Source organism: Peribacillus folii (assembly GCF_030271255.1).
Classification (GTDB): Bacteria; Bacillota; Bacilli; order Bacillales; family DSM-1321; genus Peribacillus.
Genome location: NZ_JASJOM010000013.1, coordinates 1 through 103397 on the forward strand (window position 1 = coordinate 1; position 103397 = coordinate 103397).

Sequence of the window (103397 nt, forward strand, 5' to 3'; positions counted from 1 at the left end):
CTTTCATGCGGAAGTAGTTCAGTGGTAGAATACAACCTTGCCAAGGTTGGGGTCGCGGGTTCGAATCCCGTCTTCCGCTCCACTTTTCGTATGTGCCGGGGTGGCGGAACTGGCAGACGCACAGGACTTAAAATCCTGCGGTAGGTGACTACCGTACCGGTTCGATTCCGGTCCTCGGCACCATCTCAATATGCGCCCGTAGCTCAATTGGATAGAGCATCTGACTACGAATCAGAAGGTTGTAGGTTCGACTCCCGCCGGGCGCACCATATTTTTGCGGGAAGTAGCTCAGCTTGGTAGAGCACTTGGTTTGGGACCAAGGGGTCGCAGGTTCGAATCCTGTCTTCCCGACCACGTGATTTTTAAAGAATGGGGCCTTAGCTCAGCTGGGAGAGCGCCTGCCTTGCACGCAGGAGGTCAGCGGTTCGATCCCGCTAGGCTCCACCATTTTTTAATCAGAATCTTATATTATATTGGCGGTGTAGCTCAGCTGGCTAGAGCGTACGGTTCATACCCGTGAGGTCGGGGGTTCGATCCCCTCCGCCGCTACCAATAAATATAAGGACCTTTAGCTCAGCTGGTTAGAGCAGACGGCTCATAACCGTCCGGTCGTAGGTTCGAGTCCTACAAGGTCCACCATATATGTTTTTTCTAAAGCCATGGAGGTATACCCAAGTTCGGCTGAAGGGATCGGTCTTGAAAACCGACAGGGGAGTCAAATCCCGCGGGGGTTCGAATCCCTCTACCTCCTCCATTTTCAAAAAAGCAGCAAGGCAAATCAACAATACATACAAAAACTTGATGCTAATCGATTCATTTTTACCGTCGCGGGGTGGAGCAGTCCGGTAGCTCGTCGGGCTCATAACCCGAAGGTCGCAGGTTCAAATCCTGTCCCCGCAATTATTAGGTCCCGTGGTGTAGCGGTTAACATGCCTGCCTGTCACGCAGGAGATCGCGGGTTCGATTCCCGTCGGGACCGCCATTTTTTGAAAAAATCATCTAATATGTGGCTCAGTAGCTCAGTCGGTAGAGCAAAGGACTGAAAATCCTTGTGTCGGCGGTTCGATTCCGTCCTGAGCCACCATTTCTGGAATATTACGGCGATTGTGGCGAAGTGGTTAACGCACCTGATTGTGGTTCAGGCATTCGTGGGTTCGATTCCCATCAGTCGCCCCATTTCGCGGGTGTAGTTTAGTGGTAAAACCTCAGCCTTCCAAGCTGATGATGAGGGTTCGATTCCCTTCACCCGCTCCAAATATGGGCCTATAGCTCAGCTGGTTAGAGCGCACGCCTGATAAGCGTGAGGTCGATGGTTCGAGTCCATTTAGGCCCACCATATTCATATTGTTCCGCAGTAGCTCAGTGGTAGAGCATTCGGCTGTTAACCGAACGGTCGTAGGTTCGAGTCCTACCTGCGGAGCCATGGGGAAGTACTCAAGAGGCTGAAGAGGCGCCCCTGCTAAGGGTGTAGGTCGCGCGAGCGGCGCGAGGGTTCAAATCCCTCCTTCTCCGCCAGTTGGCCCGTTGGTCAAGCGGTTAAGACACCGCCCTTTCACGGCGGTAACACGGGTTCGAATCCCGTACGGGTCATAACAAAAAAGGAAGCATACATCATGTATGCTTCTTTTTTTTCATTTCTTTTCATTAAGGTAGCTATCTGCTTGCCTGTAGGGAATGTCACCAAGGTTGGAATCAATATTTTTATCTTCCAGTGTATCCTCATATTCCTTTTGCCTTTTGTTCGGTATATCCACTTTATTTTTACCTTCGATATCATTTGCGGCAAAGCCTTCATAATCTTCGGGAAATCCATTCGTTTCATCTTCGTTCCGATAAAGGTCATTATAGTCCCCATGGTCACCTGTATAATCGGATGGTGTTTCGGATGTACCGAATTTGGCGACTTCACCGAAGCTATCTTCTTTATCGACGATCTCCTGCCCATGACGGTTTTCGAAATCATCACCCTTGGATGGGATCAATATATCCTCCTCGACCGGCCGATCTTGTACATTGATTCGTTCAGGTGCATGCTCGACACAATAAAGCGTGCTTGGGATGGCTTCAAGGCGTTCAAAGGGGATTTCCCTCCGGCAGGTTTTGCAATGGCCATACGAGCCTTCTTCGATTGCATTCAAAGCATCTTCGATTTTGTTCATTTCCGCTTGGGCATGTTCATCCAGTGCTTGATTGCGTTCCATTTCGAATAACTCGGTGCCAAGGTCGGCGGGATGATTATCATAGGAAGATAATTCCCCGACAGATTCCGTCTGGCTTTTATTCAGCAGCGTTCCTTCATCATCTTGTATCCTGTTTTCAAGCTCCGTTTTTTCCTGAAGCAGTTCCTTATTTAATGTTTGTATTTGTTGTTTGGTTGGCATAGTTCCTACACTCCTTCTAAAATACTGGTAAGATGGTTGTATTATCTATTACCCGAATTGGCGTATAGGAAAACAAAATGAAACGGAAGATAGAAAAAAGGACTGAGTCGGATGAACTCAGTCCTGTGGGTTAAATGAGATAGCTGATGAATAAACCGATTGCCATTAGCAGCCCAAAGAAGGTGTTGGTTTGAGCCGTAGCTTTCATTGCCGGCACCATCGTGATCGGCTGCGTTTTACCCACGAAGCCTTTGACTGCCTTCATCGCTTTAGGGATGCTTAGGAAGGCAAGGAGTATCCATGCTGTTACGGTTCCGGTAACGACCAGGCCAACCAGCCATAAGTATGAAAAGGCGAACATGATGGCCATGAAGGTCAGGGCGTGTTTCCTTCCCATCACTACGGGCATCGTTTTACGGCCGTGTGCCTTATCTCCATCATGGTCACGGAGGTTATTGGATAAATTGATCAATCCGACTAAAACCCCGCTCGGTATGGCAATCAAAATGGCAGTCGAGGAAACATAGCCGGTTTGAATGAAAAAGGCGATCAAAATGATCAGAAAGCCCATGAACAGCCCTGAAAAAAGTTCCCCAAAAGGAGTATAAGAAATGGGCAGCGGACCTCCTGTATAAAGATAGCCGACAAGCATACAAACCAGTCCTACTGCAGCAAGCCACCAAGACGATGAGGCGCAAATGTAGATGCCAAGCAGCAAGGCGATGGCATACATGCCAAGTGCCAAGGTCATGATGAGCTTGGGGGTCATGCCATGGCGTACGATGCCGCCGCCGATGCCAACCGACTCCTCGGTATCCAAGCCCCTTTTGAAATCATAGTATTCATTGAATAAGTTCGTTGCAGCCTGGATCAGGATGCTGGCGATCATCATGGCAGCGAATAGCAGCCAATCGACGCCATCTTCCAAAAGCGCAATCACCGTTCCAAGCAGGACAGGAACAAAAGCTGCGGTTAGTGTATGTGGACGAATTAACTCCCACCAAATCTTCCAAGTCCGTTTCATGGGAAGTCCGTCATATTCTGTTTGCATTATTTCTCTCCTCAAAATCAGTATTGGTACTCTCGAAATTATATCAAATATTAAAATGTTGCACAAAAGTTACCCTATTAAATGTAGGAAAAGTGGTGACGGATGTCAATAGAATGAGGCGGTGCTTCACTTCCAAATTCAAGGATGATTCGCTTCATTTGCTAAGATTCATATAATAAGGAAAAAAGCGGGCAAGTCTCGTCTGGAAAAGGGGCGTTTTATTGACATCAGGTTGACGGGAGGTGTATCTTTAAATAGGTTAAAAAGCTTTTAAAATGTACATTTGGGGGGATTTTTTTGGCTATCTCGAAAGAAACTGAACAGTTTCAGGGGCTGGCTTCAGCTATACAAAAGGCGAAGGACTTGAATGATCAAGTTCTATTCAGTCATATTAAGAAAATTCCATGCACCAACCCCCTTTCATTTTATCAAGCTGGAAGAGAACGGTATGCGGGTGAACGCTTTTTTTGGGAGGATCCTGCAAAGGAAATAACCATCACCGGTTTAGGCAATGTTAAGAAACTCAAAGCGGCAGCGAATGCCGAACGTTATAGAGAAGTCGAAAAAAGCTGGATCGAACTGCAGGGAAATGCTGTAAAAACGGGAGTGGCGAATATAGAAGCGACAGGTCCTCTCCTGTTTGGGGGCTTTTCTTTTGATTATGAATCCAACAGTACGCTCCTTTGGAATCAATTCGGGGACAACCTGTTTTATATACCTGCCTTCATGCTCTCAATAGTGGGGAAACAAGCTTACTTAACGACAAACTTACTTTGTTCGCCCGATGATTCAGAAAAACTCTTCAGAGACATGATAAATGAACGGGAAGCTTTCCTTTTCGAAAGCTTGGATGAACCGCTATGCGGGACTAACTCTCTTGTTAAGCAGAGGGAGATAGAGCCGGAGCAATGGAAGCGTACGGTAACGGAGGCGGTAGAGGAAATCAAGGCGACGGAACTCGATAAGATTGTATTGGCCAGGGAACTGAGGCTTACATTCGATCACTCCATCGATTCGGCGAAGGTGCTTGAGCAATTGATTGCTGAGCAGCCATTAAGCTATATTTTCGGTATGGAAGCGGGCGGTGACTGCTTTGTCGGCGCCACCCCAGAACGCTTGATTAAGAAGCAAGGAAATGATGTCTTTTCCACTTGTCTCGCAGGTTCGATCGGGCGGGGAAAAGATGAGCAGGAAGATGTGAGCCTTGGCAATGAATTGCTCCATGACGAAAAGAATTTGCAAGAGCACCAATACGTCGTGTCGATGATTTCCAATGCCTTTGATGCTGTTTGTGAAAAGGTCATCGTTCCGGGCGGACCGGAGCTCATGAAAAACCGTCATATCCAGCATTTGTATACACCGGTACGCGGTGTCGCAAAGGAAGGCGTCACGATTTTACAATTCGTTGAGAACCTCCATCCCACACCTGCCATGGGCGGTCTGCCTAAAGAAAAGGCCGTTAGCCGGATCCGGGAAATGGAAGGGCTTGAACGCGGCTTCTATGCAGGGCCGCTGGGCTGGATGGATACGTACGGAAACGGGGAATACGCTGTAGGAATACGCTCGGCCCTGATACAGGACAATGAGGCATCGCTGTTTGCGGGCTGCGGTGTAGTGGAGGATTCAGCTGCCGTGGCAGAGTTCAGGGAAACGGGGATTAAATTCAATCCGATGTTAAGTGCTTTAGGAGGAAATCTTAATGAATGACCGAGATGCATTGACAGCATATGCTGCTTCATTTGTCGATGAGCTGGCAGAAAACGGGGTGAAGCATGTGGTGGTGAGCCCAGGTTCACGATCCACGCCGCTCGCTTTATTGCTGGTGGAACATCCTGATATCGAAATTCATATTAATGTGGATGAGCGTTCGGCCGCTTTTTTTGCCCTTGGTATGGCCAAGGTCTTAAAAAAGCCTGTCGGACTTCTTTGTACGTCCGGTACTGCGGCAGCTAATTTTTACCCCGCCGTCATCGAGGCTTTCTATTCAAGGGTGCCGCTTATTGTGCTCACCGCTGATCGTCCGCATGAGCTGCGTGATGTAGGTGCCCCGCAGGCCATCGACCAGATCCATCTATATGGGAAGCAAGTGAAATGGTTTGTCGAAATGGCCCTTCCGGAAAGCACCGATGAGATGATCCGGTATGCAAGAACGGTTGGTGCAAGGGCGGTCGCTGCAGCAGCAGCAGAACCCGCCGGGCCCGTGCACTTGAATTTCCCGCTTCGCGAGCCGTTAATACCGAATCTGGAGCAAGCGAAGGATTTCAGGCAAAAGCAACTGGCTCCTTCCGTATTGATCGAGAGTGGAATGCGCTCGCTTTCTGCCTCCCAAATCGAGTCTGTCGCTGCCACTTTGTCACAGGCGAAGCAAGGGCTGATTGTATGCGGCGAATTACCGGACCCTGAAATGAAGGAGGCCATTGTTGCTTTAGCGGAAACGCTTGCTTTTCCGATATTGGCTGATCCTCTTTCCCAGCTTAGAAGCGGAAGCCACGATAAAGGTGTCATAATGGATACGTACGATACCTTTTTGCGTGATGAAGCGGCAAAAGCAGTCTTCAATCCGGATGTGATTGTACGATTCGGTGCCATGCCTGTGTCAAAGCCGTTATTGCAATTCATGAAAAAACAACAACAGGCCATCACCCTCGTCGTTGACGGCGGTGCAGGCTGGCGCGAACCAGCAGGCTTGGCGACGAACATGATTTACTGTGAGGAGAGTGACTTCTGTCAGCGGGTCGGGCAAAGAATTACCCGTGCAGCAGGAGATGAATGGCTGCGCTTATGGCAAACCGTCAACGGAGCCGCGAAAAATGCATTGGCTTCCGTCCTCGATGAAGCGGAGTTAAGCGAAGGTAAGCTGTTCGCCCTGCTTGCCGATATGCTGCCGCATGGATCCACCCTGTTTGTCGGAAATAGTATGCCGATCAGGGACTTGGATACCTTCTTCATGAATAATGAAAAAAGAATCAGGACGATGGCCAATCGGGGCGCAAATGGCATTGATGGTGTCGTGTCCACCGCGCTGGGAGTAAGCACGGTGGCGGAAAATACCGTGCTTGCGATTGGTGATCTAAGCTTTTTCCATGATATGAATGGCTTGCTTGCAGCCAAGCTGCAAAAACAGAACATCACGATTTTATTGATCAATAATGATGGGGGCGGCATTTTCTCTTTCTTGCCGCAAGCTAATGAGCGGGAACATTTCGAAACGCTTTTCGGGACGCCGCATGGCCTTGATTTTTCCCATACAGCCAAGCTTTACGGCGGCAGGTACAACAAAGTGCAAACGTGGGATGATCTGAAGAGGGCATTTACCGAGTCTTTTGAGACTCAGGGCTTGAAGATCATCGAGGTACCGACAGAAAGGGAATCCAATTTGCAGAAGCATCGAAATTTGTGGAGTCATGTTTCCCAGGAAATAAAATTGGTGATAGACAGGGAAATATCATGAATATTGTCAGCGGTGATGCCGTTTATGCTGTAGAAATAACGGGAAATGGGGAACCATTGGTATTATTGCATGGATTTACGGGGAATCGCGATACGTGGAAATTCCTCATCCCAATCCTGAAGGACCACACGCTGATCATGGTCGACATTATCGGACATGGCATGTCTGCAGCGCCTGCCGACCCAGGACGATATGAGATGGACCGCGTTGCTGAAGATATCAAGCATATCCTGGACGAGCTGCATTTCCCGAAAGCTCATATCCTCGGATACTCGATGGGAGGCAGGCTTGCGCTTGCATTTGCCTGCTTGTATCCTGAATATGTCGAAACCTTGATATTAGAGAGTTCATCACCCGGTCTCGCGACGGCGGAGGAGCGGGAAACGCGCAAGCGAAATGATCGGAAGCTGGCCGAACGGATCCTTGAATTCGGCCTGGAGGCATTCGTGGATCATTGGGAAGACATCCCGCTTTTTGAAAGCCAGCAACGCTTGCCAGCCAAAACCAAGTCTGCCATCCGGAAGCAGCGGCTGGCTAATGACCCTGCCGGTCTTTCCAATAGCCTCCTTGGCATGGGGACAGGCAGCCAAGCTTCCTATTGGGGAGATTTGCAAGCACTTGATTTTCCAGTCCTGCTCCTAACCGGGGAATTCGATCCGAAGTTTTGTGGCATTGCGAACTTGATGGATAAGAAACTTGGGCATGCAGAATGGAAAATAATAAATGGGGCCGGTCATGCGATTCATGTGGAAGATGGAGAAAAGTTTGGTAAAATAATAAGTGAGTTCTTAAAGCGAAATTAAAGGAGGAATTTAAATGACGATTCAATGGGAAACTATACGTGAGTATGACGAAATCTTATACGAAAAATATAATGGGATTGCGAAAGTATCGATCAACCGGCCGCATGTACATAATGCATTCACGCCAAAAACGACGGCGGAAATGATCGATGCATTCGCAAGGGCACGTGATGATTCAAGCATCGGTGTCATCATTTTAACGGGAGTGGGCGGCAAAGCCTTCTGTTCGGGCGGAGACCAAAAAGTGCGCGGTAATGGCGGATATGTTGGCGACGATAACATTCCACGTCTAAACGTGCTTGATTTGCAGCGCTTGATCCGCGTGATTCCAAAACCGGTCGTGGCGATGGTGGCAGGTTATGCAATCGGCGGAGGCAATGTCTTGAATGTGGTCTGTGACTTGACGATTGCCGCTGACAATGCCGTCTTTGGACAAACAGGACCGAATGTGGGCAGCTTCGATGCTGGCTATGGCTCTGGCTACCTGGCGCGTATCGTTGGTCATAAAAAGGCTCGTGAAATCTGGTACCTGTGCCGTCAATACAATGCCCAGGAAGCATTGGATATGGGATTGGTGAATACGGTCGTGCCATTGGATCAATTGGAGGCGGAAACGGTTAAATGGTGTGAAGAAATGCTTGAGAAGAGCCCGACGGCACTTCGCTTCCTGAAAGCCGCAATGAATGCCGACACCGATGGCCTTGCAGGTCTTCAACAATTGGCTGGTGACGCTACATTACTATACTATACAACTGATGAAGCAAAAGAAGGCCGCGATGCATTCAAGGAAAAACGCAATCCGGACTTTGGACAATTCCCGCGTTTCCCTTAATGGACATGCACGAAAAAGACCGACAGCTTGGCGGATCATCCGCCGGGCTGTTTTCTATATTTAAATGAAGGAGGGGAAGCGGATATGGCAGAAGAAAAGTTGCCAAACTGGCTCAAAAACCGAGCGCATCTTACACCGGATCGCCCGGCAATCGAGTTTGAAGGCCGAACGTATAGCTTTCTTGAGCTGCATACATGTTCGGAGAAGATGGCGGGAAGGCTGGCAGGCGTTGGTCTCAAGGCTGGCGATACATGTGCAGTCTTGCTCCGTAACCATATGGACGGCGTTGTAGCCATCCATGCACTATTTCATCTCGGTGTGAAGATCGTAATGCTCAATAATAAATTAACGGCAAAAGAATTGTCTTGGCAGATCGGCGACAGTGGTGCCGCCTATTTGGTCTCGGAAGGTTCCTTCTCAAGCAAGCTTGAAGATATTGGCGGTATTGTACCTGATTTGCCCGTCCTTTCAATGGAGCAATTGCCGGTTGAAGGAGCGGCAGAGATCATTGAGGAATTTTATTTGGAGGATCCCGCTACGATCATGTATACATCAGGAACGACGGGAAATCCGAAGGGTGTGATCCAAACCTTCGGCAATCATTGGTGGAGTGCCGTCGGATCAGTATTGAACCTTGGTTTGCATGAGGATGATTCGTGGTATTGTGCGGTTCCGATCTTTCATATCAGCGGATTATCGATCCTGATGAAAAGCGTGATTTATGGCATGAAGGTCGTTTTGGCCGAGAAGTTCGATGAACGCGATGCGAACCGGGCCATCCAGGAAAATGGCGTGACGACCATTTCGGTCGTGACGACGATGCTGAATAGGATGGTGCATGATTTGGAGGAAGCGAGCTATCCCGACTCCTTTCGCTGTATCCTTTTAGGCGGAGGTCCGGCACCAATTCATTTACTGGAAGCTTGCAAGGATAAGGACATTCCCGTCTACCAATCATATGGGATGACGGAAACATCTTCCCAGATCGTGACGCTGGCACCGGAATACAGCATGACGAAAATCGGTTCAGCAGGTAAACCCCTATTTCCTTCGCAGTTACGGATCGAGCAGGACGGCAAATCTTGTGGACCGGGTGAGGCGGGGGAAATCGTCGTTTCGGGACCGAATGTGACAAAAGGCTATTTCAATCGTTTGGATGCGACGCAAAGGGCGATCGTAGACGGTTGGCTGTATACGGGAGATCTTGGTTATCTGGATGATGAAGGTTTTTTATATGTACTTGACCGGCGATCGGATCTGATCATATCCGGCGGTGAAAATGTTTATCCGGCCGAGATCGAAAACGTCCTAAGCAAGCATCCGGCTGTTTTCGAAGCGGGTGTGACGGGGACAGAAGATGAAAAATGGGGACAGGTGCCACTCGCTTTTGTCGTCTTGCATCAAGGGGCAGAGCTAAGTGAAAGCGACCTGCTTGATTATTGCAGGCAATCACTGGCTTCATATAAAATCCCCCGGAGCGTGATTTTTTGCAAGAGTCTTCCGCGAAATGGGGCCAGCAAGCTGCTCAGAAGGGAATTGAAGCAGGGAATGGAGGAAGGGCAATGAAGGTATCGTCCATTACGCTAAAGGTCATCAAGGCCCCTTTGAAGCAGCCATTCAAGACGCATCTCGAGACGGTGACAGACAGGGAAGCGATCATTGTCGAAGCGAAAGATAAGGATGGACTGATTGGATACGGGGAAGCTGTGCCCTTTACGAGCCCTTGGTATACAGAGGAAACGATTAAAACATGCTATCATATGCTGGAGGATTTCTTGATCCCGTTGACATTGACAAGTCCGCTTCAACATCCGGGGGAGCTTCAGGGACTATGGCGCGGGATCAGGCGCAATGCGATGGCAAAGTCGGCGTTGGAGCAGGCCATCTTCGATCTATACGCGAAGCAGAACGAAACCTATCTTGGCCGGCTGTTTGGCGGTGAAAGAAGGGAGGTCGCCGCAGGCGTGGTGATTGCTTCCAATAATGTGGAAGAGGCGATGCGCCAGATCGATGGCTTTTCTGGATCGGGTTATCGACGATATAAGATAAAAATCGACCCTCTTCATGATATCGAATTTTTATCGCATATACGCGATGCGTTTCCCGACATCCCGCTAATGGCGGATGCCAATTCTGCTTACACCCTCGATGACATCGCTCATCTGCAAAAGCTTGATGAATATAAACTGATGATGATCGAGCAGCCACTGGGACATGACGACATCGTGGAACATTCACGATTGCAATCAAAGCTGCAAACGCCGATTTGCCTCGATGAGAGCATCAATTCCTATCATGATGCCAGTAGTGCCCTCACACTTGGGAGCTGCGGGGTGATCAACATCAAGATGGCAAAAGTCGGCGGATGGACGGAAGCGGTCAGGATCCACGATCTTTGTGCCGAAAATGACGTACCGGTTTGGTGTGGCGGAATGATTGAATTCGGCATATCGCGAGCCCATAATATTGCGCTTGCCACATTGAAGGGATTCACGATTCCAGGGGATATATCTTCCTCGTCCCGCTATTGGGAAGGTGATATCATCGATCCGGAAGTCGTCGTCAAGGATGGGCTGATCCAGGTCCCTGAAAAGGCCGGAATCGGTTTCTCCATCAATGAAAAGCGGCTCAAGGCATTGACCACATACAGTCAAATGTATAGGTGAAAACAGTAAAAGCGAGCCCATTCTATATTCACTTTCTTCAAAGCGATCCATTCAAGGAAAGAGACCGAGCTGCATTTTTTTCGGAAAATGGGGCTTTGTCTATTTTTTCTTCAATGGATTTTTTTGTATAATGAAATAAAATATAGAAAATAAGAGAGGAAGGGAGAACATGAAAAAACCGTATTTGATTGCGGAAATTCTATTTAGAAGGGGCATGCCCGACTGCGTCATTAAAGAAGTGACGGGGCTGGCGGACTGTGAATTGCTTCTGTTGAAGAGAAAGTGGGGACTGTATGATCGCAGGACTGGAGCGTAAGGGAACCGTGCTACGGTCCCCATGCAAATCAAGTTTTTTTCACCCGATACCGATTGACCGGGCGGCCGACGCTGCCATACTGAACATCAAGCAAAAGCACATCTTCGCCATGTAAGTATTCCAAATAACGCCGGGCTGTCACCCTGGCAATGCCAATCCCGTCAGCGACCTCTTCCGCCGATAAAGACCCTGGCGTGGTTTTTATGTACTTCGTCACCTGGTCAAGTGTTGCGCCATTCAATCCTTTGGGTACTTCGGATTTCGGAACCGGATCAGTGGGTGTTTCATTTTGAAAGAGAATTCGATCAAGCTCAGTTTGAGAGATGTGATGGTCAGGTTCAACCTCCATCCGAAAAGCAAAATATTGTTCCAGCGTATGTTTTAGCCTTTCGAACTTAAATGGCTTGATTAAATAATCGAAAGCCCCGTTTTGTATCATTTTTCGGATGGTTTTCTGATCATTGGCCGCTGAAATGATAATCACATCCACATCGATTCGTTCTTTCCTTATCTGATAAAGGGTATCGATCCCGTTTAAGGAAGGCATGAAGATGTCCAAAATCACAAGATCGGGAGCGGACTGCCTGATTTTATCCAGGCCTTCAAGTCCATTCGAAGCCGTATCAACGACCATAAAGGCAGGCAGGCGCTCGATGAACTGTTTATTGACCTCTTGGACCATTGGATCGTCCTCAATTAGAAGTACACGAATTTTATTAGCCATGTTGGTTCTCCTCTATATCGTGCATCGGAAAAGAAAGAAAAAAGCTGGTTCCTTCATTGGGACGTGTCGTGAATGTCAGTTCGCCCTTCGCTTTTTTTACGATTTGATCTATTAGATAAAGACCAATTCCTGATCCGTCCGCACCTTTTGTCGTAAATCCATATTCAAAAATCTCTCCATGTATCTCCTCGTCGATGCCTGGGCCGTTATCCTCCAGTACGATTTGGCAATGATGTTCGTCCTGATAGACAGATAGATAGACCTGCTTTGGGTCTTCCCTGCAGCTTTTTAGAGCGGCAAACGAATTTTCGATTAAGTTCCCGATGATCAAAACAAAATCGTGATGATCCATATCGGCAGGGAACCGGTCCAATTTCGTATGCTTGTCGATGATGAGTTCGATTCCCAGCTCACGCCCCAAAGAGATCTTGCTCAAGATAAGCCCGACTAAATTATCATCGTGGATGTGCTTCGTTAAAAACCGGGTCAATTCCTCTTGCTCCTCGGTGATTTGAAATATATATTGCAGTGCATCGTCCAACTTCCCAAGCTGGATTAATCCAGCAATCGTATGGAGTTTATTCATATGTTCGTGGTTTTGAACACGCAGGGCTTCGACGAATGCCTTGACGCTGGTCAACTCTTCGGCGAGCTTCGTCACATCGGTGCGGTCCTGGAAAATCGCGACGGCGCCGATGGTCCTCTCCGCAAGCTTGATGGGCACCCGGTTGCTGACGATATTCCTGTTCTGAACGGATATTTCCTGATTGAAGATGGGGGAAGTCCGGTCCAGCACTTCCGGAAGCCGGGTATCGTGGATGATGTCATTGATATTCCGGCCGATGACATCCCCGCTGATATCGAGCATCTGCTTCGCCTTTTCATTGAAAATCGTGATGGTCTGATTGTTATCAATGGCGATGACCCCTTCATGCATGGCATTGAAGGCAGCTGTCCTTTCGACCAGCATCCGGGAAATTTCATGCGGTTCAAGCTGGAAGGTTTCTTTTTTGATCCTCCTTGCCATGAGCCATGAGCCACAAACCCCGAACAGGAGTGTAAGGAAGAGGGTGATCGCGATATCACCTTTGAGATCCTTGATCAATTCCGGTATCGTCGGCAAAATGTTCCCGACAAGAACGACACCGATCTGCTCGTTATCTTCATCGAGGATGGGAACAAAGGCACGTAAGGCAATGCCAAGCTCCCCGGCTGCCTTGGAAAGGTATTCATGTTCAGCGAATGCGGCACTTTCATCGGCGCTGTTGGAGGTGGTCCCCAATTGGCTGAACACTGGGTGGGAATAGCGTATATGCTGATTATTGAGGACCACAATATAATCGGCTTGATGAATTTTCCTCAGGTTTTCGATCATCGGGTTCAGCTGCAGCCAGCCTTCAGGTTCCCGGACCCATTTTTGGACATCGGGAAGTTCGGCAATGGTATGGGCAGTGATCATCGAGCGTTTGCCGATTTCATCTTCCCGGACGGAAACGATATTTCCAAATATAAAAATCCCGCCTATTAGGATTGAAAATGCGACGATTACGAATGACAGCAGGGTGATCTTCAATTGAATCGGCATATGAAAGGATTTATCCATGATTTTTCCTCCAGTACTTCTACCTTTAATAGTAACAGAATTTCTGACTCTTTTCGCTATTTTTCACGCATTGTATTACGACAGGAAAAAGGCTGTGATAGAATAGATATCATGCGAAATGAGCGGTAAGGAGCTGTCGATATGCGAGAACTATCGGGGTATTTCCTCTTAATTGGCATCGGACTTTTGATAGCGATATATATTTCGTTTCAATCGTTCTTTGCGAGCTTTGGCTTCAATTTGCCGAGTGATGAAGAGCAGGAGGGCATGGAGGACCAAATCGTCATTAAATTCAGCCATGTCGTTGCCGAGAATACGCCTAAAGGGCTGGCTGCGAACCGGTTTGCCAAACTTGTCGATGAATATACCGACCATCGTGTCAAGATAGAGGTCCATCCGAATCAATCTTTATATAGCGATCATGAAGAAATCGATGCGTTACAAAAAAACAAAGTGCAGATGATAGCACCTACTACTTCCAAAGTTACGAATCTATCAAAAAAATGGCTGCTTTTGGATCTTCCCTACGTCTTTCCAACGGACGCTGCCTTGCAGGAAGCCTTGAATGGAGAGGTGGGGGAGGAGCTGCTTACATCGATGAATGTGATTGATATCGAAGGGCTTGCGTTCTGGTCGAATAACTACAAGCAAATGACAAGCAATAAACCGATCCGGCATCCGAGGGATCTATCAGGAAAGCATTTCAGGATCATGCCAAGTGCAGTCCTTCAAAGCCAATTCGCGCATTTTGGCGCATCCACCTCGGAGCTGGAATTCAATGATACATTCAAGAGCCTTGAAATCAATAAGACGGACAGCCAGGAAAATACGATTTCGAATATTTATTCCAAGAAATTATATGAGGTGCAAAAGTACTTAACCATCAGTGATCATGGCTATTTAGGATATGTCGTGTTGATAAATAAGCCGTTTTGGGATGAGCTTCCCCCGGATATCCGCAAGCAAATCCAGCGGGCAATGGATGATACGACGAAATGGCTGTGGGTCAAATCGCAGGAATTGAATCAGGAACAGCTCAAGGAAATCAAGCAAAAATCGAATATCGATATCCTTGAATTATCCGATCAAGAAAAAAAAGAGTGGATGTACGAAATGACCGTCATGTATCCCGAATTCGAATCGATGATCGGCCCGGAATTGATGCGGAAGATGGAGGGGATCCGTAAAAAGTATGTAGAGGAATAACCATAAAAAAGAAGCGGCCCGTTCAGGATCCGCTTCTTTTGCTTATTGCAATGCCGTTTGCAGGGTTTTAATATTTTTTTCCATTAAACTGAAGTAATCTTCACCCGCTTTGATATCATTATCCGTCAGCACGGAAAGGTTATGGAGCGTCAGCGATTTTGCTCCCATTTCCTTTTGGATGATCTCGGTAAGCTTGGAGCTGATATTTTGCTCAAAGATGACATAGTTCAAATCCTCATCATTGGCCATGGTCACGATTTTTGCCAGTTCCTTTTGGGAAGGCTCATTGGATGATGTTAACCCTGTGACGCCAATCTGTTCGAGGCCGTAGCGCTCCTCCCAATACCCGTAGGCTGAATGGGAAACGATGATTTTCTTGGTCCTGCCAGCTTCGATTGTCGTTGCTAATTTTTCATCAAGTGCGTTCAGCTTTTTAGCAAGCTCGTTGAAATGGCTGTTGAAATACTCCTTCTTATCAGGCATTTGCTTCGTCAATTCATCCCTGATGCTTTTGGCCATTTCGATGGAATAGATGGGATCTAACCACAGATGGGGATTGACGCCGCCATGATCATGACCGTCCTCTTCATGTTCATGCTCCTCTTCATGTGCATGCTCCTCTTCATGTGCATGCTCAGCTGCATCTGCATCCAGGTGAACCTTTTCACCTACAGCGACCGTTGTGACTCCCTCTTTGCTCAAAATTGGTTCTGCCTTGGTTACGAATCCTTCAAGATTATAGCCAATATAGAAAAACAGATCAGATTCGGCCATCTTTACAATATCCTTCTGTGATGGATCGAATGAATGCTCATCCGTTCCTGGAGGATAAACGGTATCGACGTTAACGTACTCCCCGCCAATCGCTTCCGCGAAATATTGTAATGGGTAAACCGTCGTGTATATATTCAAGGTCTCCTTTTTATCATCAGCGGTGTTTTTTTCCTTTGTGTTTCCGCAGGCTGACAACAGTAGCACTGTCACCAGGAAAAGCGGCAGCCATGCTCGTTTCTTCATTTGATTTGCTCCTTTATAATTCGGATTGATTACGATTTGTAATGTATGAGTAAAAACGAAATCATTACGATTTGACTTCTGTATAATACAAAAAAATGCGCAAGAAAGCAAGGCTTTTTTCTAATGGACATGATCTTTTTTCTTTTTTTCCGGAACTGGGTCGAAACCGCCTGGATGGAAAGGATGACATTTAAGGATCCGCACGAGGGCCAGCCAGCTTCCTTTAATCGGGCCAAACCGGTTGATCGCTTCCAGGCCATAGTGTGAACATGTCGGGTAAAAACGGCAGGTGGGCGGCTTTAATGGAGAAATGGCAAGTTGATAAAAACGAATGACGCCCATTAATATTTTTTTCAACAAAATGGTTCATCTCTTTTCCCGTAAAATTCATTGTCCTTCATTATAGCATATTTTCCTTTGTGCCAATAATGGTCAAGAAGGAATAAAATAAATAAAACCGATGGAAATAATAAGATTTGATTTAAAAGGATGAAATATATTGTCTTTCAAGGTAAAATAGAGAGGAAATACAATTAAGGAGTGAATGGAATGCCTTCAGTTGAAAGCTTTGAATTAGATCATAATGCTGTTAAAGCCCCGTATGTCAGACATTGCGGTGTCCATAAGGTCGGAACAGATGGTGTTGTCAATAAATTCGATATCCGTTTTTGCCAGCCGAACAAGCAAGCAATGAAGCCGGATACGATCCACACTTTGGAACACTTGCTTGCATTCAATATCCGTAAGCATTCTGAACGATACGACCATTTCGATATTATCGACATTTCGCCAATGGGATGCCAGACGGGTTATTACCTTGTTGTCAGCGGCGAGCCGACAGTAACGGAAATAATCGATGTCCTTGAAGACACTTTCAAGGATGCCGTTGAAATCACGGAAATCCCTGCTGCAAATGAAAAGCAATGCGGCCAAGCTAAGCTTCATGACCTTGAAGGAGCCAAGAAGTTAATGAATTTCTGGCTTTCACAAGATAAAGAAGATCTTCATAAAGTTTTCGGTTAATGAGAAAAAATCCTGTCATTTCGTGACAGGATTTTTTTCATTCTTCTCCTCTTCCTCTGACAAAGGGTCGATCGGATCGACTGTATGCTTGTAGCTGTACCCCTTCCCGATCGTCAGGATCGATAATGCCAAGACGATCAGAATCACCACAATGGAAATGACTAAAACCGTTATCATCCTTCACAGCTCCTATCGTTCACAATTTACGTTCATTTTAGCATAAGAAGCGCCCGGAATATGTTTCAATTTCAGAAATAGAGGGAATCATAGAAGTATAAACAACTTACGGAGGTAGATATTTATGGCTCAGAAAAAATTAGGGAAATTAGTGAACAAGGAAATTGCCAACTTCAGTGTCCTATATACAAAAATCCATAATTACCACTGGTTTGTGAATGGACCCCACTTCTTTGAACTTCACCAAAAATTGGAAGAGTTATATGTGGAAATTACAGCGAACTATGACGAATTGGCTGAACGGCTGCTGGCCATCGGTGAAAAACCAGTTGCTACCCTTAAAGAATACTTAGAATTGACGACCCTTGAAGAAGCGACGGGTAACGAAAATACGGAAGATATGGTTCAAAGCGTGATCAATGACTTTGAGAAGCTTTCTGAAGAGTTCCTTGAAATCATCGAGGCCGCTGAAGAGGAAGATCCAGTTACGGCTGATATGCTGACAAGCATGAAGAAAAGCTTCAATAAGCATGCATGGATGCTTCGTGCATACTTAGGACATTAAAATTGGCTGGAGGGCCCTGCTACGGCAGGGTTTTTTTCATGGAGTGAAAGAAACCAAACAAAAAGGCATCCATCGATAGAGGGACACCTGGAAAGGTATGTATTAATGGATATTCCGCGGCGGAAAATGCGTGGGTTTCGTATCGTCCAGACTATTCTGGGCAAACTTCCCTTTCAATGTTTCAATGATGTAAAGTCCCATTAGATTGGTTAGCTCTTGATCATCCATTTCTTGAAGTAATTCGAAAATCTCCTTACGGTCCAGCTGCTCCAAAACCGCAAACGTTAGCATATCAATATCTTCTTCATCACCAGTCAGCTTATTACGGTACATATTGTATAATTCTTCAATTAACTTCAAAACTTTTCACCTCACATTTGTTAGAAATCCGTTATCTCTTTATATGTAGGTTATCAAAAAAACCTCTGGGTGCATATAAAAATCTGAAGGGATGCTTGGGCTTATTATATGTTTTACCCTTTGAAAGATACTTTAATCTATTATTTAACATCTTTGCGTTCCTGTAAACAAATTTTTCCATTGTATGATGCGGCAAATTACGTGAAAAATAAGCGTAGGATAGTGGAAAGGGGTGGATGAATGTGTCTGAAAACAGGAAAAAATATTACATCTGGCTACCGACCGGGGAGATAACCCAAGATCGCGAGAGTTCTCCATGGAATTTCGAAATCGAGGCTACCGACAATGAAATCATCCAGTTACGTGAATTATTCGATTACAATTATTCTGTAGGGGAAGAAAATTTTTACCGAGCGCATATCCCTTACCTGCAATATCATTTCGATAGGGAAAACGACAAGCAGGATATCACCCTCCAAAAAATATATACAATGATCCATCAACTTGGCACGGAAGAGGGAAGAAGGCATATCGAAAGCATGGGAATTTTACAGGCAAAGCCGACGGACGATGGCCTCGAATATTGAGGGGCCATCGTTTTATTGCGATAGAGGAGGGATGGCGCTGGATAGTGCGTTTTTTTATCCATATAATGAATGAAGGAAGACAATTTTTATATGGAGAGAAGGGGAAATATGCAGCGGTTTTTCGACAAGAACGGATATATGGTGGAATGCTCAGAAAAAACCGTCTTCGGTGAATCATGGCATGTTTTCGTCCTCAGCAGGTACAGGGGAAAATGGGTCTTGACCCAGCATAAACGCCGGGGCCTGGAATTTCCGGGAGGCAAGCGGGAAGCAGGAGAGACGACCGAACAAGCAGCCATCAGGGAAGTGCATGAAGAAACAGGAGGAATCGTTGAACACCTGCAATTCTTGGGACAATACAAAGTCCATGATCCAACCAAGTCAATCGTTAAATCGATTTACTATGCCCAATTACGCAACCTGGAAAAGAAAGATACCTATCTCGAAACGAACGGGCCCATCCTTTTGGACGATCTTCCCGCCACACCCGGCGAAGAATTCAGCTTCATCATGAAAGATGAAATCGTCCCCTGGAGCATCTCCAAGCTAAAGGAAGCCAACCTGCTCTAGAAAGCGGGACTTGCTGTAAATAGCCGACTAGAGAAACCCCAATTGGCGAGTAAATGGCCGGAATTCGCGAGTAAACGGCCAAAATTGACGAGAAAAGAGCCAAAACTGGCAAGTAAACGGCCCGCAGATGTACAGTAAGCTCTGAATCTGGAGGGAAAGCGCCCAAATAAGGGTGTGAAACCCCAATTGGCGAGTAAATCGTCCAAACTCGCGAGTAAAAGTGCGAAATTGGCGAGTAAATGGCCAGAATTGGCGAGTAAACAGGCAAAATTGGCGAGTAAACAGCCCTCGCATGTAGAGTCAGCCCTGAATCTGGAGGGAAAGCGCCCAAAATAGGGGTGTGAAACCCCAATTGGCGAGTAAATCGTCCAAACTCGCGAGTAAAAGTGAGAAATTGGCGAGTAAATGGCCGGAATTGGCGAGTAAACAGGCAAAATTGGCGAGTAAACAGCCCTCGCATGTAGAGTCAGCCCTGAATCTGGAGGGAAAGCGCCCAAATAAGGGTGTGAAACCCCAATTGGCGAGTAAACGGCCAACTTCAATCAGTAAAAATGAAAACTGCCGACGGGTATCGGCAGTTGTGTCAGTCTTTTATGAGCTTGCGTTCGAGGAGTTCGACCAGTTGGTACATGATGGTGGCAAAGACGGCGATGATCATCAAGGCAAGCATGACGAGTGTGAAGTTGAAGACTTGAAAGCCATAAATGATGAGGTAGCCGAGTCCTTTTGCGGAGACAAGGAATTCGCCGACGATGACGCCGACCCAGGAGAGGCCGACATTGACTTTCAGGGTCGAGATGATGGTTGGGAAGGAGGCCGGTAATATGGCTTCCCTAAATGCTTGTGTTCTTGTTGCTCCAAAGGTTTGGAGGACCTTCAGATAGTTCGGGTCGACTTCGCGAAATGCGGTGTAGACAACGATGGTGGTGATGATGATGGAGATGATCGCCCCCATCGAGATGATGGATGGAAAGCCAGGACCGAATGCGACGATGATGATGGGTCCTAGTGCCACTTTTGGCATGGCATTCAAGATGACAAGGTAGGGATCCAGTGTTTTTGACAACCGGGGCGACCACCAAAGGAGCGATGCCAGGATCGTTCCTAGCAGTGTCCCGATGATGAAGCCGAGTACGGTTTCAAAGAGGGTCACGCCGGAATGGGAAAGCAGTGTGCCATCAGCTAATTTCTGTAGGAAAAGCTGCCATACTTTTGATGGTGAGCTGAAGATGAGCGGATCGATCCATTCCATCCGGGAAAAAAGCTCCCAGCTGCTGAAAAAAACAAGGAAAATCAAGATCTGATAAAGGCGGATGAGCCTGTTTTCCTTTTTCAAAGAGGTTTTATATTGTTTATGGAGTTGTTCAATATTCAAGGCTCTCAAGCTCCTTCCAGATCGTTTGAAAAAGAATCGGGTACTGTGGATGGTTGCGTGCATGGAAAGGCATCAGCCCGCGCAGTTCATCAGGAACCTCGAATGTTTTGTGCACTCTACCAGGATTCGGGGAAAATAGATAGATGCGGTCGCTCATGGCTATGGCTTCACCGATATCATGGGTGACGAGCACGGCTGTCTTTCCGAATGATTTCAGGGTTTCAAAAACAAGGTCCTCCAGCTTGAGCTTCGTTTGGTAATCAAGGGCCGAGAAGGGTTCATCAAGCAAAAGGATTTTTGGATCGACCGCAAGCGTCCGTGCCAATGCGGCTCTTTGCCTCATGCCTCCTGAAAGTTCACGGGGATATAATTTCCCGGTGCCTCCCAATCCAACATCACTCAATAGCTTCAGCGTTTTTATCCTTTCGAGACCCTCATCTTTTTTAATCAGCTTCAATCCCAGTAAGATATTTTCCTCGATCGTTTTCCATGGAAAGAGGTAATCCTGCTGCAGCATATAGCCGATCGAGGTGTCACTGTCGGCATCCAGCGGTTTATTTTCGAGCAGGATCTTTCCCGAGGTGGGCGGAAAAAGCCCGGCAATAATGGAAAGCAGGGTGGTTTTTCCGCAGCCGCTCGGACCTAGAAAAGAGACGAATTCACCTTTTTCAATGTCGAGGGAAATGTCCGCGAGTGCGGTCGCTGCCGTCTGATTTGAAAAATAAGTATGGTGAATGTCTTGGATTGTTAAAAAGCTCATGGACATCCTCCTTACTAGTAGCTAGGCTATTTTGCGGCTTTCTCTGCAAAATCGGTGTTGACCAATTTATCATGGCTGACTCGTGCTGGCAGTTCGCCGGCTTCATCCATGATGTTTTGCAAATTGTTCCATTCTTCTTCATCAAGAATGGGGTCGGTGGCAAAGGAGCCTTGTTCTTTGTAGCGGTTGATGACTGTTTCCATCGTTTCCGCATTGGTATCTTCGAAATACGGCTGGATGACCTTGGCGATTTCGGCGGCATCATGATCCTGGACCCATTTCTGTGCTTTCTGCAAGGCTCTCGTGAATTTTGCCACAGTCTCTTTGTCATCCTTCAAGTAGCTTGCTTTAGCCATATAAACGGTATAGGGGAGATGGCCGGACTCGGTGCCGAAAGAAGCGACGATATGGCCCTTTCCTTCTTTTTCAAACACGCTGGCTGTCGGTTCGAACAGCTGAACGAAATCGCCGGTTCCGGAAGCGAAGGCCGTGGCAATGTTCGCAAAGTCAATATTTTGGATGAGGGTCAAATCTGTTTTTGGGTCAATGTCATGCTTTTTCAATACATATTCGCCGGCCATCTGGGGCATTCCGCCTTTTCGCTGGCCCAGGAATGTGGAGCCCTTCAGCATCTCCCAATTGAAGTGATCGATTTTTTCACGTGAAACAAGAAACGTTCCATCCGTCTGGGTTAATTGGGCGAAATTGATGACGGGGTCTTTCGAGCCTTGTGACTGTACATAGATCGATGTTTCCGACCCAACAAGAGCGATATCCGCCCCACCGGACAGAAGCGCGGTCATGGTTTTGTCGCCGCCGGCCGTCGTTTTCAAATCAATTGTTAAGCCCTCATCCTCAAAAAAACCCTTTTCCATCGCTACGTATTGAGGTGTATAGAAAAGGGAGCGGGTCACTTCGGCCACCCTGACCGTATCCTTTTTGCCACAAGCACCGAGCGGAATGACCAGCACGCACAGAAGTAAAAATACGGCACCTGCTTTACACCATTTTTTCAACATTGCTTCCCCCTTGATAAATAGGTATTTTGCCTACAGTATCGTATGAAGGGAAGTGAAAAATGTGAATGCCTATCAGGGGATAAAAACAAGCGGATGTTTTACAATAAGAATGAAGAGAAAGGAGGGAGGAACTTGGAAAACGGAACGATCATTTCAAAACGGCGATTCCCATCACCGCATCCGCACATCCATCTTTATTCGGTTACATACATATCACAAGGGTTGAAGGTAAAGGGATTGCTTGCCGAACCGGTCGATGGCCAAGTTCATGATGCCTTCTTATACTTACGCGGCGGGATAAAAAATGTCGGAAAGGTAAGGCCTGCAAGGATCGTTCAGTATGCAGCGGAGGGCTTCATCGTGTTCGCCCCATTTTATCGCGGCAATCAAGGCGGTGAGGGGGACGAGGATTTTGCCGGCGAAGATCGATTCGATGCGATATCAGGCTTCAACCTGCTTGAACAGCATCCGCGGGTAAACAAGGATCACATCCATATCCTCGGATTTTCCCGCGGCGGCATCATGGCGCTATGGACTGGGATCCACTGCAGGAGCGCAGCGTCAATCGTCACATGGGGAGGCGTGTCGGATATGTTCTTGACCTATGTCGAACGGGTCGACATGCGTCGGATGATGAAACGGGTGATCGGCGGCACTCCGACAAAATGCCCTGATCAGTATGAATACCGTACACCCTTATTTGCGATTGAAGATCTGGATGTTCCCGTCCTGATCATTCACGGTGAAAAAGATGCTAATGTGGACATCGAACACGCCTATCGGCTGGAGAAGAGAATGAAGCTGCATGATAAAGAAGTCGAAAGCTGGTATTTCCCTCCATTCACCCATTACTTCCCACCTGCCGTCAACCGCAAAGTAGTCGAAGATTTAACATCTTGGATGAAAAATAAAACCAAAAAATGATAGAATGAAGTATAATCCAAGCATATTGCAAGAGGAGGAGATTCACATGGGCATGCCCATCGAACTCAACACGATGATCGTAACAAAAGGTAATGAGATTCGCGAAGAAGAAAATGTTTTTCGGCTGGCTAAAAGCGGGTACCGGTTATACCCGATCGATATCCCGATCGATGTACGCAAAACGATCCAATCCGATACAAGCGGAACGGCCGTTATTCAAAAAGTCGAATGGACCGGTGAAAAAACCATCATTACGTACGAATTGCTATCACTGAACTCCACTAACTAACGAAATCGAAGCGCTTGCGGCAGGATTTTTTACTGCAGGCGCTTTTTTTGATTGAGTTGGCGACCATTCATCCGTACGATCAGGTCATGCGTCCTTCCATGCCTTCGCTGTTTTCAGAGCAATGTCACTGGGAGATTCCATTTTTGGAAGGATTGCCACGAAAAAAATGGTAAGATGGGAACGGGGCCGGACAAGAGGAAGCTTTATTAAGGGGGGAAAATATGGAGGATATCAACCTCTATACGTTGTTGTTTTTAATGCTTGCGGGCTTTGTTGCGGCATTCATCGATTCGGTTGTGGGCGGCGGGGGATTAATTGCGATTCCAGCGCTATTGTTCACGGGGATCTCACCTTCAGCGGCATTGGCCACGAATAAGCTTGCAGGTACGATGGGATCTTTAACGAGCACGATTTCATTCATTCGCGCGGGAAAAGTGGACTTTACTTTTGTCATCAAGCTGTTTCCCATTACCGTGATAGGAGCGGCATTGGGTGCCTATATTGTTCATTTCGTTTCTGCAGAGGTATTAAAGCCCCTCATTTTGATTCTTTTGGTCATCGTCGCAGTTTATACGGTGCTAAAAAAGGATTGGGGGAGAGAGGCTAAGTATAAGGGGCTGACAAGGAAGAAAATGCTCCTGCTGATCGGCATAATCTTTGCCATTGGTTTTTATGATGGGTTTCTTGGACCGGGGACTGGTTCCTTTTTATTATTTTCATTTTTAATCATAGGGTTTGATTTTGTCCAGGCTGCCGGAAACGCAAGGATTTTGAATTTTGGCAGCAATATCGCTGCACTTATCATTTTTTTATCGATGGGGACCGTCAATTTCGCCTATGGAATTCCAATGGGGCTGGCCATGGTATGCGGGGCGTTGGTCGGAACGAACTTCGCCATCAAAAAAGGAGCTTCTTATGTGCGAATCCTTTTCATTTGCGTCACCATTTTGTTGATCGGGAAAAATATCCTGAATTATTTTCATGTGCTATGAAAAAATGGCTGAAGATGCAAGTTGGATCCTCGGCCATTTTTTTGTGATCACCTTGTGAAATTCAAATCCCATTGGACGCCGAATTGGTCCCTGACCCTTCCATACTTTGCTCCCCAAAAGGTATCTTGCAGTTCCATTAAGGATGAACCTTTTGCACAAAAGGAATCATATAAACGTTGGATTTCCGGTTCGCTCTCGCATTCCAGGACGAACGATACATGATTGCCGACTTCAAAAGCGTTCCCGGGAAACGTGTCCGATATCATGATCAAAAAATCGCCTTTTTTAATTTTTGCATGCAATACAAGATCGTTCGCTTCTTCAGGTGTCGGAAAATCAGCTTCTCCGTATGTTTGCAGCTCGGTGATTTCCGCTTGAAATATTTCTTCATAAAAGGATAATGCCTCTTTTGCCTGTCCATTGAAGGTTAAATAGGGCGTTGCCGGATGCTTCATTTGAATCCTCCTTTTTCTGCTTATGAGGACCTTTTCGACAGGACTGGCACATCCTCCTTCATTTCTGGAAATAAGATGTACCAGATTTTTTTTGATTTCACTTGCCTGACGAACGTTCGTTAAGTTATGATGGTTTTATCAGAAATTGTAACAAATTGTTCTGTAATGGAGTAAGGTCAAACGGCAGGAGAGGATATCATGTCATTAAGGGAACAGCAACAACAAAATCTATTGGAGCTGGAATCGACAGGAAGGGTCTTTTTGCGTTATTTGATTCCTTCGATGATCGGAATGGTGTTGATGGCCTTGAACTTTGTCGTCGATGGAGTGATGGTCGGCAATAAGCTTGGATCTGTTGCCCTGGCAGGCGTCAATATTGCCGGTCCCATCTATACGATCTTTGTAGCGATGTCCATATGGATCGGGGTAGGCGGGGCAACGCTTTATTCGCAAAGCATGGGTGCAAGGGATTTTGACCGGGCCCGCTTCATCTTCACTCATTCAATCATTTTGATCACGATATTCATCGTAATCATAGGTGTGGCTGCCTATGCTTTCCATAATCAGCTTGTATATGCATTAGGGGCCAATGAGGCTACGGCTCCTTTTGCAACGGACTACATGAATGTATTCTTGATGCTTGGTTTTGTTTTCACGCTGGAGAATACATTAAGCATATTCGTCAGGAACAATGGCAATCCGAATTTGGCCATGGTCTCGCTGATCGTTACGGCCGTTTCGAATTTTGTCTTGAACTTCATCATCCTTTATGTTCTTGAGTTAGGCGTGCGGGAAACCGCCTATGGAACGATCATGGCAGCCGCGCTGGGGATCCTGGTGCTCAGCATTCACTTTTTCTCGAAGAAGAACACCCTTCGTCTCATTAAGGTGAGGTTTGAAAAGCGGCTTTTCATGATGACGATGATGATCGGTTTTCCGAGCTTCTTAGCGGAAATCGGGGTATCGGTGTTTACGATTGCCCATAATAATGCATTCTCCCGCCTTGCGGGCACCGACGGGTTAGCTGCCTTTTCCATCGTGAATTATGCCCATAGTGTCATGCTCCTGATGTTTCTTGGCATTGGCGCGGCCGTTCAGCCGCTGATAAGCTATTATCATGGCGCACAGGATGAAAAGCGGAAGCGCGAAACGGTTCGCATCGCCATATTGACCGCAATGGGAGCTGGAATGGCGATTACGCTCCTGGGCCAGATTGCGGCTCCGTTCATCGTCGATTTATTTGGCGATTTTTCAAATGAGGTTAAGGAGCTTGCGACAATCGGAATCAGGATTTTCTTTAGCGGCTACATCCTGATGGGAGTCAACTTCGTCATGATGACCTATTTCCAATCGATTGGGCAAGTGAAGATGGCCGCTTGGATTACGGTTGGGCGTGAATTCATCTTCATGCTGATTTTCTTGCTAACATTGCCGTTACTATTTGGTGCGAATGCAGCATGGCTGGCCATTCCATTATCCGAGCTGGTCATACTCCTGACGATCCTGCTTTATTGGAAACGAGAAGATTCGATGCTTGGAAGGAAGAAGCATTCAATCGAGCGTTGACCGGAAAGATCACCATCTGGTGATCTTTTTTTCAGTCATGTGTATTTAGTGCTGGAAAAAAAGTACTAGTTGACCGATATCATCCATATAGATTGAAAATTTTAAATTTTGAACATATGGGGGTTGCATATCTTGAAATTATCCGTATCAAAAAAATTATGGGCCAGCTTTTTGTCCATCCTTTTTTTCCTGGTGGCCATAGGTGTTCTGTATCTATGGATCATCATCGATTTGAATGGCAAGTATACGTTTTTATTGGACGATCGCGTGAAAAAGATCAGTCTTGTCGAGGAGATGATCAACAAGCAGCAGGCCATCTCTAATGATGTGCGCGGATATATCATCTATAGGGATTCCACTTATCTGGAAAATCGGGAAGGAGCCCAGGATGAGTTCGAGAAGGCATACAGCACGCTTGAGAAGAGCCTGACATCCGAGGAAGATCGGGAATTGCTGGATGTGATTCACCGCACGCAGCTTGAATATATGGAAATGGCTGAAGAAATAACCATGAGCATGCAGCAGGGTAATAGTAAGAAGGCGATGGAGATCGCTGATGCTGCGATTGAATTGGATAAAGCGATCATGGATAATGCCGGGAAGCTTGATGATAAACAGAAGGCATATATGCAGGAGACAAGGAAGGAATTGAATGAAAAGGTAGGGGATATGAAGGCGTTCATCGTTTTGTTGATAATCGGCGGGTTCATTCTGAGCATGATATTACCCATCATCCTCAGTCGAAGCATATCACATCCTGTCCGCAAGCTGACGGAAGCGCTGGGCGAAGTTGCGGCCGGCAATTTACATATTGAAGAAATCCGGATCCGGAACAAAGATGAAATCGGCGAAATGGCCGCTGCCTTCCATTCAATGGTTGGGGGACTTAAATCGATAGTCCTGAATATGAGGGATTCCGCGTCACAGCTCGCCGTTCAAGCTGAACAGATGTCGGCAAGTTCGGAAGAAAGCCTGGCGTCATCAGAGATGGTATCGGCCACTGCGGAGGAAAATAGGAGGGGCACGTCCCAGCAGGTCGATATTGTGGAAAGATCGGTCGATTCGATGATTGAAATGGCTGCTGCCATCAAACGGATTGCCGTGAGCCATGTCGAAATGCTTCATTCAGCAGAGTCCGTCAATGGACTGGTTCAACAAGGGGCAGAGGGCATGAATGATGTGACAGCTCAAATGAAAGAGATTCATACTACGATTCGCGAGTCAGCAGATATCATGGAAATCATGTCGAAGCACTCCAATGAAATTCAACGGGTGACAACATTCATTACCGATATTTCCGAACAAACGAATTTATTGGCATTAAATGCTGCGATTGAAGCGGCGCGGGCTGGCGAGCATGGCAAAGGGTTCGCGGTGGTGGCGGATGAAGTCCGGAAGCTTGCCGAGCAATCGAAAGTATCTGCCGCGGAAATCGAGAAAATGGTGCGGTTCATCCAGGAAGCTACCGGAAAAGGAGTCGCGTCGATCAAAACCGGAAGCAGTAAGGCGGAAGAAGGACTGGCCGCTTCGGCAAGCTCGCTTCAAGTGTTCAATGAAATCAAATCGGCAGTTGGAGAGGTGAGCGAGCAAATTGCTTCAGCCTCCTCGGCTGTTGACGAGCTGCAAGTGATGACCGGAGATGTTACGGCAGGCGCGCATTCGATCAAGGAAATCGCGATCATTTCCGCAGAAAGGGCAAATGATACAAGTGCGGCAACCGAGGAACAGCACACCGCCACTGAGCAGATCTCCGAAGGCGCCCAAGCGCTGGCCACCTTGGCTGAGAGCTTGAAAAAGGAAGTGAGTCAGTTCAAATTTTAACACGATGGAAAAAAGCCTGACCGCCCATGCGAGGCGGCAGGCTTTTTTTGTATGGGTGGTTCAAGACAGGAGGGCAGATCTCATTTTGCAATGCTTGAGGAGAATTTCGACAATTCGCCTCGATGCGCATCCGTCTCCATAAGGGTTGGAAGCTGTCGCCATTTTGCGATAGGCTTCTCCGTTCGTCAGCAGATTATTGGTTGCCTGGTATATGCGATCCTCTTCAATCCCGGCCAATAAAAGTGTGCCGGCCATGATTCCTTCCGGCCGTTCCGTCGTATCCCGTAACACGACAACCGGGACGCCGAGTGAAGGGGCTTCCTCCTGCACCCCCCCGGAATCTGTCAGGATCAGATGAGATCGCGCCGCAAAGTTATGGAAGTCGATCACCTCCAGGGGCTCGATCATATGTAACCTTTTTGTTTCTTGGAAAATATCACGGGCGATCTCTCGGACGACCGGATTTTTATGAATCGGGAAAACAACCTGGATGTCTCCATGCTCATCGAGAAGCCGCTTCACGGAGCGGAATATCCCCTGCATCGGCTTTCCGATGTTTTCCCGCCGGTGCACGGTCATCAATAGCATTCTATCGCCATTCAAGCCGGAAAGGATCGGGTGCATATAATCCTTCTGTATCGTCGTTTTCAAGGCATCTATCACCGTATTACCAGTGATGTGGATGCTGTCATTCCGTTTATTCTCCATCAGCAGGTTTTCGGCAGCCTGCTTGGTCGGGGCGAAATGAATGTCAGCCAGTACGCCGGTCAATTGCCGATTCATCTCCTCAGGAAACGGTGAAAGCTTGTTCCACGTGCGGAGTCCTGCTTCAACGTGTCCAATCTGGATCTTATTATAGTAAGCAGCCAAGCTGGCAATGAACGTGGTCGTCGTATCCCCATGGACGAGGACGATATCCGGTTGTAAATGTTTCATGAGCGAACTCAGTCCCTCGATGCCCCTGGTTGTAATATCCTCTAATGTCTGCCTGTCCCTCATCATATCCAAATCGTGATCGGGCTTTATTCGAAAACATTGAAGCACTTGATCGAGCATTTCCCGATGCTGGGCGGTGACCACCACGATGGTTTCTATTTCCGTGTGATGTTTTTTTAGTTCCAAAACGACTGGTGCCATTTTAATGGCCTCGGGCCTTGTGCCAAAGACCGTCATGACCTTCAAACGTTGTTTAGGCATGCTCCATTCCTCCTCCTGCTTTTCTGTCTTCCCCATTATAACGAGAGATTGATAGGCAAAAGGAAAACGAAACGATAATTAACGAAATGTTTACAATATTCATGAGGACTTTATATTTCCTTAACCTTCCATTAATAACGCCCCCTTACAATATAAAGCAGGAAGCATGACTGACCCAAGAATAGAGGTGATAGGTGAATATGAAAAGCGTCCTGATGATCGTGCAAAACTTTTATCCGGAAATCGGAAGTGCGGGAAATCGCATGAAAAATGTCTATCTCCAACTGAAAAGAAGCGGATATGAAGTAACGGTCATCACGTTGAAACCGAGTTATCCTGATCAAAGCTTGTATCAAGACAACAAGTTTTGGGATGAGAAAAACATTGAGGAAGATGTCATCAGGATAAAACCAAACAAAGTGAAGCGGTATACAAGCAATATGGGAAGGCGCTTGCTGCATTATTTTGAAGCGATGTGGCTTTTCATTTATACAATCATCCGTCTCAAAAAAACATATGATTATGTATTTGTCACGACGCCGCCGATTTTCCCGACAATAGCCGCCTTGATTGCCAAGAGAAAAATGAAGGCGAAGCTCATTACCGATGTCAGGGACTTATGGCCGGAATCCTTGATAGGCGTGGGGGTTTTCGCTAATAAGTGGATCCTGAAGTCCGCATTCATGCTGGAGCGGCAGCTGTATCGGCATTCAGATCATATCATCATCAATAGTCCTGGGTTCAGGGATTATATTCACGCCAAGGGAGTTAAGGAGGAAACGATTCAATTCATCCCCAATTCGCTTACTGGAGATGAGCTGGCGGTAAAGAATGTCTTTACGCCCATTTCCGAATCGAAAATCAAGGTCGTTTATTCCGGGAATATTGGACTGGCCCAAGACCTTAAAAAACTGATAAACATCGCCGAAGCCTTAAGGGAACATACACAAATCGAGTTCACGATAATCGGCTACGGCTATCGGACGGCTGAAGTCGAGAAGGAAATCAGTGCCAAGGGATTGGCGAATATAAAAGTCATTAATGCGATGAATCGGAGGGTGACGCTCCATGAGGTTTCATCCGCCCATATTGCTTATGTAAGCCTGGTCGAAAAAGAGGTGTTCAATAAGGTGCTGCCAGGAAAGATCATCGACTATATGTGTGTCGGTAAGCCAATCGTCGGTGATGTGGCCGGAAGGGCCAAGCAGGTGATCTCTGAAGCGAAGTGCGGGCTTGTCGCCGATAGCCGGAATGTGGATGAAATCAGCCGCCACATTTTGACCATGGCCAGGAATCAGGCGCTGCGTGAAGAGCTTGGGGAAAACGGTTATGTTTATGCGAAACAGCATTTTCAATGGTCCAAAAATATTAAAGGCCTCATCAATGTCTTGGAGGCGTAGGGGAAAATTATCCAGAAGTGGAGGACAACATGACGAAGAACGTATGTATGTTTGTGTGGAATCACTTTACGAACGATGCGAGGGTTCTAAGAGAATGTACAGCACTTACAGAAGCGGGATATGAGGTGGATTTGTTTGCCATTCACAACTGGAAGATCAAGGATTTGCCCAAAAAGGAGAAGCACCAAAATGGCTTCACCGTCACAAGGGTCAATAACCGTTGGGAAGCGCTTCATAAAATTCTTAGAATCGCAGGCAAATTGACGAAAAAAAAGTTTGAAATCACCGTATTGACCTTATTGGTTTGGAACACGCTGTTGAACTTGGGATTGATCACGAGTAGGGCAGGTTCGGCGGTCTTTGCCGGCTTCCTTGCAATCCTGGCCATCGGCATCCTGATCATCACCAAGACGAAGCTGCCCACCTTATTGACAAGAAGCTATATTTTTATGCAAATGATCTATCATGGAAGGAAAAAGAAATATGATTTTTACCATTCGAATGACTTGAATACGCTCATGCAGGGAGCGATCAGCAGTAAATGGCTGAGAAGGAAAAAGCTGATTTATGATTCGCATGAAGTTCAAACGAGCAGAACAGGATATAATAGCTCAATTTACGGAAGGATGGAAAAATTCCTCTTGCTGTTTGTTGATGAGATGATTGCCGAAAACCACACGAGAGCTAAATATAACGAAGACTTATATGGCCTCTACCCAAAGGTTGTCCATAATTATCCGGTTCCGACTACACCGGAGGAAAGCACGTCAGTGAATTTGCATGAGCTGCTCGATTTGCCGCCCGATGAACGGATTTTGTTGTATCAAGGCGGCGTCCAGATGGGCAGGGGCCTGGAGCAATTGGTCGATGCCGTACCGCTGATCGACTCAGGAACGGTGGTTTTTATAGGGGATGGGAAAATCAAGGCCTCCTTAATGAAAAAAGTAAAGGAAATGGATTTGGAGCATCGGGTGAAGTTCTTGCCCAAGGTGCCGGTTGACGAATTGCTTCACTATACCAAAAATGCCTATTTAGGTTTTCAAGTATTGAATAATGTTTGCTTCAATCACTATTCCGCTTCTTCCAATAAATTATTTGAATATATGATGAGCGGTGTGCCGGTCGTTGCCTGCAGCTTTCCTGAAATCCAGAAAGTGGTCGATACGGAGCGAATTGGTGTTTGTGTCGATTCGCATGATCCGAAAGCCATTGCAAAAGGAGTCAATTACTTGCTGAAGCATCCTGAAAAAAGGGCGGAAATGAGCCGGAACTGCTTGATGGCCCGCCAGAAATACAATTGGAAGCAGGAGAAGGAAATCTTTATCGAGATCTATCAAACTGCCTGACATAGCGCGTGTAGCAGATAATGATGAATAGGAGTGGTTTATATGAAAATATGTACATTGGGACTTGGTTATATTGGACTTCCAACTTCTTTAATGTTTGCGAAACATGGTGTCGACGTCGTCGGAGTGGATATCCATCCACATATCATTTCCAATCTGAATTCGGGCAAGCTCCATATCGAGGAACCTGGGCTGGAGGATGTTTTGCATGAAGTGCTGGCCTCCCAAAAGTTCCATGCCGCATTAAGACCGGAATATGCAGATGTTTTCATTATTGCTGTGCCTACACCAAATAAAACCGACATGCACAAATCCTGTGATTTGACATATGTCACGGAGGCTGTCGCAAGCATTCTCCCTTTCATCAAAAAGGGAAATGTCATCATCATCGAATCGACGATCGCTCCTAGGAGCATGGATGATCATATCAAACCGATGATGGAAATGACGGGCCTTACGATCGGAAAGGACATGTTCCTTGTTCATTGTCCGGAACGTGTCTTGCCTGGCAGGATTTTGGAAGAGCTGGTTCATAATAACCGCATCGTCGGCGGAATTACGGAAACATGCTCCTATAAAGGAAGCCTGGTCTATCAAACCTTCGTCAAAGGGGAGATCATTCAGACGGATGCGAAGACGGCGGAAATGTCCAAGCTGATGGAAAATACCTTCCGGGATGTGAATATCGCGCTTGCAAATGAGCTGACGAAGGTTTGCTTCGAGCTGGACATCAACGTATTGGATGTCATATCGATGGCCAATAAGCACCCGCGTGTCAACATTCACCAGCCAGGACCCGGAGTCGGCGGCCATTGCTTAGCGGTCGATCCCTATTTCGTTGTCGCAAAAGCCCCGGAGTTTGCGAGAATAATTAAGCTCGCCCGTGACACCAATGTATCGATGCCCTATTACATTGTCAATTGCGTAAGGATGATGCTTGAGGGGATCGAGCGGCCAAAGGTAGCGGTCTTCGGTCTTTCGTATAAAGGGAATGTCGATGATATCCGGGAAAGTCCGGCCATCGATGTGGTCAATATTTTGATGGGGATGGAACATATGGAAGTGGCCCTGCATGATCCGCATGTCCAGTCTGGCATGCTGCCAATCGTCTCAGTGGAAGATGCCGTCAACGACGCCGACCTGATTCTTGTCTTGACTGACCACGACGAATTCAAGCTGATGGATTACGATGAGCTGGCCAATCGGATGGCCAATAAAATGATCCTTGATACACGCAATTGTATTGATGCATCGAAGACGGAGGTCTCAATCGCCAATTTGGGCAACATCTATCAATATAAAAAGCTGTCTCGCGAAAAAGCCAGGAATAAAGCGATCAGCTAAAATTAATAGATGAAAAAGGGTGCTGACGTGATGGTCAGTGCCTTTTTTTATCTGGATGAATGGGCTTGGATGATGTATCAAGCGCTCGCTTTCCCGGTTTAAATGTAGACGGAACAAAGGACCAAGCAAGTGCTTGGTCCTTTTGTGTATGGTTTTATTAAGCGATCGGTCCGCCAAGGTCTTCGATTTCATTTGGAACGCTTCCGAACTTCTTGAAGTTTGCCCGGAATTGCGCGGCAAGGGCTGTCGCAGATTGCTTATAAGCAGCAGGATCTGCCCAAGTCTTGATTGGCTGAAGCACTTCGTCCGGAACGCCAGGGACATGAAGCGGAATGTTCAAGCCGAAGATTTCATCCTTGACCGTTTCAATGTTAGCCAATTCCCCTTCAAGTGCCGCCTGTACCATGGCGCGAGTGTAAGCAAGCTTCATGCGGCTTCCAGTTCCATATGCTCCGCCTGTCCATCCCGTATTGACAAGATATACTTTTGCATTGTGCTCGTCGATTTTATCACCAAGCATTTCTGCATAGCGTGTGGCAGGAAGCGGCAGGAATGGCGAACCGAAGCAAGTGGAGAACGTCGCTTCCGGAGAAGTTACCCCTCTTTCCGTTCCAGCTAGCTTACTTGTATAGCCGCTTAAGAAGTGGAACATCGCTTGTTCCTTGGAAAGCTTGCTGATCGGAGGCAGTACGCCTGATGCGTCAGCTGTCAGGAAAATGATTGTATTCGGATGTCCGGCGATGCTTGGGCTCACGATGTTATCGATTGCCTGCATTTGATAGGCGGCACGGGTATTTTCCGTCAATGAACTATCATCATAATCCGCTTCACGTGTATCCGGGTCCACAACTACATTTTCCAAAACGGCTCCAAAACGGATGGCATCGAAGATTTGCGGTTCTTTTTCACGTGAAAGGTTAATCGTTTTCGCATAGCATCCGCCTTCGATGTTGAAAACACCGTTAGAAGCCCAGCCGTGCTCATCATCACCGATCAGCTTGCGGTTCGTGTCTGCAGATAAAGTCGTTTTACCTGTTCCGGACAGCCCGAAGAATAAAGCGACGTCCCCTTCACGGCCTACGTTCGCAGAGCAATGCATTGGAAGGATTCCAGCCTCTGGAAGAAGGTAGTTCATGATCGAGAAGATCGATTTTTTCATTTCACCTGCATACTCCGTTCCGCCGATCAGGATGGTACGGCGTTCAAAGGAAACGATGATGAACGTTTCGGACTTCGTTCCGTCAACCGCTGGATCTGCTTTGAAGTTGGGTGCCGAAAGAATCGTGAATTCTGCTTCATGGCCTCTTAGTTCCTCTTCGTTTGGACGGATGAATAAAGTATGAGCGAAAAGATTATGCCAGGCATATTCATTAACGACGCGGATTGGAAGGCGTGACGATTCTTCTGCGCCAGCGAAACCCTTGAAGACGAAAATCTCTTCTTTTGCTTTTAAGTGGTCAATTACTTTATTATATAGCTTATTGAACACAGTCTCGGAAATTGGCTGGTTCACAGGTCCCCAATCGACTTTATCTTTAACCGATGCTTCCTCGACGATATACTTATCTTTAGGTGAGCGGCCCGTATATTTGCCTGTTTCAGCCTTTACTGCGCCAGTTGATGTTAAAACCCCTTCATTCCTGCTTAATACCTTTTCGACCAATTTAGGAACTGAAAGCTGAGTTTGCACGTTGTTTCCCGTTAATAACTGGTGTAACTCATTAGAAACGTCTACAGAATTCATATATGAGATACCTTCCTTTGTTTAAGTTTTATATTACGATTAGTATAACACATTTATTTAAATAGTCTATACTATTTCGGGTGATTTGTGATAATTTTCAACTGGTTGCCTTCATCATTTTATATGGGCTGGAACCATGCCGGGATTTTTGCATATGCTTTAATGAAAGTCGATATCCCCTTTATTTAATAGGAAGTGATTCATATGGTCAGGCGACTGAAAAATCCTTTAATGACGGGGAAGCGCTGTTTATTGTGCCCAATTTGGCCGGTGAAGAGTAAATGTTCTCGATAGAAAAGCATTGACAAATTCCGACCAAATGCGATATTATTTTAAATTGTACGGATTCTCTTATCCCGAGTTGGTGGAGGGACAGGCCCTTTGAAACCCAGCAACCTGCCATATTGAACTTGACCAAAAGAGCAATCGCCGAAAATAAAGCGGTGTTCTTCAAGGAAAAGTGGTGATGGTGCTAACCTGAGCAAGGTAAAAAACCCTTGAACGATAAGAGTGAAAGGATAGAAGACAGAATGTTAAACCTTTCCTCATTTGCCAGGGAAGGTTTTTATGTTTTTTAATTATTTCTGTGTCTATAGTTGAAGCTAATAAGGGAAAACGAGTTCCGTAAAAAATCAGGCTTATGCCTACCACATACTAACTTCCAAGGAGGAAATATGATGTCAAAGAAACGTCTATTTACTTCTGAATCTGTTACAGAGGGCCATCCGGACAAGATTTGTGATCAGATTTCAGATTCCATTTTAGATGCTATCCTTGCTAAGGATGCAAATGCACGTGTTGCGTGTGAAACAAGTGTAACGACAGGTCTTGTACTTGTTGCTGGTGAAATTACAACGTCCGCTTACGTGGATATTCCGCGTATCGTCCGTGATACGGTTGCAGGGATCGGCTACACTCGCGCTAAATACGGGTTCGATGCTGAAACGTGTGCTGTATTGAGCTCGATCGATGAGCAGTCTGCCGATATCGCAGCTGGTGTCGATAAAGCGTTGGAAGCACGTGAAGGTAACATGTCTGATGAAGAAATCGATGCAATCGGTGCAGGGGACCAAGGTTTGATGTTCGGATTCGCCTGCAATGAAACCGAAGAGCTTATGCCGCTTCCGATTTCATTGGCACATAAGCTTTCATTCCGCTTGACTCAAGTGCGTAAAGATGAAACGCTTGCTTACTTGCGCCCAGATGGAAAAACTCAGGTGACAGTGGAATATGATGAAAATAACCAGCCTGTACGTGTGGATACGATCGTCATTTCTACACAGCATGATGCTGAAGTCACCCTTGAGCAAATTCAAGCCGACTTAAAAGAGCATGTGATCAAAGCGGTGGTTCCTGCTGAGTTGATCGATGCAGACACGAAGTACTTCATCAACCCGACTGGCCGTTTCGTAATTGGCGGACCTCAAGGGGATGCAGGTCTTACTGGACGTAAAATCATCGTTGATACGTACGGCGGATACGCTCGTCACGGCGGCGGTGCATTCTCCGGTAAGGATGCTACGAAAGTTGACCGTTCTGCGGCATACGCTGCTCGCTATGTGGCGAAAAACATCGTGGCTGCTGGCCTAGCTGATAAAGCCGAAGTTCAATTGGCTTACGCCATCGGTGTTGCAAAGCCTGTATCGATCTCGATTGATACATTCGGAACTGGCACAGTCAGCGAAGACGTCCTTGTTGACCTGGTTCGCGCCAACTTCGACCTTCGCCCGGCAGGGATCATCAAAATGCTTGATCTTCGCCGCCCGATCTACAAGCAGACAGCTGCATACGGACACTTCGGCCGTACAGATGTCGATCTTCCATGGGAACGCACGGATAAAGCAGAAACATTGAAAGCACAAGCGTGATTTGGATAGAAAAGGTGCGCCGCTAATTGCGGCGCACCTTTTTTTTAGGATTAATTTTGTTTGCGGAGGGAATAATTCAATAAACCCGGTAAGTGTGTACCATCTGAAATTGAGCTCGTACTAACAGGCTTGGCCAAGCCTTTGATTCATTTTATGCGCTCTGCCGTTTTGTAGTATTGTCCTTTTTCGGCATATTCGCGTACGATTCGTTCCATGTCCTTACGATCTTCATCGTTGATCTCGCGGATTACTTTCGCTGGGCGTCCGAATGCCAGCATATTCGGCGGGATTACTTTTCCTTGGGGGACGAGGCTGCCGGCACCGATAAAAGCTCCTTCGCCGATTTCAGCTTCATCTAGCACGATCGAGCCCATTCCGATCAATGCTCCTTTGCGGATTTTACAGCTATGTAAAATGACGCTATGGCCAATGGTTACTTCATCTTCCATGATCAATGGATGATTCGGGCTTTGGTGGAGGACACTATTATCTTGGATGCTGACTTTTTTTCCGATGATGGTTGGGGCCACATCGCCGCGGATGACAGTATTGAACCAGATGGACGATTCGCTGCCGATTATCACATCGCCTGTCACGACTGCATTCTCCGCAATATAAGCGCTTTCGGCAATTTCCGGTTCCTTGCCTTTGAACGGATAAATAATCATTTTCAATCATTTCCTTTCCGAAGTGAAGGTTTTTATGTATTATTTTAATATACCGTATGCACATACACTTGGCTATTGATAATACGAAGTACGACTTGTTGGTTTTCTTTTTTGTCGAAGACCGCGAATATGGTTATAATTTATATATATTTTAACTATCATGGATCATATACAACAAGCGAAAAGTGAAAGGGGGATTTCGAATGTGGAAATGGGAGACGGAAGGGGACGCAAAGGGCGTCATTGTCATCATTCACGGGGCCATGGAGCATCACGGCCGTTACAAATGGGTTACACAAATGTGGCTTTCCGCCGGATACCATGTCGTCATGGGCGACCTTCCTGGACAGGGCATGACCACTCGTGCTTACCGGGGACATATCGATTCCTTTGATGAATATTTAGATGAAGTGAAAAGCTGGATAGAGGAAGCCTACGAATACTCGCTTCCGGTCTTTTTGCTTGGACATAGCATGGGCGGGCTGATTTCGATACGGCTCCTTCAAGAAGAAGAATGGGACATTGCAGGTGTGATTTTATCATCACCTTGTTTAGGGCTCATGACCAAGCCCCCGAAATTCCTGGCAACGATCTCGCACGGCTTGAACCTCGTGATGCCGCAATTCAGGGTCGATTCGGGTTTATCTCCTGAAATGGCAACAAGAAGTTCGGAAGTCCGTGAATGCGATCGGAATGATACATTATACATCACAAAGGTCTCCGTTCGCTGGTACCGTGAGCTTTCCCAGGCCATGAAGGATGCTTTTGAGGAAATCCCTGAATTTCAGGATGTACCGCTGCTGGTCATGCAGGGGGGCGATGATCGGATCGTGAACAAGAAGGCGGTTCGGGAATGGTTTAATTATAACCTGGCGAGTGAGAAGCAATATAAGGAATGGCCCAAGCTCTATCATGAAATCTTTAACGAGCCGGAACGTGATGATGTATTTCAATATGCGCTGAGCTTTGTGGAGAATCGCCTGAAAATATTGGGGTATGTCGTTTGACCCCTAGCATGTAAAAAGCTGCCGAAGTGAGCTGATCGGCAGCTTTTATTTGTTTGAAAATGGCTATAACCCGTCCGCACCGACCGTCAGGATCACCTTTTTTCGATCGCGACGATGAAGGGGGGATGATTGGCTTGGTTGATGAAGCCGTACTTCAGGATATGAGCCTTTTCCTGAGGAAAGCTTTGCACATAATCCATCAGTGCGTCGCGTTCCTGAGATCCGCCTGGATGGCCATGGTAGATGACGAGAATGATGATGCCCTCAGGAGCGAGATGATTGAACAGCTGTTCAATGGCGGTTTTGGTCGTTTCGGCTTGGGTGATGATCGATTTATCCCCGCCAGGGAGGTAGCCCAGATTGAAAATGGCCCCGGTGATTTTTCCAGCATGTTCTGGCTTGATATAGGTACTCAGCAGTTCGTGGCCAGCGTGAATGAGTGTACATTGCTTGATCAGACCTTCGTTCACCAGCTTGGCCCTTGTGTTTTCGAGGGCTTCCTTTTGGATATCGAAGCTATAGACTTGTCCGTTTTCCCCGGTAAGATTGGCAAGGAAGGCTGTATCGAAGCCGTTCCCCATCGTGCCATCAACGGCGATATCTCCGGGGTGCACCGCTTTTTCCAGCAAAAGTCTTGCGAAAGGCAAGATGCGGTCAAGCTTCATTTGTTCGTCCCCCTTATCAGATGTTTTTTCCCTTGCCAGCTGTCCCGGCGTTTCAATTCGGCATCGATGGCATTGAGGACATCCCATTTATTGACGCTCCACATCGGACCGATCATCAAATCGATCGGACCGTCACCGGTAATGCGATGAACGATCATTTCTTTCGGGATGACTTCCAGCTGGTCACATACGAGGCTGACATATTCATCACGGTCAAGGAATTCGACCATGCCTTTTTCATATTGCTTGACCATCGGCGTCCCCTTCAAAAGATGGAGCAAATGGATTTTTATGCCCTGCACATCGAGCTTGGCGACCTCCCGTGCCGTTTCCATCATCATCTCGTAATCCTCTTGAGGAAGGCCGTTGATGATATGGGAGCATACGCGGATGCCATGCTTACGCAGCTTGTCGACACCTTCTTTGTAGCAATCGAAGTCATGGGCGCGGTTGATCATCGCCGCGGTCTTTTCATGAACCGTCTGCAGGCCGAGCTCCACCCATAGGTACGTGCGCTCGTTCAATTCTGCCAAATACTCGACCACATCATCCGGCAGGCAGTCCGGGCGTGTCGCTATCGAGAGCCCGACCACACCTTCCTGGGTCAATACTTGCTCATATTTTTCACGAAGGACCCCCACGGGTGCGTGCGTATTCGTGAACGCTTGGAAATAGGCCATATACTTGCCGTCCTTCCATTTATGGTGCATCCGTTCGCTGATTTTTTTGAATTGGACGTCGAGCGGCTCGACGCGGCTTCCGGCAAAGTCACCCGAGCCTGCAGCACTGCAGAAGGTACAGCCTCCATGTGCGACTGTTCCGTCCCGGTTCGGGCAATCAAAGCCGCCATCCAGGGCAACCTTGAAAACCTTATGTCCGAAATGGTTCCTCAAGTGGTAATTCCATGTATGATATCGTTTATGATCCGTTGCATATATAAACGGGTTTGCTTGATTCAAATCAGCAACCTCCTTGGTATAAATAAAGCGCACGATATATTATACAACATTCTGGCAGCTAGGTCTTTTTTTCGAAAATAAGCGTATACTGTATACTTGAGGGCTGAACATATGGCTGCTACTTCCACAATAGCTAGTGAAAGACTATATCCAATCGGGAGCTGATGGACATGACCGGTCAAGTTGAAGAAGCGATCAATCTTATGAAAAAGCGATTAGCCCAAAAGGATCTGTCAATCGAAATGAAGGGAGAAGGGATCATTTACCAATCGACCTGTACCTTCAATTCACCTGCTTCAGATGAGGAAATCCAGTCATTTGAAAAGAAAACCGGATTGCATCTGCCCGGGGATTATAAGGAATTTTTAAAAATAACCAATGGCTGCCGTCTGTTCGAATCACGAAAATCAGGCGGGGAAAATGATTTATATAGCCTTGAGGATATTATTAATTACACATATGAAGTGCCATATGAAGGATGCTTCAAGGTAGCCTGCATATATCAAGATAATATCGTCATCAATGGGGGCGCCATCGCCATGGGCGATAAGGAGTATATCATGGTCAAAGGCCATCTCGATGATTTCGAAGAAGGCAGAAAACTGCACATGAGCTTTGCCGAATGGATCGAACGTTTCCTATCCGATCAAGGTGAGAAGTTTTGGGATAAGCGCTGATCAAAAAAAATGATAATCCTCTCGTTATTTGCCCAAACTAATCAAGATGATTAGAAATCATCCAAATGATACGCGAAGGAGAGGGTTTGAAATGGCAACCAGACAATCCGTCGATCATTTTTTAGAGCAATGTGAAGGGGCTCTCCATTTTGCAGAGTATGAATTTAATGAGGCCTCACGGCAAGAACATTATGATGATGAACAATTTCAAAATTCGCAAAGGTATATAGAAGAGGCTTTGACGGATATGGAACGATTGTATGCCAGTTCGAATGACCAGCAACGGGAAATGCTTTCGCGGATGAAGCAGCAGATGAACGAATTGAGGAATGAAATGATTCTACTGCGACATTAAAGGGAAGCAAGGGAGCTATGCGAGCATAGCTCTCTTTTTGCACGATTTTGCTTTGATTCGCATATATAATGAAAAACCTGGCGATAATGTTTGTGTACGGCTATTGCAATTATCAATGAAATTGACTAGAATTAAATAAAATCCAATATTCTCATAAAGACTATGATGAGGAACAGTAGCGATTTTATTCCAGTATAGAGAGTTGACGGGTGGTGCAAGTCAACCTGGGATGTTCGTGAACTCGCCTTGGAGTTTCAGGTGTGAAGGGTAAAAGTAATGCCTGACGAACGAATCCGCGTTACGGATGATTCAAGCTGGGCGGATTTTAGCTATCGCCAATGTGGGTGGTACCGCGGGAAGATATACATAATCCTCTCGTCCCTATTTTGGGATGAGGGGTTTTTTATTGTTTTTCATACGGAAATTAGGAGGAAAATCAAATGAGTTTTGACCATAGAAGCATAGAGACGAAATGGCAGCAGTACTGGGAGGGCAACAAGACATTCAAGACGGGTGAAGAAAGCGGCAAGCGCAAGTTCTACGCACTTGATATGTTCCCATATCCTTCGGGGGCAGGCCTTCATGTAGGACACCCGGAAGGCTACACGGCAAGCGATATTTTGGCCAGGATGAAGCGCGCTCAAGGGTATAATGTGTTGCATCCGATTGGCTGGGATGCCTTCGGACTTCCGGCAGAGCAATATGCGATCGATACGGGAAATGACCCAGCGGTATTCACGGAGCACAACATCAACACGTTCCGCCGCCAAATCAAGGCGCTTGGTTTTTCTTATGACTGGGATCGTGAAATCAATACGACGGATCCGGATTATTATAAATGGACGCAATGGATCTTCTTGAAATTATATGAAAAAGGCCTCGCTTATATTGACGAAGTGGCGGTTAACTGGTGTCCTGCACTTGGAACGGTCTTGGCGAACGAAGAAGTCATCGATGGAAAAAGTGAGCGGGGCGGCCATCCGGTCGAGCGCCGTCCGATGAAGCAATGGATGCTTCGCATCACAGCCTATGCAGACCGTTTAATCGATGACTTGAATGATGTGGATTGGCCGGAAAACATCAAGGATATGCAGCGTAACTGGATTGGCCGTTCCGAGGGTGCGGAGGTTACCTTCCATATCGATGGTCACCAAGATACGTTCACGGTGTTCACGACCCGTCCGGATACATTATTCGGGGCAACATATGCCGTATTGGCTCCTGAACATCCCTTTGTCGGGAAAATTACGACGGCTGAGCAAAAAGGTGCAGTGGAAGCTTATTTGGATGAAGTCAAGCATAAAAGCGATTTGGAACGTACGGACTTGGCTAAAGATAAAACAGGCGTTTTCACGGGTGCTTATGCGATTAATCCGGTAAACGGCGAAAAAATGCCGATCTGGATTGCCGACTACGTGCTGATCAGCTACGGAACCGGAGCGATCATGGCGGTTCCTGCCCATGATGAACGTGATTATGAGTTTGCTGTCAAGTTTGATTTACCGATCAAGGAAGTCGTCGCTGGCGGGGATGTCACGAGTGAAGCCTATACAGGCGATGGCCTTCATGTCAATTCGGATTTCCTTGATGGAATGAATAAAGAAGAGGGCATTTCAGCCATGATCAAATGGCTGGAAGAAAAAGAAATCGGTACGAAGAAAATAACCTACCGCCTTCGCGATTGGTTATTCAGCCGTCAGCGTTACTGGGGTGAACCGATTCCGATCATCCATTGGGAAGATGGGACGATGTCTGCATTGAAGGAAGAGGAACTTCCGTTGATCTTACCGAAAACGACAGACATCAAGCCTTCGGGCACTGGCGAATCTCCACTTGCGAACATTGCGGAATGGGTGAACGTAACGGATGGAAACGGACGGAAAGGCCGCCGCGAGACAAACACGATGCCGCAATGGGCAGGCAGCAGCTGGTACTTCCTTCGCTATATCGACCCGGACAACAAGGAAGCTTTGGCAGATCCTGAAAAATTGAAAGAATGGATGCCGGTCGACATTTATATTGGCGGTGCCGAGCATGCGGTGCTTCACTTGCTCTACGCGCGCTTCTGGCATAAATTCTTGTACGATATCGGCGTCGTGCCAACGAAGGAGCCGTTCCAAAACCTATTCAACCAAGGAATGATTCTTGGCGAGAATAATGAAAAAATGAGTAAATCAAAAGGAAACGTCGTGAATCCTGATGATATCGTGGAAAGCCATGGTGCCGACACACTTCGCATGTACGAAATGTTCATGGGTCCATTGGATGCCTCGATTGCCTGGTCGACAAACGGACTGGATGGTTCGCGCAGGTTCCTCGACCGTATCTGGCGTTTATTGGTCAACGAGGACGGAACGTTAACGGATAAGCTGACCGAGACGGATGACACGGGCAAGCTTGAGAAGGTCTATCATCAAACGGCTAAAAAAGTGACTGAGAACTACGAGGAATTGAAATTCAATACGGCGATTTCACAATTGATGGTATTCATCAATGACGCGTATAAAGCGGATTCGCTTCCTAACGTATATGTTGAGGGCTTCGTCAAACTGCTTGCACCGGTTGCACCGCATATTGCCGAAGAGCTTTGGTCCAAACTAGGGCACACCGAGAGCATCACATACGGAACATGGCCGGCCTTCGATGAAGCGAAGCTAGTGGATAACGAAGTCGAAATCGTCATCCAAATCAACGGAAAAGTCAAAACGAAATTAATGGTGCCAACTGACACCACGAAAGAAAAACTGGAAGAAATCGCGATGGGCGATGACTCCATCAAGGAACAAATCGATGGGAAAACGATTCGCAAAGTCATTGCCGTACCTGGCAAATTGGTTAATATCGTCGCAAATTAAAGGGATCGAAGGAAAGCTGCTCCGCATGAGTTCATGCTGGGGCAGCTTTTTTTGAGTGGACGAAGCAGGACTTAAGTCTTATTTGATGGCGCCTGTTTTCATATAAAATCATCAGAAGTTCTCCAATGGTTTCCAATTATCTCGCTTGCTTGGTACATGGGAATCATTTTTCGGTCTGATGCTCACTTATATCAACATTTTCCAAAGAAAAGGGAAAAAATTGGTTGATTAAATCTGTTAGTGTGATAATTTGGTATAGTACTATATTTTTTTAACCAGATATTGGAGGTAAAAGCGTGAAACTTAGCCATGTTAGTAGATTGACAGCGTTTGTACTTATTTTTGCCTTGATTTTCAGTTTGATGGTTCCGCAAAATTCACATGCTGCAACTGCATCCATTGAAAATGTCAAAACGATTAAAAATGGAGATACATTGGACGGGAAGTTCGATAAACCTGATGTTCAATGGTATCAAATCAACCCGACAGCAGAAGAAATTCAAAAGTTTTCCCATGTTGAGTTCGAGGTCAGCTCGGATAAAATCCTGAATATTTCCGTCTATCAAAATAAGGAAAAAGCAGAAAAGGATGAGAGCGATTATTGGTATTCTTCTTATCCCGATGAAAAGGCCGTCATTGATTTCCCCTATGCTTGGGAAGGAACGTATTATGTGAAAGTTGAATACTTCGGCGAAACGGATGATGAAGGAAAGCCCATCCCCGATGCCAAAAACGAAGCTGAATACTCCATCAATGCCCATTCGGTGACATTGCCGCCATCCGCTGGCGATGAAGGGATGGGACTTGAAGAATGTCCGGTCGAAGTGAGTGCGAACGACAAGAAAACGGGCGAAGCCTTGTTGAAAACGCTCCGCGTATTCAGGGATGAGGTTCTCACGAAATCGTCTGAAGGACGCAGCCTTTCTTCTTTATACTATAAGGCATCACCTTTCCTTGCTTACCATCTGGCCAGCAATAAAAAAGCCAGGGAAGCCGTTTATGATCATTTAGTGGAAATCAAGCCGCTAATCGAAGATCTGAATGAAAACGGAGCAAGCAGCACCGCAGTCATCAGTAACAAACAGCAAGATGCAATCAAAGCATTATTCACCAAATCGGAAGACGTCGCCCCAGCTTTATTGAAGAAAGATATGAATGGCTTTGCAAGCAAGGTCAATCTGGATAAGCTTGCAGGTGAGAAGGTCGTCGATATCGCAAGCAAAGCGGGAATCGAGCTTCCTGCTTCAAAAAATACAAAAAACAAATACATCGTCAAACTTAAACCTGGGAAGTCATTAAGCTCCTTCCAATCCAAGGTTAGCGGAAATGGATATGGAAAATTGTCGACACCCGAGAAGCAAGAGCCGATGTTTGATGATATGTATGTTGTCGAATTAACGAACCAAGCTAAAATGAGCGCGTCAGCTCTATCAACCATCGGTAAATATTCAGAAGTGGAATTTATCGAACCAGTCAAAACGTATAAAGCCCTATCAGCCGACATCCAGTCACCGTATCAATGGTCGTTGAATAATGCCGGTGGAGATGAAGGGGTCAAGGGCGCAGATATCGATAATGAAAAACTGCAAGCCTTGATTAAAAAACGTAATTTAAAGGAAACATTAGTGGCGGTCGTCGACACGGGTGTCGATGATTCACTGGCCGATTTGCAAGATCGTGTCCGCATGGACTTAGGCAAGAATTTCATCGATAAAAAAGGCAATGCCATCGATGACAATGGCCATGGAACACATGTATCCGGCATCATCGCTGCCAAAGCGGATAACGGATATTCGATGCAAGGAATCAATCCATTAGCAAAAATCCTGCCTGTTAAGGTCCTTGATTCTTCAGGCTATGGAGATAACGAGAAAATTGCACTGGGCATCAAATATGCCGTCGATAAGGGTGCCAAGGTAATAAATCTTAGCTTGGGCGGAGAATACAGCAGGACGATCGAATATGCCTTGAAGGATGCGGCCGCAAAAAATGTAATGGTTATCGTGGCGAGCGGTAACGATGGGATGGAAGCTCTATCTTATCCGGCATCATCCAAATATGCGATTTCCGTCGGTGCAACCAATGCCCTGGATTTAGTATCCGATTATTCCAATTATGGATTCCAATTGGACATGGTCGCTCCTGGGACAGCCATTCCGAGCCTTGTCCCTAATGGAAACGTTACGTATATGGATGGTACGTCGATGGCAGCTCCGCATGTTGCGGCAGCTACAGCGCTGTTATTATCCGCAAACCCTGGATTGAAGGTGAATGAAGTAAGGCAAATCCTTCATGATACCTCCGAATATGTGAAATTCGAAGAAGAAGATAATGTAGATCCTTATGAGGACTATGAACCGGAGGATGGAGAAATCATCCTTCCTCAAGAGGAGCTGCCTGTCGGTAAAGATTTAGTATCAGGATACGGAAGATTGAATGCGTACAGTGCACTAAGTGCTGTGGATTTACAAGCAAAGGTCAACCCTGTATTCGATAATAAATCAACCCTGACTGGAACGGCTAAAAAAGGTTCGGCAATTGAAGTGAAGAACGGAAGTAAATCGCTAGGTAAAGCAACGGCGGCAGCTAACGGAACGTACGCAATCAAGATTCCGGCTCAAAAAGCGGAGCAGATGCTGACTGTGAATATCTCTGATTCTGCCAAACTGGCAACTTCTTCAATCAAAGTATTCGTGAACAAGGGTACAGCCCCTGCTAAGCCAACTGTTAAACCTGTCAGCGACAAAGATGTGTATGTTACGGGACAATCGCAAGCCGAGGTGAAAATCACGGTCAAAAACAGTGCCAAAAAAGTGATTGGCTCAGCAAACACGGACAGCAAAGGGAATTTCAGCGTGAAAATCAGCAAACAAAAGGCTGGCTCCAAGCTTTCCGTCACGGCAACGGATTTGGCAAAACGGGAAAGCAAGGCAGCAACGGTGACGGTTCTCGATAAAACCGCCCCGGATGCACCGAAAGTGAATGAAGTAAGCGACATCACCACCAAAGTAACCGGTAAAGCGGAAGCGGGTTCAACAATTATCGTGAAACATAGCAATAAAAACATCGGCACGGCAACCGCTGATAAAAAGGGCAACTACTCCGCCAAAATCAGCAAGCAAAAAGCAGGATCCGTGCTATATGTCTCAGCAAAAGACAAAGCGGGCAATACTGGAAAAGCAACAAAAGCAACCGTGAAAGATAAAACCGCACCATCCGCCCCGAAAGTGAATGAAGTGAACGACAAAGCAACAAAAGTAACGGGTAAAGCGGAAGCGGGTTCAACAATTACCGTGAAACACAGCAATAAAAACATCGGCACGGCAACCGCTGATAAAAAGGGCAACTACTCCGCCAAAATCAGCAAGCAAAAAGCAGGATCCGTGTTATATGTCTCAGCAAAAGACAAAGCGGGCAATACGGGAAAAGCAACAAAAGCAACCGTGAAAAAATCCAAATAGTAATAACCGAAGGCCGTTTAACGTATATGTTAAACGGCCTTTTTTTGTTATGGAAAAAAAGTGTGCTATGAGAATGGATTGGAAGAAGCGTAATCAAGCATGATTCCATGAAGCATTTCAAATATGGTATTTCCCATTTTATTATTGGAACTTCACCTCCTCCTTTTATCCAGTATGATGAATCTTTACCGGAAAAAGGAGATAAGCGAAAGAACATGTATGGAAAAACCATCAAAAAATTGTTGCAGTGACTACAATGGCAGGCGCCAAGAAAATGCACTTATTTCATACCAGGAGGAAAAAACATGAAAAAAGGAAGAGTAATAGCAGTAGGGACCATTTTAGCTTGCTCGATTGGGTTAGGAACACTATCAGTTGAGGCTGGCAATGAAAATTCTGGATATACCTTTAAGATAAAAAAAAATCAAGGCAACGAATCTAGAAGTACAAAGTATCGTCAAACGACTAATGAACGGAATACATGGAAGGTGAGAATGTATAAATCAGGTGAAGGGACGAATACGTATACGACGTATTGGCTCGAGAAAAGCGATGGCACGAACGTATCTCCTGCAGTGGATGTGAAGGCTGGCAATAAAGATTCAAAAAGTGGGCGGAATTACTATATTAAAGGAAACTGGGGTGCGAATGCCGCTAATGTAAGGTTAACGGCAGAAAATAATAATGTAAGTTCGAGCACCTTTTCCGTATCTGGATACTGGGATGAGGAAACAGGGAGAATGTTACCTGGACAGTATAAAACATATTACACCACGGAATACAATAAATAATCAGGTGAATCCACCTTGGATGACCGTTATTTCAAGGTGGCTTTATAAAGGGAGACAAAATGAATAGTAATCTGGTTTTTTGCCGATTTTTCTATTGATTCTGTTCGCCGACGGCTATATTCAAGACTATAAAACAGGCTACTAAAATGGAATCGCTAATTGAGTTTTAGTATTCGTATCAGAACGCCCCCTCTCCCCTTTTAACATCGTCGCAAAAGTGATAGATGTCTCCTCATTTATATATCTCCCAGCCAACTAAAGCATACGGTACCGCCGCATCACACCTTCAAACGGGCGGTACATGGGGTCAGTAAGAAAGCATTTTTCCATGCAGTGTTCCAAATAAGGGATGTCTCGTTTTAATATTGGAACTTCATTTCCTCCCTTTTCCAGTATGATGAATCTGTACCAGATAAAAGGAGATGAGCGAAAGAACATTCATTACAATGTCAAGTGCCAAAGAAAAGGAGAAAACGAAATCATTTTTACCAAATATCAGGAGGAAATAACATGAAAAAAGTAAGGATAATAGCATTAGGGACCATTTTAGCTTGCTCGATTGGATTAGGAACGCTTTCGGTTGAAGCTGGGAATGAGAATATGGATTATTCATTTACAATTTTGAAGGACCAAAAAAATTCGTACACAGGTACAAAGTATCGTCAAACGACTAATGAACGGAATACATGGAAGGTGAGAATGTATAAATCAGGTGAAGGGACGAATACGTATACGACGTATTGGCTCGAGAAAAGCAATGGTACGAACGTATCTCCTGCAGTGGATGTGAAGGCTGGAAATAAAGATTCTAAAAGTGGGCGGAATTACTATATTAAAGGAGATTGGGGTGCGAATGCCGCTAATGTAAGACTAACGGCAGAAAATAATACTGCAAGTTCTAGCACCTTTTCCGTATCAGGATATTGGGATGAGGAAACAGGGAGAATATTACCTGGACAGTATAAGACTTTTTACACCACGGAATATAATAAATAATCAGGTAAAGCCACCTTGGATGATCGTTGATTCAAGGTGGTCTTATAAAGGGAGACAAAATGAATAGTTATTATTTTCGATTAACACATAACAAAAAAACAAAGCTCATCGTGTTATGCATAATGGCGATTGTCATTATTGATATCTTTATCTTGAGCGGAAACTTTTCAGAATCATGGCTCATGCCCCATCTAGCGACCTTTTTGCAGTCAAGTTCACTAGGTCACATGATGCAAATTCTACTAATCTGGTTTTTGCCCGTTTTTCTATTGATTTTGTGCGCCGACAGCTATATCCAAGACTATAAAACAGGCTACCGATATATCGCAGCGACCAAAAAGGGGCGATATGCTTATTATAAAACGATGTTACTCGGTAATATGTCGTTTGCCTTTATAGTAATGGTTGGTTGCTTGCTGCTAAATATGCTCATTGTTTATTTGGTGTTCATGAATGGTGATTTTAACAAAGGGTTGTCACCAGATTTATCCCCGGAAAATCCTATCTATACACTCAATAATAAAATGCCGGCTGTCACCAATGTCGTTTATATTATCATTTTTGGATTTTACACGAGCTTATGCGCAGGGATGGCGACTGTTCTTAGCTGGTGTTTCCCGGATATAAAGTATACGTATCCGTTAAGCTTTGTTATTTGGTTTTCACAAATTTTAGGACTGAATTATTCATTGGCCATGATCATCCAGCCGTTTAACGAAGTGACCTTGGGAGCCTTCGTGTTGATTTTCTTTAGATCGACCCTCCTGTTTTTAGCAATCATCACGGCCGGGTTTCTGTATAAGGTGAAAAGTGATGAAATCTAAGCAAAAAAAAGTGTATATAACCCTACTGCTCTGTTTTTTATTCGGATGCTTATGGATGACCTATAATATTCATTATTTAAAAATCAAGCAACTGGACCCAGCGTATCCATTGATCATTGATGTAAGTGCAAGTGTGGAAGGCTATCTCTCGGTTAAAAATTTACTGATCACCTATATGATTCCTTTGTTACTATTTTATCGTTTTTTCATTGAAGATGAGCATCCGCACATGATCGTTCGCTTAAATTCAAGAATCGAACTGTATCGGAGACGGACGATCCAAGTTTTTATAAGTTCGTTCATCTTTGCGTTCAGTATACTATTGATACACTTCACAGCTGTTTACCTATTCGATCGATTTCATTTTATCTCTTCTGATTTTTGGAAACTATCTCTTCTTAATCTAGCATTATTGACATGTATCTATTTCTCGATTGGCCTGCTTTATTATTTCATTTTTGATTATTCCAATACCATCATGGCGATGGCAGCTACTTTTTGTATCTGTTTTCTTTTATATGTGCTGAAGAGTCAGCTGAATCTGGCATGGGGCCCTGCCAGTGATGCCAATATAATCGATCCTTTTTTAAGCAGCGGAATTTCCGAATATCAATCGTTGATTTTGTTAGGAAAAGAGCTAACGCTATCTTTCGTGATGGTTTTACTCGGGCTATTTGCGATCGAGAAAAAAGATTTCATGGCTGGTGCTTCCGATGACTAAACGAATCTTCTTAACGATGTTGATTGTCATTTTGTTGCAAATTTTATTATTTGATCATTTTGATGGCTCAATTGCCGATCTTACGGGATATATGATCGTTAGCGGAGTTCCGATCAGTAATAAATTTGTTTTGCTCGGAACATGGTATATGTTTTTTGCTGGCTTGAGTTTTTTATCGCTCGGTTATATGCGGAAGTATATTTCCGGTTATGGAGTCTACCTGATGATCAGGGAAAAAAGCAGGGTGAAGCTTGGATTTAGAAGGATCGGTAACTTACTGATTCTTATATCTGGATTATCTATCATCCAATTTTTTGTCTCGATCATATTCGCTTATATAACTAATGAGGATCAGGCTTTTTTTTATGATGATGTCCATTCATTCTTTTGGATAGCGGGTCTTTATATGATGTCCAATTTTGTTTTGATTTTCATTCAAATGGCACTCGAGCTGCATGCTACGGAGGAAGTAGCTTTATTGCTAGTTAACGTTTATGTGCTTTTTTCGGTTACATTGGGCGGAGTTCTGTTATCTACACAAAAGCTAACATGGATATTATATTTTTTGGTTCCCAATTTCGGGATGTATGTAAGAAGTGATGTCCTTGAAACGGGTGGAATATCACCAGTACAGGCTTATATCGTTTTAACTCTAATGACGATCATTTTAACTGTTTTAACATATGGACGATTAAAGAAAATCGATTTAATTTAACGAGGTGCACAATGACGACAATACGAATTAGCTCTTTACATAAAAAGATAAGGAAAAAAACACTTTTGCATGATATCAATTATGAGTTTAACGGCGGGAACATTTATGGGTTATATGGAAGGAATGGCTCCGGTAAAACGATGCTGCTTAGAGCGATGGCAGGCTTGCTCATGCCAAGCTCAGGAGAGATTTCAATTGACGGGAAAGTCCTTCATAAGGATATTTCCTTTCCCGCTAACATGAGTGTCATTATTGAAAACACTTCACTGCTGCACCAGTATAATGCTCATATGAATCTGAAAATATTAGCGAAGATCAGGAACATCGCCACGGATGAAGATATTAAAGCGAATATAAAAAGAGTCGGCCTTGATCCGGAATCAAACATGAAGGTTGGGAAATTTTCGTTAGGAATGAAGCAGCGTCTAAGCGTAGCTCAAGCGATATTTGAAAAACCGGACATCTTGTTATTGGATGAACCGACCAATGCGATTGACGAAGAAGGAGTTACGCTCGTTTATCAGATTTTGAAGGAAGAAAAAGAGCGCGGCGCACTCATCCTGTTGACAAGCCATCATAAACAGGACCTGGAAGCCTTGGCCGATATATATATAAAGATGGAAAATGGAGGCATAGTCCTTGACTCTAAATAAAACCATAGCCGCGTTAACCTTACTCGTATTAATAAGCGGATTCCTTATTTATAAAGTGTATATTGTTCCTTCAGAGATGAATGCCGCTAAAAGAAATACAGAAAATAATGCAGCTTCCTATAAGGTATTAAAATCACAAAACATCGTTGTCGGGAGGGATATTGATCAAGGTTATTATGATCTGAAAGCCCTTGATAATGAAGCGGTATTTGCTGGTGAAAAAATGCACAAAAATGCTGTACTGCATGCAGAGCCCTCATATATGAATGAAAAATTTTCAATTAAAGGGGAATTTGAATTCAAGCCTTCTGAATTTAAAAAAGTCGTGAAAAAAGATCAAAAACTCATCATGAAAGATCCTGGGCATTATGTGGTCGGTACAGAGATACCAGCGGGAAATTATCTACTAGCAAGAACAAGCGATAAAATTCGAGTGTTTGTCGATATAAAAGATGAAACGCAAACCGAAAGCTTGCAAACGATCCAATGGGAAATCGGTGAAAAAGTGAAAAAGCCAATCGTGCTTAACCTGAAAAAGGGCTATAACGTCTATATCGATAAAACGGGAAAAGATGGCTATATATCAAATGACGGTGATCTGCTATTGGATGCTGTACCTTGAAGGTAATAGTAATCTATAAGATAAGCGATCTTAATTGGATCCCTTACCGCGTTTTCGGATAAGCGAAATCTGCGATTGCCTGTTGATTTTTACAGACATTTTCCCGGATTTTCTATCAGGATGTCTGATTTGGTGTTTCTCGTTTTAGTTAATGAAGCTTTATATGAAGAAGTGCCGAAAAGCAGCCATCCAAGCGATGGCTGCTTTTTCGGGTATCCTCCAACAGGCTGTATCTTTCAGTTTGTGAGCAGGACGATCATTGGTAGCTTATTTTGTGAATTCACTTCTTAGGAGGTAGACGACATCATATGCTTTTAATTCGTCAATATGGTTATCCATATCATGATAAAAGTCCGTGGAAAGCGAGCTCGTCCCTCCTTGATTGCTTGAATAACAAATACTCGCCAATACAGGCTTGCTCGTATTTTTCAGGTCAATTTTATCTATACTGCCCGATACTCTGGCAGCCTTCATCTCGATTTTTTCAGGGTAAGTGGCTGTACTTGTGCCGCCTTCGTTTTGAATCGTGATATTGAACATCGAGAGATCTTGTTGGTCATCCGTTTTTGATGTCGTAAAAATGATTGTCCCATTCTTTTCAATCTCTGCCGTCATGCCTCCTTTTTCAGCTTCGACAAGGTTACCAGCTTCATATTTTTCGACCCAGACAGACAATTCCTTGTATGTATCATCAACATTGAAATCAATCAGCATGGCGTTTTCACTCGTATTGGCGAGAATGGCCTGCTCCCTTGCCGTCAGCTTAGGGACTGAAAGGGTATTGCGCGATTTTGACTGATCTTCCTCACAAGCCACAAGAAATAAGGAGACAAAGGATATAATAAGCGATAAATGGATTTTATTAATGATGTTCACCTCCGAAGTCTTTCGTGCTAATTAAATCCAATTCTTATATATTATAACATTTCTAGCGGCAATAAAGGCTATCACTCTAGGCACTTCCTTGTGACGGTGCCGACTCTGCGTGTAAATGAAGAGGGTCTCAAATTCCAGGCAAAACCCAAACTCGCGAGTAACGCAAGAAATGGACGAGAAACGGCGCCAATTGCGTGTATAACGCACCATTATTACGAGAAAACGTCCTCGAATTCGATGCAAAGTCCAAACTGGCGAGTAAAGTCGTTAAATTGGCGAGTAAAAGTGCCGAATTGGCGAGAAAAGCGGCCAAACTCGCGAGTAACGCAAGAAATGGACGAGAAACGGCGCCAATTGCGTGTATAACGCACCATTTTTATGAGAAAACGGCCTCAAATTCGATGCAAAGTCCAAACTCGCGAGTAAAAGCCTGAAACTGGCGAGTAAAGTCGTTAAATTGGCGAGTAAAAGTGCCGAATTGGCGAGTAAAGCGGCCAAACTCGCGAGTAACGCAAGAAATGGACGAGAAACGGCGCCAATTGCGCGTGGAACGCACCATTATTACGAGAAAACGTCCTCGAATTCGATGCAAAACCCAAACTCGCGAGTAAAAGCCTGAAACTGGCGAGTAAAGTCGTTAAATTGGCGAGTAAAAGTGCCGAATTGGCGAGTAAAGCGGCCAAACTCGCGAGTAACGCAAGAAATGGACGAGAAACGGCGCCAATTGCGCGTGGAACGCACCATTATTACGAGAAAACGTCCTCGAATTCGATGCAAAGTCCAAACTGGCGGGTAGCTGTGTTCCATTCCACCGCATGAAAGTCGAAGAGGGGGGAATGTTTCCTTCCTCATGTGCTTCTCTTATCCGCAAGCAAAAAGAAGGCAAGCATTTCTGATGCTTTGCCTTCTTTTGCATTTAGAATGGCTGGGATAGGGCCTTGTTGGCTGAGTCGACGTCATTTTGGAGCAATTGGTTTAAGTCATAAGCAGGGTAAAGGTTCCGTTCATATAAGTAGTTGAAGATTTTCGCATGGTTATCAATGGCTGCATTTAAGTGCTTCGTGAAAACTTTTCGCAAGGAGGGGGTTGCCGTTTCCGTAATGGCGCCTGCATAATTTTTGATCAAAGATTTCGAAAGTCCAAGCAAATCTCCTGCGGCTGCGGCGGATGCATCGTCTCTTGATGCCCCATCAGCGATGCCCAACTTAGGGGTCAGCGGGTAAAACTGCAGCAAATCCACGATGTTCTGGGAAAGTGACTCGATCATTTGCTTGTAAATCGTTTTTAGAATCGGGTCTGTTATTTCCGGATAGGCTTTTTTCAATTTTGTAAGGGCATTGGCCTGCGAGGCGACGAGTTCATGAAGTTCAAGCGTTTCATGCCATGCAAGATGTGAATGATTGGGTGTCATTTAATATTCCTCCTGAACAAATAATCTTGATAGGCTATTCGAACAGTGGGCGATTGGAACATTGTCCCTTATAAATGTAGCTCATTGCCATTTAGCGCCCTCCAAGATAAGGAGGGCAAGATGGATCAATAAACGTGATCATTGATATTGCTCGAGAACAGAAAAGAACTTTTTGGCGAATTGGTAAAAAACCTTTTCGGAAGGGGCCAATTCCCTGTTTTTCGGTGTGATGATGCCGACAGTCCGTTTGACCTCCGGCGTATCGATGGGGATCTTGACGGTCAGTCTTGGAATGACTTCATAGAAGGTGCTGTCAGGCAGCAGGCTGACCCCGATTCCGGCTGATACAAGCCCCTTTATCGAATCCATGTCTTCACCTTCGGAGGCAATGTTCGGTGTGAACCCTGCGGCCTTGCATGCTTCGATCGCGATGCTATGAAGGATGTACCCTTTTGGGTATAAGACGAATGGATCATTTCGTAAATCACTTAGACGCAGGCTCTTCCGTCCCGCCAGGGGGTGCGTGATCGGCAGCAAGGCAGAGATATTTTCGGTAAATAAGATATGACCTTCGATATCGGGGTCGTTCGTCGGAATCGGGCCTAGAAAGGCTAGTCCGATTTCACGGTTTTTGACAGCTTCCTTTAATGCGGAGTAGGACCCTTGCCTTAAATGGAACGCGATATTGGGCTGCTCATCCTTAAAGGCGGAAATGACGGTCGGAAGCAAGTGGGTCGAGAGGCTGGAGGGGAAGCCGATTTTGATGGTTCCATGTTCAGGATCCAAAAATTCTTCAATTTGTTCTTTCGCATATTCAATTGCCTTGATCGCCGTTTTTGCATGAGTCAAAAATATTTTGCCAATCGGAGTCAACTGAATGTTTCGGCCGACTTTTTCAAATAAAAGAACGCCAAGCTCATCCTCCAGTCTGGAGATTTGCCGGCTGATTGCTGATTGTGCGATATGCAGGTGCTCCGCGGCTTCAGAGACATGTTCTCTTTCGGCCACTTCCACAAAATAACGTAATTGACGTAGTTCCATTTATTCATCCTCCGCGCATTCATCTCAAAATGAGATGGATTATACGATAATTATATATTGTTTATATCGATTTGAAAACCTAGAATAAAATGTAAGTGAAATAACGGTGTAAGAATACGATGGGGGCGATTAATATGACATACAATCAAATACCAAAAGCACAAGGGCTCTACCATCCTGAATTTGAACATGATGCATGTGGGATCGGTTTATATGCTCATTTAAAAGGGCTTGCTACACATGACATCGTCAAACAAGGACTGAATATGCTGTGCCAATTGGATCATCGCGGCGGACAAGGCAGTGATCCCCTGACAGGAGATGGCGCAGGACTGATGGTGCAGATCCCTGATGACTATTTCAGGCTGGCATGCCCGGAAATGAATTTGCCAGCAAAAGGGCGCTATGGGGTAGGGATGCTTTTTTTCTCAAACGATGAAGCTGAACGGAATGAGATCGAAGCTCGTTTGAATGCATTTATCGAGCAAGAGGGCCAAACGCTGTTAGGCTGGAGAACGGTACCTGTCGATGCGGGTAAAATCGGGGAAGTCGGCAAGGAGACATGTCCGACAATTCGGCAAGTGTTCATCGGCGCCAGCGAAACGATATCCGATGAGTTAGCGTTTGAGCGTAAATTGTTCATAATCAGGAAGCAAGCGGAAAACTGGGCTCGTGAACGTGGAAACCGTTTTTATTTTGCCAGCCTTTCAAGTGCCACGATCGTCTACAAGGGATTGCTGACACCGGAGCAGGTGGATGCTTTTTATCTTGACCTTCAACAGGAAGCTTTTGTTTCCGCTTTTGCTTTAGTGCATTCCCGCTTCAGTACGAATACCTTTCCAAGCTGGGAGAGGGCGCATCCCAACCGTTACCTGATCCATAATGGCGAAATCAATACGCTCAGAGGTAATGTGAATTGGATGAAAGCCCGTGAGCAGCAGTTCGTTTCGGAAGCATTCGGAGAGGACCTGCAAAAGGTGCTGCCGATTTTGGATATAGACGGCAGTGATTCCTCGATACTTGATAATGCACTTGAATTCTTCGTGCTTGCCGGGCGCAAACCGGCACATGCGGCCATGATGCTCATTCCTGAGCCGTGGACGGAGAATCCGCATATGACGAAAGAAAAGAAGGCATTTTACGAATATCATAGCATGCTCATGGAGCCGTGGGATGGTCCAACCGCCATTTCCTTTACGAACGGCAAGCAGATCGGGGCCATCCTCGATCGAAATGGCCTTAGGCCGGCACGGTATTATGTGACAAAGGATGATTATATCATTTTTTCCTCCGAGGTCGGCGTGATTGATGTAGAGCCCGAGAATGTACTATATAAAGATCGTTTAAGCCCGGGAAGAATGCTGTTGATCGATTTGGAGGAAGGGCGCATCGTTTCCGATGAAGAGATCAAGTCGGAAATGGCTCAGGAAAATCCCTATCAGCAATGGCTGGACGAGCAGCTTGTTCAATTAAGCGACGATGAATCGATGACAACGCATCAGCCAATCGCTGACTTGCTATTCAGGCAAAAAGCGTTCGGATACACGTATGAAGATGTCCAAAAATATTTATTGCCCATCATCAACGAGGGCAAGGATCCACTGGGAAGCATGGGGAATGACATTCCGTTAGCGGTTTTATCCGATCGCCCCCAATCATTATTCAACTATTTCAAGCAATCCTTCGCGCAGGTAACCAACCCGCCTATCGACTCGCTTCGTGAACAAATCGTCACATCCACGATGACATTCCTTGGAGCGGAGGGAGATTTGCTGAAACCGGATAAAACGAACAGCCGCCGCATCCAATTGGATTCACCTGTATTGACGCCAGGCCAAATGCAGCAGCTCAAAGGGAATGCGTTTCCTGAATTCCAAAGCAAGGTCATTCACACGTTATTTTCAGAAGATTTGGAGAGCGAGCTTGACCGGATCTGCCGTGAAGCGGAGCTGGCGATTTCCGAGGGTGTCAGCCTCCTGATTTTATCCGATCACGGGCTGAGCGAGGAAAATGCAGCCATCCCTTCCCTGTTGGCAGCGAGTGCCCTTCATCAGGAGCTTATCCGCCATGGGAATCGGACGAAGGTGAGCATCATCGTCGAATCGGGCGAAGCGAGGGAGGTCCATCATTTCGCATCGCTGATCGGGTATGGCGTGGATGCGATTCACCCATACCTTGCCTATGAAACATATAAACAGGCTATCTCGGAAGGCAGCTTGACCGTCAGCTATGAAGAAACGGTAAGGAAATATGTACGCTCCGTGACGGAGGGCATCGTAAAAGTGATGTCGAAGATGGGGATTTCCACGATCCAGAGTTATCGCGGAGCACAAATTTTCGAGGCGGTCGGAATCGGCGCGGATGTCATCGAACGTTATTTCAGCGGAACGGCCTCACAGCTTAGCGGGATCGATTTGGAAACGATCGCGAATGAAGCATTGATTCGCCATAGAAAAGCCGCTGCTGGCTCCTATGACCAAACGCTTGAAAGCGGAAGTGATTTTCAATGGAGGAAAACGGGCGAGCACCATGCCTTCAATCCAAAAACGATTCATACGCTGCAATGGGCTTGCCGCAAAGGTGATTATCAATTATTTAAACAATATTCCAGCTTGGCGAATGAAGAAAGACTCGGGTTTTTACGTAATTTATTCTCGTTCGATCAAAAGCGCCAAAGCATTTCCATCGATGAAGTCGAGTCCGTCGAATCGATTGTCACCCGTTTTAAAACAGGGGCGATGTCATTCGGCTCATTGAGTCAGGAAGCGCATGAAACCTTGGCGATTGCGATGAACCGCTTGGGCGGAAAAAGCAATAGCGGTGAAGGCGGGGAGCATCCAAGCCGTTACCATTTGGATGAAAACGGCGATAACCGCCGCAGCGGGATCAAGCAGATTGCCTCCGGGCGTTTTGGGGTGAAAAGTCATTACCTCATCAATGCCGATGAGCTCCAAATCAAGATGGCACAAGGAGCAAAGCCTGGTGAGGGCGGACAGCTGCCAGGGAATAAGGTATATCCATGGGTCGCAGAGGTTCGTGGTTCCACACCTGGTGTAGGCTTGATCTCACCGCCTCCGCATCATGATATCTATTCAATAGAAGATCTGGCCCAGCTGATTCACGATTTGAAAAATGCCAATCGTGATGCCAGGATCAGCGTCAAGCTTGTCTCAAAAGCAGGCGTGGGCACGATTGCAGCCGGTGTTGCCAAAGGTGCAGCGGATGTCATCGTCATCAGCGGCTATGACGGGGGAACGGGTGCATCACCAAAAACGAGCATTAAGCATACGGGCCTTCCTTGGGAGCTCGGACTTGCTGAAGCGCACCAAACCTTGATGCTGAATGGCCTGCGCAGCCGCGTCGTCCTTGAAACGGACGGTAAGCTAATGACGGGGCGCGATGTAGTCATGGCGGCAATCCTTGGCGCTGAGGAGTTCGGGTTTGCCACGGCACCGCTTGTAGTCCTTGGCTGTGTCATGATGCGTGCTTGCCATCTGGACACATGCCCAGTCGGGGTCGCTACCCAAAACCCTGAGCTTCGCAGCAAATTCACTGGAGATCCTGATCATGTCGTGAATTTCATGCGCTTCATCGCTGAAGAAGTGCGGGAAACGATGGCAGAGCTAGGTTTTCGGACGCTGGAGGAGATGGTCGGCCGCACGGATGTCTTGCAGGTGAGCGAGCGGACGCAAAACCATTGGAAGGCGAAGCATCTGGACTTGACGACACTTCTTTTCCAGCCGGAGGGGATACGTACGTATCAACTACCTCAAAACCATAAAATCGATGAAGCATTGGATATCCGAAAAATTTTACCGATGGTTCAGCCGGCATTGAACGATCAAGTTCCGGTGGATGTCAGCTTCCCGATTACAAACGTGAACCGTGTTGTCGGTACGATTGTCGGAAGTGAAGTATCCAAGCGTTATGGCGAACCCGGCCTGCCGGAAGATACGATCACACTTCGCTTTACCGGATCTGCGGGCCAAAGCTTCGGTGCCTTCGTTCCAAAAGGGATGTCGCTGTACTTGACGGGCGATGCCAATGATTATGTGGGGAAAGGGCTGTCAGGCGGAAAAATCATTGTTTCGGCGCCTGCTGGCAATCAGATCGAGGCCGGGGACAATGTCATTGCCGGGAATATCGCCTTATACGGAGCAACAAGCGGCGAGGCGTACATCAATGGCCGTGCCGGAGAACGCTTCGCGGTGCGGAACAGCGGGGTCAATGTCGTCGTTGAAGGAATCGGTGACCATGGCTGTGAGTATATGACTGGCGGACGCGTAGTCATCCTGGGCAATGTCGGCAAGAACTTTGCGGCAGGCATGTCAGGCGGCATCGCCTATGTCCTTGCTGATGATGCAGCGGAATTCAAGGCATTATGCAATGCTGAAATGATCGAGTTCGAGACGCTTGTCGAAGATGCAAGCGAGGTTAAAGAGATGATTCTCAGCCACCATCACTATACGGGAAGTGCCAAGGCTTCCTATGTACTGGAGAACTGGGACGATTTTTCCAAGAAATTCGTGAAGGTCATCCCTAAGGATTACAAGCGGATGATGAGAAGCATCGAAGAGCAGAAGCAAGCAGGATTAACGGATGAAGAAGCGGCCATGAGCGCCTTTCAAGCCAATGCCGTTCAAGATAAAAAACTCACGAAACAAGCAGTGATGCTCTAAGAAAGGGGAGAGAAAGATGGGAAAAGCAACAGGATTTATGGATTATCCGCGAGAAAAGCCAAAAGACCGGAATCCTCTCACTCGTCTAAGCGATTGGAGAGAATACACAACTCCTTTCTCTGATGAAAAATTAAGCATACAGGGAGCGCGGTGCATGGACTGCGCTACCCCATTCTGCCATATGGGCATGGAATTGAACCGGGTCACGACAGGCTGCCCGATCAATAACCTGATTCCCGAATGGAATGACCTGGTATTCCGCGGAAGATGGAAGGAAGCGCTGGATCGTTTAGCGAAAACGAATAATTTCCCTGAATTCACCGGGCGCGTCTGCCCGGCCCCATGTGAAGGGTCTTGTACGGTTGCGATCAGCGATCCTGCGGTTTCTATTAAAAACATCGAACGGACGATCATCGATAAAGGATTTGAAAATGGCTGGATCACGCCTCGCATTCCTGAAAGCAGGACCGGCAGGAAAATTGCCATCATCGGTTCAGGCCCGGCAGGATTGGCGAGCGCCGATCAGTTGAACCAAGCCGGTCATTCTGTCACGGTCTATGAGCGTGCCGACCGTGCAGGCGGACTATTGACATACGGCATTCCGAACATGAAGCTGGAAAAAGATGTCGTTGCCCGCCGAATCAAATTATTGACGCAGGAAGGCATCGATTTCGTCACGAACACAGAAGTCGGAAAAGATATCTCAGCAGATGATCTGAAGGAGCAATACGATGCGGTCATTCTCTGCACAGGTGCCCAAAAACAACGTGACCTGGAAATCGAAGGCCGCGGGGCTGCTGGTATTCACCTGGCAATGGATTACTTGACGACCTCGACCAAAAGCCTGCTCGATTCCAATTTTGAAGACGGCAAATTTTTGGATACCAAGGGCAAGGACGTCATCGTCATCGGGGGAGGAGATACTGGAGCTGACTGTGTCGCTACTGCCCTTCGCCAAGAATGCAGGAGCGTCGTCCAATTCGGCAAGCATCCAATCTTGCCGGCAGCACGCACCTCCGATAATATGTGGCCGGCATATCCGAACGTTTTTTCACTAGAATATGCTTATGAAGAAGCGGAAGCGAAATTCGGAGCAGACCCGCGTCAATATTCCATCCAAACAAAGAAAATCGTAGCCGACGAAAATGGAAACGTTAAAGAACTTCATACAATCTCCATGGGAAAAATCAAAGACGAAAATGGCATCTACATTTTCAAGGAAATTCCCGGAACGGAAAAAGTATGGCCGGCACAATACGTTTTCATCGCCATCGGATTCGAAGGAACGGAACAGCCGCTATTGACCCAATTCGGCGTGGAAACGGCCAATCAAAAAATCGACGCCGTCTACGGCGAGTACAAAACGAATGTCGAAGGCGTCTTCGCTGCCGGAGATGCAAGAAGAGGGCAAAGCCTCATCGTATGGGCAATCAATGAAGGCCGTGAAGCAGCACGAGAAGTCGACCGCTACCTGATGGGTGCATCCGTCCTGCCATAACTGTAAAGAAGCACCATAATGGTTATGGTGCTTCTTTTGCTTGTGTGCGATAATCTGGAACCCGTGAACAAAGCGCCGAACGGGCGGATACATCCTGAAGATGGAAGCAGAAACGCGCTGCATAAGATCAAGCTCCGAATTCGCGAGTAAAAGCGCAAAATTGGCGAGTAAAAGTCCCAAATTGGCGAGTAAATCGCTCAAACTCGCGAGTAAACTAACCAAATTGGCGAGTAAAGCCCCAATATGATGATGAAACGCATAAAAACTACAAATAGCAGAAACTCGTACGAAAAGGCTCCATTATTAGGTTAAGAATCGAATTCGCGAGTGAAAGCGCAAAATTGGCGAGTAAAAGTCCCAAATTGGCGAGTAAATCACTCAAACTCGCGAATAAACCAACCAAATTGGCGAGTAAATCACTCAAACTCGCGAGTAAACCAACCAAGTTGGCGAGTAAAGCCCCCAATATGATGATGAAACGCATAAAAACTACAAAAATAGCAGAAACTCGTACGAAAAGGCTCCATTATTAGGTTAAGATCCGAATTCGCGAGTGAAAGCGCAAAATTGGCGAGTAAATCACTCAAACTCGCGAGTAAACTAACTAAATTGGCGAGTAAATCGCTCAAACTCGCGAGTAAACTAACCAAATTGGCGGGTAAATCACTCAAACTCGCGAATAAACCAACCAAATTGGCGAGTAAATCACTCAAACTCGCGAGTAAACCAACCAAATTGGCGAGTAAATCGCTCAAACTCGCGAGTAAACCAACCAAATTGGCGAGTAAAGCCCCCAATATGGTGGTGAAACGCATAAAAAACAACAAAAATAGCAGAAACTCGCGCAAAAAGGCTCCATTATTAGGTTAAAATCCGAATTTGCGAGTGAAAGCGCAAAATTGGCGAGTAAATCACTCAAACTCGCGAGTAAACTAACCAAATTGGCGAGTAAAGCCCCAATATGATGATGAAACGCATAAAAACTACAAATAGCAGAAACTCGTACGAAAAGGCTCCATTATTAGGTTAAGATCCGAATTCGCGAGTGAAAGCGCAAAATTGGCGAGTAAATCACTCAAACTCGCGAGTAAACCAACCAAGTTGGCGAGTAAAGCCCCAATATGGTGGTGAAACGCATAAAAAACTACAAAAATAGCAGAAACTCGTAGGAAAAGGCTCGAGTTTCCGTTCAATAAAGCATATATCATGAAAAAGCGAGGGGGAACCGTATAAAATACGGTTCCCCTTGTGGACGAGATTAGCTTTTGCAGTCAGCTTCTTGAAAAACGCCTAGTGTGCTGATAGGGAGAGAGTGGACAGCTTCAATTAGTTGTTCTGCCCTTGCTTCATCGCCTATGGCGTGAAGCAATTTGGTTTTTAATTGTGATTTTGTCAGGGGGTTTCCGGGACTTCCCTTGGGTGTATCAATCCGTTTTGATAGGACATTGCCGTTTGTTGCAGTTACGGTAACGATTGTGAATCGTCCCTTAGGGAGTGCTTCTTTACTTGGCTTGATCGTTGCATCGGTGATTCTATTCACTTTTTGCAAGGATGCCCTCCATGAAGGAGGGATGGGTTTGGATTCGAAAGAGGCGAATGACAGGGGTTTGCCTGTAAGGGCGAGCCAGACAATATACTCTATCGAAAAACGTCCTTCTTCACCAGTCTCGGGATCATGGTGTATGAGTGCCGAATCACCGTCGGGAGGGAAGCAGATACGTACCGATTCGATATCTTGGTCGGTTAAGCCGTATGTTTGGTGTAAAAAAGCAGCGGCATCGGCGCCGTGTGCCGCAGCAGAGCAAAACGGGTATTGTTTAAACCATAATCCAGGTGTTACGATTCGCCATGTTTTTCCCCAGTTCACCGTCAAGTCGGGCACATTTGTTTCTGCATATACCTCAAAGAAACCAGTTAAGAAGTCGGGGTTGCTATGCATCCCCATGCCGATCCAATCAGCAGATTCGACTGCGTTTTTTGCAGCGATCCCTACATGGAGCGGTTTTATCACGGTGCCAAATTGGAGTCGCAGGCCGGCTGATTGAGTAGCGGCAAGACTCATGGTTTCGGCTATTAAGCGTGGTGAATATTTCCGTAAATAAGCTACTGCCCCAGCTGCCGCTATCACGCCGAGTGTAGCTGTGCTATGCCACCCCTTCAAATAATGCGTCGGGTTCATCGCTTCTCCGAGGCGGGCCATGATTTCGACACCAACCACATAGGCAGCTAAAAAACGTTTCCCGTGCATTTCCGGTTCTCCAACCGCAAACAAGGCAGACAAAATAACTGCACTTGGATGGCCCCGGACGTCCGAGTGGACATCATCATAATCCAGTAAATGGGCCTGAAAGCCATTAAATAGTGCCGCTTGGGACCTTGTAGCATGCAGGTGACTGCCAATCAAGTAACCTGTCGGGTTACCGCCTTGTTCCAGAACGATTTGTTTTAAGGTCATCATTTCTTTTTCGGATTTTGTTTGATAGGAAACGGCGAGATAATCAACGATTCCTTCAATGGCAGATTGTCCTGCCCGTTCGCTATCCAATGGATTGGAATGATAGATGGCTTCAGCCAATTTTTCCGTATTCAAGCCGTTCACTTCCTTTTTTACCTGGCAGCTCCGTCCGTTTCATCTCCCGCTTGCCGTAAAAAACGTTGGGTTCGCGGATTAAGTGAATGCTCGATGACTTGTTCGGGGGTGCCTTGTTCGATAATTTGTCCATCTGCCATGAAGATGACATGGTCAGCCACTTCCTTGGCAAATTGCATTTCATGCGTCACGATCACCATTGTCGTATCTTCCTTCGATAACTGCCGTATGACTTGTAAAACCTCATTGACCAGTTCAGGATCGAGGGCGGAAGTGGGCTCATCAAATAATATCGCATGTGGTTTTACGGCCAATGCCCTGGCGATGCTGACACGCTGCTGCTGCCCGCCGGATAATGTAGCCGGGTATTGGTGTGCTTGCTTCTCTAAGCCGACCCGTTTCAATAAATTCTCGCCGATTTGAATCGCTTCTTCTTTTTTCATTTTACTGCTGACAAGCAAGGATTCGATCACGTTTTTCAAAGCTGTTTTATTTTTGAACAGGTTATAGTGCTGAAATACCATCGCGGTTTGTTGCCTTAATTGGTAGGCGTCCCTGGCTTTATATTTTTGGGTATTCAATTTTACATCCTTGATCTCGATGGTGCCGTTGCTGGGCTTTTCCAGCAAGTTCAGACAGCGCAATAATGTCGATTTCCCGGAGCCCGACGGACCTATGATGGCGACGACTTCTCCGGTTTTTATATCCAAGTTGATATCGGTCAATACTTGTTTATCACCGAAATGTTTCGTTAGGTTCCTTACTTTTATCATATGATCACCTTCTAAGTGGTTTGCTGAGCCAAATCTCCAGATATTTTTGGATCCATGAATAAAGAATGACCAGCAGCCAGTAAATCAGGCCAACCACCAAATATGTCTCGAAAAAGCGCATGCTGGCGGATGCCAGTATTTTGCCTTCTGCGAATAGTTCCGTAATCCCTAACGTGAAGGCAAGGGAGGTTTCTTTAATCAAAGATATAAATGTATTCCCTGTTGCGGGCAATGCGTTTAAAGCTGCTTGTGGCAAGATGATTCGCGAGTAAATCTGCACCCTTTTCATGCCCGTTGCAAGACCCGCTTCCATTTGGCCTTTGTCGACGGAATTCAACCCGGCCCGAAAAATTTCTGCCAAGTAGGACGATTCCTTCAGACTGAATCCGATAATGGCCGCCATGATCGCGTCCATCGTCGACAATGACGGGAATAATTGGGGTAACCCGTAATAAATGATGAATAATTGCACCAATGTTGGCATCCCGCGAAACAGGGAGATATATAAGCCTGCCAAATGAGTGATGCCAAAGATCTTGCTATTTCTTATTAGCGCCACTACAAGCCCGATAATAATGGCGAAAACCATCGAAACGATGGCTAAAAGGAGAGTGATTGGAATGTATTTTGCGATTTGCAGGGAAATTTCCAACATATACTGTAAATCGAAATTCATAATGCTTTAAAACCTCCGCTATGCTTATTCGCCGGATTTAGTAGTGATATCTTCTCCGAAATATTTAGTGGACAGCTTTGCCAATGTTCCGTCTTCTTTAAGTTTCTTTATTTCTGCGGTGAATTCTTCATTTAATTTTTTGCCTTTTTCCGTTTTCGGAAATGGATAGCCAACATTTTCATAAGCCACTGGATCACCGACTAATTTTAACGGAAGATCATTTTTCTTTATTTCGGCAACCAGGATGGGGCGGGAATTGATATATCCATCGACTCGGTTGTTAATGGCATCTTGCATCGCCCCATCTCTGGTTTCATACGTGCGTATTTTAATTTCGCCTTTTTTATCGTATTTTTCTAGGTTTGCGATATTATTCGAACCTAATACACCGGATACGGTTTTGCCCTTTAGATCTTCTAAACTTTTAATTTCTTCGTTTTTGGTGTTTGATACGATTTGTGCACCATAATAACTATAAGGTTCAGTGAAATTGAATTGGTCTTGACGCTCCGCTGTGATAGCAACTGCATTCGCGACGGTGTCCAATTTTCCCGATCCCAATTGTCCCATGATCCCGCTGAAGTCGGACGTGACCCATTCTACCTTGTATCCTAAATTCTTCGCGATTTGCTCTGTAAGTTCAACGTCAAACCCTACCAATTTGCCATTCTCCTGATATCCGTTTGGATAGCTTTGGCCGGTGGACCCCACCTTGATCGTTTTTTGGTCGGAATCATTGGCAGTATTCCCTTGTTTGGAAGTGCCGCATGCGGAAAGTACGGCTATGAAAAGCAGAGACAAGCCAAGGAATAGATATTTTTTCATTGTTGTTTTCCTCCTATTGGTAAGATCGTTTGATTAGGTTTCTCAGCCCATGCTTGATATTGTTCGAGTTGCAGGATCTTTCGTAAATAAATGGTGAGATGCCCTTTTCCTAAATCCTTCTGACCTATTTCTTCAAAGCCATTTTTTTCGTACATTTCTTTTAGCCACGGATGGTTATCGGCGGTTCCGAGTGTAACCGCCGGCGCTCTCAGTTGCTTCGTCAAAATTTCTTCTTCCAGCCAGGACAAAACCTTTTTTCCAATGCCTTGGCGTTTATATCCAGGGTTCGTAGCGAACCAGCCAATATGCGGCAATGCGAGCGGTCCAGGATTCGGTCCCCATGGCAAGCGGATCGATACGGTGGAAATGAATGTCCCATTATCCTCCAGAACATAGACCTTATTTTCCGAAATGTGCTTAATTGCTTCATCCCTCGTGGCCGTTGCTGCCGAGAAGTGAATATCCAACTCTCTTATACTTGCATAAGCATCCCATGTTAACTGGAGGAATTCATCCACATCCTCTGCGTGCACTTCACGAAATATCTGACTCATCATGCTCCCCCTATGCTTTAAGTGTAAGGTGTTTAATTCCCCTGAGAATATTGGTTGATCGGTTTATCCAGGCCAAGATTCCCGCGTAAGGTGCTGCTTTCGTATTCCGTCCGGAAAATGCCCTTTGATTGCAGCTCCGGGACTACCCGTTCAACGAAATCCGTCAAGGAATCCGGCAACAGGGCAGGCATAATATTGAAGCCATCAGCTGCATGGCCTTTCACCCAATCTTCTATTTTATCCGCAATCTGCGTTGGAGTCCCGATTGCAATATGATGTCCGCGCGATCCGGCAACCCACTGGTATGTTTGACGCAAAGTCATATCTTCATGGATCGCCCGTTTAACAATCAAATCATATTTACTCTGGATGCCATCTACATGATCAGGCAACGAAATATCAGCAAAAGGTGTATCCAAAGGAATAGTGGAAAAATCGACATCTCCAAAGTACCTGCCCATAATGGCCAATCCCACTTCGGGGATGATCAGATCCTGCAATGCCTCGTACTTTTCCTTTGCTTCCCCCTCAGTCTGCCCGACGATCGGGAACAAGCCTGGCATGATGCTCAAGCTGCTTTTCGTACGCTGAAAAACGGACAGCTGGCTTTTTAACTCCTCGTAAAATGCCATCGCGTCTTCTTTGTTCTCCTGCGCTGTAAAGACAATCTCTGCGTGCTTTGCGGCAAGCAACTGCCCATCGCCAGAAGAACCTGCCTGGATGATGACCGGATGTCCCTGTGGTGAGCGGGAAACATTCAATGGCCCTTTGACAGTGAAAAACTCGCCTTGATGATTGATTTCGTGAAACTTGCTTTCATCAATGAATTGGCCTGTTTCCTTATTGATGATCAATGTATCGTCTTCCCAGGAGTCCCACAATTTCTTGGTAACCTCAACAAATTCATTCGCCCTTTTATATCGGAGTCCATGTTCCAAATGTTCCGGCCGATTGAAATTTGCAGCAGTGGAGGCAAGCGACGTCGTGACCACGTTCCAGCCTGCGCGCCCCGCTGTAAGATGATCTAAGGAAGCGAATCTCCTCGCAACACTAAACGGTTCTTCGTAGGTGGTGGAGGCGGTTGAAACCAAACCGATATGGGAAGTCGCCGAGGCAAGATATGATAACAGGGTCATTGGCTCAAACCGTGTCAAAATATTAGGATGCGAGTCCTTTGCCACGGACAGACTATCCGCCAGGAATAACAAATCAAATAAACCCTTTTCGGCAGTCTGCGCTAACCCTTTAAAATAATCGATGCTCATATTGGCAGTCGGATTCGCGTGCGGATGTCTCCAAGAAGCAACGTGATGTCCCGTTCCAGCCAAAAATACACCAAGTTTTACTGTTTTCTTCGTCATCTGTCAATGGCTCCTTTGTGTCTTAACGTGTAAACGCAGTGGTTATATAATAATATTCTTACTGGTTTACTAAGAATTGAATCTAAATAAAAACCCGCTTCCAGATCAGAAGAGGGCTTCTTCCTATCAATGTGCATCTTGCTTCTTTGAATTGATACGTTAATCGAATATAGTAAATTCATACAAATGGTACACTTAATACAATTGATTGTCAATCCTGAATATTCTAAAAATAAACTTTTGAATCGTCAGATGAATCAAAAGTCGAAAAAAATGGAACTGGAAATCAAGCGAGAAACGGAACTCGTGAGTAAACGGCTCAATTCGCGAGTAAAGCACTAACTGAACTTATGAATCAAGAAAACAGATAAAAAATGGCAGAAACTCACGCGGAAAAGCTCCATATTCAGGCCCAAATCGGAATTGGCGAGTAAATCGGCTCAATTCGCGAGTAAAGCACCAACTGAACTTATGAATCAAGAAAACAGATAAAAAAATGGCAGAAACTCACGCGGAAAAGCTCCATATTCAGGCCCAAATCGGAATTCGCCAGTAAAAGTGCCGAATTCGCGAGTAAAGTGCTCAAATTGGCGAGTAAACCACCAACTGAACTTATGATTCAAGAAAACAGATAAAAAAATGGCAGAAACTCACGTGAAAAAGCTCCATATTCAGGCCCAAATCGGAATTGGCGAGTAAATCGGCCCAATTGGCGAGTAAAAGTGCCGAATTCGCGAGTAAATGGCTCAGATTCGCGAGTAAATGGCTCAGATTCGCGAGTAAAGCACCAACTGAACTTATAAATCAAGAAAACAGATAAAAAAATGGCAGAAACTCACGCGGAAAAGCTCCATATTCAGGCCCAAATCGGAATTGGCGAGTAAATCGGCTCAATTGGCGAGTAAACGGCCCAAATTCACGAGTAAAAGTGCCGAATTCGCGAGTAAACTGCTCAAATTGGCGAGTAAACCACCCAAATTCGTGAGTAAGGCATCTCAAGCTTGCAAGTTAAACGGCATTCAACATAAAAAAATCACGCGTAGGGAGGTTTTCCTACGCGTGTTGTCTATTTTATGCTTGGAGCAGGCAGGTATCGTTTGGATGCGATGATAGCATCGTCGATAAGGATATAGGGGTGTGTTTCCAGCAGGATTTTCTCGAGGTGTGCTGGCATTTTGGGTTGTGCGTATGCGCAAATTAAGGGAAACGACAGCTGGTTTACGGCTTCGTCTACTATTCTCTCGAATTCTTCTATGATGTCCAGGGGCTCATTGATGGTGGCCCACTCGACATGTGCCCATGATCGGAAGGAAATCTTGTTTTCGATATAGGGCTGGACCATTTTATTAAAGTATTCCTCAATTGCAGGAGGATGATAGCTCCCGCTTGAACAATAGAAATCGAAGTTGTTCACGAAGTGAATGGACTTCATTTGATCGTCGGTCAATCGTTTGCACAGCTCTTTGTGAATAAGGGGGTATAAGCGGTCATTTTCGACCAGGATGGTGTACTCTCCAGCCAAGATACCGTCTTGGATAAATGTTAAAACTTGTTCGATGTAATGGTCCATATCATTGTAGGGATATAGAACATGAAGGCCAATTTCTTTTTTCACTATTCATTCCTTCTTTCAGCCTATCGTTTTTTTATTGTTGGTGCTTCCTGGCCAAATGAGAGGCACCCCATTCATGCATCATCTCCAGTACGGTTTGGAGTGTCTTGCCGTATTCGGTCATCGAATATTCGACCTTGGGCGGAACTTGAGGGTAGGTGACCCGCTGGATAACACCTTCCTGCTCCAATTCACGAAGATGTGCGGTTAGCATTTTTTGGGTAACGCCGGGCATGACCTTTTGAAGTTCATTAAACCTCATGGTCCCATTATGAAGTAAATTGAGCAAAATGGCGATTTTCCACTTGCCAACGATCATATCCATCGTTGTTGCAACTTTACAATTATACGGTTTATCAAGCATTATATGCGCCTCCGGTTTTGTGTTCATTTTAACTGGATTGGCCAGAAACTGCAAAACCATTGAAAAACCAGCGCATTACGTTAAGGTTTCTTTAAAGAAACTATGTCTCTTTAAAGTGCCTACTTCATTTACCTCAAGTAAAGCGACATAATGTTCTCATGAGGAGTAACTTCAAGGAGGCAATCAACCATGGACAAAAACGTTTTAAGCCGGGGGATAAAAAATGTTCGGACCCCAAGTTTTCAAAAAAATAGCGAGATTCATACAATGGCTTGGGTGGTCGAGCCCGGGAATTGGAAAGAACATGATCCTTTTTTGCTTATGGCTCATGATCATATGCAGAGCGGCGTCTTCGGCCTTCATCCGCATCGGGGGATCGAAACGGTCACCTTCTTGATGGAGGGCACCCTTAATCATTATGACAGTAAACATGGGAAGGGGGTCCTTTATCCTGGCGACGCTCAATGGATGACGGCAGGTCAAGGGGTTGAGCATATTGAGGATGCGGCAGAAGGAGAGACGGTCAGCTTGCTGCAATTATGGGTGAACCTTCCTGCAAAATCGAAGATGGTTCCTTCCAGATACCAAGACTTGCGCAGGAATGATATGGTGACGATCCAAGAGGAAGGAGCTGAAATCCGAATATTTTCGGGATCCTACGGGAATGCAGCCGCTGAAACGGAAAATGTAGCGCCGGTGACGATGCTTGAGCTGAATATGGAGGCGGGAGCAACGGTTAGTCCTCGACTCCCGGGGTCTTACAATGGCTTTTTGTATATTTTAGAAGGCGAAGGCGAGTTTGGCGTAAATCAAAAGGCCGGGAGGAAAGGGCAGGTTCTCTGGATGGGGGCTGCCGGGGATGCTGAAGAGAGCGAGATAAGGATTGAAGCACACAGCAGGATGCGCATCATGTTATACGCTGGTGAGCCAATTGGGGAGCCGGTGGTGGCGAGAGGCCCTTTCGTTATGAATACGGAAGAAGAAATCGTTCAGGCTTTTGATGATTATCGCAACGGTAAATTTTGACGGGTGCGGAACTCGTACACAGCAAGCAATCCTTCGATGTGGAAGGATTGCTTTTTTCCTCTTATTTCAGCCTCGCGATGAGATCGGTCATTTTCTCTAAAGTGGTGATGTTTTGGTTGCACTTCATGCTGTCGAGGCAAATGTAGTTGCCTTTTTTAATGAATGTTCCTTGGATCGTGCCTTTTGTTTCGGACATGAACATTCCTATTTCTTCAAAGCGGCTGCAGATGGCGCACATCCCTTTTTTATTGGCTGGCTTAATCGTACCGTGCAGTCCGGTGAATGTTTCATGATGAGGAGCAATGATGAATTTCTTTCCAGATCCGCCATCATCCCAGCCTAAGTAAGAAATCTCCCTTAAATCGATATTTTCCAGCAACGGGGCTTTTAACTTCTTTGCTTTTGGGAATAATTTCTTTATCGTTTTTTCGTTCACTTGTTTAAAGGGAATGACATATGGCTTGATGTGTAAAAGAAACTCCTCGGCCTGTGCGGGGTCTTTAATCGTATCAACCGGGTCCAAAAGCTGCATTTGCTCTTCATTCAAGTCGCCGAACAAATGTAATACTCGTTCTTTGGAAACGGTCTTCAAGGTATGGATCACATCTCTGTCGTTTGCAGTGGCGTGGCCGTTTATGAGGATCTGTGTTTGTAATTTAATGAAGTTATATTGCTCGCTTCTGATAAAAGGTTCCATTATCTTCACTCTCCTGTTTTTACTTTACCGAAATCGCTATCGCATGGAAAGGGGGGAAACGGCTAAGAAGTGTTCTCGGCATATGAAAAAGCACTGATATCATCATCAGTGCTAGCTTGTGTTAGTTAGAATAAACGATTTTCTTGATGGTCTCCACGGAAAGAAAATGTTCTTCGGCCAATTCCAGCATCGTACGGCCGCTTTTGAATGCAGATCTGATGGCTGCATTCCGGTCATCGAGCAGTTCCCTTGTTCCCGAACACGTTCCCCATTTGCGGCGTGTCTTTTCCGGTTTAGGAATGTATAGGGTTTCACCTTGTACGTACTTTTGGATTTCAACGATTAGCCTTTCAGGCAAAACGGCCGTTGCTTTTACATACTTCATTTTTGCCAGCCCCTTATTCTTTTTTTAAAATGAAATAAGGTGCAAAGCCAAATATCGGAAATGATAGGTTGGGCGATTTAGATTAAAACTGATTCTTTCCCATGCAAAGTATCGCCTCCAATACTAGGCTTTGCATGAGACGTTGCAGAAGGCGGCATTAAGGTACGCATTGCCAATCTTCACACCTCCCGGATGGTTTATTGTCATTATTATAAGGTAGATGCAGATGATTGCCAAACATTTTCCAAAAGGATGGAAACGGGCGGGCTGATTGTTTGATAATGAGCTTCGTCCATGAAATAATCTGTAATGAAACCAAACTAACCATTATGGGGGCTGACTTTAATGAAGGTATTCGTAGTTGGGGCAAATGGGCAGATCGGTAAATACCTGGTGGACCTGTTGAATGAAAGCAAGGACCATGATGTACGGGCAATGATCCGGAAGGAAGATCAAAGAAGGCACTTTGAGAGAAACGGAATCGATTCCGTTGTGGTCAGTTTGACCGGATCGGTGGATGAGCTTGCGAATGCGGCAAAGGGCTGTGATGCCATCGTCTTTACAGCAGGGTCCGGCGGAAGCACGGGTGCAGATCAAACGCTGCTGATCGACCTGGATGGTGCCGTTAAAACGATTGAGGCGGCAGAAAATCTGGGCATCAGGCGATTCATCATGGTAAGTGCTTTTCAGGCGAATAATCGCGATAATTGGAATGAGGCGATCAAACCGTATTATGTGGCGAAGCATTATGCCGATAGGGCCTTGCTGCAAAGCGATTTAGAATATACCATCATTCGGCCGGGCGGACTTGTGAACGAACCGGGAACAGGCAAAGTGACGGCAGCTGAAGGGGCGGAACGAGGGTCGATTTCACGGGAAGATGTCGCTCGGACGATACTGGCAGCATTGACTGAAGAAAATACGTACAAGCGGTCCTTTGATTTGGTTGCCGGGGAGACAGAGATTCCGGATGCGTTGAGAAGTATGTAAGGGCGGCCTGAACGCTTTCCAGATCATTGTACGGTAGTAGGAGCTACTAGCGTTATTTATAAAAAAAACCGATTTCCATAGCATGTGGGGAATCGGTTTTTCTTATATTGAGCATCCCCATCAGCATTCGTGCGCTTCACAGCACCGTTCTTTTTCTTCGTGTTTGTTTTTAGTGGGAAAGAGCCTTAAAATGTACAAAAAGGGGTGTAGGAACATAATGATGAATGAATTGCCAAAAGAAATCGCCAATATATTAGAAGCAACCAAGAAAAATCCTGCTCAATTTGAGGAATTGATTCGCCCAGGAGGCTATCTGCCTCCGGAGATGGACTTGATGGTGGATGCCATCACCGCCTTGAGCATGGGGAAAAACATTCTCTTGAAAGGTCCGACAGGGGCGGGGAAAACAAAATTTGCCGAAACATTATCACATCTATTCAACCAACCGATGTTCAGTGTCAACTGCTCGGTCGATTTGGATGCCGAAAGCTTATTGGGCTTCAAGACATTATCCTATCAAGAGGAAAAACAGGTGATCGAATTCGTTCCTGGACCTGTCATCAATTCGATGAATCACGGTCACTTCTTATACATAGATGAAATCAACATGGCCAAGCCGGAAACACTGCCGCTGATCAATGGGGTGCTCGATTACAGGCGGACGATCACGAATCCTTTCACGAACGAGGTCATCACCGCAAAGGCTGGGTTTAATGTGATTGCGGCGATCAATGAAGGATATGTGGGCACGGTCCCGCTGAATGAAGCGCTGAAAAACAGGTTTGTCGTCATCGAGGTTCCCTATATTGAAGGGGAGCAGCTAAAGCAACTGATCGCGACTAACACAAAGCTAAAGGATTCAAGACATATCGACTTGTTCGTCAAGCTGTCGAGTGACTTGATAAACGCGGTCAATCAAGGAAAAGTCGCCGAAGATGCCGCATCGATCCGGGCTTTGCTGGATGCCTGTGATCTGAGTGTTTTGATCCCGCCGAAACGGGCGATCCTTCGTTCGATCGTCGATAAATTGGACGAGGAGCGGGAGCGGGAGTTTGTGAAGAATCTGGCGGACACATTATTCTAACTAGGAGAATGCCTCATGAAGTATATCCGGTTCAATGATTCAATAATCGATACGGCTCTTTTTTTGCAGCTGCAGGATCTTTCGACTGTCTTATCCGGTATTTCGGATCTTGAATTCGAATACAATTATGGCTCCTTCATCGACTTGATCGAGAATAAGGTCACAGCCAGCCATTTTTGGGAAAATGGCAATAAGGAAGTGAAGGAAGCCGGCCTGAAAACGGACGTCCTCCTGAGAACGATAGGTACGCTGCATTATTCTTCCATTAACAGCCTGAAGGATTATCAGGATATGATGGCAGAAGCCTCGCTTCCGAAGTTTGCGGCCCAATTGTTCGCCTTATTGGAAGACCTGCGCTTGGAAGAGCTGGTCAAGAAAGAAAGACCGGGCACGAAAAGCTGGTTTTCGGTAAGGGGCGCTTACCTTAAACAATATTTCGAAAGCCAACTGGCGACGAATGTGACCAGGAGCTTTGCCCTGGATGAATTATACTGCCTCATTTATTTACTGCTTCAATCAGACCGGCCGGATCCGATTTTTCCGCGAGCCAACATCCGGCAGCTGGAGGAGCTGGAGAAAATCAAACCGTACATCCATTCCGTATTTGAAGCGAGGAAAACGGATGATATCACAAGAATTTGCGAGCAAATCATTTTTCGGCTGAACGATGAGTATGAGGATACGATGAATGAGTACTTCATCTACCCGATCGCCCATGTCGATAAGTACAAAGCCAATACGTTATTTGACGAATTGACCAGGAATGATGAATTGCTCAATGATGATGCGGAAGATGTGGATGAAGAGAAGAGCGAGTTCATTGATGAAAAGTTCTCGACATGGCATCGGGAAAACAAGAACGGCGAGAGTAACTCGACCTTCCTCCAATTTGAATTGGAGCAAGGAACGAAAACAAGCCTGATGGGCGGGGGAGCACGTGAAGCGGAGGATGCCGACCAAGCATTGGCATCGATCCAAGGTTCGTCCGGGGAAAGTCAGCAAAAGGAATACAATCAGCAGGAAACGCTGGAGAAGAAGCAAACGAACACCGGCAAAAGCGGTGAACATCCATTTGGTGAAGACAATAAAGACGTCGTTCCAATCATCAAGGAAGCAAAAGTGCCTACACTTGCCGAGGAAAAACGGTATCGTGAGTTTGTCGCGGACATTGAGCCATTCAAGCGAAAACTTTCGAGCACGATTGAAAAGACCCTTGAAAATAAAAAGAACGCACCTAGAAAAAATTTGCTTTTTGGCCGTTTATCGCAGAAATTACTGCCGCTTGTACTCGATGAACATCCAAGGGTCTTCTATAAAAAGAACCAGGATTCGAATGAACTCGATGCCGTATTTACCTTACTTATCGATTGCTCGGCTTCGATGCACACCAAAATGGATGAAACGAAACGAGGCGTCGCCCTGTTTCATGAAGTGCTGAAAAAGTTAAGGATTCCCCACTCGATCGTCGGTTTCTGGGAAGATGCCAATGAGGTGAGGGATGGCTATCAGCCGAATTACTTCCACGTGATCCAGTCACATTCCGATTCCTTGTATGGGAATTCGGGAGCGAAAATCATGCAGCTTGAACCGGAAGAAGACAACCGTGATGGATATAGTATCAGGGTCGCGGCCATGGAATTGGAAAAAAGACGAGAAAAAAACCGGTTCTTGCTCGTGTTTTCCGATGGTGAGCCCGCAGCAAGCGATTATGACCAAAATGGAATCGTCGATACACATCTTGCTGTATCGGAGGCGCGAAAAAAAGGAATAGAGGTCATAGGGCTGTTTTTAGCCGACGGAACGATTGAAGAAAGTGAAGAAAAGACAATGAAAAATATCTATGGCAAAGAACGGCTGATGGTTCCGAGCGTAGCGGAGCTCCCGGAGCAATTCACACCGCTCTTGAAAAAGCTATTGCTGAAGACCATTTGATCGAAAGACCGCAAGAAAACACAGGATGACGTTCCCTGTGTTTTTTTTGCGTGGTAAGTTGCTGGCAACAAGCGAATATATTGATGAAGATACATCAAAAAACGGGTGATTTCTTTTAGCTTGGTTTGGGTAAACCATTAGGAAAGGAAGTGATCGCTTTGACGAATGCATTGTTTATGCTGCTATATATGATCATTATTGTTCTGGTTATTGAAATATCGGTTACACTGTTGAAAATGACGGGATTGAAGTCGAATGTAGCCAGATTCCAAGTGATATCCATGCTGACAGGCACGGGATTCACAACCGACGAATCGAAATCGATCATCGACCACCCCGTGAGAAGGAAAATAAGCATGTTTTTGATTTTATTTGGTGTTTTCTCCCTTGCGGTGATTATTTCATCAATCAGTACATTACTTAGTGATGATCTGCGCTTGACGGAGTTGACGATCATCATTGGAATATTGGTCGTTTTGACTGTTCTCATCAAGTCGCCGTTCATGAATAACCGAATATCGGCTAAGATGAAAAGTGAATTGTATAATCATTATGAGCTGTGGGAACATCCGATAGAAGACATTCTATTTTTAGAAGATAATGATGTGGTCATGGAGATTGATATTTACGAAAAATCCGAGTTCATTGATGTCAAGGTGGCTGATATTTTCTCGCAAGATGCGGACATCAATGTTTTATTTATTGAAAGTGGGGAAGTGAAGCTCAGAAAAGAGCTATGTGCGTATAAAATCAAACTGGGCGATAATCTGTTTTTATATGGAAATAAAAAAGAAATCGAAGAGACGTTCTCGAAGGAAATCGAAGTGATGAAGAAGAAGAAAAGTGCAGCTGAGTGAAAGGGAGACTTCCATTGCTACAATCATGGATTTCGTTTCACAGCAGGCGCTTAAGCTTTTTAGTGGCTTTCCAGTAGCGTCCTTAGGCTTGCGCCATAGACTCTTATTCCCGATAAGCTCGCGCCTGCCATTCCACTCGACTCGGCATGAACATCCTCCATATCCAGAACCAATCCTTCTGTAAAATGTCTATATTATAAGGAACATTTTATTATCACTTTTGCCTATGGGTATACGAGTAAATAAGAAGAAGGACTTTATTGCAAACTGTAGATGGCGTATTTTGACTTGCGAAACCAACTATTGGTGCAGGATAGTTTAGTAGTAGTTTAAAGTTTATATAGATAATAAAGGAATTTCATTATGGTCAAAAAGAAGCTAGTTAAAAAAATGAAAATTGGGTGTATGAGCAGCTAATCCGCTCTTAAAAAACATCATGGTTTATTCACCCGGGGAAGATGAACAATATGAGTTAGCGGCAAATGCATTCGCTAATACAGTGAAATCAGCAGTACTCCAAGGATTTGAAGTGGCCGTTGAAACTTTGTTCAACAATTGAGCCGGAACTTTCATGGATTTTGGAACCTGGGTGATCCAAGCCTCCCAACCATTCCATCGATACTTGATGCTCCCAGCCAAAGCAAGTATGGTGGACAACTCAACGATTCTCAAGTTTGTCCACCATTTGCACCGGTGCTATTTGCTGGCACCCAAATTCCATAATCCGCAGGGGTTGTAGAAGGGATGGTCCTCCTCGTACCTGAAATCCTGGAGGCTCGTTAAGGTGAAGTCCGGTGCTTCCTGCTGGATGCTGAAGGTTTCACCGTTCTTAAAGATAGGCCGTTCACCGACATGGTAGTAATTGAAGGTGTTGAGCAGGGCAGCGGCTTCCTTGGGACTCATTGTATTAAGTGTCACGGCATCTGGAAGTCCAAAGGCTTTCATTCCGAAGGAACAGTAATAATCTTCCTCTCCGATGATCGTGACAAAATGGGCATAAACCGAAAGGAGATCCGGGCTTTGATGGAGCTTAAGCCAATCTTCCTTCGAATGGGCAAGGCCAGCCGTTTCGATTTTAACCGCGATACCGCCTGCCTTCAGGATCGCGGCTCCGGCATCGATTAAATCCGCAACAGCCCCTGCAGCGGCTAGTATATAAACGGTAAAGGTATGTTCATTGATTTCCGAAAGTAAGCTTTCCGGGAAACTTCCTTTACTGGCATAGGAAAAGGTCTCTTTTAAAGCTGGTTCATAATCCTGGATCTCTGCCTGAAACGTAAGGTTTTTTTCGTTGTTGTGAAAAATATTCCCGGCCAACAGGTACCCTTCGCTTTTTGAAGCAATCATTTGAATCAATTCTTTCCGGGTTTTCCATTTTCCGGGTATCCCGATGATGATGTTGTTTTCGATCATGAACATCTCTCCTTTCCAATCCCTTCATACTATACCACTCTTGTTATTTTCCATAGTATTTTATAATGGAAGCACGAGCGTCCCCAATGATACCCAGGATGGGGAAGCTGGACTTTTTCAAATTTATGCAATTGATGTATAATATAATCTAGTAAATGTATGGTCGACCTCGAACGGAATTCCCGAGGGGATTCCCTAGTAGGCCAGATATCATCATAAGCTATTCGTATCTATTCAATGATGAAAGAGAGTGAAATATAATGGGTCGTAAATGGAATAACATTAAAGAAAAGAAGGCGTCAAAAGATGCTAATACAAGCAGGATTTATGCCAAGTTCGGCCGGGAAATTTATGTAGTGGCGAAGCAAGGCGAGCCTGATCCGGAATCCAATCAAGCGTTAAGGGTCGTGTTGGAGCGTGCCAAAACATACAATGTCCCGAGAGCGATCATCGACCGCGCGATCGAAAAGGCAAAAGGCGGTTCAGAAGAGAGCTATGACGAACTTCGTTATGAAGGGTTCGGACCGAATGGATCGATGGTCATCGTCGATGCATTGACTAATAACGTGAACCGGACGGCATCCGATGTACGTGCCGCATTCGGGAAAAATGGCGGGAACATGGGTGTCAGCGGATCTGTTGCGTATATGTTCGATGCAACGGCCGTCATTGGCGTTGAGGGAAAAACGGCAGATGATGTCCTGGAATTATTGATGGAAGCGGATGTTGATGTACGCGACATCATCGAAGAAGAAGAAGCTGTCATCGTTTATGCCGAGCCAGAGCAATTCCATGCTGTGCAACTAGCATTCAAGCAAGCCGGCATTACCGAATTTACAGTGGCGGAGCTGACGATGCTTGCTCAAAATGACCTATCGCTTCCAGAAGATGCCCAAGCGCAATTCGAAAAAATGGTTGATGCTTTGGAAGATTTGGAAGATGTTCAACAAGTTTATCATAATGTCGATCTTGGTTAATGAAAAAACGAGCAGCCCTTTGCCTATGATCAAAGGGCTGCTCATTTTCTCTGCATGCAAAAGAGCCTGCTCCGAATGGACAGGCTCTTCTTTTGTTTATTCATGTATGTTGATTCCGGAATGTTCACGGTCCTGCTGTACCTTCTCCAACTCCGAAATGGTGACCATTTGATAGCCTTTGTCATGTAGCTGCTTAATGATTTTCCCGGCAGCAGCGGCACTGGTTTGATAAATATCATGCATCAATATGATTTTGCCATCACTTGCTTTGCTCATCACATTGTTCACAATTTTCTTTTCATTGCGGTATTTCCAATCCTCAGGATCCACATCCCAAAGTACGACCTTCAAATCATCCATATATTCACGCACGTTGGCGTTAATCGCCCCATATGGCGGACGGATCAGGCTTGGCTCCATGCCAGTGGCTTTATCGACAGCTTCCTGGGTGCTTTTGATTTCATCCTTGATCTTCACCTTGTCCAGGCGAGTCAGCTGTGGGTGATCCCATGAATGGTTGCCGATTTCGTTACCTTGTTCGAGCATTTTTTGCAGAACCTCTGGATAGTGCTGTACACGGTTTCCCAGCACGAAAAAGGTTGCATGTGCATCATACTTGGCCAAATCATTTAAGATGGACATGGTATGGCTAGGGTGCGGTCCGTCATCGAAGGTTAAGGCAATGACCTTCTTGGCTGGGTCGATCCAGTCGTTTTTCACAGGCAGCTTGGCGACAATATGCTTGGGCTGCCATTCCTTTACACGATCCTCGTTCAATTCTTCACTTTGATAGGAATCTAGCAAACTATCTTTGAAAAGTTCCTTGTTGATGGCAATCGTATGAACCTTCGTTGAATCATCAGTCTTAACATAGAAAACGAGCGTATCTTTCAGGATTGAAAAAGAATCAAAATTGGCTGCCGTCAGTTGGTTTTCCTTTTCAATGGAACCCTTTGAGCTTTCCTCTTTCTCCCTCGCGGTCAACTCTTCAAAAACAATTTCGGATAGTACGGATAAATAATCAGTATCCTTGGCAAAAATGTCTTCTATGGAGAGATTCTGCTGGGAGGGGATATCATATGTGAAGATTCGCGATTCGCTATGCTTCTTTCCTTCCACCTGTTCATACTTATCGAAGGAAATGGTGAATGTTTGCTTACTGAAATGGAGGATCGTATAAGTGAGGTTAAGCTCTGACGCCTTTACGTCGGAGGACTTCCATTTCATTTCATAGTCCTTGATTTCTTCCTTTATGTAAGCTTCTAGCTGCTTGTCGATATTTTCCACATGAATAACTGGCCGGCTCACCGAATATCCGCCTTTCGTATCGTCCTTCACATACGTTTGGATATCGGCTTCAGGGTAATTTTTATCGTTGGTATAGGCCGAAACGGTCTTCTTCTTATCAAAAGCAAGGCTTTTGATGGCCAGCCCCATCGTACCTGTTGCCGCTATTAGACAAAATAGAAAAATAAAGACTTTTTTATAATTTAATCTCCTCATGATGCTCTCCACCTCGTTTATCATTCTACTATATAGACGCGTCAAAAGCCTTAAAAGTTTGTAAAAAATTTCATTTATTCATATGAAAATATTTCCTTATGATATTTCAAACTTTTACGGCGCTCCAGGCGTCTATCCTTTGTACCTAGGCTACGTAATTTAAAGGTAAGGAGCTCTTTTAAGCAATGAAGAATCTAGATATGAATCAATTATTAGCGGCCAGAATAACCGAACGGCAAGATAATTTGTACAGACTTGCCTTTTACTATGTAAAAAACCAAGAGGATGCCCTTGATATCGTCCAGGAATCGATCAGGAAGGCACTGACCTCCAGCAATAAAATTAAAGACGCGGGATCCATAGACAGTTGGCTTTATAAAATCATTGTCAGGACGGCACTTGATGTTTTGCGGAAGAAAAAGAAGCTGACCGTCGCCGATGATGAAACCATTGAATACCTGCGCAGCGGCGAGGAAGATCACTACCCTGATCTTGATTTGCAAAAGGCGCTCGAAGGGCTTTCGTTCAAGTATCGAACGATCATCGTCCTTCGGTTTTTCGAGGACCTGAAATTGGAGGAAATTGCAGCGGTTCTGGAGGAGAATGTGAGCACAATCAAAACGAGGTTGTATAAAGCACTGCAGCTATTGCGGGCCAACATGACTGAACAGGGGGAAACGAAAAGATGGAAAAAGAATTAAAGGACCTGCGTGAGGAGTACCTTCAAACACCGATACCTAAGGAATTGAAAGATGTCGTTCAGGCTGCCTTGAATGAAAGGCCAAGGAAGAAGCCGAGGGTTGGCAGGAACATCTTGCTGTCAGCGGCTGCAGCCCTTCTGATTGTGACAGCATCCGTGAATATGAGCCCGGCAGCGGCAAAAGCGATGAGTGATATACCGTATATGGAAAAAATCATTAAAGTGATTACATTCGTCGAATGGAAGGAAGAGGTCAATAATTCCTCGGCCATCATCAGGACGCCAGCCATTTCCGGTCTGGAGAATAAACGGCTTGAACAAAGCTTGAATGATAAATACTTATCTGAAAGCAAGCAGCTCTACAAGGAGTTCACTGATTCGATGGCAAAATTAAAGGAAGGGGAAAAGGGAAATCTTTCGGTTGAAAGCGGGTATGAAATATTGACCGATAATGAAACGATCTTATCCGTAGAGCGTTATACCGACACGATTTCCGCTTCCAGCTCTACGGAAAGCCAATTCGATACAGTCGATAAGAAAAACGAAGTGCTGTTGACATTGAACAGCTTATTCAAGGACGATCGCTATCTTCAGGTGATAAGCAGGAACATCAAGGAACAGATGAAGCAGCAAATGGCAGCCGATCCGGATAAGATATATTGGATCGAAGCAGAAGATGATATTGAGCCATTCAAAGGCATTGACGAGAATCAAAGCTTCTATATCAACAAGGACGGTAAGCTTGTCATCGCCTTCGATAGCTTCGATGTTGCCCCTGGATATATGGGGGCTGTCGAGTTCATCATCCCGACCAAGGTCATATCCGGGCTGCTTGTCGGCGATCAGTACATTCATTAGTCCGGTCCGACGTGTTAATAGCCCCACAAAAAAACGAACCAACGTTACCTGACTACAGTAACCTTGGCTCGTCTTTTTTTTGGGCTAAGTTCATTTGATCCAGTTCCAGTCTCATCTTTTCCGTCTCCAAAAGGAAGTTTTCATGTTTCAGTTTTTCGAGCTCCAATTGATCCTTGAGCATATTGTGCTTCAATTTGGTTTGTTTTTCGAAATGGCTTGTGATTATGCCGAGTATGGGAATTGAAAAAATCAGCACTACGGTTATCGTTCCGAGCATTTTTTTGCCTCCTTGCTTTGATTACTACCATTATACGGGGTAACGATCGATTTGGGTTCAGGTTTTTTTACAAGCAGACCATTACTTTTCATTCAGTGCACGTTTAATGATAAACAGATTTATATGGTAATAGTGGGGGGAAGTTAGGGCAATATATCATTGATGGACGCGGAATTTTACTGAAAGGGCTTACATTTTCTAGGGGTTGCGAATGCGACAAAAAACCCTACATAAATTATTTTGAAATTAATTATTTAAATATACTAAATATTTGTTTACAAAGATGAAAATAAAAGTTATTATACAATAATATAAGGGGGGCTAGGTATGGCAACGATTAATAAACAGAAAATTGTGGATAGTGTACCTCAAAAAGGGTTCTTTGGAAATCCAAAAGGATTATTCACACTTTTCTTTACTGAGTTCTGGGAGCGATTTTCCTATTATGGCATGAAGGCCATTCTTGTTTACTATATGTATTATGAAGTTTCAAAAGGGGGATTAGGCCTTGATGAAACGACGGCCCTTGCCCTTGTTTCCATATACGGATCGCTAGTGTACATGTCCGGTATCATTGGCGGCTGGTTCGCCGACAGGATATTCGGGACCTCGAAAGCCGTATTCTACGGGGGAATTCTGATCATGCTCGGGCATATCGTCCTTGCTGTACCAGGCAGTCTCGCCATGTTCTTTGTATCCATGGTGCTCATCGTATTAGGTACTGGATTATTAAAACCGAACGTCTCCAGCATTGTTGGTGAAATTTACGCGGAAAATGACGAACGCCGGGATTCCGGTTTCAGCATCTTCTATATGGGCATCAACCTGGGTGCATTTCTTTCGCCGTTCGTTGTCGGTACGGTTGGTATGAACTACAGCTTCCACCTCGGATTTGGACTGGCGGCAATTGGTATGCTGATCGGGCTTATCGTTTTCGTTGCCACCAAGAAAAAGAACCTTGGACTTGCTGGAACAATTCCTGCCAATCCGTTATCACAAGATGAAAAGAAAGCGACCTTCACTAAAATTGGATTGGGTGTATTGATTGTAGCTGTTCTCATCGGCATCAGTGCCTATGCAGGGATCTTGACGATCAAAACCTTTATAAGTCTTGTAGGTATCCTCGGGATCGTTATTCCGACGCTTTACTTCATTTTCATGTATCGCAGCCCGAAAACGACTTCCGTCGAGCGGTCCCGTTTGATCGCCTATATTCCTCTGTTTATCGCAGCGGTCATGTTCTGGGCGATTCAAGAGCAAGGCGCAACCATCTTGGCTAACTATGCAGACAAACGCACACAGCTTAATTTTGCCGGAATCGAAATAAACCCGGCCTGGTTCCAATCATTGAATCCGTTGTTCATCATTACCCTTGCACCAGTATTCGCCTGGTTATGGATCAAGCTAGGAAAGCGCCAGCCGACCATCCCGCAAAAGTTTTCAATTGGCTTGCTGTTCGCCGGGTTATCCTTCCTGGTGATCCTGCTTCCGGCTTACTTCGGCGGATCGGAGTCATTGGTCAATCCATTATGGCTAGTACTCAGCTATTTCCTCGTCGTGCTTGGCGAGCTTTGCTTATCACCGGTAGGACTTTCAGCGACGACTAAATTGGCTCCGGCTGCCTTCTCGGCACAAACGATGAGCCTGTGGTTCCTGGCAAGTGCGGCGGCACAAGCATTGAATGCGCAAATCGTCAGATTTTACACGCCGCAAACCGAAATGGCATACTTTGGCGTGATTGGTGTTGCTTCCATCATCCTTGGACTGGCCCTTATGGCTTTATCACCAAAGATTCAAGGATACATGAAAGGCATTCGCTAATACCAATGAACTAGGAAGAAGATGACCTTTAATCGGGTCATCTTTTTTTGTTATGAGGACACCAAATTTGCGAGTAAAGTGCCCGAAACAAATGAGCAAATTGTCCAAACTTTGAGGAAAGCGCCAATTCGCGCTTTTCCGTATCTTCTGCCCGAATCGAGCTTTTACCTTTTGTAAGGCGTCTATAGCTATTTAAACTACCACTCCGAACTCCTCCTTTTACAAAAAAACATATAGATATTTCCAATTATGTGTAATACTATCATTTATATGACTAAGCGATTATATGGATTTACCATGATTGTTTCTTGCGTTGGACATTTAAATACATAAAGAAGTGGAGTTTGATAGGGTTTGTGTGGTCATTTCCGCATTCAAGTTAGTTGGGGGTATCTCATTGCAAGTATTTCATCCATTTAAAAAATACAGACCATTATTACCTGAAAAAAGGTTTTCAGCCTTATGCCTATCCGAGTCTCTGTCTACCCTTGGGAACATGGCCCAAGGGATAGCCCTTGCTGCATATGTTTTCACCCTATCTCAATCGATATTCATCTTTGGTCTATTTCTCATCATTCGTTTCGCCCCGCAATTTCTTCTTTTCTCCATTGCCGGGAATATAGTTGATAACTATTCAAGACGGTTCACCTTAACGATCATTAATCTATTGTTGGCCCTCTTAACATGCACGATGGCTTTTAATTCAGATAGCACAACCATCATTCTTGTTATCACATTACTGATCGGGATCATTGAGCTGCCGTATCATCCTGCACTGTCCTCAAGCATTCCAGCTTTGGTGAAGAAAGATCAGTTAGGATTGGCTAACGGGTTAATCGGAATAGTAACAAGCATAGCCAGAGTGATCGGTTCAGCAATTGCCGCATTCGGATTATTGAATGACACTATAATTGGCTTGCTCATGTTCAATGCGATTACTTTTTTCATTGCCGGAGTGATAACCTGGACGAAGCTGCCTACCGCCAATCTAGATAGTGATGCCTCACATGCGGATGATGCTGAGGGGAAATCAACCCATAAGGAAAACGGATGGATGATGAGTGTGGCTTATTTGAAGGAACACAACGTTCTAAAGAATCTTATTTTCGGGTCTTTTTTGATTTGGGGGTGCTTAAGCATCACGGATGTTTTGCTGGTTCCCTTACTAAACTCGACCATTCAAGACGGTGAAAAATATTATGGGGTGTATCGATTCATTGCAGCTCTAGGTATGCTGATCGGAAACTATTTCGCAGTTCCGTGGAGGGAGCGTTATGTATCTTCAAAAATAACTAAATTTGGATATGTCGTCCCATTAGTCATTTTATCCTTCAGCAGTATCGGCATAGCTTTCTCCCCGTTCATACTAGGGCCAATATTATATTTATTTTTATGGATAGCGATGTTTCTGCCTTCCAATTTATTGAATGTTGAGCTTCAATCCACCCCGAATAACATGAGAGGAAAGGTTATTTCGATAGCCGATGCATTGGATGGAATTCTCTTCATTTTATTAACGGGTCTTTTACCTTATTTAGCCCATTTCATCGGCGTGAAAAAATTGCTGATTGCCGCTTCACTCCCGTTTGCCATGATAAGCTTGATTTTAGCCTATAGCTTCATAAGGTCGCTTTATATCTATAAAAAGAACAAAGGCTTGGGGGTAACATGATAACGATTTGAATCGACAATTTTGTTAGTAGCTTATTTTAGACACGCTGGACTTTCAAAATGATAGAAAGCACCATGGAACGACAGCTAGCTCTATGCATATCGCTGCAAATTACTCTCAACCTGCTTTACATCGCGGGAACTCTACCTGAGTTTAACGCTTATGTCGGTGCCATCATATGCTTGAATATCGGATGTGTAAGTCTGGTGATCAGCTTATATTTGATAGGAAGAAAATACAGCTTGGGCATTTCGTTTTTTGGCATTCATCTTTTCCTTTTTCATCATTTTCATTTAATTCCTTCTAGAAGCGGGAATGCCTCCGGAAATTCCATTGTTCGTTTGAAGCTAAAACAAGACCGCAAAGAACCGGAGCACTGGACTTGTTCCGGTTCTTCGTGATTTTTCAATTGGCTGCTGGAATCAATCCTTTATAGATGGCTACCTCCTGTATGGCACGGTACACCGTATCAACCATGACATTCAATTCTTCTTCCGACATGGCGAGGTTCGGCATCATCGTGATGACGGGGCCAAGCTCGCGAATGATCAGGCCATGATGCCGGGCCGTTTGGATGATTTCGGATACGACGTTCTCTTGAAGCGGGAACGGTTCTTTTGTTTGCCGGTCTTTGACGATCTCCACTCCTATCATCAGCCCGCGCTGGCGGATATCGCCGACGATGGGGAGCTCGTACAGCGCCTGCAGTTTCTTGGTTAGCTGTTTGGCTTTCTTCTGGATGTCATGAATGAGCCCGCGCTCCTCCATCAGCTCGATGTTCTTCAACGCCAAGGCGCAGGCGAGCTGGTTTCCTGTATAGGTATGGCCGTGATAAAAGGTCTTATGCTCCTCACGCTCTCCGAGAAAGGATTGGAAAATCCGCTCGTTCATGATGGTCGCCGCTAGCGGCATATAGCCGCCGGTGATCCCTTTGCCCATACACATGATGTCCGGTACGACATCTTCTTGCTCACAGGCGAACATCGTACCGGTACGTCCGAAGCCTACGGCCACTTCGTCACAAATCAAGAGGATCTCGTACTGCCTGCATAAACGCTCCACCTCTTTCAAAAAGCCTTGTGGATGGGTGATGATCCCTGCCGCTCCCTGGACAAGCGGCTCGATGATCAAGCCGGCAATTTCTGCGGATTGCTGCTGCAGCAGTTTTTCCAGCTCATTCAAACAGTGATTTTTCACCGCCTCTTGATCTCCGAGTTCGGTCATGTGATACGTATATGGTGAAGGGGCGGAGATGCGTTCGAACAAGAGCGGCTTGAAGATTCTATGATATAAATCCATTCCGCCCACACTTACAGCTCCTACGGTATCACCATGATATGCTTCGTCAAGGGAGACGAATTTGTTTTTGTGCCGATGCTTGTCGCGATCGATGTTCTGCCAATATTGGTAGGCGACTTTAAGGGCGATTTCGACTGCCGCAGATCCCGTATCAGAGTAGAAGACCTTCGATAACTGACCGGGTGTGACCGCTGCCAGTTTTTTCGCGAGCAAAATCGAAGGCACATTTGCGGATCCGAGCAGCGTCGAGTGCGCGATTTTGTTCACTTGTGCAATAAGGGCGCCATTGAGCTCAGGCTCATTATGGCCGTGGACATTCACCCATAAAGATGCATAGCCGTCGAGGTAGCGATTGCCCTCGACATCGATCAGGTGGCTGCCCTCACCGCGCTCGATGATTAACGGCTTGCTTTCGCGATATGTTTTCATTTGAGTGAACGGATGCCACACATATTCCTTATCCCATTGCTCCAATTCGAAATGGTTCATGCTTTGAACACCTCTTTCAGTTGTTGGATATATCCTTGGTCATCAAGAAGATCAAGGGTTTGGGGTCTCAATTCTTTCCTGACATCGGCAAAAGTGGGCAGGCAGGCAAGCGCCTCCAGATTTGTCAGCTTTTCGATCGTTTCGATATTATCGCGATGAATCAGATTTTCTGGCCGGTAATGGTTATAAATGATCGTTTTAACAGGAATATCGTGGGTGCGGGCATAGGATTGTGCCGTCACGACTTGATGAATCGCGCCCAATCCACATGTTGATACGAATACGGCAGGCATGCCGCAATCCTGGATGAAATCCTTCGTCATATAGAAATCGGATTCCCGTTCAATGAGCGGTACGGCTAATCCGCCTGCACCTTCGACTAACACGATGTCATAGATGTTCTCAAGTTCACGGACCCTTTCCACGGCTTTTTTTCCATCGATTGGACTTCCCGTCAATTTGATCGCCAAATGCGGTGAGGTTTCAGGCTCAAGGGTATAGAATCCTGGATTTTTAACACCGAGTTCTTGCTCGAACCAGGAAATGTCCGGGTATGTATGATTTTCAGCATTGATTCCGGTTTGGAAGGGCTTGAAGATCGTGACGCTTTTTCCCAAGGTTTGAAGTGATAGATAAAGCGCGCTCGTGACGATCGTTTTTCCGATATCCGTTCCGGTTCCGGTTATAAAGTAGGCTTGGCCCATGGATGATTCAGCTCCTTTATATGGATGAATTTGGATAGACGCGGGCGTACTCGTTGGATGATGATGGCACATAGCATGCACAGCAATACATCACCGGGAGCCGGTATGATGAAGCCGTAAAGGACCGTTTGGCCGAGTGAAAGCGGCGCATCTGCGAACCATTTCATCGCTCCGTACAGCCAGATGCAGCCGAATAAGTAAACGGTCAGCAATGTCGCAGCATTGGCAACAAAAATGGAACGGATCGACGATAAATCGAAGCGGCAGATCAGCCATCCGTTAACATAGGCGCCAAGGATGTATCCGAGCAAATAGCCGAAAGTGGGCTTGAATAGATACCCCAATCCCCCGCCCTCCGCAAACACCGGCACCCCGAGCAGTCCGATCCCGACGTAACATACTATACTGAGTGACCCAAGCCGGGGACCAAGCAATGCGCCTGCCAAGTAGACAGCCAGAATCTGCAGCGTGAATGGTATGTACGGGACAGGTATCTTGATTGCGGCGCCTACTGCGGTTAACGCAGTAAAAAAGGCCACATAAGAAATCGATCTTGCTTTCACGTTAACAACCTCCTTTTATTAATAGCTGGCTGGCAAATGGCCCACTACTAGTTTGCCTGATTGATATTTTATATGTCAACCATTTTATATTTAGGTTAACATTTTAAGGGCGACAAAGGAAAATAGGGAGAATTGGTGCTTGGAAAATAGAATGGTTGTATGATATTATTCGTAATTGTGTTAACTTTTTTATATTTAGGTTAACAAATAATTGGTTTGGAGGTTCGTTTATGATCGGACGATTGGTGAGTGACGGGGATCGGACAGGATGATTTGGGAGCAGGAACTGGCTACGCTGAAAGAAAAGGGACTGTATCGGCAATTGCACTCGGTTGAAACGCTGAAAGAAAAGGGACAGGCCTTGGTGAATGGACAACGGATGTTGATGTTCGCTTCCAATAATTATTTGGGACTTGCCCAGGATCGGCGCGTAATAGAAGCATCGGTACAGGCCACTGAAAGATTCGGAGCAGGCTCGACAGGCTCACGATTGACCACCGGCCATTCCATCATCCATGGGAACCTCGAAAGAAAACTGGCTGAATTCAAGCAAACGGAAGCGGCAATCGTGTTGAATACGGGTTATATGGCGAATATGGCAGTATTGACGACCATCGTGGGCAAGGGCGATCTCATTTTATCGGATGAAAGCAATCATGCCAGCATCATCGATGGCTGCCGGCTATCACGTGCGGAAACGATCATATACAGCCACGTTGATCTGGGCGATTTGGAGATGAAGCTGAGGAGCAATCGCGGTTTCAGGAATACCTTGATCGTGACCGATGGCGTCTTCTCGATGGAGGGTGATATCGCTCCGCTGCCTGGCATCATTGATCTTGCCGAACGTTATGGCTCCTTGATCATGGTGGATGATGCACACGCGACTGGTGTGCTGGGCAAGGACGGCAGGGGGACTTCCGAACATTTTGGTGTGAAGGGGAAGGTGGATATCGAGATGGGGACGCTATCCAAAGCGATTGGAGCAGAGGGTGGATTCATTGCAGGAAGCCGGTCTTTAATCGACTATCTCGTCAATAAAGCCAGGCCCTTCATCTTCTCTACCGCATTGCCCCCGGGTGTAGTGGCGGGTGCATTGGCTGCTGTCGATATCATCCTGACCGAACCTGAACGCAGGGTGCACCTTCAAGACATGACCCGGCTACTGTATCAGGAATTGACCTCCCTAGGCTACATGGTGACGGGGGGAGAAACGCCGATCCTTGGCGTCATTTGCGGGGAACCAGCGCAAGCGATGCTGCTTTCGAAGGAGTTACATAAGTACGGCATTTATGCACCAGCGATACGACCCCCGACAGTGCCGGATGGAACCTCCCGCATCCGCCTTACCTTAATGGCGGAACATCAGGAAACGCATATCGACCACGTGATAGCTGCGTTTAAGGCCATCCGTTCCGATCGAAACGGATAAAGGAATAGGAATGTAACATTCAACGGAAAAGAGGGAATGATATGGAAACAGTAGCAATCGATTGGAAGGTATTAGCCGAACGTGTGATTCAGGGGCATAAAGTAACGGAAAAAGAGGCTTTATCCATCGTGCAAGCCCCGGACGAAGAGCTTCTGGAAATCTTGAGTGCAGCTTACCTCATCCGCAGGCATCATTATGGAAATAAAGTCAAATTGAATATGATTATTAACACGAAATCGGGATTATGTCCCGAAGATTGCGGCTACTGCTCGCAGTCCATCGTCTCCGAGGCACCAATCGATAAATATGCGTGGCTGACGAAAGAAAAGATTGTCGAGGGTGCGCAGGAATCGATCCGCCGTAAAGCGGGTACGTATTGCATTGTTGCTTCGGGCCGGCGTCCAACCAATAGGGAAGTAGATCATGTCATTGAAGCCGTGCAGGAAATCCGCGAAACGACCGATCTTAAGATTTGCTGCTGCCTTGGTTTCCTGAATGAAGAGCATGCAAGGAAACTGGCAGCTGCCGGGGTTCATCGCTACAATCACAATCTGAATACTTCACAGGAAAACTACGGCAACATTACATCGACGCACACCTATGAGGACAGGGTGGATACGGTCGAAGCTGTGAAGGAAGCCGGCATGTCCCCATGCTCAGGTGCCATTTTCGGAATGGGCGAATCCGAAAAGGAGGCCGTGGAGATCGCCCTATCACTTCGCGGCCTGGATGCGGACTCGATTCCTTGTAATTTTCTCAACGCCATCGACGGCACGCCGCTTGAGGGAACTTCCGAGCTGACCCCAGCGAAATGCTTGAAATTGATTTCGATGATGAGGTTCGTAAATCCAAGTAAAGAAATCCGTCTTGCAGGCGGTCGTGAAATCAACCTCCGTTCGCTGCAGCCCATGGCACTGTATGCCGCCAACTCGATATTCGTCGGTGATTACTTAACGACAGCCGGTCAAGAACCGACTGAAGACTGGGGCATCATCGAAGATCTCGGATTTGAAATCGAAAAATGTGCCCTTTGATACTGAATCAGCCGTGGACAGGAAAAAAAGGAAGGCCGCTGACGCAATAGCTTTCCTTTTTTTTTAAAAGGTCTCGTGAATGACGGAGCCCGTCTTCGAAATATCATAATCACCCAAGGCATCGATTTCCGCTTGAAACGGGATCGAGGCTACTATCGTTTTGACGGTCTTTATGAGTTCCTCGTTTTTGAGGGTTTTTAATAAAACAAGATCGTAGCGTTCCGTTATCAATGGAACGAAGTCGACTCCAACCAGTTTAGCCGCCTTTTCAATTCCTACCCCCACATCAGCAGCCCCGGATGAAACGGCTGATGCGACGCTTAAATGATTGGATTCCTCGTTTTCATAGCCCTTGAGGCTTTTAGCGGGAATCTTGTTGATCCGTAACTGCTCATCAAGAAGGATTCTTGCGCCAGATCCCCTCTCCCTATTGATGAAGGTCAGCTTGTCATTGGTTAAATCAGTCCAGGCAGCAAGGTTGAAGGGGTTCCCTTTTCTAACGTATAATCCAGCCTTCCTTGAAAGAAGGTTAAGTAAAACGTAGGGATAACCAACTAGGATTTTTTTTATATAAGGAAGATTGTATTCTCCTGTATCACCATCAAACATATGTAAACTGACGATATCGGCTTCGCCATTGTACATGGAAATCAAACCGTTCAAGCTTCCCTTGTGGGATCGTAATGCCTTATGGCCGGAATTTTTCTCGATATACTGCCCAAGCAGATCCAGCACCATGTCCTGTCCGCTGATGACAAGGGGGGAGGCTTCTTTTGCTTCGTTCCGGTTTGGTGGTCCGGCAGCCGATGTAAATGCCGGGGACTTGCTTGTGGCGATATATTTCTCCAAATCCTTTGCATCCATCCTCATTTGCCTGCCGACGCGGAATACAGGCAATTCCCCTTTTTTAACAAGATCATAGATCGTCAATTTAGAGACTTTCAAAAGCTGTGCGACTTCTTCGATTGTATAGGATAGCTCTTGCGGCATATGCATCCCTCCCTCCTCATTGTAGCGTAGTGCACGTAAATTCTCAAAGCAAGGGGGATTGATTAAAACCGCATAATTGATTTATACTATTTATAACCAGTTATAATTAGATATAACTAGTTATAAATAGGGTGAAAGGAAGATTGACTTTGAGAAAATTACATTTCTTGATTTTTGCAATGATGCTGCTCGTGATCATCGGTACGGGCTGCTCGAATGATGAAGAAAAAAACAAGGCACAGCAAGAACCCAAACAAGTGGAATTGACGGTTTCCGCAGCCGTTAGCCTGCAGGATGCGTTAACGGATATAAAGGCGGCTTATGAAAAGGACCACCCAAATGTGAAGGTCAATTATAACTTTGGGGCATCTGGAGCGCTTCAACAGCAAATTTCTCAAGGGGCACCTGTTGACCTATTCTTTTCGGCCGCAGAAGATAAATTCGAAAAATTAGTCGACGAAGATCTTATAGATAAGAAGAATGGGATCGATTTAGTCGGCAATGAGCTGGTGCTCGTAGTACCGAAGGATTCCGAGAAAGAATTGAAATCGATAGCTGACCTCACCAAGGCAGACAAAATTGCCGTTGGTACACCTGAGTCAGTACCGGCCGGGCAGTACGCGAAGCAAACATTGGAAAACATGAATCTGTGGAAAGAAATTGAAGATAAAGTCGTATACGGCAAGGATGTCAGGCAAGTGCTCACATATGTGGAAACGGGGAATGTCGATGCTGGACTCGTTTACAAAACCGATGCACTGAGCTCGGATAAAGTGAAGATGGTCGCAACGGCGAATGAGGATCTGCACGATCCAATCATCTATCCGGTAGGATTGATCAATGACCAAAAGCATGCCAAAGAAGCCAAGGTATTCTATGACTACCTTCAAACGAACTCATCCATGAAAATCTTTGAAAAATACGGATTCGAAGACTTGAAATGATGTCGCAGCCTGCGGCCAATCAAGCCCTTCGCTAACAAAGGCCGCCAAATTGGCGGCTTTTTTTTATGGAAATAATGAGAACGATCAACGCCAAGGAGGCTCAGCGGACCGCCTCTGAAAAGTCACGCGCCTGCAGGGAAGTGAAACGGACAAGACATTGATTCTCCAAATCTGTAGTAACAAGTCAATGGGGATGTTTGATACCGCCCTCAATCCTTGTTATAATCAAAATAAGAACAAATATTCGTGTTTGGTGTGAAGCACGTTCATTGAGGCAGGAGAAACGCGATTTAATGAAATGGAGGAAAAGTGATGTGCACTACCGGAAAACGAAGAAGGGTACTATTAGATTTAGCCGTTACCTTGGATGGCTTTATTGAAGGGAAAAACGGAGAGGTTGATTGGTGCATCATGGACCCTGAAATGGGATTCACCAATTTCCTGAATCAAATCGATGCCATCATATATGGCAGGAAAAGCTATGAATTATGGGGACAGTATATTCCGGATACGAAAGCCTTGGATACCGAAAAAGAAATCTGGGAATTGGTTCATAGTAAAAAGAAATATGTGTTCTCCAGGAACCAAATGAGTGCTGATGATCAGGCAATCTATATAAATGAAAATATTTTCGAAGAAGTAAATCAATGGAAGGATAAGCCAGGGAAAGACATCTGGCTGTATGGAGGAGCCAGCCTCATTACCACTTTCATTAACCTGGGGCTTGTTGATGAATTCCGGTTATCGATCCACCCTGTCATTTTGGGAGAAGGAAAACCGATGTTCATGGATATAACAAAAAGGGTGAATCTGAAATTGGTGAATGCAAGGACGTTTTCTTCCGGCGTGGTGCAGCTCATTTATCATGGAGATGGCAAGTAATGCTAGGAAATAAACGCATAAGTGATGAATGAAGCTGCTGCAAGGAGGATGGGAAACCTTTGTATAATGGGGTTTCCCATTTTCATTATAAAGCTGAACCTCTAATAGATACAATTTTACCCTTTATTGTCATTTATGTTAAAGTTTATATGTACATATTACTAGATAAAGAGACAAGAGAATGATGATTCCATAAATCAAGTTTTCTGGCGCTTTTTTTAATCGCTAAATTTGGGGTCATTCCAAAACAAATGAATCATATTGAATGAAGAAGTATGGAGTACAAATACATCGTCGGGAAAGAGGATAATATGGAGAAATTTTCGTTTACCCTGCTGATTGCATGCATTTCGCTCACCTTTCTTTTGAGTTTTGCCGCGCCTGATTTTACCATTAAATTGAAAGACCATATTAGCTCGATGAAAATCGTTTATTCATACAGCGTCACGAAAGCATTCTCCGAACAAACCCACGACACGATTGAACTAACATCCGTCCCTTCAGGGAAAGCGAAAAGAAAGGATATCCAGGTCCAAAGTGATGTCAAGCTTGAGAATACGCCGCTTAATATCCAAGCGGTGGTGAGGGAGAGCCTGAATGAGCCCGAGGAACACAACTATACGTCCACCTTACAAGGACCCGATAAAGGGTTCTCAAGCCGGAAATATTATCTTACCAAAAATTATGATAAAGGAAGATACACCGTCATTCGAACGAATAAAGTCACCGGAGCGGAAAAAATGTATCAAGGGACGTACTATGAACCGAGTGTTCAGGATCCACTCGTCAGATGGTCACGTGATGAAAAATAACCGCTAGCAACACATGAAAAGCAGGGTGATTGAATGGAAAAGAAAATTACCATCGAGGATTATAACCCCGATTGGGTCAGTGAATTCGAGCAGGAGAAAACGAGGATCATAACAGTATTACATGGCCATCGCCTCTATATTGAGCATATTGGCAGTACATCCGTCAAAGGATTGGCAGCAAAACCGGTGTTGGATCTCATGGCTGGTGTGCAGCATTTAGATGAGGCGGAAGCGTTCATACAGCCGTTACGTTCGATCGGCTATGAATTTGTCTCACATAAGGAGTTTCCCGAAAGGCGTTTTTTTAGAAAAGGTCAATGGCGTGCAGGTACCCATCATTTGCATATCTATGAATTTGGAAGTGAACAATGGAAAAACCAACTTGCGTTCAGGGATTATGTAAGCGCACATCCTGAGGTGCGGAAGCAATATCAGCAATTGAAGCAGGACTTGGCCCAAGTGCATTCCAATGATAGGGCGAGATACACGAAAGGGAAAGCTCCATTCATTCAAGCTGTCCTGAAGGAAGCGAATGAAAATAGGCTAGCGTTTATTAAGAAGGTGCCTCGAAATTAACGCTTCCCGTTTTTACGAACATGGATGTGGCAAGCATGGTTGTAATTCAACCTATAAAAAGCATCATGGACCACGGTAAAGGAGGTTTATATGAGAAAAGTCGAAGTCGTTGCACATAAGAAGGAGTGGCAGAGCGTATTCCGTGATGAATGCGAGAGCTTAGAGGCTATATTCGGAAATGAGTTGATAAAAGTATCCCATATTGGCAGTACCGCGATTCGGGCCATCCTTGCAAAGCCTGTCATAGATATATTGGCGGTCGTTCGGAGCATTGATCGCATCGGTGACTTTACTAAACAAATGGAGCGGATTGGCTATGAGGCAAGGGGGGAGAATGGCATCGCTGGACGAAGGTTTTTCAGTAAGGGCGGAAATGAGCGGTCGCATCATATTCATATGTTCCAATATGGTCATGAGGAGATTGCCAGGCACCTCGCTTTTCGGGATTATATGCTGGCGCACCCGCAAGAAGCCGAAGCGTATAGTCAGCTTAAGCGACGGTTGGCTGCTGAATTCCCGGAGGATATCAAGGAATACGTCAACGGGAAGAATGAGTTCATCAAGATGATCGATGAAAAAGCGAGACGCTGGACGAAATCACTGGATGGTGATCGTTCGGCTTATGGAGGTCATAGAATCCTACACGACAAATAGCAGCCCTTTACTAAATACTCTTAATAATTTGAGGTGAATGCGATGAAACTAACTGATGATACACAATATATCAGGGGCATGTACCTGAATCGGGAGCGCATTTCTTCCTATGACTCTTTTCCGCTTGATCTGCCGGTTATCAAGCACCTTCAAGAACTGGCCTTCCATCCCAATGTAACCTATTTTATTGGGGAAAATGGCATGGGGAAATCCACCTTACTCGAAGGAATTGCGATTTCTTATGGTTTTAACCCTGAAGGCGGAACGTTGAATTTCAATTTTTCCAATTATGATTCGCACTCTGATTTAGATCAATATCTGCGTTTGAAGAAAGGGGCATTCAAACCGGAGGACCATTTTTTCTTCAGGGCAGAAACCTTTTATAATGTAGCAACGAATATAGAAGAACTGGACAAGGAGGCGTTTGGGCCGAAAATCATCGATTCCTATGGAGGGAAGTCCCTGCACGAGCAATCACACGGGGAATCCTTTTTCGCTGCATTTGTGGAGCGCTTTCAAGGCAATGGACTGTATATCCTCGATGAGCCTGAGGCCGCTTTGTCACCGTTGAGGCAAATGTCGATGCTCGCGAGGATCAACGAGCTTGTCGATCAAGGGTCGCAGTTCATCATTTCCACCCATTCCCCGATTCTCATGGCCTATCCGGAAGCAAAAATCCTCCAGATTACCGAGTCTGGAATAAACGAAGCGGCGTTGGAGCAAACAGATCACTATTTGTTGATGAAGCAGTTTTTTGAAGATAAAGATCGCCTGCTGCATCACTTATTTCAGTAGATACCGTCATGTAGGAGACAAAATTACGTTACTTTACTCATAGAAAGGATGAAGGGCATGATTTTAATTACAGGTTCAACCGGCAACGTAGGAAGGGAAATCGTGAGGAACCTGCAAGCTGAAGGAATCCCGTTTGAAACGGCAAGCCACCGAAAGGATCATGGTGACCGTTATTTGAATTTTGAGGATGCATCATCATTTTCGGGGGCGTTACAGGGAATCGACTCCGTCTTTTTGATGCGCCCCCCGCACCTTGCTGATGTTAATAAGTATTTTCGTCCGTTCATAGAAGAGGCGGTCAAGCAGCGTGTGCAGCATATCGTATTTCTTTCCGTACTTGGGGCGGACAAAAACAAAATTGTCCCGCATGCCAAAATTGAAAAAGTCTTGTTGGATTCAAAAATTCCTTATACGTTTTTGCGTCCGAGCTTCTTTATGCAGAACCTGCTTACAGAGCATGGTGAAGAATTAAGGAAGAAACATGATATTTATGTTCCTGCGGGCAAAGGGAAAACGAGCTTCATCGATGTCCGTGATATAGGCATCGCGGCCATGAAGACATTGATACAGGAAGAGCATCGAGGGAAGTCCTATGACTTAACTGGAAGTGAAGCCTTATCATATCGAGAGGTGGCTGACATTTTCAGCCGCATAACAGGTGAAAGCTTCACATATTCGAATCCAAGCATTCTTGAATTCTGGAATACATATCGGAAAAAAGGGATGAGCAGGGACAAAATCGTCGTAATGGTGGGGATATATACAACCGCGAAAATCGGCTTCGCGAAGCGGGTCACAAGTGATTTACAAGATATATTGGGACATGCTCCCATCACCTTTGAACAATTTGTCAGGGATAATAGGGATTCATTGAAATAACAGTAAAAGCCTCGAGTGCCCTGCATTTGGGGTTTTTGGCTTGGAAATTAATGTTGACAGGTTTGGTGTATTACGGGTATAGTACATCTATAAGGTGTATGAACCACGTAGTACATACACGTAACAATCCAATCAGATTTTACATGAATAGGGGGTGGTCTTATGAACGTTAATACCCGGGAACCAGTATATTTACAAGTCGTTCGTCATTTTAAAGAGCAAATAGCCATCGGCAATTTCGTGGCTGGACAGGAGATTCCCTCGCGAAGAGAACTGGCCGCTGCATTGAACATAAATCCCAATACTGCTCAAAAAGCGTATAAAGAAATGGAGGAACAGGGCTTGATTCACACTGAACGGAATTTTCCCAGTCAAATCACTACAAATGAAACGGTATTACAGGCTGTGAGGCAGGAGCTGATCCTGGAAGCCGTCGATTCCTTTGTCGATGCAATCCGTCCGATTAATGTGCCAGTCGATGAATTGCTTCGTGTCGTGAAAGAAAAATACTCGGAAGAAATCAGGGAGGAGGAAGGTAAATGATCGAGGTAAAACGAGTTTCCAAAAAATATGGCCGCAAAAAAATATTGGATGGTGTTTCCTTTACCGCCAATAAAGGCGAAGTCACTTGTCTGATCGGAATAAATGGTGTCGGTAAAACGACAACGCTTAAGGCAATCATGGGCTTGACGCCATATAAAGGAGAAATCCTGATCGATGGTCAAAAAATAAATAAGGACAGCTATGAAAAAATCACCTTCATTCCGGACGCTCCGACGATGCTTCCGCAAATGACGGTCACACAGGCAATGGTGTTCATGAAGGATTTCTATCTTACATGGAATCAGGAAAGAGCCCATCAATTGCTGGAATTCTTCAAGCTGAAAGAGGAAAGCCGCATTTCGGAATTGTCCAAAGGCAATACAGCCAAGCTTAACCTGATGCTCGGACTGTCGCTTGACGTGGATTATGTCCTGATGGATGAGCCCTTTTCGGGAATCGATATATTCAGCCGCGAGCAGATCGCCAATGTTTTTGCGAGCCATCTCATCGAGGACAGGGGCGTCATCATCACGACCCATGAAATCGGTGATATCGAGCATTTGATCGACAAGGTCATTCTATTGGATAACGGGACAGTGCTTAAGGATTTCAATACGGAAGAAATGCGTGAAGAAGAAGGGAAATCGGTAGTCGATGTAATGAGAGAGGTGTATCAAGCATGATGCGTTATATGAAGCTAGTCAATTTTGAGATCAACCGTTTTAGTAAAATTTATCTTACTTTATTGCTGATCACCGTGCTTTCGCAATTTGCCGGGGTGCTGATCGTAACGAAGAGCCTTATTAATGATGCCAGAAAAACCATGCTGCAGGAAAAGCTATCGGAAGCCGCTTATCTTAGTGAATATGGCGGCATTGATTTCACCCATATTTCCCATACGCTTTGGTTTCTAGGCCCGATTGCGTTAAGTGCCGTTGCTCTTATTTTTTACATTTTTTTAATTTGGTATCGTGATTGGTTCGGCAAGAATACGTTCATTTATCGCCTCTTGATGCTACCGACATCCAGATTATCCATCTACCTATCCAAAGCTACGGCCATCTTCCTGATGGTATTGGGATTGGTCGCCTGGCAGATGATCCTTTTACCGCTGGAAATTGCGTTATTCAATTCAAGCGTGCCGGCATCGTTGTTGGTTATGGAAAGGTCCATCTTCTCCATAGTGAAGGCAAATGAGGTATTGATGCTGATCATGCCGACCACCTTTATAGACTTCCTGTTTTCCTATTGTATTGGCCTTATGGTCATGTCGGTGATATTCACGGCAATCATGTTTGAACGAAGCTTCCGCATGAAAGGCATTCTATTGGGTCTGGTGTATGTCGGTGTTGCGGCGTCGCTGTTTTTAACCCCTATTTTCATACATGAAACTGGAACCTTCCATTTCTATTCAAATGAATTATTCGGTCTTCTGCTCACATTGGGAATCATCGTGACAGGGTTATCGATTTGGCTTGGTTCATGGTTATTGAAACATCGTGTTACCGTCTAAAAACAATCAAAAAAGGAGAGTGAACAAGGTGAAACGTTATATATGCAGCATCATCATATGCTTGGTTGTCCTCTTAAGCATCGGGACCTATTATGTGAAAGTAGCTTCCTCCGCTTCCGGCCTGCCAACGTATACGATCAAGACAATTGAAGGCAGCGATAAAGAGCTTGATTCGGTTAGAGTACATGCAGCACTTGAAGTTGGCAACTTTTATGAACCACTGATGATTGATTCCAATCGAAATACAAATATCAGAGGCAGGTCATTTTGGTCTGATGAATTTGATTACCGAATTGAACGATTGGTAAGTGAACATCGTTCATTCATGCGCGGGAAGGACGTTATCGATTCCTTTTATGAGGATGCTGATTTCCTCGCTTACGCTTCGTTGAACAACGAGTATACGAAGAGTGGGAAAATGAATGCAGAGTTCGACGTCGCTTTATTGGACAAAAAAGATGAAGATGAAACATCCTTCCGAATTGCCGTTCCCGATCAAGGGAGATTCATGAATACCGAAGTCTGGGATGTGCAGCTGATTCATTCGAAGCTGCAGGTATTGACGATGAATGACGTGGATTCAAACGATGATAAGCAAACGAAAGAGGTTCATTTGTATACAATCGATTTAGCCAAGAAAGAGGTTGTGAGTGACAGAACCCTAGTCTCTGAAACCTTTACGTACCCGGATCAAGTTGAATTTAATATTCCGGTGGATATATCACCTTCGCAGCCAAACAATATGATCTTATTTTCAATCATTAAAGGCGTAACTCATGAGGAAGGTGATTATGAGGAAAAGCCAAAGGATAGCAAGCTGCTCTCATATCAGTATGATACGGAAAAGTTAACAACGATTAAGGGCGCCAAGAAAGAGTCGCTTAATCTGGACATCGCCAGATCTGGTTATACCGATGGGAAAAACCTATACGCAATTGATGGCACATCCGGAAAGTATCACCTGAAGACATTTGACTTAAGCAGTGAAGCGTTAACGAATGACATGGAGCTGGACTTAGCTTTTAATAAAAGGGATGAAAACTTCGTTGCCATTAAGAATGGGCGTGTGTACTTCCTAGTAGGGAACAGAAGGGAAAAGGAAACTTTAACAAACGATCCTGCCCAGCTGCTGATTGCCGATTTAAAGACTGGAAAGACTTTATATAAAGGGGAAACGGTCAGGCATGCAGCCGATAAAAAGAACGATCAAAAAATTGGGTTTTATATAAGTAATCTGGAAGTTAAATAAAGAAGCGAAAGGTCCCCTCACTTGTGAAGGGACCTTTCAATTTGGTTTCACGAGAAACTCGATCTGAAAGCAGGCAAAATTACTGTGTGCGCTCCCTGCGTATAAAAAGGGTTGGGAATGATTTCATTCCCAACCCCAGACTGTAGACAAACTCGATGAAAATCGAGTTTGTCTATTTTTATGGCT

General features: G+C 45.5%; 104 protein-coding genes, 17 tRNA genes, 1 riboswitch and 1 other annotated feature. Of the genes, 83 read left to right on the forward strand and 38 right to left on the reverse strand.

Translation table 11 applies throughout. The features are described 5' to 3' along the window. The first annotated feature begins 7 nt into the window (after positions 1–7). The 17 genes from QNI08_RS19030 (at position 8) to QNI08_RS19110 (ending at position 1590) form a co-directional block, all read left to right on the forward strand. A tRNA-Gly gene (locus QNI08_RS19030) sits at positions 8–82 on the forward strand. 12 nt (positions 83–94) lie between these two features. Beyond that, a tRNA-Leu gene (locus QNI08_RS19035) sits at positions 95–183 on the forward strand. Between the two features lie 9 nt (positions 184–192). After that, positions 193–269, forward strand: a tRNA-Arg gene (locus QNI08_RS19040). Positions 270–277: 8 nt separating this feature from the next. Beyond that, positions 278–354, forward strand: a tRNA-Pro gene (locus QNI08_RS19045). A 17-nt stretch (positions 355–371) separates the two neighbouring features. Beyond that, positions 372–447: transfer RNA gene (locus tag QNI08_RS19050), tRNA-Ala, on the forward strand. Between the two features lie 28 nt (positions 448–475). Beyond that, positions 476–552 (forward strand) — tRNA-Met (locus tag QNI08_RS19055). Positions 553–562: 10 nt separating this feature from the next. Beyond that, positions 563–639 (forward strand) — tRNA-Ile (locus QNI08_RS19060). A gap of 22 nt (positions 640–661) precedes the next feature. Then, positions 662–754, forward strand: a tRNA-Ser gene (locus tag QNI08_RS19065). 72 nt (positions 755–826) lie between these two features. Then, positions 827–900: transfer RNA gene (locus QNI08_RS19070), tRNA-Met, on the forward strand. Between the two features lie 6 nt (positions 901–906). Next, positions 907–982: transfer RNA gene (locus QNI08_RS19075), tRNA-Asp, on the forward strand. Between the two features lie 26 nt (positions 983–1008). Continuing rightward, positions 1009–1084: transfer RNA gene (locus QNI08_RS19080), tRNA-Phe, on the forward strand. 16 nt (positions 1085–1100) lie between these two features. Beyond that, positions 1101–1176: transfer RNA gene (locus QNI08_RS19085), tRNA-His, on the forward strand. Positions 1177–1180: 4 nt separating this feature from the next. Beyond that, positions 1181–1254: transfer RNA gene (locus QNI08_RS19090), tRNA-Gly, on the forward strand. A gap of 5 nt (positions 1255–1259) precedes the next feature. Further along, positions 1260–1336, forward strand: a tRNA-Ile gene (locus QNI08_RS19095). A gap of 12 nt (positions 1337–1348) precedes the next feature. Continuing rightward, positions 1349–1423 (forward strand) — tRNA-Asn (locus tag QNI08_RS19100). A gap of 1 nt (position 1424) precedes the next feature. Continuing rightward, positions 1425–1515: transfer RNA gene (locus QNI08_RS19105), tRNA-Ser, on the forward strand. Between the two features lie 3 nt (positions 1516–1518). Continuing rightward, positions 1519–1590 (forward strand) — tRNA-Glu (locus QNI08_RS19110). 41 nt (positions 1591–1631) lie between these two features. Here QNI08_RS19110 and QNI08_RS19115 read toward each other — a convergent pair. Continuing rightward, positions 1632–2381 carry a TraR/DksA C4-type zinc finger protein gene (locus QNI08_RS19115; protein ID WP_285768974.1) on the reverse strand — a complete coding sequence of 250 codons (750 nt, stop codon included), beginning with the start codon at positions 2379–2381 and terminating at the stop codon, positions 1632–1634. A 130-nt stretch (positions 2382–2511) separates the two neighbouring features. Further along, positions 2512–3432, reverse strand: coding sequence for a 1,4-dihydroxy-2-naphthoate polyprenyltransferase (locus QNI08_RS19120; RefSeq protein WP_285768975.1), 921 nt, complete (start codon positions 3430–3432; stop codon positions 2512–2514). A 297-nt stretch (positions 3433–3729) separates the two neighbouring features. On the opposite strand from QNI08_RS19120, the gene QNI08_RS19125 reads away from it, so the two are divergent. The 7 genes from QNI08_RS19125 (at position 3730) to QNI08_RS19155 (ending at position 11500) form a co-directional block, all read left to right on the forward strand. Beyond that, entirely contained in the window at positions 3730–5139 is a 1410-nt protein-coding gene (locus tag QNI08_RS19125; protein WP_285768976.1) for an isochorismate synthase, read from the forward strand. Beyond that, entirely contained in the window at positions 5132–6883 is a 1752-nt protein-coding gene (gene menD / locus QNI08_RS19130) for a 2-succinyl-5-enolpyruvyl-6-hydroxy-3-cyclohexene-1-carboxylic-acid synthase (protein WP_285768977.1), read from the forward strand. Before QNI08_RS19125 ends, menD begins: the two co-directional genes overlap by 8 nt. Beyond that, entirely contained in the window at positions 6880–7686 is an 807-nt protein-coding gene (gene menH, locus QNI08_RS19135; protein ID WP_285768978.1) for a 2-succinyl-6-hydroxy-2,4-cyclohexadiene-1-carboxylate synthase, read from the forward strand. The genes menD and menH overlap by 4 nt, the downstream gene beginning before the upstream one ends. A gap of 13 nt (positions 7687–7699) precedes the next feature. Then, positions 7700–8518, forward strand: coding sequence for a 1,4-dihydroxy-2-naphthoyl-CoA synthase (gene menB / locus QNI08_RS19140; protein ID WP_285768979.1), 819 nt, complete (start codon positions 7700–7702; stop codon positions 8516–8518). A gap of 84 nt (positions 8519–8602) precedes the next feature. After that, positions 8603–10084 carry an o-succinylbenzoate--CoA ligase gene (locus QNI08_RS19145; RefSeq protein WP_285768980.1) on the forward strand — a complete coding sequence of 494 codons (1482 nt, stop codon included), beginning with the start codon at positions 8603–8605 and terminating at the stop codon, positions 10082–10084. Beyond that, positions 10081–11184, forward strand: a complete 1104-nt coding sequence (menC, locus tag QNI08_RS19150; protein WP_285768981.1) for an o-succinylbenzoate synthase — start codon at positions 10081–10083, stop codon at positions 11182–11184. The genes QNI08_RS19145 and menC overlap by 4 nt, the downstream gene beginning before the upstream one ends. 169 nt (positions 11185–11353) lie before the next feature. Next, positions 11354–11500, forward strand: a complete 147-nt coding sequence (locus QNI08_RS19155; RefSeq protein WP_285768982.1) for a hypothetical protein — start codon at positions 11354–11356, stop codon at positions 11498–11500. A gap of 28 nt (positions 11501–11528) precedes the next feature. Here QNI08_RS19155 and QNI08_RS19160 read toward each other — a convergent pair whose 3' ends face one another. Beyond that, positions 11529–12224 (reverse strand): response regulator, encoded by a 696-nt coding sequence (locus QNI08_RS19160; RefSeq protein ID WP_285768983.1) that lies wholly within the window; start codon positions 12222–12224, stop codon positions 11529–11531. Further along, positions 12217–13827, reverse strand: a complete 1611-nt coding sequence (locus tag QNI08_RS19165; protein WP_285768984.1) for an ATP-binding protein — start codon at positions 13825–13827, stop codon at positions 12217–12219. The genes QNI08_RS19160 and QNI08_RS19165 overlap by 8 nt, the downstream gene beginning before the upstream one ends. A 141-nt stretch (positions 13828–13968) precedes the next feature. Between QNI08_RS19165 and QNI08_RS19170 the strand changes: the two genes are divergently transcribed. After that, a complete protein-coding gene (locus QNI08_RS19170) occupies positions 13969–15033 on the forward strand; it encodes a DctP family TRAP transporter solute-binding subunit (protein ID WP_285768985.1) in 1065 nt (354 codons plus the stop codon). Between the two features lie 42 nt (positions 15034–15075). Here the strand turns inward: QNI08_RS19170 and QNI08_RS19175 are convergent, their stop codons facing one another. Together QNI08_RS19175 and yidD are read right to left on the reverse strand one after the other, a co-directional pair. Beyond that, a complete protein-coding gene (locus tag QNI08_RS19175) occupies positions 15076–16050 on the reverse strand; it encodes a metal ABC transporter solute-binding protein, Zn/Mn family (RefSeq protein WP_285768986.1) in 975 nt (324 codons plus the stop codon). 120 nt (positions 16051–16170) lie between these two features. Continuing rightward, entirely contained in the window at positions 16171–16392 is a 222-nt protein-coding gene (yidD, locus tag QNI08_RS19180; protein ID WP_483313798.1) for a membrane protein insertion efficiency factor YidD, read from the reverse strand. A 207-nt stretch (positions 16393–16599) separates the two neighbouring features. Here yidD and QNI08_RS19185 point away from each other — a divergent pair, with 207 nt between their 5' ends. Beyond that, entirely contained in the window at positions 16600–17073 is a 474-nt protein-coding gene (locus QNI08_RS19185; RefSeq protein ID WP_056521223.1) for an S-ribosylhomocysteine lyase, read from the forward strand. A 15-nt stretch (positions 17074–17088) separates the two neighbouring features. Here the strand turns inward: QNI08_RS19185 and ytzI are convergent, their stop codons facing one another. Continuing rightward, entirely contained in the window at positions 17089–17250 is a 162-nt protein-coding gene (gene ytzI / locus QNI08_RS19190) for a YtzI protein (RefSeq protein ID WP_285768988.1), read from the reverse strand. A 124-nt stretch (positions 17251–17374) separates the two neighbouring features. Between ytzI and QNI08_RS19195 the strand changes: the two genes are divergently transcribed. Beyond that, positions 17375–17815, forward strand: coding sequence for a Dps family protein (locus QNI08_RS19195; RefSeq protein ID WP_061142082.1), 441 nt, complete (start codon positions 17375–17377; stop codon positions 17813–17815). A gap of 102 nt (positions 17816–17917) precedes the next feature. On the opposite strand, the gene QNI08_RS19200 is transcribed toward QNI08_RS19195, so the two are convergent. Next, positions 17918–18175: a DUF6154 family protein gene (locus tag QNI08_RS19200; RefSeq protein WP_285768989.1), complete on the reverse strand. Its 258-nt coding sequence runs from the start codon at positions 18173–18175 to the stop codon at positions 17918–17920. Between the two features lie 236 nt (positions 18176–18411). On the opposite strand from QNI08_RS19200, the gene QNI08_RS19205 reads away from it, so the two are divergent. The 3 genes from QNI08_RS19205 to QNI08_RS19215 all read left to right on the forward strand — a co-directional run bounded on the left by QNI08_RS19205 (position 18412) and on the right by QNI08_RS19215 (position 19668). After that, a complete protein-coding gene (locus tag QNI08_RS19205) occupies positions 18412–18762 on the forward strand; it encodes a hydrolase (protein WP_285768990.1) in 351 nt (116 codons plus the stop codon). 90 nt (positions 18763–18852) lie between these two features. Continuing rightward, positions 18853–19332, forward strand: coding sequence for an RNA deprotection pyrophosphohydrolase (gene ytkD / locus QNI08_RS19210; RefSeq protein WP_285768991.1), 480 nt, complete (start codon positions 18853–18855; stop codon positions 19330–19332). A gap of 186 nt (positions 19333–19518) precedes the next feature. Continuing rightward, entirely contained in the window at positions 19519–19668 is a 150-nt protein-coding gene (locus QNI08_RS19215) for a hypothetical protein (protein ID WP_285768992.1), read from the forward strand. A gap of 247 nt (positions 19669–19915) precedes the next feature. Here the strand turns inward: QNI08_RS19215 and QNI08_RS19220 are convergent, their stop codons facing one another. From QNI08_RS19220 to QNI08_RS19230, 3 genes are read right to left on the reverse strand one after another with little or no spacing between them, the layout of a single operon-like run. Then, on the reverse strand, positions 19916–20707 hold the full coding sequence (locus QNI08_RS19220; RefSeq protein WP_285768993.1) for an ABC transporter permease: 792 nt from the start codon (positions 20705–20707) through the stop codon (positions 19916–19918). Next, positions 20697–21467: an ABC transporter ATP-binding protein gene (locus tag QNI08_RS19225; protein ID WP_285768994.1), complete on the reverse strand. Its 771-nt coding sequence runs from the start codon at positions 21465–21467 to the stop codon at positions 20697–20699. The genes QNI08_RS19220 and QNI08_RS19225 overlap by 11 nt, the downstream gene beginning before the upstream one ends. Before the next feature lie 26 nt (positions 21468–21493). Continuing rightward, on the reverse strand, positions 21494–22486 hold the full coding sequence (locus tag QNI08_RS19230) for an ABC transporter substrate-binding protein (protein WP_285768995.1): 993 nt from the start codon (positions 22484–22486) through the stop codon (positions 21494–21496). Positions 22487–22618: 132 nt separating this feature from the next. On the opposite strand from QNI08_RS19230, the gene QNI08_RS19235 reads away from it, so the two are divergent. The 3 genes from QNI08_RS19235 (at position 22619) to QNI08_RS19245 (ending at position 24691) form a co-directional block, all read left to right on the forward strand. Then, positions 22619–23410, forward strand: a complete 792-nt coding sequence (locus QNI08_RS19235; RefSeq protein WP_285768996.1) for an alpha/beta hydrolase family protein — start codon at positions 22619–22621, stop codon at positions 23408–23410. A 46-nt stretch (positions 23411–23456) separates the two neighbouring features. Continuing rightward, entirely contained in the window at positions 23457–23699 is a 243-nt protein-coding gene (locus QNI08_RS19240; RefSeq protein WP_285768997.1) for a DUF2584 domain-containing protein, read from the forward strand. A 221-nt stretch (positions 23700–23920) separates the two neighbouring features. Next, positions 23921–24691 (forward strand): TSUP family transporter, encoded by a 771-nt coding sequence (locus QNI08_RS19245; RefSeq protein ID WP_285768998.1) that lies wholly within the window; start codon positions 23921–23923, stop codon positions 24689–24691. Positions 24692–24738: 47 nt separating this feature from the next. Here QNI08_RS19245 and QNI08_RS19250 read toward each other — a convergent pair whose 3' ends face one another. Further along, complete coding sequence (locus QNI08_RS19250) at positions 24739–25146, reverse strand: VOC family protein (RefSeq protein WP_285768999.1); 408 nt, start codon at positions 25144–25146, stop codon at positions 24739–24741. Between the two features lie 198 nt (positions 25147–25344). Between QNI08_RS19250 and QNI08_RS19255 the strand changes: the two genes are divergently transcribed. Beyond that, positions 25345–26712: an MATE family efflux transporter gene (locus tag QNI08_RS19255; protein ID WP_285769000.1), complete on the forward strand. Its 1368-nt coding sequence runs from the start codon at positions 25345–25347 to the stop codon at positions 26710–26712. A 132-nt stretch (positions 26713–26844) separates the two neighbouring features. Beyond that, the gene (locus tag QNI08_RS19260; protein WP_285769001.1) at positions 26845–28533 is read left to right on the forward strand and encodes a methyl-accepting chemotaxis protein; all 1689 of its coding nucleotides are present in this window, start codon (positions 26845–26847) and stop codon (positions 28531–28533) included. Between the two features lie 60 nt (positions 28534–28593). On the opposite strand, the gene wecB is transcribed toward QNI08_RS19260, so the two are convergent. After that, positions 28594–29730 (reverse strand): non-hydrolyzing UDP-N-acetylglucosamine 2-epimerase, encoded by a 1137-nt coding sequence (gene wecB / locus QNI08_RS19265; RefSeq protein WP_285769002.1) that lies wholly within the window; start codon positions 29728–29730, stop codon positions 28594–28596. A gap of 200 nt (positions 29731–29930) precedes the next feature. On the opposite strand from wecB, the gene QNI08_RS19270 reads away from it, so the two are divergent. The 3 genes from QNI08_RS19270 to QNI08_RS19280 are packed head-to-tail and all read left to right on the forward strand — an operon-like array spanning position 29931 to position 33820. Continuing rightward, on the forward strand, positions 29931–31130 hold the full coding sequence (locus tag QNI08_RS19270) for a glycosyltransferase family 4 protein (RefSeq protein WP_285769072.1): 1200 nt from the start codon (positions 29931–29933) through the stop codon (positions 31128–31130). Positions 31131–31159: 29 nt separating this feature from the next. Beyond that, complete coding sequence (locus QNI08_RS19275) at positions 31160–32476, forward strand: glycosyltransferase (protein WP_285769003.1); 1317 nt, start codon at positions 31160–31162, stop codon at positions 32474–32476. Between the two features lie 42 nt (positions 32477–32518). Then, positions 32519–33820, forward strand: coding sequence for a nucleotide sugar dehydrogenase (locus QNI08_RS19280; protein WP_285769004.1), 1302 nt, complete (start codon positions 32519–32521; stop codon positions 33818–33820). A gap of 157 nt (positions 33821–33977) precedes the next feature. On the opposite strand, the gene pckA is transcribed toward QNI08_RS19280, so the two are convergent. Next, positions 33978–35564, reverse strand: a complete 1587-nt coding sequence (gene pckA / locus QNI08_RS19285) for a phosphoenolpyruvate carboxykinase (ATP) (RefSeq protein ID WP_285769005.1) — start codon at positions 35562–35564, stop codon at positions 33978–33980. A 348-nt stretch (positions 35565–35912) separates the two neighbouring features. Next, positions 35913–36075: riboswitch (SAM riboswitch) on the forward strand. 163 nt (positions 36076–36238) lie between these two features. Here pckA and metK point away from each other — a divergent pair. Next, complete coding sequence (gene metK, locus QNI08_RS19290; protein WP_285769006.1) at positions 36239–37432, forward strand: methionine adenosyltransferase; 1194 nt, start codon at positions 36239–36241, stop codon at positions 37430–37432. Positions 37433–37578: 146 nt separating this feature from the next. On the opposite strand, the gene QNI08_RS19295 is transcribed toward metK, so the two are convergent. Then, positions 37579–38097, reverse strand: coding sequence for a gamma carbonic anhydrase (locus QNI08_RS19295; RefSeq protein ID WP_285769073.1), 519 nt, complete (start codon positions 38095–38097; stop codon positions 37579–37581). A gap of 206 nt (positions 38098–38303) precedes the next feature. Here QNI08_RS19295 and QNI08_RS19300 point away from each other — a divergent pair, with 206 nt between their 5' ends. Continuing rightward, entirely contained in the window at positions 38304–39107 is an 804-nt protein-coding gene (locus tag QNI08_RS19300) for an alpha/beta hydrolase (RefSeq protein ID WP_285769007.1), read from the forward strand. Positions 39108–39199: 92 nt separating this feature from the next. Here QNI08_RS19300 and mnmM read toward each other — a convergent pair whose 3' ends face one another. Both mnmM and mnmL read right to left on the reverse strand, forming a co-directional pair. Continuing rightward, the gene (gene mnmM, locus QNI08_RS19305) at positions 39200–39772 is read right to left on the reverse strand and encodes a tRNA 5-(aminomethyl)-2-thiouridylate-methyltransferase MnmM (protein ID WP_285769008.1); all 573 of its coding nucleotides are present in this window, start codon (positions 39770–39772) and stop codon (positions 39200–39202) included. Beyond that, the gene (gene mnmL, locus QNI08_RS19310; RefSeq protein ID WP_285769009.1) at positions 39769–40731 is read right to left on the reverse strand and encodes a tRNA modification radical SAM protein MnmL/YtqA; all 963 of its coding nucleotides are present in this window, start codon (positions 40729–40731) and stop codon (positions 39769–39771) included. The genes mnmM and mnmL overlap by 4 nt, the downstream gene beginning before the upstream one ends. Positions 40732–40901: 170 nt before the next feature. Here mnmL and QNI08_RS19315 point away from each other — a divergent pair, with 170 nt between their 5' ends. The 11 genes from QNI08_RS19315 (at position 40902) to QNI08_RS19365 (ending at position 53401) form a co-directional block, all read left to right on the forward strand. Continuing rightward, the gene (locus QNI08_RS19315) at positions 40902–41408 is read left to right on the forward strand and encodes an SMI1/KNR4 family protein (protein ID WP_285769010.1); all 507 of its coding nucleotides are present in this window, start codon (positions 40902–40904) and stop codon (positions 41406–41408) included. Positions 41409–41499: 91 nt separating this feature from the next. Then, positions 41500–41763, forward strand: a complete 264-nt coding sequence (locus tag QNI08_RS19320) for a DUF2524 family protein (protein WP_285769011.1) — start codon at positions 41500–41502, stop codon at positions 41761–41763. Positions 41764–41916: 153 nt separating this feature from the next. Continuing rightward, positions 41917–42149: a binding site (T-box leader), on the forward strand. Between the two features lie 54 nt (positions 42150–42203). Beyond that, positions 42204–44618: a leucine--tRNA ligase gene (gene leuS / locus QNI08_RS19325; RefSeq protein ID WP_285769012.1), complete on the forward strand. Its 2415-nt coding sequence runs from the start codon at positions 42204–42206 to the stop codon at positions 44616–44618. A 296-nt stretch (positions 44619–44914) separates the two neighbouring features. Then, positions 44915–48079 carry an Ig-like domain-containing protein gene (locus QNI08_RS19330; protein WP_285769013.1) on the forward strand — a complete coding sequence of 1055 codons (3165 nt, stop codon included), beginning with the start codon at positions 44915–44917 and terminating at the stop codon, positions 48077–48079. Positions 48080–48384: 305 nt separating this feature from the next. Then, positions 48385–48870, forward strand: a complete 486-nt coding sequence (locus QNI08_RS19335; RefSeq protein ID WP_285769014.1) for a DUF2712 domain-containing protein — start codon at positions 48385–48387, stop codon at positions 48868–48870. Positions 48871–49380: 510 nt separating this feature from the next. Beyond that, entirely contained in the window at positions 49381–49866 is a 486-nt protein-coding gene (locus QNI08_RS19340) for a DUF2712 domain-containing protein (RefSeq protein WP_285769015.1), read from the forward strand. 59 nt (positions 49867–49925) lie between these two features. Then, a complete protein-coding gene (locus tag QNI08_RS19345) occupies positions 49926–50690 on the forward strand; it encodes a DUF2705 family protein (RefSeq protein ID WP_285769016.1) in 765 nt (254 codons plus the stop codon). Then, positions 50680–51411: a WxPxxD family membrane protein gene (locus QNI08_RS19350; protein WP_285769017.1), complete on the forward strand. Its 732-nt coding sequence runs from the start codon at positions 50680–50682 to the stop codon at positions 51409–51411. The genes QNI08_RS19345 and QNI08_RS19350 overlap by 11 nt, the downstream gene beginning before the upstream one ends. Next, positions 51404–52126 carry a DUF2705 family protein gene (locus QNI08_RS19355; RefSeq protein WP_285769018.1) on the forward strand — a complete coding sequence of 241 codons (723 nt, stop codon included), beginning with the start codon at positions 51404–51406 and terminating at the stop codon, positions 52124–52126. The genes QNI08_RS19350 and QNI08_RS19355 overlap by 8 nt, the downstream gene beginning before the upstream one ends. A gap of 11 nt (positions 52127–52137) precedes the next feature. After that, positions 52138–52779 (forward strand): ATP-binding cassette domain-containing protein, encoded by a 642-nt coding sequence (locus QNI08_RS19360; RefSeq protein WP_285769019.1) that lies wholly within the window; start codon positions 52138–52140, stop codon positions 52777–52779. Beyond that, positions 52766–53401, forward strand: a complete 636-nt coding sequence (locus QNI08_RS19365) for a hypothetical protein (protein ID WP_285769020.1) — start codon at positions 52766–52768, stop codon at positions 53399–53401. Before QNI08_RS19360 ends, QNI08_RS19365 begins: the two co-directional genes overlap by 14 nt. A gap of 267 nt (positions 53402–53668) precedes the next feature. On the opposite strand, the gene QNI08_RS19370 is transcribed toward QNI08_RS19365, so the two are convergent. Beyond that, positions 53669–54277, reverse strand: coding sequence for a hypothetical protein (locus QNI08_RS19370; RefSeq protein ID WP_285769021.1), 609 nt, complete (start codon positions 54275–54277; stop codon positions 53669–53671). A 194-nt stretch (positions 54278–54471) separates the two neighbouring features. Between QNI08_RS19370 and QNI08_RS19375 the strand changes: the two genes are divergently transcribed. Genes QNI08_RS19375 through QNI08_RS19385 form a run of 3 tightly spaced genes read left to right on the forward strand, consistent with a single transcriptional unit; the run spans position 54472 to position 55096 of the window. After that, a complete protein-coding gene (locus tag QNI08_RS19375; protein ID WP_285769022.1) occupies positions 54472–54711 on the forward strand; it encodes a hypothetical protein in 240 nt (79 codons plus the stop codon). A gap of 2 nt (positions 54712–54713) precedes the next feature. After that, complete coding sequence (locus QNI08_RS19380) at positions 54714–54896, forward strand: hypothetical protein (protein ID WP_285769074.1); 183 nt, start codon at positions 54714–54716, stop codon at positions 54894–54896. 2 nt (positions 54897–54898) lie between these two features. Next, positions 54899–55096 carry a hypothetical protein gene (locus QNI08_RS19385; protein ID WP_285769075.1) on the forward strand — a complete coding sequence of 66 codons (198 nt, stop codon included), beginning with the start codon at positions 54899–54901 and terminating at the stop codon, positions 55094–55096. 97 nt (positions 55097–55193) lie between these two features. Here QNI08_RS19385 and QNI08_RS19390 read toward each other — a convergent pair whose 3' ends face one another. Together QNI08_RS19390 and gltC are read right to left on the reverse strand one after the other, a co-directional pair. Then, positions 55194–55688 (reverse strand): spore coat protein, encoded by a 495-nt coding sequence (locus QNI08_RS19390; protein WP_285769023.1) that lies wholly within the window; start codon positions 55686–55688, stop codon positions 55194–55196. A 138-nt stretch (positions 55689–55826) separates the two neighbouring features. Next, positions 55827–56729, reverse strand: coding sequence for a glutamate biosynthesis transcriptional regulator GltC (gltC, locus tag QNI08_RS19395; protein ID WP_285769024.1), 903 nt, complete (start codon positions 56727–56729; stop codon positions 55827–55829). 134 nt (positions 56730–56863) lie between these two features. Between gltC and gltB the strand changes: the two genes are divergently transcribed. The 5 genes from gltB to QNI08_RS19420 all read left to right on the forward strand — a co-directional run bounded on the left by gltB (position 56864) and on the right by QNI08_RS19420 (position 63776). Beyond that, positions 56864–61408, forward strand: a complete 4545-nt coding sequence (gene gltB, locus QNI08_RS19400; RefSeq protein WP_285769025.1) for a glutamate synthase large subunit — start codon at positions 56864–56866, stop codon at positions 61406–61408. Positions 61409–61424: 16 nt separating this feature from the next. Next, positions 61425–62906: a glutamate synthase small subunit gene (gene gltD, locus QNI08_RS19405; protein WP_285769026.1), complete on the forward strand. Its 1482-nt coding sequence runs from the start codon at positions 61425–61427 to the stop codon at positions 62904–62906. Between the two features lie 100 nt (positions 62907–63006). Next, positions 63007–63153, forward strand: a complete 147-nt coding sequence (locus QNI08_RS19410; protein ID WP_285769027.1) for a hypothetical protein — start codon at positions 63007–63009, stop codon at positions 63151–63153. Between the two features lie 94 nt (positions 63154–63247). Next, the gene (locus QNI08_RS19415) at positions 63248–63439 is read left to right on the forward strand and encodes a hypothetical protein (RefSeq protein WP_285769028.1); all 192 of its coding nucleotides are present in this window, start codon (positions 63248–63250) and stop codon (positions 63437–63439) included. A gap of 34 nt (positions 63440–63473) precedes the next feature. Beyond that, complete coding sequence (locus QNI08_RS19420) at positions 63474–63776, forward strand: hypothetical protein (protein WP_285769029.1); 303 nt, start codon at positions 63474–63476, stop codon at positions 63774–63776. Between the two features lie 388 nt (positions 63777–64164). On the opposite strand, the gene QNI08_RS19425 is transcribed toward QNI08_RS19420, so the two are convergent. From QNI08_RS19425 to QNI08_RS19450, 6 genes are read right to left on the reverse strand one after another with little or no spacing between them, the layout of a single operon-like run. Then, positions 64165–65496 (reverse strand): MmgE/PrpD family protein, encoded by a 1332-nt coding sequence (locus tag QNI08_RS19425; protein ID WP_285769030.1) that lies wholly within the window; start codon positions 65494–65496, stop codon positions 64165–64167. Positions 65497–65513: 17 nt separating this feature from the next. Then, positions 65514–66269 carry an amino acid ABC transporter ATP-binding protein gene (locus tag QNI08_RS19430; RefSeq protein ID WP_285769031.1) on the reverse strand — a complete coding sequence of 252 codons (756 nt, stop codon included), beginning with the start codon at positions 66267–66269 and terminating at the stop codon, positions 65514–65516. Positions 66270–66273: 4 nt separating this feature from the next. Next, a complete protein-coding gene (locus QNI08_RS19435; protein WP_285769032.1) occupies positions 66274–66945 on the reverse strand; it encodes an amino acid ABC transporter permease in 672 nt (223 codons plus the stop codon). 24 nt (positions 66946–66969) lie between these two features. After that, on the reverse strand, positions 66970–67770 hold the full coding sequence (locus QNI08_RS19440; protein WP_285769033.1) for an amino acid ABC transporter substrate-binding protein: 801 nt from the start codon (positions 67768–67770) through the stop codon (positions 66970–66972). Next, positions 67767–68324 (reverse strand): GNAT family N-acetyltransferase, encoded by a 558-nt coding sequence (locus tag QNI08_RS19445; protein WP_285769034.1) that lies wholly within the window; start codon positions 68322–68324, stop codon positions 67767–67769. Before QNI08_RS19445 ends, QNI08_RS19440 begins: the two co-directional genes overlap by 4 nt. A gap of 32 nt (positions 68325–68356) precedes the next feature. After that, the gene (locus QNI08_RS19450) at positions 68357–69685 is read right to left on the reverse strand and encodes an LLM class flavin-dependent oxidoreductase (protein WP_285769035.1); all 1329 of its coding nucleotides are present in this window, start codon (positions 69683–69685) and stop codon (positions 68357–68359) included. A 688-nt stretch (positions 69686–70373) separates the two neighbouring features. Between QNI08_RS19450 and QNI08_RS19455 the strand changes: the two genes are divergently transcribed. Further along, a complete protein-coding gene (locus QNI08_RS19455) occupies positions 70374–70505 on the forward strand; it encodes a hypothetical protein (protein WP_285769036.1) in 132 nt (43 codons plus the stop codon). Positions 70506–70751: 246 nt separating this feature from the next. Here the strand turns inward: QNI08_RS19455 and QNI08_RS19460 are convergent, their stop codons facing one another. Further along, complete coding sequence (locus QNI08_RS19460) at positions 70752–71300, reverse strand: MEDS domain-containing protein (RefSeq protein WP_285769037.1); 549 nt, start codon at positions 71298–71300, stop codon at positions 70752–70754. 31 nt (positions 71301–71331) lie between these two features. Further along, positions 71332–71661: a winged helix-turn-helix transcriptional regulator gene (locus QNI08_RS19465; RefSeq protein WP_285769038.1), complete on the reverse strand. Its 330-nt coding sequence runs from the start codon at positions 71659–71661 to the stop codon at positions 71332–71334. 189 nt (positions 71662–71850) lie between these two features. Here QNI08_RS19465 and QNI08_RS19470 point away from each other — a divergent pair, with 189 nt between their 5' ends. Continuing rightward, entirely contained in the window at positions 71851–72687 is an 837-nt protein-coding gene (locus QNI08_RS19470; RefSeq protein WP_285769039.1) for a pirin family protein, read from the forward strand. 61 nt (positions 72688–72748) lie between these two features. Here the strand turns inward: QNI08_RS19470 and QNI08_RS19475 are convergent, their stop codons facing one another. After that, positions 72749–73384, reverse strand: a complete 636-nt coding sequence (locus QNI08_RS19475) for a FusB/FusC family EF-G-binding protein (protein ID WP_285769040.1) — start codon at positions 73382–73384, stop codon at positions 72749–72751. A 121-nt stretch (positions 73385–73505) separates the two neighbouring features. After that, on the reverse strand, positions 73506–73769 hold the full coding sequence (locus tag QNI08_RS19480; RefSeq protein WP_285769041.1) for a CD3324 family protein: 264 nt from the start codon (positions 73767–73769) through the stop codon (positions 73506–73508). A 345-nt stretch (positions 73770–74114) separates the two neighbouring features. Between QNI08_RS19480 and QNI08_RS19485 the strand changes: the two genes are divergently transcribed. The 4 genes from QNI08_RS19485 (at position 74115) to QNI08_RS19500 (ending at position 78632) form a co-directional block, all read left to right on the forward strand. Further along, positions 74115–74759 carry an SDR family oxidoreductase gene (locus tag QNI08_RS19485; RefSeq protein WP_285769042.1) on the forward strand — a complete coding sequence of 215 codons (645 nt, stop codon included), beginning with the start codon at positions 74115–74117 and terminating at the stop codon, positions 74757–74759. A gap of 217 nt (positions 74760–74976) precedes the next feature. Further along, a complete protein-coding gene (locus QNI08_RS19490) occupies positions 74977–75843 on the forward strand; it encodes an ATP-binding protein (protein ID WP_285769043.1) in 867 nt (288 codons plus the stop codon). 15 nt (positions 75844–75858) lie between these two features. Beyond that, positions 75859–77775, forward strand: a complete 1917-nt coding sequence (locus tag QNI08_RS19495) for a vWA domain-containing protein (RefSeq protein ID WP_285769044.1) — start codon at positions 75859–75861, stop codon at positions 77773–77775. Between the two features lie 158 nt (positions 77776–77933). Further along, complete coding sequence (locus QNI08_RS19500) at positions 77934–78632, forward strand: hypothetical protein (RefSeq protein WP_285769045.1); 699 nt, start codon at positions 77934–77936, stop codon at positions 78630–78632. Positions 78633–79073: 441 nt separating this feature from the next. On the opposite strand, the gene QNI08_RS19505 is transcribed toward QNI08_RS19500, so the two are convergent. Both QNI08_RS19505 and QNI08_RS19510 read right to left on the reverse strand, forming a co-directional pair. Then, positions 79074–79304 carry a hypothetical protein gene (locus QNI08_RS19505; protein WP_285769046.1) on the reverse strand — a complete coding sequence of 77 codons (231 nt, stop codon included), beginning with the start codon at positions 79302–79304 and terminating at the stop codon, positions 79074–79076. Between the two features lie 24 nt (positions 79305–79328). Further along, positions 79329–80045 (reverse strand): DUF4261 domain-containing protein, encoded by a 717-nt coding sequence (locus QNI08_RS19510; RefSeq protein WP_285769047.1) that lies wholly within the window; start codon positions 80043–80045, stop codon positions 79329–79331. Between the two features lie 260 nt (positions 80046–80305). Here QNI08_RS19510 and QNI08_RS19515 point away from each other — a divergent pair, with 260 nt between their 5' ends. After that, a complete protein-coding gene (locus tag QNI08_RS19515; protein ID WP_285769048.1) occupies positions 80306–81022 on the forward strand; it encodes a YebC/PmpR family DNA-binding transcriptional regulator in 717 nt (238 codons plus the stop codon). Positions 81023–81118: 96 nt separating this feature from the next. Here QNI08_RS19515 and QNI08_RS19520 read toward each other — a convergent pair whose 3' ends face one another. Next, positions 81119–82525 (reverse strand): polysaccharide deacetylase family protein, encoded by a 1407-nt coding sequence (locus tag QNI08_RS19520; RefSeq protein ID WP_285769049.1) that lies wholly within the window; start codon positions 82523–82525, stop codon positions 81119–81121. A 185-nt stretch (positions 82526–82710) separates the two neighbouring features. Here QNI08_RS19520 and QNI08_RS19525 point away from each other — a divergent pair, with 185 nt between their 5' ends. Next, positions 82711–83226 (forward strand): RNA polymerase sigma factor SigV, encoded by a 516-nt coding sequence (locus QNI08_RS19525; protein ID WP_285769050.1) that lies wholly within the window; start codon positions 82711–82713, stop codon positions 83224–83226. Next, positions 83211–84083: an anti-sigma-V factor RsiV gene (gene rsiV, locus QNI08_RS19530; RefSeq protein WP_285769051.1), complete on the forward strand. Its 873-nt coding sequence runs from the start codon at positions 83211–83213 to the stop codon at positions 84081–84083. Before QNI08_RS19525 ends, rsiV begins: the two co-directional genes overlap by 16 nt. 52 nt (positions 84084–84135) lie before the next feature. On the opposite strand, the gene QNI08_RS19535 is transcribed toward rsiV, so the two are convergent. Further along, positions 84136–84360, reverse strand: coding sequence for a hypothetical protein (locus QNI08_RS19535; RefSeq protein WP_285769052.1), 225 nt, complete (start codon positions 84358–84360; stop codon positions 84136–84138). A 327-nt stretch (positions 84361–84687) separates the two neighbouring features. Here QNI08_RS19535 and QNI08_RS19540 point away from each other — a divergent pair, with 327 nt between their 5' ends. Together QNI08_RS19540 and QNI08_RS19545 are read left to right on the forward strand one after the other, a co-directional pair. Next, positions 84688–86181: a peptide MFS transporter gene (locus QNI08_RS19540; protein WP_285769053.1), complete on the forward strand. Its 1494-nt coding sequence runs from the start codon at positions 84688–84690 to the stop codon at positions 86179–86181. 397 nt (positions 86182–86578) lie between these two features. After that, positions 86579–87853, forward strand: a complete 1275-nt coding sequence (locus tag QNI08_RS19545; protein ID WP_285769054.1) for an MFS transporter — start codon at positions 86579–86581, stop codon at positions 87851–87853. Between the two features lie 405 nt (positions 87854–88258). Here the strand turns inward: QNI08_RS19545 and bioA are convergent, their stop codons facing one another. Genes bioA through QNI08_RS19560 form a run of 3 tightly spaced genes read right to left on the reverse strand, consistent with a single transcriptional unit; the run spans position 88259 to position 90908 of the window. Then, positions 88259–89641 (reverse strand): adenosylmethionine--8-amino-7-oxononanoate transaminase, encoded by a 1383-nt coding sequence (gene bioA / locus QNI08_RS19550; protein WP_285769055.1) that lies wholly within the window; start codon positions 89639–89641, stop codon positions 88259–88261. Next, a complete protein-coding gene (gene bioD / locus QNI08_RS19555) occupies positions 89638–90345 on the reverse strand; it encodes a dethiobiotin synthase (protein ID WP_285769056.1) in 708 nt (235 codons plus the stop codon). The genes bioA and bioD overlap by 4 nt, the downstream gene beginning before the upstream one ends. Continuing rightward, entirely contained in the window at positions 90324–90908 is a 585-nt protein-coding gene (locus QNI08_RS19560; protein WP_285769057.1) for a biotin transporter BioY, read from the reverse strand. Before QNI08_RS19560 ends, bioD begins: the two co-directional genes overlap by 22 nt. 268 nt (positions 90909–91176) lie before the next feature. Between QNI08_RS19560 and bioF the strand changes: the two genes are divergently transcribed. Together bioF and bioB are read left to right on the forward strand one after the other, a co-directional pair. Then, positions 91177–92340 carry an 8-amino-7-oxononanoate synthase gene (bioF, locus tag QNI08_RS19565; RefSeq protein WP_285769058.1) on the forward strand — a complete coding sequence of 388 codons (1164 nt, stop codon included), beginning with the start codon at positions 91177–91179 and terminating at the stop codon, positions 92338–92340. 41 nt (positions 92341–92381) lie between these two features. After that, entirely contained in the window at positions 92382–93374 is a 993-nt protein-coding gene (gene bioB, locus QNI08_RS19570; protein ID WP_285769059.1) for a biotin synthase BioB, read from the forward strand. 63 nt (positions 93375–93437) lie between these two features. Here the strand turns inward: bioB and QNI08_RS19575 are convergent, their stop codons facing one another. Then, a complete protein-coding gene (locus QNI08_RS19575; protein ID WP_285769060.1) occupies positions 93438–94364 on the reverse strand; it encodes a helix-turn-helix transcriptional regulator in 927 nt (308 codons plus the stop codon). 149 nt (positions 94365–94513) lie between these two features. Here QNI08_RS19575 and modA point away from each other — a divergent pair, with 149 nt between their 5' ends. From modA to QNI08_RS19630, 11 genes are all read left to right on the forward strand, one after another. Then, positions 94514–95308 carry a molybdate ABC transporter substrate-binding protein gene (gene modA, locus QNI08_RS19580; protein ID WP_285769061.1) on the forward strand — a complete coding sequence of 265 codons (795 nt, stop codon included), beginning with the start codon at positions 94514–94516 and terminating at the stop codon, positions 95306–95308. Positions 95309–95620: 312 nt separating this feature from the next. After that, positions 95621–96190 (forward strand): dihydrofolate reductase family protein, encoded by a 570-nt coding sequence (locus QNI08_RS19585; RefSeq protein WP_285769062.1) that lies wholly within the window; start codon positions 95621–95623, stop codon positions 96188–96190. A 311-nt stretch (positions 96191–96501) separates the two neighbouring features. Beyond that, a complete protein-coding gene (locus QNI08_RS19590; RefSeq protein WP_285769063.1) occupies positions 96502–97002 on the forward strand; it encodes a hypothetical protein in 501 nt (166 codons plus the stop codon). Positions 97003–97035: 33 nt separating this feature from the next. Next, entirely contained in the window at positions 97036–97578 is a 543-nt protein-coding gene (locus QNI08_RS19595; protein ID WP_285769064.1) for a GrpB family protein, read from the forward strand. Positions 97579–97668: 90 nt separating this feature from the next. Continuing rightward, positions 97669–98232, forward strand: a complete 564-nt coding sequence (locus tag QNI08_RS19600) for a GrpB family protein (RefSeq protein ID WP_285769065.1) — start codon at positions 97669–97671, stop codon at positions 98230–98232. Between the two features lie 42 nt (positions 98233–98274). Beyond that, entirely contained in the window at positions 98275–99027 is a 753-nt protein-coding gene (locus QNI08_RS19605) for an AAA family ATPase (protein ID WP_285769066.1), read from the forward strand. 57 nt (positions 99028–99084) lie between these two features. After that, the gene (locus tag QNI08_RS19610) at positions 99085–99906 is read left to right on the forward strand and encodes an SDR family oxidoreductase (RefSeq protein WP_285769067.1); all 822 of its coding nucleotides are present in this window, start codon (positions 99085–99087) and stop codon (positions 99904–99906) included. Positions 99907–100068: 162 nt separating this feature from the next. Then, positions 100069–100449 (forward strand): GntR family transcriptional regulator, encoded by a 381-nt coding sequence (locus QNI08_RS19615; RefSeq protein ID WP_285769068.1) that lies wholly within the window; start codon positions 100069–100071, stop codon positions 100447–100449. Continuing rightward, positions 100446–101132, forward strand: coding sequence for an ABC transporter ATP-binding protein (locus QNI08_RS19620; protein ID WP_285769069.1), 687 nt, complete (start codon positions 100446–100448; stop codon positions 101130–101132). The genes QNI08_RS19615 and QNI08_RS19620 overlap by 4 nt, the downstream gene beginning before the upstream one ends. Beyond that, entirely contained in the window at positions 101129–101962 is an 834-nt protein-coding gene (locus tag QNI08_RS19625) for a hypothetical protein (RefSeq protein ID WP_285769070.1), read from the forward strand. The genes QNI08_RS19620 and QNI08_RS19625 overlap by 4 nt, the downstream gene beginning before the upstream one ends. Before the next feature lie 28 nt (positions 101963–101990). Beyond that, positions 101991–103211, forward strand: coding sequence for a hypothetical protein (locus QNI08_RS19630; RefSeq protein ID WP_285769071.1), 1221 nt, complete (start codon positions 101991–101993; stop codon positions 103209–103211). Positions 103212–103397 lie beyond the last annotated feature (186 nt).

Bases quoted from the DNA above. Each gene is read 5' to 3' on its own strand.
- menH (WP_285768978.1), top strand. From the start codon at position 6,880: ATGAATATTGTCAGCGGTGATGCCGTTTATGCTGTAGAAATAACGGGA.
- QNI08_RS19255 (WP_285769000.1), top strand. From the start codon at position 25,345: ATGTCATTAAGGGAACAGCAACAACAAAATCTATTGGAGCTGGAATCG.
- QNI08_RS19615 (WP_285769068.1), top strand. From the start codon at position 100,069: ATGAACGTTAATACCCGGGAACCAGTATATTTACAAGTCGTTCGTCAT.
- ytzI (WP_285768988.1), bottom strand. From the start codon at position 17,250: ATGATAACGGTTTTAGTCATTTCCATTGTGGTGATTCTGATCGTCTTG.
- rsiV (WP_285769051.1), top strand. From the start codon at position 83,211: ATGGAAAAAGAATTAAAGGACCTGCGTGAGGAGTACCTTCAAACACCG.
- QNI08_RS19340 (WP_285769015.1), top strand. From the start codon at position 49,381: ATGAAAAAAGTAAGGATAATAGCATTAGGGACCATTTTAGCTTGCTCG.
- QNI08_RS19515 (WP_285769048.1), top strand. From the start codon at position 80,306: ATGGGTCGTAAATGGAATAACATTAAAGAAAAGAAGGCGTCAAAAGAT.
- QNI08_RS19465 (WP_285769038.1), bottom strand. From the start codon at position 71,661: ATGCTTGATAAACCGTATAATTGTAAAGTTGCAACAACGATGGATATG.
- yidD (WP_483313798.1), bottom strand. From the start codon at position 16,392: ATGGGCGTCATTCGTTTTTATCAACTTGCCATTTCTCCATTAAAGCCG.
- QNI08_RS19335 (WP_285769014.1), top strand. From the start codon at position 48,385: ATGAAAAAAGGAAGAGTAATAGCAGTAGGGACCATTTTAGCTTGCTCG.
- QNI08_RS19620 (WP_285769069.1), top strand. From the start codon at position 100,446: ATGATCGAGGTAAAACGAGTTTCCAAAAAATATGGCCGCAAAAAAATA.
- QNI08_RS19120 (WP_285768975.1), bottom strand. From the start codon at position 3,432: ATGCAAACAGAATATGACGGACTTCCCATGAAACGGACTTGGAAGATT.
- QNI08_RS19605 (WP_285769066.1), top strand. From the start codon at position 98,275: ATGAAACTAACTGATGATACACAATATATCAGGGGCATGTACCTGAAT.
- QNI08_RS19440 (WP_285769033.1), bottom strand. From the start codon at position 67,770: ATGAAAAAATATCTATTCCTTGGCTTGTCTCTGCTTTTCATAGCCGTA.
- pckA (WP_285769005.1), bottom strand. From the start codon at position 35,564: ATGAATTCTGTAGACGTTTCTAATGAGTTACACCAGTTATTAACGGGA.
- QNI08_RS19475 (WP_285769040.1), bottom strand. From the start codon at position 73,384: ATGGAACCTTTTATCAGAAGCGAGCAATATAACTTCATTAAATTACAA.
- QNI08_RS19240 (WP_285768997.1), top strand. From the start codon at position 23,457: ATGGGCATGCCCATCGAACTCAACACGATGATCGTAACAAAAGGTAAT.
- QNI08_RS19540 (WP_285769053.1), top strand. From the start codon at position 84,688: ATGGCAACGATTAATAAACAGAAAATTGTGGATAGTGTACCTCAAAAA.
- QNI08_RS19355 (WP_285769018.1), top strand. From the start codon at position 51,404: ATGACTAAACGAATCTTCTTAACGATGTTGATTGTCATTTTGTTGCAA.
- bioA (WP_285769055.1), bottom strand. From the start codon at position 89,641: ATGAACCATTTCGAATTGGAGCAATGGGATAAGGAATATGTGTGGCAT.
- QNI08_RS19525 (WP_285769050.1), top strand. From the start codon at position 82,711: ATGAAGAATCTAGATATGAATCAATTATTAGCGGCCAGAATAACCGAA.
- QNI08_RS19410 (WP_285769027.1), top strand. From the start codon at position 63,007: ATGGAAGCAGAAACGCGCTGCATAAGATCAAGCTCCGAATTCGCGAGT.
- menC (WP_285768981.1), top strand. From the start codon at position 10,081: ATGAAGGTATCGTCCATTACGCTAAAGGTCATCAAGGCCCCTTTGAAG.
- QNI08_RS19575 (WP_285769060.1), bottom strand. From the start codon at position 94,364: ATGCCGCAAGAGCTATCCTATACAATCGAAGAAGTCGCACAGCTTTTG.
- QNI08_RS19350 (WP_285769017.1), top strand. From the start codon at position 50,680: ATGAAATCTAAGCAAAAAAAAGTGTATATAACCCTACTGCTCTGTTTT.
- gltD (WP_285769026.1), top strand. From the start codon at position 61,425: ATGGGAAAAGCAACAGGATTTATGGATTATCCGCGAGAAAAGCCAAAA.
- ytkD (WP_285768991.1), top strand. From the start codon at position 18,853: ATGGAGAGAAGGGGAAATATGCAGCGGTTTTTCGACAAGAACGGATAT.
- mnmM (WP_285769008.1), bottom strand. From the start codon at position 39,772: ATGAAGCTTGACCGCATCTTGCCTTTCGCAAGACTTTTGCTGGAAAAA.
- QNI08_RS19470 (WP_285769039.1), top strand. From the start codon at position 71,851: ATGGACAAAAACGTTTTAAGCCGGGGGATAAAAAATGTTCGGACCCCA.
- QNI08_RS19610 (WP_285769067.1), top strand. From the start codon at position 99,085: ATGATTTTAATTACAGGTTCAACCGGCAACGTAGGAAGGGAAATCGTG.
- menD (WP_285768977.1), top strand. From the start codon at position 5,132: ATGAATGACCGAGATGCATTGACAGCATATGCTGCTTCATTTGTCGAT.
- QNI08_RS19230 (WP_285768995.1), bottom strand. From the start codon at position 22,486: ATGTTGAAAAAATGGTGTAAAGCAGGTGCCGTATTTTTACTTCTGTGC.
- QNI08_RS19250 (WP_285768999.1), bottom strand. From the start codon at position 25,146: ATGAAGCATCCGGCAACGCCCTATTTAACCTTCAATGGACAGGCAAAA.
- QNI08_RS19165 (WP_285768984.1), bottom strand. From the start codon at position 13,827: ATGGATAAATCCTTTCATATGCCGATTCAATTGAAGATCACCCTGCTG.
- QNI08_RS19205 (WP_285768990.1), top strand. From the start codon at position 18,412: ATGAATGTGTCTGAAAACAGGAAAAAATATTACATCTGGCTACCGACC.
- QNI08_RS19115 (WP_285768974.1), bottom strand. From the start codon at position 2,381: ATGCCAACCAAACAACAAATACAAACATTAAATAAGGAACTGCTTCAG.
- bioB (WP_285769059.1), top strand. From the start codon at position 92,382: ATGGAAACAGTAGCAATCGATTGGAAGGTATTAGCCGAACGTGTGATT.
- QNI08_RS19595 (WP_285769064.1), top strand. From the start codon at position 97,036: ATGGAAAAGAAAATTACCATCGAGGATTATAACCCCGATTGGGTCAGT.
- QNI08_RS19590 (WP_285769063.1), top strand. From the start codon at position 96,502: ATGGAGAAATTTTCGTTTACCCTGCTGATTGCATGCATTTCGCTCACC.
- leuS (WP_285769012.1), top strand. From the start codon at position 42,204: ATGAGTTTTGACCATAGAAGCATAGAGACGAAATGGCAGCAGTACTGG.
- QNI08_RS19495 (WP_285769044.1), top strand. From the start codon at position 75,859: ATGAAGTATATCCGGTTCAATGATTCAATAATCGATACGGCTCTTTTT.
- QNI08_RS19600 (WP_285769065.1), top strand. From the start codon at position 97,669: ATGAGAAAAGTCGAAGTCGTTGCACATAAGAAGGAGTGGCAGAGCGTA.
- QNI08_RS19490 (WP_285769043.1), top strand. From the start codon at position 74,977: ATGATGAATGAATTGCCAAAAGAAATCGCCAATATATTAGAAGCAACC.
- QNI08_RS19280 (WP_285769004.1), top strand. From the start codon at position 32,519: ATGAAAATATGTACATTGGGACTTGGTTATATTGGACTTCCAACTTCT.
- QNI08_RS19320 (WP_285769011.1), top strand. From the start codon at position 41,500: ATGGCAACCAGACAATCCGTCGATCATTTTTTAGAGCAATGTGAAGGG.
- QNI08_RS19225 (WP_285768994.1), bottom strand. From the start codon at position 21,467: ATGAGCTTTTTAACAATCCAAGACATTCACCATACTTATTTTTCAAAT.
- bioD (WP_285769056.1), bottom strand. From the start codon at position 90,345: ATGGGCCAAGCCTACTTTATAACCGGAACCGGAACGGATATCGGAAAA.
- QNI08_RS19625 (WP_285769070.1), top strand. From the start codon at position 101,129: ATGATGCGTTATATGAAGCTAGTCAATTTTGAGATCAACCGTTTTAGT.
- QNI08_RS19345 (WP_285769016.1), top strand. From the start codon at position 49,926: ATGAATAGTTATTATTTTCGATTAACACATAACAAAAAAACAAAGCTC.
- QNI08_RS19585 (WP_285769062.1), top strand. From the start codon at position 95,621: ATGTGCACTACCGGAAAACGAAGAAGGGTACTATTAGATTTAGCCGTT.
- menB (WP_285768979.1), top strand. From the start codon at position 7,700: ATGACGATTCAATGGGAAACTATACGTGAGTATGACGAAATCTTATAC.
- bioF (WP_285769058.1), top strand. From the start codon at position 91,177: ATGATTTGGGAGCAGGAACTGGCTACGCTGAAAGAAAAGGGACTGTAT.
- QNI08_RS19430 (WP_285769031.1), bottom strand. From the start codon at position 66,269: ATGATAAAAGTAAGGAACCTAACGAAACATTTCGGTGATAAACAAGTA.
- QNI08_RS19245 (WP_285768998.1), top strand. From the start codon at position 23,921: ATGGAGGATATCAACCTCTATACGTTGTTGTTTTTAATGCTTGCGGGC.
- QNI08_RS19520 (WP_285769049.1), bottom strand. From the start codon at position 82,525: ATGAGGAGATTAAATTATAAAAAAGTCTTTATTTTTCTATTTTGTCTA.
- QNI08_RS19445 (WP_285769034.1), bottom strand. From the start codon at position 68,324: ATGAGTCAGATATTTCGTGAAGTGCACGCAGAGGATGTGGATGAATTC.
- QNI08_RS19315 (WP_285769010.1), top strand. From the start codon at position 40,902: ATGACCGGTCAAGTTGAAGAAGCGATCAATCTTATGAAAAAGCGATTA.
- QNI08_RS19155 (WP_285768982.1), top strand. From the start codon at position 11,354: ATGAAAAAACCGTATTTGATTGCGGAAATTCTATTTAGAAGGGGCATG.
- QNI08_RS19195 (WP_061142082.1), top strand. From the start codon at position 17,375: ATGGCTCAGAAAAAATTAGGGAAATTAGTGAACAAGGAAATTGCCAAC.
- wecB (WP_285769002.1), bottom strand. From the start codon at position 29,730: ATGCCTAAACAACGTTTGAAGGTCATGACGGTCTTTGGCACAAGGCCC.
- QNI08_RS19535 (WP_285769052.1), bottom strand. From the start codon at position 84,360: ATGCTCGGAACGATAACCGTAGTGCTGATTTTTTCAATTCCCATACTC.
- QNI08_RS19360 (WP_285769019.1), top strand. From the start codon at position 52,138: ATGACGACAATACGAATTAGCTCTTTACATAAAAAGATAAGGAAAAAA.
- QNI08_RS19185 (WP_056521223.1), top strand. From the start codon at position 16,600: ATGCCTTCAGTTGAAAGCTTTGAATTAGATCATAATGCTGTTAAAGCC.
- QNI08_RS19175 (WP_285768986.1), bottom strand. From the start codon at position 16,050: ATGAAGAAACGAGCATGGCTGCCGCTTTTCCTGGTGACAGTGCTACTG.
- QNI08_RS19435 (WP_285769032.1), bottom strand. From the start codon at position 66,945: ATGAATTTCGATTTACAGTATATGTTGGAAATTTCCCTGCAAATCGCA.
- QNI08_RS19450 (WP_285769035.1), bottom strand. From the start codon at position 69,685: ATGACGAAGAAAACAGTAAAACTTGGTGTATTTTTGGCTGGAACGGGA.
- QNI08_RS19485 (WP_285769042.1), top strand. From the start codon at position 74,115: ATGAAGGTATTCGTAGTTGGGGCAAATGGGCAGATCGGTAAATACCTG.
- gltB (WP_285769025.1), top strand. From the start codon at position 56,864: ATGACATACAATCAAATACCAAAAGCACAAGGGCTCTACCATCCTGAA.
- QNI08_RS19270 (WP_285769072.1), top strand. From the start codon at position 29,931: ATGAAAAGCGTCCTGATGATCGTGCAAAACTTTTATCCGGAAATCGGA.
- QNI08_RS19145 (WP_285768980.1), top strand. From the start codon at position 8,603: ATGGCAGAAGAAAAGTTGCCAAACTGGCTCAAAAACCGAGCGCATCTT.
- QNI08_RS19390 (WP_285769023.1), bottom strand. From the start codon at position 55,688: ATGACACCCAATCATTCACATCTTGCATGGCATGAAACGCTTGAACTT.
- QNI08_RS19510 (WP_285769047.1), bottom strand. From the start codon at position 80,045: ATGATCGAAAACAACATCATCATCGGGATACCCGGAAAATGGAAAACC.
- QNI08_RS19160 (WP_285768983.1), bottom strand. From the start codon at position 12,224: ATGGCTAATAAAATTCGTGTACTTCTAATTGAGGACGATCCAATGGTC.
- QNI08_RS19275 (WP_285769003.1), top strand. From the start codon at position 31,160: ATGACGAAGAACGTATGTATGTTTGTGTGGAATCACTTTACGAACGAT.
- QNI08_RS19480 (WP_285769041.1), bottom strand. From the start codon at position 73,769: ATGAAGTATGTAAAAGCAACGGCCGTTTTGCCTGAAAGGCTAATCGTT.
- gltC (WP_285769024.1), bottom strand. From the start codon at position 56,729: ATGGAACTACGTCAATTACGTTATTTTGTGGAAGTGGCCGAAAGAGAA.
- QNI08_RS19170 (WP_285768985.1), top strand. From the start codon at position 13,969: ATGCGAGAACTATCGGGGTATTTCCTCTTAATTGGCATCGGACTTTTG.
- metK (WP_285769006.1), top strand. From the start codon at position 36,239: ATGATGTCAAAGAAACGTCTATTTACTTCTGAATCTGTTACAGAGGGC.
- QNI08_RS19300 (WP_285769007.1), top strand. From the start codon at position 38,304: ATGTGGAAATGGGAGACGGAAGGGGACGCAAAGGGCGTCATTGTCATC.